A 115343-nucleotide genomic window follows, 5' to 3' on the forward strand; every position below is an offset into this window, starting at 1 on the left:
TATGCCCTGGTGCTGGAGACCTACTCCAGTTTTCTGGCGCTGCCCACCCTCTATCTGGAAGACATTTTCGTCAAGACAGACTTCCGGGGGCAGGGAGCCGGCGCCGCCCTGTTCCGCGAGATGGTGGCTGAGGCGCACCGGCGGGGTTGCGGCCGGATGGAATGGGTCGTGCTGGACTGGAACCGGCTGGCACAGGATTTCTATGCCAAGTTCGGCGCCAAGCACCTGAACGACTGGATGACCATGCGCCTGGTGCAGGACGATTTCGCACAGATCCTGAAAAAGGATTGAACAGTCTGAAATAATAAGACGGTGCGTCGTACCACCACTCTCTGGATTCTTGCCTTTCTCGTCACTGTGGCCTCCGCCGTCTACCAGCGGATGACCGGGCCCAGTTACCCCGTCCGGGGCAAGGTGAAACTGGCGGGTGCGGAGATCGGGTTCCGGTTGCCCCGATCCCAGGGGGACGGCGACGCCGAAGTCCGTGTACCCGTCGCAGACCCGGCGGTGGAGGGCACACTAGGCTGGAAGCGCTTCAAAACCAACGATGCCTGGACCTACACCAAGTTGAACCGCCAGTCCGGCGACCTTGTGGGGCGCCTGCCGCACCAGCCTCCGGCGGGCAAGTTGATGTACAGGGTAGTGCTCCAGAAGGACATGGAGCGGGTATCGCTACACGGCCAACCGGTGGTGATCCGGTTCAAAGGCGAGGTGCCGCAGGCCGTACTGGTGGTCCACATCTTCTGTATGTTCGTGGGGATGCTGCTCTCGACCCGCGCGGGGCTGGAGTTCTTCCGGCCGGAACCCAAGTACGCCAACCTGATTTTGGCTTCGATTGGGCTTCTGACGGTCGGCGGGCTGATGTTGGGCCCGGTGGTGCAGAAATATGCGTTCGGAGCCTACTGGACCGGGTGGCCGTTCGGCACCGACCTGACGGACAACAAGACGGCGGTGGCCTGGTTGGCGTGGGTGATTGCCTGGCTGAAGACACGCAGAAACCCCAAGGCGGGGGCATGGGCGCTGGGCGCGGCGATTGTCACGCTGGTGGTCTTCGGGATCCCCCACAGCCTGTTCGGCAGTGAACTGAAGTACGACTGATTTAGAACAGACGCAGGAACGATTCCGGCGGACGCGCGGCCTTCATGCGGCGGAACCATCCGCAGGCAGGAAAAAGGAGCGCTACACCGCCGAGCCAGACCGCGTAGAGGACCCAGCGGTCCGGGGCGGCGTCCCGGAAGATCGCCAGCCGCAGCAGGCAGAAGAGCCACAGGTGCGCCAGATAGAAGAACAACGGCGCCTGGCCATAGCCGGTCAGCAGCCGGCGCAGCGGATCCAGCCACGACCCGGCCCTATAAATCAAAGAGAGAAGAGAGAGGTTGATGCCCAGGGTGAGCAGGCAGAAGGCTAGGCTGGGCGGATACTTGATCACCGTGAGAAACGACTGCAGGCTGTTGCCGGTGGGCATCATCAGGTTGCCGAAGCCTCCGCCGTAGCGGATGCCGGCGAAACCCACCAGGTAAGCAAGCCCCATGGGAAGCAGTGCGCGAAGAGCCCGGTTCGTGTCGTTCCGCAGAAGATGGGCAAACCCGACGCCGAGCGCGCAGATTCCAAACCACGGCAGCAGCGGGTACATGGAAGCGACGACGCCAACGGAGCCGGGTACGACGAAGAGGTGCATCACGACACCGGCGGAGCCCTCATTGCCGTGGAGTGTCGGGATGAGGAAATTGGGGGCCATGATGGCAATAAACGCCATGGCCAACCAGGATCGGCGGCTGAGGCCCAGCAAAGGAGCGCTGAGCAGCATCGTCAAGCCGAGAGTCACCAGCACCGTCAGCACGACGATGGGCATCTGATCGCCAGAGATCGGAGCCATGCTGGTGCCGGCCGGACTGAAGCGCTCAGGCAGTAGCCACACCACCATTTCGAAGACGTAGCTGACCAGAATGAGCAACGCGCCGCGGCCCATGAGGTGGCGAGTGACCCGAGTCTCGCTCCAGCCCGCCTCCAGGCGCGAAGCGCGGAAGTAGACGAGTCCGGCGCCCATCAGGAAGAAAAAGCCCGGCGCACAGAGGTGAGTGATCCAGCGCGTGAAGAACCAGCCGGCGTCCTGGTAATGCGGCAGGCCCATGTTCCAGTATTCAAAGGGGTGGACGCGGCTGATGAAGAAGCTGGCGTGATCCAGCGCCATCAGGACCATGATGAGCCCGCGCAGCGTGTCGAGCGCACTCAGCCTCACGGTGGCTGGACGAGGGGTAAAGTTGGACGCACTGCTCATGGTATTTCCTGGGCCTGATCTTAATGCAGTGTACCGATTTGCCGGCGGCCGTGCCTCCTGGCATTCCGTTCCTGCGCGGTCAGATTGGCTATTACGCATTTCCCGGAACATTTGCCCTCATTCAATCGTCTGGATGATTTGAACGAAGCGCCGAAGACAGGGGCGTTTCGTGAATACCGCAGGGAGCAGTCATCATGGCAGGCAATGGTAAGAAGTCGTCGAAGCGCCGCTGGATCTGGGCGTTTGTCATCGTATTGGTTCTAGCTGGAGCGGGCGTGGGGGTCCGGGCGGCCTTGAAGCCGGATAACAAGATCGATCCATCGAAGCTCGCCAGCGTCGATCGCGGCAACATTGCCCGCAGCGTGGTGGCTACCGGCAAGATTGAGCCGCGTTCCACGGTGGAAGTGAAGTCAAAGGCCAGCGGCATCGTGAAGAAGCTGTTTGTCGACTACGGCGAGAACGTGCGGCAAGGCCAGGTGCTGGCTGAACTCGACAAGGAACTGCTGGAAGCCCAGGTGCGCGAGTCCAAGGCGAACCTGCAGGCCGCCCAGGCCGCGGAAGAGGCGGCCATGGCGTCGCTGGAACGCAATAAGGTCGAGGCGGAAGGGCCGGATGTGCCATTCACCAAGGCCGGCATGGACCGTGCCCGGCAGCTCAACAAAGAAGGCCTGATCGCCAAGAATGTGGTGGAAGACGCCGAGAAGCTGTATCAGATGGCCTTGAACAAGCAGAGTTCGGCATTTCGTACGCTGGCCGTCAGCCGGGCCGAGATTGCCAGGGCAAAGGCGCAGGTGGCGCAGGCAACGGCCGTTCTGGAACGGGTCCAGGAGGATCTGCGGAATTCGACCATCACCAGCCCCATCGATGGATTGGTGCTTTCGCGCAACGTGGAAGTGGGCAATGCGGTGAGTTCGATTGTGGTGTTGGGTTCGCAGGCCACGCTGCTGTTCACCCTGGGCGACGTCAGCGACGTGTTTGTGCGCGGGAAAGTGGATCAGGCGGACATCGGCAAAGTCTATATGGGCCAGCCGGCCCGCATCGTGGTGGAGAGCTTCCGCGACAAGAAGTTCGACGGCAAGGTCTACAAGATCGCGCCGCTGGGGGTGGAGAAAGAGAATGTCACGACGTTCGAAGTGCAGGTTTCCATCCACAATCCCGGCAATCAGCTGAAAGCCGCCATGAGCGCCAACGCCGAGATCATCATGGAAGAGAAACCGAATGTGTTGCTGGTGCCGGAAGCGGCGGTGCTTTATGACAAAGACCGCAACGCATCAGTGGAAGTGCCCGACATCGCGGCCGAGAAGGGCCGCAGGAAGCTGCCCGTTAAGCTGGGCATCTCCAACGGTGTCAAGACCGAACTGATTTCCGGCCTGACACAGGGCCAGAAAGTCATCCTCCAGTAGCGAATGACGTTCCGCGATCTCATCTGGGACACGGTTCAAACGCTTCTGGCGCACAAGCTCCGGGCAGGCCTGACGATGTTCGGCCTGCTCTGGGGTGTTGTGTCCATCACATTGATGACGGCCGCGGGCGATGGCCTGCGGGAGGGCCAGCGCCAGGTGTCCGCCCAGTTTGGGGAGGACATCATCATCGTGTTCGGGGGCCGCACCTCTACCCAGGTGGGAGGGGAGCGCGCCGGACGCAAAGTGATGTGGACTATCTACGATCACACGCTGCTGGCTCCGCAGACTCCATCGTGCGAGTTCGTCATCCCGGAACTGACGCGCGGCAATGTGGCGGTGCGTAGCGACTATAACTCCGCCAGCCTGTTGATCAGCGGTTCCCAGCCGCCTTACCAGCGCCTGCGGGCCCTCACCGTGGATGAAGGACGCTTCTTCTCCTGGGAGGACGACAGCAAGGGTCGCCGGGTGGCTTTCATCGGCAGCGACGTCCGGAGGCAGTTGTTCAAAGGCCGCAAGGCACTGGGCGAGAGCCTGACGATCAATGGGATCCCCTACCAGGTCATCGGCGTGATGAAAACCAAGGAGCAGGACTCCAGCTACGATGGCCGCGACATCAACAAGATCTTCATTCCCTACGGCGCGATGGTCAGGGACTTGCCTCAGCCGCCGCCCTTCCCGCCCGGCACGATGGACCAGATGATTGTAAAGGCCTGGTCGCTGAATGTGCACGAGACGTGTGTGGCGGAAGTGCGGCGCGGGTTGGCGCGCATCCACAATTTCGATCCCGAAGACAAGGATGCGGCCGCGATCTGGGACACGGTGGAGCAGTCGCGAGCCTTCGCCACGATGGCCGATGGGATGAAGTATTTCCTGGGGGCCATGGGCGTGGTGACGCTGCTGCTGGGCGGCATCGGCACGATGAACGTGATGCTGGTCTCGGTGCGTGAGCGGACGCGCGAGATCGGCCTCCGCAAAGCCGTCGGCGCGACACGCCGCGAGATCCTGACAATGTTCTTCCTGGAGACGTTCTTCATCGTGTTTCTGAGCGGCGGTCTTGGCCTGGGCTTTGCGCATATGGTCTGCCACTTCGTGAACAAACTGCAGATGCCACCGTACTTTGCCGGCCTCTGGGCCACCTGGCAGGTGGGCGCGGCCTGCGTCGCCTTGCTAGGGATGGTGGCCTTCCTTTCGGCGCTTTACCCGGCGACCAAGGCGGCCAGCATCGATCCGATTGAGGCGCTGCGGTTTGAGGCCGGAGGCTAGAGGATGCTGAAAGAGATCCTGCTGCAGGCCTGGGACGCGCTGCGCCGCAATCCGACACGCAGCTTCCTCACCATGCTGGGCATCGTCTGGGGCATCGCAGCCGTGACTTTGCTGCTCTCTTACGGCTCAGGCTTCCGTGAGGTGATGGTCCGCACGTTCCAGAATTTCTCGAAATCGGCCATGGTCCTGTTTCCGGGGCAGACCAGTGAGAACGCGGGCGGCGAGCGCGCCGGGAAGAGGATCCGGTTTGAGCTCGCAGACCTGGAGGCGGCCAAGGCCGAGTCGCCGCTGATCCGGATGATCTGCGCGGAAACCATCAAGCGGGTGCCGGTGACCTACCAGGACCGGGTGCAGACCGTGCCGGTGCGCGGCGTTTGTCCGGAGTTCGGCGAGATCCGCAGCGAAGTGGCCCTGGACGGCCGCTGGATCAGCAAGGACGACTTTGGGGAACGGCGGCGGGTGATCTTCCTGGGCGACTGGGTGCGCGGCAAGCTGTTTGCCGGGCGTCCGCCCATCGGCGAAACGGTGACGGTGCAGGGCGTGCGGTTCACCGTGATCGGCGTGATGGACAAGAAGATGCAGTTTGGGAACTACTACGGCCCGGACGACCGCTCCGCCTTCATCCCGTATTCGACGGCCGGTGATTTGTGGAATACACGGTATGTCAGCGACGCGGTGATCCAGCCCATCGCGCCGATGTTCGAGGACAAAGCGACAGACCAGTTCCGGGCGGCCATCGCCAAACGGCAGGGATTCAATCCCACCGACAAGCGGGCCATTACCGGCTTCGGCACCTCCAACCTGCGGCCGATCATCGACGGGCTCACCATCGGGTTGCAGGTGCTGCTGGTCTTCATCGGCTTCCTGACGCTGACCATCGGCGGCATCGGGTTGATGAACATCCTGTTGGTGTCGGTGAATGAACGGACCAGGGAGATCGGCTTGCGCCGGGCCCTGGGCGCGAAACGGACCCATATTGCGCTGCAGTTCCTGGCCGAGGCGCTGGTACTGACGATTGGCGGCGGAATCTTCGGCGTGCTGCTGTCGTACGCGGTGGTCTGGACGCTGCCCCCATTGCCGATGTTGGGCGCGCTGTTCGAGGATAAGAGCGGCAAGGGGGACCTGGTGCTGGCGATCCGCCCCGTGACGCTGGCGATCTCGTTCACCGTGCTGATGGTCGTGGGGATTGCGAGTGGCCTGATTCCGGCCATCAGGGCATCCCGCATGGACCCGTCCGACGCGTTGCGGACAGAGTAAACTCGAAGCTCTGGCACTGGTCCTCTTAGCGCTGCTGCTCGCCGTCCCGCCCGCCGATGAGGCTTACAGGCAAGGTGTGGCGTTGCTCGAACAGGGCCGCGCGGCCGAGGCAGCTCCTTTCCTGAAAGAGTCCGCTCGACTGGCTCCAAAGAACGCGCAGTACTGGAAGGCGCTCGGTGTGGCCTTCGCGTCGATGAACGAGTTGCGCGATGCCGTTGAGCCCTTCCGGCAGGCGTGCGCGCTGGATCCCCGGTTGTTGGATGCCTGCTACTACTACGGGCGGAATCTGTATGGAACGGACAAGTACGAGGAAGCCCTGGCGCCACTGGAGAAGGCGCTGGCCGTTGATCCGGTGAAGGGCAGGGCCGAGGCGGCGATCGGGCAGTGCCTGCACGCGCTGGGGCGGAACGAAGCCGCCGAGAAACGGTTCCAGTCGGCCGTGGCACGGCACGATCGAGCGGAGCAGATGGCGCGCCTGGCGTTTGGACAGTTTCTGGTCCGGCAGGGCCGCGCCGCGGAAGCTGTGGACGTCCTGAAGCCGGCGCAACGGCCGGAATCGCACGATGCCAGCTACGAGTTGGGCCTGGCTTACTGCCAGGCGGGGGAGTTGGAAGAGGCGGCCGCGGCACTGCAAGGGGCCGTCCGGTTGAGTCCTCGCAAAGCCGCCACGCGTCTCCTTTTGGCCAAGGTTTACCGCCGCCTGGGACGCGTTTCCGAGGCCGAAAGCGAAGAATTGGCAGCGGTTACAATCGGGCTTCCCGAGCAGCAGTAGCGCTCTCCTGCAAGGCCTTGCAATAGGCTAGGTTGTTGATTCTTCGATACTTTACAAAATTAACAAGTATTCATCAAAAGATGCTATCTGTCGATGCTTCCCTATGATAGGATGCTGCCCAGGAGAACTGGCCCTGTCCGCCGGTTCCGTCCACGAAGATCACAGGGGGTCCCAATTGAGACACTACATCTGCAAGCTAGCTGTGTGCCTCCAAGTGGTTGCCTGCGCGCTGTTAGCCCAGGAATTTCGAGCAACCATTTCCGGCCACGTTCTAGATGCTAGTGGTGGCGCCGTACCGAATGCGAAGGTGCAGGCCACTAATCTGAGTACGAATGAAACAAACATCGCGACAACGGATTCGTCAGGTACCTACACGATTCCACTGCTGCGGCCCGGCGAGTACAAAGTGACGGTCACGGCAGCGGGATTCAAACAGTACAATCGCGAACACATCACCCTGCAAGTCGGGCAGAGTGCCGGCGTCGAGATCTCTCTCGAGGTGGGCGCCGTCACGGAATCGATCAATGTGACGGGCGAAGCCGCACTGCTGGAGACGCAAACAGCTTCGCGCAGCGGCATTGTGAATACGCAGCAGGTTTCCGAGCTTCCGCTGAACGCCCGCAACCCGTTCATGCTGGGCACGATGATGCCCGGCGTGACCTTCCGTGGCGCGGCCATCTGGCAGCGGCCGTTCGACAATGGCGCCATCGCCGAATGGTCAGTGAATGGCGGCCGCCAGTCGAACAACGAGTTCATGATGGACGGCGCTCCGAACAACGGCCAGGCCGGCAACAACAACATCGCCTACGTCCCCATCGTCGACGCGGTACAGGAGTTCAACGTACAGATGAACTCCTACGACGCGCAGTATGGGCACACGGGCGGCGGCGTGTTCAACGTCGTCCTGAAGTCGGGCGGCAACGACTTCCACGCCACCGGGTGGGAGTTCCTACGCCGCAAGTGGCTGGACGCGAACACGTTCCAGGGCAACGCTGTGGGAGCGAAGCGTGCCGACCACCTGCTGGACCAGTATGGCTTCCAGTTGGAAGGGCCGGTCTATATTCCGAAGCTCCTCACCAAGCAGTCCAAGACGAAGCTCTTCTACCTGGGCAGCTTTGAAAACTACCGGGAGAACACGCCCAATCCGCTCACGAACTCATACCCGGAGCAGGAGATGCGGAATGGCGACTTCTCCAAGCTGAAGAACGCCGCGGGCAACCCCATTACGATCTACGATCCCCTGAACTATACGCTGGATGCCAACAGCAACCCGGTGCGTACGCCGTTCGCGGGCAACATCATCCCGTCGAACCGAATCAATCCCGTGGCCAAGGCCGTTACCGGCTACATGCCGCTGCCCAATACGCCCACCCGAGCCGGCTTCGCCTACTCGACCAACAACCACCTGTTGCCGAACTACGTGAACCACGACAAGTTTTACAACTTGATCCTGAAGTTCGATTTCAATTTCGGCGACAAGAACCGCGCGTTCTTCCGGCACGCCTCCAACGACCGCACAGAGGACCGCGCCGTGAATGGGCTCGACAACGTACCCGGCACCGACGGACAGCAGCCGTTCCAGCGCATCAACGATGCCTACGTAGCCGACTGGGTGAGCACCATTACTCCGACGCTCATCCTGAATGTGAGAGGGTCTTACAGCCGGTTCATCGAAACCGGCCGTGGGCAGGCGAATTCGAGCTTCGATATCACGAAGCTGGGCGTTCCCGCGTCGCTGGTGAGCCAACTGCCTGGTCCTTACTACTTCGGACGCTGGCAGATGGACGGCTACTCGGCGCTGGGCCGTGGCCAGGGCATCAACATCACCAACAACTACAACCTGGCCGCCAACATCACCAAGATTGCCGGCAGCCACACGTTGAAGGCGGGCATCGACATCCGCCGCATCCACTACCTGCAGCAGAACAGCGGCGACATCTTCAAAATGGATTCGCGCCGCGATTGGACACAGCAGGTTTGGAACCAGGGCGATGCGGTCTCCGGTGACTCGTACGCCAGCTTCCTGCTGGGCCTGCCGAACACGAATGGGACGACCGATCGTTCGTCGTTGAACTACCCGCTCTACCCCTTCAACCGGCAGTGGTACGTTTCGCCCTACCTGCAGGACGATTGGAAGGTCTCGCGCAAACTCACCGTGAACCTCGGTTTGCGTTGGGATTTCAACCAGGCTCCGGACGAGAAGTGGAACCGCATGAATCGCGGGTTCGATCCCAAGGTCGCCAGCCCGCTGCGCTCGATGTTCCCGGCGGAGACGCTGGCGCAGTTCCCCGGCCTGGCCAATCTCTCTGGCGGCTTTAACTTCGCCGGAGTCGGCGGGCAGCCCACCATCGCCTCAAAGAATGTCTGGACCAACTGGCAGCCCCGCATCGGCGCGGCCTATCAGTTGAACGACAAGCTGGTGATGCGCGGCGGCTACGGTCTGTACTTCCTCAATCCGAACAACAACTACCTGCAGTTCGCGGGCTTCTCGGCCTTCACGCCGCTGGTCAATTCCAACGACGGCGGCCGTACGCCCATCCCGAACGTGTTGAGCAACCCCTATCCCGCCGGCATCACTCGTCCTTCGGGCTCCTCTCTCGGCGCGCTGACGTTTGTGGGCCGCAACAACAACTGGTTTGACCCGACGTTTACGACGCCCAAGGTCCACCAGTTCTCATTCGGGTTCCAGCAGCAGGTTGGGCAGACGGCCACCCTGGAGCTTACCTACGTGGGCAGCCGGACGAGCGGTGCAAACGGCGAGAAGGAATACAATATCCCCTCGCTCGCGTTCCGCAAGACCTGCAACCTGCAGGAAGGCGGCAGCCCCATCTTCTGCAACGAGCAGTTGGCCAATCCGTTCAAAGGACTGGCCCCATTCCTGGGCACCAACTATTACACGGCGAACACCATCAGCCGCTTTAACCTGGCGCGGCCCTTCCCCCAGTTTGACGGAACGCTACTGCAGCAAGGCCGCAACGACTCCAACATCTGGTACAACTCGGCCCAGGTCACCTACAGCCAGCGTGTGGGCCGCGACCTGATCATCAACACCAACTACACCTTCAGCAAGATGGTGGAGCGGTGGGGTTATCAGGACCCGTATGCCGACCGCATGCAACAGGGCCTGTACTTCAACGACCGCCCGCACTGGTTTAAGTTCACGGCGGTGTATGAAATGCCCTTCGGGCAAGGCAAGAAGTTCGGCGCCGGCACCACAGGGCTGGCGAAGAAGCTGATCTCCGGGTGGCAGGCGACCACGTTCTACAACAACTCCAGCGGCGAGCCGACTGATCTGCCGGGCAACACCATCCAGCTGAAGGATCCGCGCACTCCGGGCGGGGGCTGGGATGGCAAGACCGACTGGAAGGCGAATCAGGTTCGCGCCTGGAATCCCTGCGTGCTGCGCCAGCAGGACAACGGGACCATCGCTCCGCAACCCTACTCGCTGGCGAAGGGCTGCGGCAACGATTTCAGCAACTATGCCTGGCTGCAGGTGGCGAACTTTGCCCCGGCGCGGTACGCGCCAAATCGCTCGGGTCAGGTTCGCAAGCACCATGCCTTCACCCTGGATGCCTCCATCAGCAAGATGACCAATGTCACCGAGCGATTCAGGGTCCAGTTCCGCGCCGAAGCGTTCAATCTCTTCAATCACAATTACTTCGGCCGCGAAACGTTCACCACGGACCCGAACAATGCCAACTTCGGCACCATATTCCCGTCCACGGCGACGAATCAGAATATCTTCCCGCGCCAGATCCAGCTGGGTATCAAAGCCTTCTGGTAAACAGCGGCGAAGTACGGGATTAAGAGCTTCTGGTTGGGGCAGACCCCCTGCAACTGCCAGACTGAACGGCGGCGCGAAAGCGTCGCCGTTCCCCGTTCTAGGGCTGTTTTATGGCGTGGATGCGGTCTGAATCCAGGTTGGAGAGCGATTGCTTCATCCCGCCTGGCCACGTGATCTCCACCGATTCCACCTTGATGGACTTGCCCAATCCGAACCGCACTGTCTTCTCGCTGGAACTGAGATAGCCGACCGCGGTCGTGACGTGGTTGTATTGGGCGCGATCGCCGGCCACGATCTTCAGCACCGCTCCGATCGCGTCCCGATTGCTACTCGTGCCGGTGAGTTGGAAGGCAATCCAGTGATGTGCGGGATCCATCGTATTCTTGAGGATCGACGGTGGGCCGTTCAGTTTGGAGACAACGGCATCCACCCGGCCATCGCCGTCCAGGTCGCCGAAGGCGGCTCCGCGGTGCTGGGCTGCGGACCCGAAGGCGATAGCATCAAACGTCATATTGCCCCGGTTCAGCAGGAGCTGATTCTGCTGTTTAGATGCGCGGTCGGAGAACAACTCCGTATTGTCCTGCACATCGCCGGCGGCTACGAAGATGTCCTTCCAGCCATCGTTGTTGAAGTCGTAGATCCCCGTGCTCCACCCGCTGAACGCCAGGGTAGCCGCACCGATCCGGCTGCGGTAAGTCACGTCCTGGAAGAGGCCGTTGCCCAGGTTCCGGAACAAAGGGAAGGTCTCATTGGCGAGGGCGGTGAGGAAGAGGTCGGGACGGCCGTCGTTGTCGATGTCGCGAAAATCGGCACCCATGGACGAGACCACTTTGCCGTCGTCCATGATGGCTATGCCCGAGGCCATGCCGACTTCCGTGAACCGTCCGCCCCCCTCGTTGCGGTAGAGCAGGTTCGGCGTGGTGTCGTTCAGTACGGCAATGTCGAGGCGGCCGTCGCCGTTGTAGTCGGCGAAGGCAACGGCCATGCCCTTGCCGAGTCTTGCCCCAATGCCGGAGCTGCCGGAGACGTCGGTGAAGGTCCCGTTGCCCTTGTTGTGCAGGAGCGTGTTGGGTAAACCGCGGTAGCTTTTGGGGTGGCAGTAGGTGCGGAAGCCTGCCTTGGCATCGCCGCAGAATGGCTCAGTGGCGGGGTCCCAATGGCAGTAATTCACGATGAACAGGTCGAGAAACCCGTCATTGTCGTAGTCGAGCCAGCCGGCTGAGATCGGCCAGCCTGTGGCGGGGATGCCGGCTTTGGCCGTGACGTCCTCGAAAGTGCCATCACCGCGGTTGCGGTAGAGCCGGCTGAAACCGACGCTCGTGACCAGAAGGTCAGTGTGGCCGTCGTTGTCGAAATCACCGGCCGCCGCTCCCATGCCGTAACCTTCGCCGGAGAGTCCGGCCTTGAGTGTTACGTCCTCAAACCGGAAGTTACCCAGGTTTCGGTAGAGCCTGTTGAACCACTGCGGTGCTGATTTTTTCAGCGAAGGTTGCGGGGCCCCGTTCACCAGGAAAATGTCGAGTTTCCCATCACCGTCATAGTCGAGTAGGGCGACCCCACCTGGCACCGTTTCGATCTGATGTTTCTCTGGAGTGGCTGCATTGTTGAGGCGGAAGGGGAGTTCCTGGGCAACGGGCAGGAACGGGGCCTGCGGCTGGGCGCCAAGTGCCAAGCAAGCGATTGCAACGGTACTCCAAATCCTCATGGTCTTGTGATATTATCGCCGCGATCGTCGGCCCTGTCCGCCGGCGTGCCCGATGGCAAATTGCAGGGGGTCTGCATGAAACGAAGAGTCGCGACAGCGATCGCACTCTTGTGTCTGGCCGCGGTGTGCGCGCCAGCGCAGGAATTCCGCGCCACCATCTCGGGTCACATCTTTGATGCGAGTGGTGGCGCCGTGCCGAGCGCCAAAATCCAAGCCGTGAATACGGCTACCAACGAAACCAATACCGCCACGACGGATACTTCGGGCAGCTACACCGTGCCCTTCCTCCGTCCTGGCGTGTATAAAATCACCGTCACCGCAGCGGGATTCAAACAGTCGGTGAAGGACGACGTGACGCTCCAGGTGGCGAGAGTCCTGGCCGTCGACTTCAATCTGGAAGTCGGCGCGGTGACCGAGTCGGTGGAAGTTTCCGCCGACGCGCTCACCCTGGAAACCCAGACCGCTTCCCGCTCGGGTGTCGTCACCACGCAGCAGGTGGCGGAGATGCCGCTCAACGCGCGCAATCCGTTCATGCTGGGGACGATGATGCCTGGCGTCACGTTCCGCGGGGCGGCCATCTGGCAGCGTCCGTTCGACAACGGCGCGATCGCGCAGTGGTCGGTGAACGGCAGCCGCGACTCGTCCACCGAGTTCATGATGGACGGCGCGTCCAATGGCGGCCAGATGGGCAGCAACAATATCGCCTATGTGCCGGTGGTCGACGCCGTGCAGGAGTTCACGATGCAGATGAACCTGTACAACGCCGAGTATGGGCGTACGGGCGGCGGCATCATGAACGTCGTGTTGAAGAGCGGTACGAATACATTCCACGCCACCGGCTGGGAGTATATGCGCCGCACCCAACTCGACGCCAATACGTTCCAGAACAACGCGATTCCCGCATCGGCCACCAATCCGGCGGGCGGTGCGCCCCGGCCCAACCACTACCTCGACCAATACGGGTTCCAGGTAGAAGGTCCGGTTTACCTGCCCAAGCTACTGCCGAAGGATGGCCGGGTCAAGCTGTTCTACCTGGGCACTTTTGAGAACTATCGCGAAGGCACGCCGAATCCGCTGTTCGTCTCGTGGCCCACGACCGATATGCGCAACGGCGACTTTTCAAAGCTGACCAATGCCAGCAATCAGGCGATCACGCTGTACAACCCTTACGACGCCACTCTGGATGCCAGCGGCAACCCGGTTCGCAAGCCGTTCGCCAATAACCAGATCCCGGCCAGCATGATCAGCCCCATCGCGAAGGCGGTGACGGCGTATATGCCTCTACCGAATCAGCCGACCGCTGCCGGCAACCGCTACGGCACGCTCAATACCTACTATCCCGGCTACTTCGACGCGGACAAGTTCTACAACCTGATCCTCAAGTTCGACTGGAACTTTGGCGACAAGCACCGGGCCTTCTTCCGCCATGCGTCCAACGACCGCACGGAAGATCGCGCCTCGAATGGTATCGATAACGCTCCGGGTACGGATGGACAACAGCCGTTCCAGCGCATCAACGATGCCTACGTCGCCGACTGGGTGGGCACCATCACGCCCACCTTCGTGCTGAATGCGCGCGCGTCCTACAACCGCTTCATTGAGAAGGGCTTCGGCCGCGCGAACGAAGGCTTCGATGTTTCGAAGTTCGGGCTGCCCACCTCGCTCATCTCGCAGCTGCCGTCGCCGATTTACTTCGGCCGCTGGAACTTCTACAACGGCAACACGGGGACAACGGGCATCTACAATTCCCTGGGCCGCGGCCAGAGCAACAACTTCAGCAATACCTACCAGTTGTCGTTCAACGCCACGAAGATTGCCGGCAAGCACACGATGAAAGCCGGTTTGGACATCCGCCAGATCAACTACCTGCAGCAAAACACCGGCGACATCCTGCAGTTCAATGCGTATTCCGGCTACACCCAGAAGAGCTGGAACCAGGCCGATTCCACCAGCGGCGATCCGTATGCCACGTTCCTGCTGGGCATCCCCGAAGGGAACTCCAACTACCCGCTGTTCCCGTGGTGGAAGCAGATCTACGCCGCGCCCTACTTCCAGGATGACTGGAAGATCACGCGCACCCTCACGCTGAACCTCGGCCTCCGCATCGACTTCAATCAGCCGGCTCACGAGAAGTGGAACCGGATGAATGGAGCGTTCGATCCGAAGGCAAAGAGTTCCATCGCGGGTCAGCTGTCGCCGGCCAGCCTGGCGCAGTATCCGCAACTTGCCAACCTGTCGGGCAGCTTCACCTTTGCTGGTGTGGGCGGCATCCCGAGCACCCCGGCCAACTTGAACAAGAAGAACTGGCAGCCCCGCATCGGGTTCGCTTACGAGATGAATCCGCGACTGGTGATGCGCGGCGGTGTTGGTTTGTATTACTCGAACCCCACCAACGACTACTTCCAGAGCGCCGGTTTCTTCAACACCAACTACATGGTGACGGCAGGCGATTCCCCGGCGCTGCAGCAGCCGGGCCGCATTCCGTACAGCAACGTGCTGGCCAATCCCTACCCGGATGGCATCATCGCGCCCACCGGTTCTTCCGCCGGATCCCTGACTTTCGCCGGCAAGAACAACAGCTGGTTCGACTCGGGTTTCCAGACGCCTCGCGTCTGGTCGTTCTCGTTCGGCTTCCAGTATCAGACTTCGAGGAACTCCAACTTTGAAATCACCTACGTCGGAAGCCGCAGCCAGAACCTCAACATGCAGAAGCTGTACAACATCCCCAGCCTGGACTTCCGCAAGCAGTGCAACATCCAGGAGGGCGGCAGCCCTGGCTATTGCGATGCGAATGTGACCAATCCTTTCAAAGGAATCTCGGCCTTCAAGGGCACTCCGTTCTACCTGAACGACACGATCTCCCGCTTCCAGTTGAACCGGCCGTTCCCGCAGTTTAACGGCGACCTCACCCAGTTGGGCCGCAACGACTCCAACATCTGGTACAACTCCGTGCAGCTCACTTACAACCTGCGTCTGCGCGGTGGCCTCAGCCTGATGACGAACTACAACTTCTCGAAGGAAGTGGAGAAGTGGGGCTTCAACGATCCCTACCGCGACGTCTATCAGCAGGGCATCTACCTCAACGACCGTCCGCACGTGTTCAAGTTCACCACCATCTACGAACTGCCCTTCGGCCAAGGCAAGAAGTGGGGTTCGGGCGCCAGTGGGTTCACCAAGAAGCTGATCTCCGGCTGGCAGGCGACCACGTTCTACACCAACCAGTCCGGCGAACCGGCCGATCTGCCCGGCAATGTGATCCAACTGAAGGATCCGCGGACGCCTGGCGGCGGTTGGGATGGCACGACCGATTGGAAGGCCTACCAGCCTCGCGCATGGAACCCCTGCGTGCTGCGTCAGTTCAATGACGGCAGCGTCGCTCCGGCGTCGTTCAGCCTGGCGCGCGGTTGCGGCACCGACACAAGTAATTACGCCTGGCTCCAGACCGCCAGCTATGCTCCGCGGTATACGCCCTCCCGGTCCGGACAGATCCGGCGCCATCACGCCTTCTCGGCTGACGCGTCGGTGACCAAAATGACCAACATTACGGAACGGCTGCGCGCCCAGTTCGGGTTTGAGGCCTTCAACCTCCTCAATCACAACTTCTATGGACGCGACCAGTTCGTCACCGATCCGACCAATCCGCTGTTCGGGACCATCACACCGGCCACGGTGTCGACGCAGAACTTCCTGCCCCGCCAGATCCAGATCCGCATGAAGCTGATGTGGTAGCAGCGGATCGCAGTTAGGAAACAGGGGGCGGTCCCAACCGGGCCGCCCCCTTTCTCATGTTGGGCCCGTCTTTCTAGTACGATCAACGCGATGTTTTCCCTCGCACTGGCACTTCTTGTGACCCCCGCCGACTATGGACTCGAACGGCTGAGGCAGTGGCTGCCGCCTATCGTTACCAGTACTCCCCCACCCCGAGTATCCCGGCCTCGTTCATCGTTCCTCGTTGGGATCTGATGTTCTTCGTCGAAGCGGTCGACAACCAGGGCAATGGCCGCAACTTCCCGGACTTCGACGTGGAGGCTCCCTACGTGATCGTTCCGGTCCGGCGCTGATCCGGCTACCGGACCTTGCTCCAGTTCTCGTCGCCTTCCTTCAGGGCGATGGCCTGGTTCGCCGCCACGCCGCTGAACTTCTGCACCAGGCCGCTGGGCCAGCGGATCTCCAGCGAATCGATTGTCTGGTGCTTGGCCAGGCCGAGATGCACCCGGTACGGCTCCGTGGAGCCGAAACCTGAACTGCCCTTCACCTCGCGGTAGACTGTGAAGCCGCCTGCCTTGGCCGTCACCTGGGCGCCCACCGCGAACCGGTTGCTCTTTACACCCGTCAGGTCGATCTGCAGCCAGTTGTTCTGGTTGCCTCTCAGGTTTCGGTAGAACGCATTGTTGGCCCAGTCGCCTGGGTAATGTCCACCGAGTTGGGCATACAGATCAAGATCACCGTCTTCATCGATGTCGATGAACGCTACGCCGTGGCCCTTGTTGCCGGGCCGCGCGAAGCCCACATAGTTCGTCAGGTCTGAGAACGTGCCGTCGCAGTTGTTGTGGAAGAACCGGTTGGGCTCCAGCCGGCTCATCTGCGGATCGCCGGTGCCGAAGTAGAAATCGATGCAGCCGTCGTTATCCAGGTCGCCGACCCCGGCGCCCATTGTGCCCATCGGGAAATACAGTTTCGCCTCCCAGGTCACGTCGGTGAATGTGCCGTTGCCGTTGTTGCGGAACAGGCGGTTGGAGTCGGGATGCACGGCCTTTAGGTTCGCCGGCCGGTAGCCCTGCTTCAGTCCTTCCACTGTCGAATTCCAATCGGCCAGGCTGGTTGTCAGAATGTCGGGCCAGCCGTCGTTGTTGTAGTCGACAAAGAAGCAGACAAAGCCGTTGTGGGAGGGCTGAACGACGCCTGCCTGTTCGGCCACGTTGGTGAAGTGCAGATTGCCGTCGTTGTGGTAGAGCCGGTTCGGCGCAGGTTCCAGGCCATTGATCAGGATGTCCAGCTTGCCGTCTTTGTCGTAATCACCCAACGCGACGCCGATGGCTCCGTAGATGGGAGGCTCGTCCAGCCCGGCTGCTTTCGTGATGTTCGTGAACGTACCGTTTCCGTTGTTGTGGTAGATCTGCGGAACGCTGCCGTCCTTCAATACACCATTGGCGATCACCAGGTCCAGGAACCCATCGTTGTCCAGGTCGCCCCACAGCGAGATGAAGCCGTCACCCGGATCGTCGGCGCCGCTCTGCTTCGACACATCCACGAACTTGCCGCCGACGTTGTGGAACAGCTTGTTGCGCAGCGGTCCGCTCCAGCCGTTCAGGGAAATGTACAGATCCAACTTGCCGTCGTTGTCGTAGTCGATCAGATTCAGGCTGTAGCCGGAAGGGACTTTGGCCAGGCCGACCTCTTCCGTTACTTCGTGGAACTTGCCGCCGTCGTTGTGATAGACCCCGATGAAGTTGCCGCTGCCGGCCAAAAAGACATCCAGCTTTCCGTCGCCGTCGTAGTCGCCCCAGCCTACCGTGCCATTGCCGTCCTTGCGATCCAGCCCCAACTCCGGCGCCATATTCTCGAACGCGAGCAACGGCGGATTCGCGGGATCCACCTTCACCTCCGTCGCCGGGAAGATGACGTTCTGCGGCAGAGGCGGCAGGCCGCCCTTCAGCTGCTTCAGCGAGATCCAGAACAGCCATTGATCCACTGAGTTCATGCGCCACTGCAGCGTCTGGTAAAACTGGCTAGCCGCGTCCACATACTGCCCCTGGCGATAGAGGTTGGCGCCGACCTCGCGCAGAATCTCCGCCGTCTTGTCAGCCGACTTCGACCGGGCGGCCGCCTGCGCAAAGTACTTGTTCGACTCCTGGAAGTTGCCGCGTTTGGAGAGCGTGCTGGCCATCATGAAGAGTGCCGCGGCCTCTTCATCGCTATACGGCATGGTGCTGTCGATGACCCGCTCCAGCAGTTCGACCGACCGGTCGATGCCGATCATGGGGTCGTGCGGGACGCGATGCCCTCCCTCCTGGACGAAACGAACCTCTCCGCTCATCCACTCGGAGAGGCTCAATAGATATCCGTTCGCGTTCGGCTCCAGCTTCGCGATCTTCGACGCGAGTTCAAAGGCGAGGTTGGGATCGTAATACAGCAGTTCCGAGCGCGCATGCAGGATCGCCTTGGCGCGCAGGGCGGGGATGTGATCGGGATTCTTCTTGATCGCCCCATTCAGCGACTCCATCGCCAGGCCCAGTGCGATCCGGCGCTTGGTCAGGTCACGTTCCCGGTAGTAGTCCAACAGGTGCGAGCGCGCGATCTGGTACCAGATCTCCGCATCCTCCGGAGCCGCCTTTAACAGATCATTCAGTTCGACGCGCGCCTCCGCGGTCTTGCCTTCCCGCAGCAGCAGCAGGGCCTTGCGCAAGGCCGAGGGCCGCTCCGGCAGTGCCGGCCCGCGATCGTGCTGCATCTGGTTGTGCGGCTCTTCCAGAGGAGTCTGCCCGGACGCCAGGGCGGTGACTGCCAACAACAGCGTAACGACGCTCCAGCATCCGGCAAGCCTCATGACACCTTTCCATACCGCAGCACTTTTACGCCCTCCCACGTCACCAGCACGCTGGACGAACTAGCCGTCACCATCCCATCGAGAACCGGCAGAAACGCCTCGATCTTCTCTTTCGAATCGACGATTTCCACCAGAAAGGGCATATCTTCGCTTAAACGCTCCAGCTTGGCCGTGTGCAGGCGGCTCGATTGCCCGAAGCCCATGGGCCCGCGTAGTACCGTCGCCCCCGCGAGCTGCAACTCCCGCGCCTTCAGGACAATCGCCTCATACAACGGCCGGTGCCCGCAGCGATCGTTTTCCCCGAGGAAGATCCGCAGTTGGACCGCATCTTCTGGAATATTCATGACAGCTCACCTCTGATTCAACCCGGCCGCCAACTGGTTCCCCAGCCAGACGCCCAGCAGGCACAGCGCCACCGAACCCAGGACGTTCACCGTCGCCAGCCCCCATTGCCGATCCTGCATCAGGCGCAAGGTCTCCAGGCTGAAGGAAGAGAACGTCGTGAATCCGCCGCAAATGCCCGTCATCACGAACAACCGCGTATTCTGCGCCACCAACAGGCGGCCCTGCGGCCCCGTCAGCGCGGCGAAGAACCCGATGAACATCGAGCCGCTGATATTGATCAGCATCGTGCCCAGTGGGAAAGTGTCCGGCCCGAAGCGAGCCACCATTCCCGAAACCCAGTAGCGGAGCATACCACCCAGGCCGGCTCCGACGGCGATCCATATGTAACTCACGTCATTAGCTATCCTACGACCGTGAAGCTTCTCGCCGCCTGCTATCTTCTATGCCTGACCGTGGCCGCCCAGACCGAGCCTCCGGCCCTGCTCGAAAAGAAGACCCTCTCCAAGCTGGAGACCATCGACGCCGCGTTCGACGGTGTCCTTGGCGTCACCGCCATCGACCTGAAGTCCGGCCGCACGTTCTCACTCCACGGCGACCTGCTCACCACTCAGGCGAGCCTGATCAAGATCCCGATCCTTGTTACCGCATTCCATGCAATCCAGGCGGGCGCCCTTAGCCTCGACCGCAAGTACACGATGACTTCGAAGGATGCGGTCGGAGGCAGCGGCACACTCGACGCCCGCCTCGCCCAGGGACCCGTGGAACTTACCCTGATGGACCTGCTGACACTGATGATCCGCGACTCTGACAACACGGCCACCAACCGCGTCATTTCGCTGGTCACCATCCAGCGCGTGAATGCGCTCATGCTGCAGTTGGGCCTGCCGAACACCCGTCTGCGCCGCATCATGATGGACGCCGAGTCCGCCCGCAAGGACGCCGAGAATACCTCCACTCCGCTGGAGATGGCCCGCCTGGTCGAACTGATCTATCGCAACAAGGTGGCCACCCCCGCTGCCTGCGCCCAGATGGTCGACTTGCTGAAGCTGGTCAAGGCCGACTTCCGCGCGGCCCTGCCCTCGTCGGTTGCTATTGCGTCGAAGGTCGGCGAAGTGCCCGGAGTCCACACCGAAGCCGGCATCGTCTATCTGGAGGGCCGGCCCTACATCCTCAGTGTCATGGCTTCCCTGGCTGCCGGCGCCGCGAACCCAATTCGCGACGTGGCTGAAGTGGTGCACGCGCACTTTGTGAGGCTGGCCAACAGCAATCGCTACGGCCATCGCGTCTCCGATCCGCTCTTCTAGCCGGCTCATCCACTCATCGAAAAAACCTGATCCGGAATCCCTCCACTCTGCGCGTCTTTGATTGTCGGCGCAACCCGATCCGGTTGCGCCAATCGCCTTGGAGGTATGCCGCTCATGTTTACGTCAGCGTTCCGGCGCAGGGGCTTCGCGCCCGCGCTTGCCCTGTCTCTATCTCTCCTGTCGCTCAGTCAGGAACTCGTCGCCCAGGCCGCCGAAGCCGTGCTGCAGGACGGCACTCCTGTGCGGCTCCGCCTCTCCCGCAATCTTTCTTCCGCCGATGCGAAGGAAGGAGAAACTGTCGATTTCGAAGTGCTCGAAGAGGTGCGCCTGGGGGATTCGGTCGTCATCCAGAAAGGCGCCGTCGCGCTCGCCACCGTGACCCTCGCCACCGCCAGGCGCAACATGGGACGAGGCGGCAAGCTCGACGTGAATATCGATCATGTGCGGCTGGTGAATGGGGAAAAGGCAGCCCTCCGCTCGATCAAACAGGCGCAGGGTGGAGGCAATACCGGCAAGATGACCGGCGCCGTCGTCGCCACCTCTATCGTGTTCTTCCCCGCCGCCCCGCTCTTCCTCTTCGTCAAGGGCAAGGACGTCACCATCCCGAAGGGTACGGAAATCACAGCGTACGTGAACGGCGACTTCCGCTTCAATGCGCCGGCCACACTCATGGCGAAGGCAATGCCGGCCCCCGCGCCAGCCGTTCCCGCGGGTCCAGCACTGACCAACAGCAATGTTCTTGAGTTGAAGAAGGCCGGACTCTCCGACGATCTCATCGTCGCCAAGATCCGCGCGTCCCGCGGCGACTACCGCCTGGACACCGACGATCTCATCGCGTTGAAGAAGGCGGGGCTCCCTGACGCCGCCATCCGCGCGATGCTCGAAGCCGCACGCTGACAAGGCCGCGGCCTCTCCGCTCCGGCGGGGGCAACCGCCTCCGCCGGGTCAATCCAAGTCACTTCACAGGGGTAATCCGGTACAGTCCCGACGAATGCGGAGTCAATGAAAACGTCTGTCCTTCGCTCACCCGCCCCGTATCCGCCTTCTTCCACAGATCCCTCACCACGCAGGTGCCGCTGAGTCCGATCTCCGCCCAATCCACCCGCACATCCACCGTGGGCCCTTCGCCCGCATGGAACACCGCCAGGAACTTCGACCGTCCGTCCGGCGCATCCGACATCCAGGCGATCGCCTCGCCCTTGCGGAACAGCTCGCGCGGCCGCGAGCCCTTCTGATTCACGGCCAGCACCTCATCGTTCGTGATCAGCGCCAGCGTCGCCGGATCGTTGCTGGGCAGGTCTCCGCCGAACATCAGCGGCGACCGCGCAATCGCCCACAGGCTCATCAGGGTCTGCTGCTCCGCCGGTGTAAACCTCGACCGCCGGTCGTCTCCGCGCTCTGCCCGGATACCGATTCGCCCCAGCGGTAGCATGTCGCCGTCCGGCCACGAATTCTCCTTGCTGTAGCCGCTCCAGGGAGCCATCAGGTCAAAGTTCTTCTTCAGGTCCACCCAGCGGTCCCAAAAGTCGTCCGACACTCGCCACATCTGCGCGTGCGCCGCGTAGAAGGCAGCCTGCTTTACGTCCGCCGGACCCGGGGAAAGGCTCAGCACCATCGGCCGTCCGCTCTTCCTGATCGCTTTGTCGAGAGCATCGATCTCGCCGGCATGCAGCGGCCGGGCCATATCATCGGCCTTGATGAAATCCACGCCCCACTCCACATACAGCTTCACGATCGAGTCGTAGTAAGCCTGCCCGCCTTCTTTCGTTACATCCACCCCGTACATGTCCGTATTCCACTGGCAGATCGAGCTCTTGTCCGCCACGTCTTCCGCCTTCCAGCGCGTCCCCTGGATGGGCGTATTGCCCCGCACCGCCTGCCGCGGAATCCCTCGCATGATGTGGATGCCGAACTTCAGCCCCAGTTTATGAATCGCGTCCGCCAGCGGCTTGAACCCCTGCCCGTCGCCCGCGGACGGGAAGCGGTTCTCCGCCGGCAGAAGCCGCCCGAAGCCGTCCATATTCAACTCGGCATTGGCGCGGTATCCGTGCGCCTTCGCCTGCCCGTCCGACCACTGGATATCTACCACGATGTACTTCCAGCCGTGCTGCGCCATGTGCCTCGCCATGTACTCCGCATTGGCCTTCACTTCGTCCTCGGTCACAGTGGTGCCATAGCTGTCCCAACTGTTCCAACCCATCGGGGGCGCCGGTGCCTGGGCGCTCAATAGCGCTGCAACGCAGAGCAGTACCAGTAGTTTGATCGCTGACATGCAACGAGCATATCGCCATAGGCGATTCACCGCACTCTTTGGACTTTTTTACCGGCACTGGAAAGAACGACTGACCCGCCTCCCTCAGTTAACACCCCTGTCACGTAACATTTTCATGGAGTTACGTTTGGCTATAGGATTGCCGCTCTGTTTGGATAAGGACTTAAAGAACCATGGACTCGAAGGACACCAAGTACGAGATCAACGACCAGAAGCCTGGGAAACAACCCGAGTGGCGGCAGTGGCTCCTGCCGGCAGCCGTCGCGGTACTTCTTGGGACCACTGTATGGAGCATGCTCGCTCTCACGAACGAACGCGACCATACCGCTCAGCTACTGAAAGGCAACCAGGAACTGAGCGCCAGCGTCAGCACGATCCAGGGTCAGATGCAGTCCATGGCGGATCGCATTTACGCTCTCAACAACAAGTTGCAGACCGTCGAACAGTCTGCTCAGCCCAAACCGGCTGAACCCGATGCCGGCACCGCCGCCGCACCGGCCGTCCCCAAACCCCGCAAGCGCGCCGCCGTCCGCACCGGACCCCCAAAGCCCGTCATTGCGAACGACCCTCGCGTCGACCAACTCCAGGCCCGCCTGACTGACCAGCAGCGCGAACTCGAGAACGCAAAGGCCCAGATCGAAGGCGCCCGTACCGACATCGCCGGTACCCGCTCCGACTTGGGCAAAACGCGCGAGGATCTCGAAGGCCGGCTGAACGCCACTCGGGACGATCTCGGCAACACCATCGCCCGCAATCACGACGAAGTGGTGGAACTTCAGAAGCGCGGCCAGCGCAACTACTATGAGTTCCAGATCACCAAGGCCAAGACCTTCCAGAAGGTGGGTCCGCTCAGCCTGTCGCTACGCAAGGCGAACAACAAGAAGAACTCGTTCGACCTCACGATGCTGGTGGACGACCGCCAACTTCAGAAGAGGAACATCAACATGTACGAGCCCGTTATGATCAGCCTGCCGGATCACATCCAGCCTGTCGAACTCGTCATCAATCAGGTGACCAAGGATCAGATCAAGGGCTATCTCAGCGAGCCGAAATACCGCAAGTCCGAAATGGCGTCCAGCGACGGACCCTCGTCGCCGAAGGCTCCCGCTCTTCAGCAACGGCCGCAATAGCTCTTCTCCGTCCGTGACCCAATGAAGGGACGATCCCACCACCTGTGGGGCCGTCCCTTTTTTGCATTTTACGCAGGCCCGCCTACCCCAGCTTCCAGGGCTTCCTGTACTCCTTCGTCAGCCAGCGGTTGGCGTCGGCATCACCCACGATCTGCTCCTGAGCCGCATCCCACTTCAGTGACCGCCCCAGCCGCATCGAGATGTTCCCCAGGTGGCACATCACCGCCGTCTTGTAGCCTTCTTCGACATCCGCGTTCGGCTTCTTCCGGCTCTTCACGCAATCCAGGAAGTTCCGTACGTGCGCCGAATGCTGCTCCGTGCCCGGATACTTCTGCTGCTCGACGCCCGGTTGCTTGGCGTCCAACCCGCTCCACTTCTCGCCGTTGATCTCGATGCCGCCGCGCGTCAGCCGCATCGTCGCATTCGTGCCATGCACCGTGATTCCAGACTTCCGGGCGCTGTTCATCTCGCAGGTGGTCCAGGTCAGCACCCAGTCCGGAAACTGGTACAACACTTCCTGCACATCCGGAGTCTCGCCCGCGCCCGTCAGGCAATACCGCCCTCCAAACGCGGCCACCGCCTGCGGTGCGTCCGCATTCATGGCCCACCGCACAATGTCGATGTCGTGCGCGCCGAAGTTCGTCATCTGCCCGCCCGAGTAATCCCACCACCAGCGGAAGTGGTAAAGGCAGCGCATCTTGTTGTACGCCCGCGCCGGAGCCGGCCCCAGCCACATCTCCCAGTCCAAGTCGCTCGGCGGCTTCTCGTCCACGGCCGTACCCCAGCCCGGCATCGCATTCCGGATCAGGCTCGCCTGCACCTGCGCGATCTTCCCCAACTTTCCGCCGCGGATCATCTCCACCGCCTGCGCATAGTGCGGCCCCGACCTCTGCTGGCTGCCCGTCTGAACCACCCGGTTGTACTTCCGCGCCGCGTCCACCATCGCCCGGCCTTCCCGCACCGTCAGCGACAACGGCTTCTCGCAGTAGACGTCCTTACCCGCCTGGCAAGCGGCAATTGTCGGAATGGCATGCCAGTGATCCGGCGTTCCCACGATCACGGCATCGATGTCTTTCCGCTCGATCACCTGCCGGAAATCCTTATACGATGCCACCGGACCGCTGGCCGTACCCGCCTGCTCCGCCAGCGCCAATCCCAGTTTCAGGTTCGGTTCGTAAACGTCGCAAACCGCAACGGGCACAACCTCGGGATTCTTCAGGAACAGCTTCCAGTCCGACCGGCCCTGGCCGCCCGATCCGATCAGCCCCACCCGGATCTTGTCATTCGCGCCCATCACCCGCTGGTAGCTCGCCGCCGTCATCGCGGCGGAAGAAAGGAAGGTTCGTCGGTCAATTGTCATGGCAGTAGCTGGTGTCCGGTTTCATTCTTTCACACCAACCCGGTCCAACCGCTCGCGCATGGCAAGATGGAAGAACCTCCTCATGACTCTCTGGCATGGCGCCTCTGTGTTCGCCGCCGCGTTTGTCGCCGGCATGATCAACTCCGTCGCGGGCGGCGGGACACTGCTCACGTTCCCCACCCTCGTCTGGCTCGGACTCTCTCCTGTCACCGCCAATGCCACCAGCACCGTCGCCATCTGGCCCGGAGCCCTCGGCAGCATGTGGGGCTACCGCGAAAACATCCGTCATAGCGAACGCCGCCTGCTGCTGCTCGTGATCCCCAGTCTCACGGGAGGCATGCTCGGCGCCTGGCTACTGCGCTTCACTCCGCCCGCCATCTTCGCCGCCCTCGTGCCTTACCTGATCCTCTTCGCCACCATCCTGTTCATGGTGCAGGAGCCCATCCAGCGCTGGCTCGGCCTCCACCAGTCCGGTGAGACCCACAAGACCGCCCGCTGGCTCACCGGAGCCATGTTCTTCCAGTTCTTCGTCGCCCTCTACGGCGGCTACTTCGGCGCCGGCATCGGCATCCTCATGCTCGCCGCGCTCAGCATCATCGGCCTCCACGACATCCACCAGATGAACGGCCTGAAGAACTTCTTCGGCATGTGCATCAACGGGGTCGCCGCCCTCTACTTCGTCTTCATGCGCATGGTCTACTGGCCCGACGTCGCCGTCATGGCCGTCGCCGCTATCATCGGCGGCTATGGCGGAGCCGGACTCGCCCGCCGCCTCGGTCGCACTTTCGTCCGCCGGGCCGTTGTGGCCATCGGCTTCGGCATGGCCATCTCGCTCCTCGTCAAACACTAGCCGCCGCAAGTTTACACACCAGCCCTTGCCGTTGAGCCCCGCCTCTGTCATGCTCCCATAAGAGATTTATGGGAGACAAAACAGACAAACAGGGCGAGCTCCTCCAGGGCACCCTCGACCTTCTGATCCTCAAGACCCTCACTCGCGGCTCGAAACACGGCTACGCCATTGTCGAGTGGATCCAGCAGACCTCCGAGAGTGTCCTGCGCGTGGAAGAAGGCGCCCTGTATCCCGCCCTCCACCGCCTCGAGCTCAAAGGCTGGCTCTCGTCGGACTGGGGCGTCTCCGAGAACAAACGCCGCGCCAAATACTACGACCTCACCCCCGCCGGACGCCAGGCCCTTGCCGACTCGACCGAGTCCTTCAATCGCCTCACTGGTGCCGTCCAGCGCATTCTCCAAACCGCCTAGAGGAGCCTTGCTGTGTTCTCTGAACTGCGTTTGCGCATCAAAGCCGCTCTCCACCGGCGCCGCCTCGATCGGGACCTGGAAGAGGAGGTCGCCTATCACCTCCAGCGCCGTGCCGACAGCCTCCGCGAGGCCGGTGACCCCGACCCCGAGCACGCCGCCCTGCGCCGCTTCGGCAACCCCTCTTCGCTGCGTGAGAACCTGCGTGACCAGTGGAGCTTCCCGCGTCTCGAATCCATCTGGCAGGACCTCCGCTATGCCGCCCGCCTGCTGCGCAACAGCCCCGGCTTCACCGCCGTCGCGGTGCTCTCCCTGGCCCTCGCCATTGGAGCGAATACCTCCATCTTCACCGTCATCGACGCCATTCTCCTGAAGACCCTCCCGGTTCCCGAGCCGGGACAGTTGCTGATCCTGCGCAACGGAAGCAGGGTCGAAAAGGACCTCCGCTGGTCGCGCACCGGCTCCATGGGCAGCCTCGACAAAGAGTCCGGACTGCGCACCAGCAGCGTCTTCCCCTTTCCCGCCTTCCAGAAGCTCCAGGCCCAGCTCACCTCGGCTTCCGTCTTCTCCTTCGCCAGTCTCTTCGACATCCACACCGTAGTGCAGGGCCGCGCCTCCATGGGTTCGGGCCACATGGTCTCCGGCAACTACTTTCAGGTTCTCGGCGTTCACCCCGGCCTGGGCCGGCTGCTGGATGAGGCCGACGACCGCCCCGGCGCGCCTCGCGTCGCCGTCGTCAGCCATCGCTTCTGGCAGACCGCAATGGCCTCCGACCCGGCCATCGTCGGCCGCACCCTCGGGGTCAACACGGTGAGCTTCACAATCGTTGGCGTTGCCCCGCCTGGCTTCTATGGAGTCTCCGTCGGCGGCTTCATCTCCGCGCCCGACGTCTACGTCCCCCTGCAAGCCCAGCCCCTGCTCGCGCCATATTCGAGGCACCCCAGCCAAAACGTCTTCCAGGCCTCTGACTTCCTCTGGCTCAACATCATGGCCCGCACCCGGCCCGGCGCCTCCCGCCAGTCCACTGCCGCTGAAGCCACCAACCTCTGGCGCCAGTTCATCCTCGAACAGGGTTTCTCCAAGGACCCTGGCCGTGACGGTTTCCGGGTCGTCGCCCTGCCCGGAGCCCAGGGCATCGACTCCCTTCGCAGTAAGTTCGAACGCCCGCTCGTCATGCTCCAGGTCGTGGTCGGCCTGGTCCTGCTCATCGCCTGCGCGAATCTCGCCAGCCTGCTGCTGGCCCGCTCCGAATCACGGCGCCGCGAGATCCACGTCCGGCTTGCACTCGGCGCCGCCCGCGTCCGCCTGCTTCGCCAGTTCCTCACGGAAAGCCTGCTGCTGGGGGCATTGGCCGCCGCATTGGGTGTGCTGCTGTCGCAGTGGGGTACGCGCATCCTCGTCTCCGCGCTCCTGGAACGCGAAGATGCCCTGCGCCTCCAACTCCAGCCCGACCTGCGCGTCCTGCTGTTCAGCCTTGCCTTGTCCCTGCTGACCGTCTTCCTGTTCGGACTCGCACCCGCCTTCCGCGCCACCCGCACCAGCCTCGCGCCCGAGATGCACCGCACGGCCCGCACAGCCGTCCTCGGCCGGGCCGTCATCGTCACGCAGGTGGCCCTTTCACTCGTCCTGCTGGCGGGGGCCGCCCTGTTCCTCCGCACCCTCCAGAACCTCTACTCCGTCCAACTCGGGTTCAACAAGGACAATGTCCTCATCTTCGCCATCGACCCCACCCGCAATGGAGTGCGGGATCAACAGTTGGTCAACTTCTACGAAGCCCTGCGCGCCCGGTTGCGCGCCATCCCCACCGTGCGCTCTGTCTCCGCTTCCAACGAGACCCTCGTGAGCGGCTGGTATTCGAGCTCCATGATCACCATGAACGGTGCGGCGGGAACTGCCAGTCAGCCCATCAGCATGCAGTTTCTACGGGTCACGCCGGATTTCTTCGAGACCATGGGCATCCAGCTGCCCGCCGGCCGCGGCATTCTCGAATCCGATACCGCCTCCGCCCCCTCGGTCGTCGTGATGAGCGAAGCGGCAGCGCGCCGCGTCGCGCCCTCCGGTTCCCCCATAGGCCGCACCTTCCAGTGGACAGGCAAGTGGGGCGGAAAGGACATCACGGTGGTCGGCGTGGCTCGCGATACCCGCCCGCACGACTTCACCCAGCCCATCGAACCCACGCTCTATGTCCCCTACCTCCAGGGCCCCTGGGATCTCGGGCGTCTCCACTTCGAACTCCGCACCTCCGTGTCTGCCCGCGAAGTGCTGCCCCTTGTGCGCCAGGCCGTCCAGGATCTCGACGCCAACCTGCCGCTCTATCAGGTCCGCACCCAGAGTGAACAGGTGGATGAACGCTTCACCCTGCAGCGTGTGCTCGCCCGGGCCTGCACCGCCTTCGGCCTCGTCGCCCTGCTGCTTGCCTGCATTGGCATCTACGGCCTCATCGCCCACTCGGCGGCCCGCCGGACCGCGGAAATTGGTGTCCGCGTCGCACTCGGAGCCCGTCCACCTGACATCGTCTGGCTTGTCTTGAGGCAAGCCGCCCTGCTCGCGGCCATCGGAATCGTGGCCGGTGTCGGACTGTCATTGCTCTGCGCCCGCCTCGTCGAAGCCAGCCTTTACCAGGTGAAAGCAACCGATCCGGCCGCTCTGGCCGCCGCCGCCCTGATCCTCGCTCTCACCGTGCTCGCGGCCGGCTTTCTGCCCGCCCGCCGGGCCGCCCGCGTCGATCCTGTCTCTGCGCTCAAGTACGAGTAGTCCGCCCCTGCCCGCTGCGATGTGATCTCCGCATCACAGGTTCGTTGCATTCAATATGTACCGATACGGTTTTGTTCACTCTGATCACGTGAACGCTAACGAATGAACCGGAATGGTCTCCAAAGCCAGCGTTTGTGATATCTCAATTCGGCCGATTTCGACGTCCATGAAATCTTCCTAACCTGCTAGAACCAAGTCAGTTACCGGGAATGGGGATCTATCGATACCTCGAAGGTGGTATATGCCGCCTTGGAGCACCCTCCGGTTACGTTTTGAACTGCAACATAAAACGATTCATTGACAGGTTACTATTATTACGTTAGTATCAGCCCCAGCCTAGCGCAGTGGGCCGTAGGCTCGTTGCGTAGGACAGATCATTGGTCCAAGGGGGTCACAGCGTATGATGCTCTCCCGAGTAGTCATTCGTAGTAAGTTCGTGCCGATCCTCGCGCTTCTTCCCTTTCTTTGTATGACCGGGTGGGCGCAGCAGATTACCGGCACTATTAGCGGCACGGTGAAAGACGCACAGCAGGCGGCCGTCGTCGGTGCGAAAGTCACAATCGTGAGCGCGCAGCAAGGTACAACCCGTGAGGTCAGTACCAACAATGAAGGCGTCTTCGTCTTCACCAACACACAGCCTGGAACCTACAATCTCAGCATCGAGTCCACTGGGTTCAAGAAGTTCGAGCAGAAGAATGTCGTCCTGTATGCCAGCGACCGTCTCAGCCTCGGCGACCTGTCACTCAGCGTCGGCGCGTTGACTGAGACCGTCACTGTCGAAGGTGACGCAGCGCAGGTTCAGGCCACCTCGGCGGAACGCGCCGGCGTTCTGACCAACAAGCAGGTTGTCGATCTGGCGCTCACCAGCCGCAACCTGTTCGATCTCGCCAAGACGATTCCCGGTGTTGTCTACACCGGCGGCGTCGGCGGCATCGCTGCCAACGGCAATCGCAATAACCAGAACAACTTCACGCTCGACGGCGTCACCAACATGGACACCGGTTCGAACGGCGGCACGCTCGCGTCCACCAACATGGACATGATTGCCGACATGAAGATCATCACGAACTCCCAGGGTGCGGAGTTCGGCCGCGCTTCCGGCGCTCAGATTCAGGTCGTCACCAAGGGCGGCACACAGCAGTTCCATGGCACCGGCTACGGCTTCCATCGCCACGAAAGCCTGAATGCCAACACCTGGCGCAACAATATCGACAACCGTGCCAGGCCGTTCTACCGCTATAACTTCGCCGGCTTCAACGTCGGCGGCCCCGCCTATATTCCCGGCAAATTCAATAAGGACAAAGAGAAGTTCTTCTTCTTCGTCGGTATCGAATGGCAGAACCAGTTGGTTCCGAACAGCCTCTCGAACGTCACGGTGCCCACGGCCCTCGAACGCCAGGGCGACTTCTCTCAGTCGCACGACGCGGGCGGTGCTGCCCTTAAGATCCTCGATCCGGCGAACAACAAGGCCCAGTTCCCCAACAACCAGATCCCAGCCAGCCGGCTCAATGCCGACGGCGTGAAGATCCTCAACTGGTATCCCTCACCCAACGCTCTGGGCATCAACAACGGCTACAACTACCAGTCGCAGGCTTCCAACAAGTACCCCCGGCGCGAAGACATCTATCGCGGCGACTACAACATCAACGACAAGTGGAAGGTTTACGCGCGCTACATCAACAACAAGGATGAAACCAGCATGGCCTACGGCCAGTGGAACGCGCAGTACAACATCCCGTTCGGCCCGATGAGCTTCGGCGCACCTGGCTGGTCGTTCGTGTCCAACGTCACCACGATCATCAACCCCACGCTCACCAACGAGTTCCTGTTCGGGTCGTCCAAGAACGTCCTGCACATCTTCCCGCTGGACAACGCCTTCGATCGCGGCAAGCTGAACCTCTCGTACAAAATGCCGTATCCGGACGTCGACAAGCTGAACCTCGTTCAGAACTGGCAGTGGGATGTCCCGAACTCGCCCAGCGTCAACTTCACCGGCACCCCGTTCTCGAACTACAACCACACCTACGACATCACCGATAGCGTGGCCAAGGTTTGGAACGCTCACACGATCAAGACCGGCATCTACATCAACAAGAGCGCCAAGGATCAGACGTCCACCAACTCCATCAACGGCTACGTCAACTTCAGCCGTGACGCGAACAACCCTGGTGACACTAACTGGTCCTGGTCGAATGCACTGTTGGGCAACTACAACTACCTGCAGCAGTCCAACAAGGTGTTGAACGGGCAGTATCGGTCCATCAACGTGGAGTGGTACCTGCAAGACAACTGGAAGGTGAGTTCAAAGTTGACGTTGGAATACGGCGTCCGCTTCTACTACATCCAGCCGCAGTATGACGACGCATTGCAGACCTCGTCCTGGAACAAGACCCTCTTTGACCCCGCCTCCGCCGGCGTCCTGCGCACGGCAGCCTTGAACAGCAGCGGTGTCAGAGTCTCCGTCAACCCGCTCACGGGTGAGCAGGGTCCCGCCGCCCTCATCGGCTCCCTCGTCAACACTGGCAAGGGCTTCGTGAACGGCGTCTATGCCAACGGCATGGGCTTGGCCGGTCAGAACTATCCGAAGGGCCTGCTCGATGGCCGCGGCCTGCAATATGCCCCGCGCCTCGGCCTGGCTTATCGTGTCGCCAACAAGACCGTGATTCGCGCCGGCGGCGGTGTCTTCTATGACCGCCTCCAGGGCAACCCGATCTTCGACATGCTGGTCAACCCGCCCTCCATCGCCACGCCTCGTTTCTACTACGGCAACCTGACCTCGATTCCGGCCGCTTCGGCTGGCATCTTCTTCCCGGGTGGCGTGAACGGCTTCGACAAGAAGGGCCACATTCCCACCACCTACAACTGGAACTTCACCATCCAGCGGGAACTGCCCATGAACATCCTGTTCGACATCGCCTACGTTGGTTCTTCCTCGAACCACCTGCTCTACCGGCTCAACCAGAACGCCATCCCGCTGGGTGCCGCCTGGCTGCCGCAGAATCAGGATCCGCTCAACGCGAACCCCAAGTTCGATGGTTCCACCAGCAACGCGCCCAACTTCTATCGCGCGTACCAGGGCTATACCAACACCACGGCCTATGGCTTCGGTGCCAACTCGAACTACCATGCGATGCAGATGTCGGCCAACCGCCGCCTCGGCAACGATTTCACCTTCGGCGTGGCCTATACCTGGTCGAAGGCGATGGGCACCACCAACGACGACTACACGACGATCAATCCGTTCAACTTCCGCGCGGCCGAGTACGATGTACTCAACAACGACCGTACGCAGGTTCTCGTATTGAACTACGTGTACAATCTGCCCAAGTTCATCAAGGGCACCAGCGGTGCCTCCAAGGTTGCCAAGTTCTTCACGAACGAATGGCAGATCTCCGGCATCACCACGTTCCAGACAGGCGCTCCCAACAACATCACCTTCTCCATCGACGGTGTTGGCAACCTGAATGAACGCTACACGGGTTCTCCCGACGTCGGCCCCCGCGTTGTCTACACCGGCCGGCCGTCCTATCCCAAGACCCTGAATCAGTACATCGACGGTTCTGTCCTCGCTCTGCCTGCAATCAAGGGAAGCCAGGGCTTCGACTCCAACCGCTACCCCGTCCGTCAACCCGGCTGGACCAACTGGGATGTTTCGATCTTCAAGAACATCCCGATTCGCGAACAGATGCGCCTCCAGCTCCGTTGCGAGATGTTCAACGCCCCGAATCATCCTGAATTCAGCGATTACAACAGGGGCGCCACCTTCAATGCAGCCGGCAAGCTCACCAACCTGCCGACGGCTCTCGGTGGCACGGGCGGACGCTTCGGCTTCGGTGCCATCACCGGAACCAACGACCCCCGCCGCATCCAACTCGCCGCGAAGTTCTACTTCTAAGCGAATGGAGAGGATATACTGGGCGATCTAATGCTCAGTGTCTGGTTAACACTCTTGCTGGCCGCTGTCCCGCAACAATTGCTGGACAGCGGCCGGCAGGCGTTTCAGGCCGGTGATCTGGCCCGCGCCGAACAACTCTTCCGCGAATACCTGAAGTCCAATCCGAACTCAGCCGAAGCGCTCTCCAACCTGGCCGCCGTCCACGCCCGCCGCGAACAGTTCACTGAGGCCGTTGCCCTCTACGAACAAGCCCTCAAGGCAAACCCCGCCCTCATCCCCATCCACTTCAATATCGCCGTGTCGCTAGGGCGCATCCAGCAGTACGGCAAAGCCGCCAGCCATCTGCGCACCTTCCTCAAAACCTACCCCCGCGAAGCCCGCGCCCACCAGCTTCTCGGCCTCTGCCTGGTCGAAACCGGCGAGCTGTCGGAAGCCCTCTCGGAACTGGAGATCTCTTATAAGGAGAACGACAGGGACCGCAGCATCCTGTACGCTCTCGCCTACGCGCAAAGCCGCGCCGGCAATGCCGATCGCGCCGCGGAACTCCTCGCCCGCTCGGAAGGCGACCCTACCCAGGCCAAGCTCATCGAAGGTCTCATCGAATACCGCCGCGGCCGCTACGACGAAGCCAAGGTTCTCTTTGAAGCCGTGGTCTCCGCCAACCCGAACATGGCGCCCGCCCTCGCCGCCCTGGGCCGCCTCAATCTTCTGGCGCGCCGGGACGACGAGGCCATCAGCCTCTTCGAACGTGCCCTCAGGGTCAATCCGTCCGACTCCGAATCCACCTACCAGTTGGGCGTCCTCTACGACCGCAATGGCCGCTCGCCGGAAGGCATCACCATGCTGAAGCGCGCCATCACCCTGCGCGCCAATTATCCGGATCCTCACTATCAATTGGGCCGCATCGCCCTGAACGCCAAAAACTACCCCGTCGCCCTCAAGGAATTGGAAGAGGCCCGCCGCATGCTGCCAGACCAGGAGGCCATCCGCCTTCTCCTCGGCCGCACCTATCAGGCCCTGGGCCGCGCGGCGGAAGCGAAGAAAGAGTTCGACGAAGTCCGCCGCCTCAAGGCCGAAGTCATCGAGAAATCCCGCCAGCGCGTCGAGTCCGACTCGCTCATGCAGCAGGAACCCAGCCCCCGCGAAAAATGAGACTTCTGATCGCTGTCTTCCTCCTCTCTGCCGTCCCGTCGCTGCCCCAAGGCATGGCGTCGCGTGGCGTCAAACCCCAGCCTCGTCCCAAGTTATCCGGCAAGCCGTGGCCTTCTTCGCTGGTGAACGTGGCTTCAAAAGCGGGTCTGACTCACACCCAGATCTACGGCGCCGAGCGCGACGTGCAATACGTCTCCGAAACCTCCTCAGGCGGCGTAGCGTTCCTCGACTACGACAACGACGGCTTCCCCGACATCTTCTTTGTCGGCGGCACCCGCTTTGGCACTCCGCCCCCCGGCGCTGGCAACCGTCTCTACCACAACAACCACGACGGAACATTCACCGACGTCACGGCGAAATCCGGCCTCGCCCGTGTGGGCTGGGGCCAAGGCGTCGCGGTGGCCGACTACGACAACGACGGTTACCTCGATCTCTTCGTCACCTATTGGGGCGAGAACGCGCTCTATCGCAACAACCATGACGGCACGTTCACCGACGTGGCCCGCAAGGCCGGCCTCATCCCCGAACCTGCCCCCGCCTATCCTTATTGGTATGCGGGCGCCACCTGGCTCGATTACGACCGCGACGGCCGCCTCGACCTCTTCGTCGCAACCTATATAGACTTCGATCTCACCAAGATCCCCAAACCGGGCCAAAGCGCCTCCTGCAACTGGAAAGGCGTCATGACGCCCTGCGGACCCCGCGGCCTGAAGACCGGCCGCCAATTCCTCTACCACCAGAAACCAGACGGGACCTTCGAAGACGTAAGCCAACGCTCCGGCATCGGCCGCGCCCGCTCTTCGTTCGGCCTGACCGCCATTGCGGCTGACCTCGACGGCGACGGCTGGCCCGACATCTACCTCGCCTGCGATTCGACACCATCGCTCTTCTTCCGCAACAACCATGACGGAACCTTCTCGGAAGAAGGCATCGAGCGCGGCATCGCATTAAATGATGATGGGATGGAGCAGGCCGGCATGGGCCTCGCCATCGGAGACTTCAACGCCGATGGCATCCTGGACATCTTTAAAACCCACTTCGCCGACGACACCCATATCCTTTATGAGGGGTTGGGCAAAGGGCAATACCGCGACATTACGCAATCGTCCGGGATCGGTGTCGAAACCCGCTTCATCGCCTGGGGCGCGGGCATGCCGGATCTCGACAACGATGGCTTACCGGATCTCTTCCTCGTAACGGGCAACGTCTATCCCGACACCGAACGCGACCTGCCCGCCTATCCCAGCCGGATGCCGCCGCTTCTGTTCAGAAACCTGGGAGCCGGCCGTTTCGAGCAGTTGTTCGCCGCCCAGGCCGGGCCGGCGATGGACGAGGTCCACTCCTCCCGCGGAGCCGCCTTCGGCGACTTCGACAATGACGGCGATCTCGATGTAGTTGTATGGAATCGCAATGAAACGCCCGCGCTCTATCGCAACGACCTGAAGTCCACCAACCACTGGCTCAAGGTGAAGCTGGAAGGCACGGTCTCCAATCGCGCTGCGATCGGAGCGCAAGTCACTGTGGAATATGGAGATCGCAAACAGGTCCAGGCGGTCCTCTCGCAAGCCAGTTTCACCTCGCACAACGACCTGCGCCTGCACTTCGGCTTAGGCGCATCCACCCAGGCCGCCATCACGATCCGCTGGCCCAACGGACAGATCACCAGGCATGCGGCCAAGGAAGTCGACAAGTTGCTCCAGATTAAGGAGCCGGCCAACTAGGCTCGAGGCTTATCGCCGACAACCAGCAGCGTTTCGAAAAACGGCGTCTGCTCCTCTTTATGGACGACCGTGGATTCAATCCGGCTGAATCCTGCTTTCTTCAGGAAGCCAACCAGTTCAACTTCAGCGAAGCCTAACCATAGATCCGCGTACAGTTCCCGCGCCTCCTCGAAGTGATGCTTCACCAGATCGAGCACCGCAATCCGTCCACCCGGGCGCAGAATTCGAAACGCTTCCTTGACGGCGCGGTCAGGATGCTGGGCGTGGTGGAGCGACTGGCTGAAGAACGCGAGGTCGACCGACGCGTCCTCAATGGGCAGCTTCTCCATGTCGCCGCGCCGGTACTCGAGATTTCCAATGCGGTTTTTTGCGGCCAGATCGGCGCCGAATTCGACCATTTTCTCGGAATTGTCCACCGCAATCACGCGCTCCGCGCGCTGGGCCAGCAATTGCGAAAAAGTGCCCTCTCCGGCGCCCAGGTCGGCGATCACCATCGGCGGCATCAGTTTCAGTAATGTCTCAGCGAGGCCCTTCCAGGACCGGCCCGGAACGTAGTGCTTCCCGAACTTGCCGGCCAGTTCATCGAAGTAGGCCCGCATCCGGTCGCGCCGCTTATTCAAGGTGAGGTTGAGCGCCTCGGTATCCCGTTCCGCCTCGGCGACCTCAACTGCCCCATCCTGAAGCACTTCCAGCAACCGGCGGCCGCTGTCGGAGCGCGGTTCCGTCAACCGGTACATCACACTTTTGCCGATCCGCCGGTCTTCCACCAGCCCCGCCTGGCGCAGTTGGGAGAGCTGGCTGGAGATCGTACTCTGGCCGGTAGAAAGGATCTCCTGCAATTCGGCCACGGTCAGTTCCTCCTGCGCGAGCAGCAGAACCAGCCGCACCCGGCCCGGATCGGACAGCAATCGGAACGTGTTCAGCATTGACGGCATAGTGCGATGTCACTTATCATATCAACGTATCGCGATTTGACGATATGAAAATTACAGGAGAGTCGATGAGCACCACCATTACACCTGCCACGACCGACTACAAAGTCGCCGACATGTCCCTGGCCGACTGGGGCCGCAAAGAGATCACCATCGCCGAATCGGAGATGCCCGGCCTCATGTCCATCCGCCGCAAGTACGCGGCGCAGAAGCCCTTGGCCGGCGTGCGCGTGACCGGTTCGCTGCACATGACCATCCAGACGGCGGTCCTCATCGAGACCCTCGTCGACCTCGGCGCCAGCGTCCGCTGGGCCTCCTGCAACATCTTCTCCACCCAGGACCATGCCGCCGCCGCGATCGCCGCTGCCGGCGTGCCCGTATATGCCTGGAAAGGCGAGACCTTGGAAGAGTATTGGGACTGCACGCTGAAAGCCGTGCTGCATCCCGGCGGCCTCGGCCCGCAGCTCGTCGTGGACGACGGTGGCGACGTAACCCTCCTGATCCACAAGGGTTACGAGCTCGAGAACGGCTCCGACTGGGTGAACACCCCCTCCGGCAGCCACGAAGAAGACGTCATCAAGAATCTGCTCAAAAAGGTCAATACCGAGAACCCCAACTGCTGGCGGGAACTGGTGAAGGAATGGAAAGGCGTTTCGGAAGAGACGACCACCGGCGTCCACCGGCTCTATAAGATGCAGCAGGAAGGCAAGTTGCTCGTTCCGGCCATCAACGTCAACGACTCGGTGACGAAGTCGAAGTTCGACAACCTGTACGGCTGCCGCGAGTCGCTTTCCGACGGCATCAAGCGCGCGACGGACGTCATGGTGGCCGGCAAAGTGGCCGTGGTTTGCGGCTACGGCGACGTGGGCAAGGGTTCGGCGCATTCGCTGCGCGGCTTCGGCGCCCGCGTGATCGTGACCGAAATCGATCCCATCAACGCCCTGCAGGCGGCGATGGAAGGCTACGAAGTGACCACCGTGGAAGACACGCTGGGCCGCGGCGACATCTACGTCACCACCACCGGCAACTGCGACATCATCACGCTGGAACACATGGCGAAGATGAAGGACCAGGCCATTGTCTGCAACATCGGCCACTTCGACAACGAGATCCAGATTGATCGCCTGAACAACGCCCCGGGCGTCGTGAAGCTGAACATCAAGCCGCAGGTCGACCAGTACACGTTCCCCGACGGCCACGCCATCTTCATGCTGGCGGAAGGCCGCCTCGTGAATCTGGGCTGCGCCACTGGCCACCCCAGCTTCGTGATGTCGAACAGCTTCTCGAATCAGACACTTGCGCAGCTCGATCTGTGGAAGAAGAAGGACGAGTATGCGGTTGGCGTCTACGTGCTGCCGAAGTACCTCGACGAGGAAGTGGCCCGCCTGCACCTGGAGAAGATCGGCGTGAAGCTGACGGTGCTCAGCGAGAAGCAGGCCGAGTACCTCGGCGTGCGGGTGGAAGGTCCCTACAAGGCCGACCACTACCGCTACTAAGCACTGCTGAGTCAATAGAAAGGGCCGGCCTTAGGGCTGGCCCTTTCTTTTTGGGACAGGGCGCCAGATATACTCGAGACCCATGATCGATCTGAAGATGGAAAAACGCTAATCTCCTCGGGGGCACGATGCACGTGCTTCCGGAGGAGAAAGAGCTTTGGACCTGATTCGCGTGCCGGCGCCTCGGAGGGTGTCCGCAACTTCTTGTTTTGTTCTTGTTTTAGTCCTGCTGGCATTGACCGCCATGCCGGCCAGCGCCAGCGCCATTCGGAATGCGCCGGACCACGGCTGGATGTCCCTTACCGACAAGCTGACCGCCGAGGCGTACATCCTGACCGGGGAGTCCGGCTTGCCGGCGAGCAGTGCTGCCTATTCCATGACCATTCCCCAGAACCCGATCGATCTGCTGGACGTGGCGGCCAAGGGTGGAAGCACCGCTCCAATCTCCGGAGATTCGGTGGCCCCGGAACCGGGGACAATCCTCATGGCCGGGATCGGCCTCATTGCGCTCGGCCTGATTGGCCGGCGCAAGTAACTCGAATTCCACCGGTTCTATTTGCCGAACTGGGCGGTGAGGTACTCGACAATCGCCTTCGCTTCCGCCTCCTTGGCATTCGCGCCGCGGGCGATCATGCTGTCGACCATGGCCGCCCACCCGGCCCGGTTGCGCCGCATGCCGAGCGCGGTATCCAGGTTGTGGCAGGGACCGCCGCAGGTTCGCTGCACCAACGCCTTGCCGGGGGCGTCGGGTAGGACAATCGGGCCTTTGCGAGGAGCGGAGGCCGGCTCTACCTTCGACTCGAGAATGGCAGGGGCGGGCGCTTGGCCCAGGGCAAACGTCATCACGCTGTCGGCTGGGGTTCCCCCGAAGAAGCCTCCGCCACCGCCCGCCATGATGGTTACGTACTGTTTCCCGTCCTTGCCCAGGTAGGTGATGGGCATGGTGTGGCCGTTGGCGTCGAGCGGCTGTTCCCACAGTTTCCGGCCCGTTTTGGCATCGAAGGCGCGGAAGCGGCTGTCGTTGGTGGCGGCGATGAAGACCAGGCCGCCGGCGGTGGCGATGCTGCCACCCAGGTTGGCGGCTCCGGTATTGTGAACGCCCAGTGCTTCCAGTGCCGGGATCGTGCCGAGTGGTGAACGCCAGGCAATGTCCCCGGTCCGAGTATCGATCGCCACGAGTTCCCCAAACGGCGGATTGGTGCAGGGGATACGGGTGTCCCGGTTCCAGAAGCGAGCGTAGGCGCCGTATTCCGACGTACGGATATAAGTGACCGCGCCAGTGGCCGGGTCAGTCTTCTTCTCCATGTGGCCCCATTGGCCCAGATTGTTCACATTCACATAGAGGTAGCCGAGCGTAGGGTCTGACGAGGCGCCGCCCCAGGAACCGCCGCCCAGGGTGCTGGGGAACATGAGGACGTTTTGGTCCAACTCGAATGGGGTGTACAGAGGAACGGGCCGCATCTGGTTGCGTTCAAAGAGATCGCGGCAGAAGCCGGCGTGCTCCGGGGTGAGATTGTAGATCTCTTCCCTGGCGAACTCGACGCGGGAGAGCGGCGGCGGCTTCAACGGGTAGGGCTGTGTTGGGGCGGTCTTTTCGCCGGGAATGGTGGTCTGGGCTACCTTGCGTTCCTCCATGCCATAGAGCGGCTTGCCGGTGACGCGGTCAAAGGCGAACAGCAGGCCCATTTTGGTCACCTGGGCAACGGCAGGGATCGAGCGTCCGCCGATCGAAGCGTCAAAGAGGATGGGCGGAGCGGCTGGATCGAAATCCCATAAGTCGTGATGGACCAGTTGCTGATACCACTTCAGCTTGCCGGTGGCGGCGTCCAGCGCCACGAGGCTGTTGCCGTAGAGGCCGTCGCCGTGGCGGTCGGCTCCGTAGAAATCCGAGGTCGGGGAGCCTATCGGAACATAGACGATTCCGCGGTTCACGTCGACGGTGAGAAAGCCCCAGGCGTTGGTGCCGGAGCGATTGCGCCAACCGTCGGCCGGCCAGGTTTCGACGCCCGGTTCGCCGGGCCGCGGAACGGTGTGGAAGCTCCAGAGGAGTTTGCCGGAATTGGCGTCCCAGCCCCGGATGTCGCCATAGGCTCCCTTGGAGGGCGAGCCTTCGCCGTTGGCGCTACCTGTGATCACGACATCTTTGTAGATGGACGGCGGCGACTGAAGCGATATCTTCGCATCGGGCAGGTCGCCGAGGACGCCCTCCTTCAGGTCGAGCAGGCCTTCTTTCGCGAAGCCCGGAGCCGGCTTGCCGGTAGCCGCGTCGAGGGCGACCATGCCACCCTTCACTCCGGCGAAGACGCGCGCGTGAGTGCCCTTGCCGCCCGGCCAATAGGCCAGCCCACGCAGTCCCACTTGCGTGGCTTCGTAGTGCCAGAGTTGGCGGCCGGTCTCCGGCTCCAGGGCGAAGATGCCGTTAGTGGCCGTCACATACATGACACCGCCCACGACGATGGGGATGCCTTCGGAGCCCGCTTTGCCGGTGTGGAAGGTCCAGGCGCGCTGAAGACGTTCGACGTTGCCGCGATTGATCTGCTGGAGGGGGGAGAACCGGGCAGCGCCCGGATCGTGGCCATAGACCGGCCAATCGGCTTGCGCGAAGAGCGACGAGGCGCAGGCGGCGAGCAACAGGATTCGTCGGGAATTCATCGGGAGAAGTCCAGTATATGCAGGCGAGGCCGTCAGGGTGCGGATTCTCTTCCGATCGTGCGACGCTGGAGGGATTGTGTGCCGCAGCATCAAAGTTTTGAGAAACCAGGAGCCGCCGGTGACGCCGGCCGAGATTGACGCCGCCGCGCTGCAATTCGTGCGGAAGATCAGCGGATTCCAGAAGCCGTCGAAGGCGAACCAGGAAGCGTTCGAGCGAGCGGTGCGGGAGATCAGCATGTCGAGCGGGCGGCTGCTGCAGAGCATTGCAGAGAACGCATCCGCGCGGCGGCCGGCAGTGGGTGTCGAGGGCGAATGAAGACGCCACACATGCTGTTCGCTCTGATGACGACGCTGGGTCTCAGCGTGTGGGGCCAACTGCGCGTCGGGACTTTCAAGGCGGATGTCACGCCTCCCTTGGGCCAGCCGCTCATCTGGGTAATGCCGGCCACGAAGATTGAGGATCCGCTGCTGGCGAAGGGTGTCGTGTTGGAGGATCGCGGGCAGCGGTATGTGCTGTGCGCGGTGGACTGGTGCGGCCTTTCCAACCGGTCGTACCGGTTGCTGCGCGATAAGGTGGCCCAGGCGGCGGGGACGACGTACGACCGCGTCGCACTGCAGACACTGCATCAACACACGGCTCCTTATGTGGACGGCGATGCCTATGCACTGCTGGAGCAGATGGGCCGGCCAGTGGTGCGTTTCGAGGAGTCCGCTTTGGTCCAGATCGCCGATCGGCTGGCGGAGGCTGTAAAGAAAGCGACAGGTTCGATGAAGGCCTTCGACTCGGTGGGGACGAGTGAGGCGGGGGTGGAACGGGTGGCCTCGGCGCGGCGGCTGCCTACGCCGGATGGCAAGGTGGTCATCCGGTTCAGCACCGATGGGAAGAAGCCGGAGATGGCGGCCGCGCCGGAAGGGCCAATCGATCGCAGCGTCAGGACCGTGACTTTGGGGATGGGGCGGAAGCCGCTGGTGCGGCTGCATTACTACGCCACGCACCCGCAGACCTGGTGCTGCGACGGGCGGGTTTCGGCGGACTTTGTCGGGGCTGCCCGCGAGCAGTTGGAGCGGGAAGAGGGTGTGTTCCAGGTGTACTTCACCGGCGCAGCGGGCGATGTGACGGTGGGGAAGTACAACGACAGCAGTGTCGGGAAGCGAACGGAGTTGGCGGAGCGGATGCTGGCGGGTTTGCGGAAGTCGGACGCTGCCACGCAGTGGGCCAAGGTGAAGGAACTGCATTGGAAGTCGCTGCCCCTGGAGTTGCCGAAGAAGCTGGCTTCTCAAGAAGCGGTGGAGGCGCGGCTGGCGGAAGCGAAGGCTACGGAGGATGAGGCTGCGCGGTACCGGTTGACGATTGCGGCGGCGTTCGGGATGCGCTCGGAACCATTGTCGGCGAGTTTGCTGAGCCTGGGGGCCGTGCGGATTGTGCACCTGCCGGGCGAGCCGATGCTGGAGTTCCAGCGGTTCGCACAAGTTGCCGCCGCGGGGCACTTTGTGGCGGTGGCGGGGTATGGGGATATCTCGCCTGGGTATTTGTGCACGGACCGGGCTTATGAACAGGGTGGGTATGAGCCGGGGGCTTCCAACACCACCAAAGGCGCCGAGAGTGTCATCAAGCACACACTGCGGGAGTTGCTGGGGTCGCGCGCTCCTACGGGCTCAGGCCGGTGATTCCGGAGAGGCCGGGACGTGGGCGAGCTACCGGGTGGCCGACCAGGGGGTCGTCCGCCGACCAGGGGGTCCGCCGTCCCACATGGGCCGGGCCAGGGGGTCCGCCGGCCCAGATGGGCCGGACCCGGGGGGGGCTGCCGTCCCAGATGAGCTGGTCCACGGGCGCTTTGCTTCGCTTCGGTGGCCCGCATGGCCGCGGTTGGCTCACTGGCGGATGCCGGCCGTTGAGACCGGTGCGGCGGCTAGGGTTTCCGCGGTTACCGTGGGTGGCGTCATGAGGCCGTACTCCAGGATGTCGTAGGCCTTGCCGGCGGGTTGGTGTTCCGGGAAGTCGGCCCAGGCGGCGGGCCAGGCTCGCATACGGGGTTTCGTCGGGTTGTGGAATGGGCCGAAGGTGTTGCGCGGCGTCGAGACGACTTTCAGCGCCAGGATGTGTTTTCCGGGCGCCGCCGGGATGGACGCCGCGTAGGGCGGCCAGCCTAGGACTGCGGCGGGTTTGCCATCGAGCAGGATTTCGGCCATGGAGCCCTTCCATTCGTTGAGCTGAATGCGCAGGGCGTTGCTGCCTGCAGGCACGTCCACTCCGGCTGTGTAGACGACCGAGCCCGAGTAGAACGGGTAGCCCTGGGCCGCCCAGGAGCCCAGCTCCAGCGGCTTGGCCGGCACGAGGCGGAAGCCCTGCGACGCGGGGACGGCGGCGAACTGGCCCGTGAGATAGATGTTCTCCAGTTCCATGTGGACATCGAAGGGCTTGGCGGTGATTTGGACGAAGTTGACTCCGGGTTGGACCAGGGCGGTGATGGGCGCGGCCAGAAGGTGCGGATCAAGCCAGCGCTGGGCGGACTTGAAGTCGACTGGTTTCCCATTGAGGGTGATGCGGTAGAGCTCCGGCGTCTCCACCGCAAGTCGCAGGGCGGCGGTGTCGACATCCGGGCCGATCTCAAAGCGGTAGGTGGCGCGGAAGCCGGAGTCCGCTGCGAAGTGGTTGCGGTCGAGCACGGAGCGTTTGTACTGGACGGCGTTGTCCCAGGCTGGACGCTCGAAGCCGTGGTGCTGCCAGATGAGCCAGTTGGCGCGCCAGGTGTTGATGTTCTCCCAGGACTGGGCGCCTACGGTGAGGTCGCAGTAGTCGAGCGCGAGGACGTTGGCGGAGTCGGCCTTGGCCTGCCAGGCCGGCTCAGGGAGCGGAGTATGTGTGGCGGCCACAGCCTGCGCCGGTTTGGCGGCCGTTTCGCGGGCAATCAGCAGCATGGAGGCGGCCGGCGCCAGGTCGACCGGGAAGCTTGCCTTGCCGGCGGCGGGTGTCCACTGGGCGGGGACAATGCGGCCCGTGGCGGTGTCCCAGGTTTCCAGGGAGCCGGCGTTCACCGTGGCGGAGGTTTTCACGGCGGCCAGTCCGCTGTTGGTGAGGAAGAGGACGCGGTCGCCGTTCGGCAGGAAGCGTTCCGAGAAGCCGATGGAGGCTGGCACCGAACTGGAGAACGTGATGCGGGGCGCGAGGCGGCGCTGGAGTTCGGCGAGCAGTGCGGGGTGGGAGTCGACGTCGTGCCATTGGGCCTGATAGCGGGTCTTGAGCGCCTGGGGCGCAGCGCTGGGGCGGCCATCGACGAAGGCGGGCGCGGGTGACAGGGCCAGGATTTCGCCTCCGGCGGCGAGCCACTGTTCCAGCACGGGCAAGGTCTGTTTGCGAAGGTTCGCGAGGTCGGGCGGCAGGATGAGCAGGTCGTAGGAGGCCTGGCCGACGGTGAGCTTGCGGCCGGCCACCTTAGCGAACCATTCGAGCATGTACTCGTCGCCAAGGTCGTAGTCCACCTGGTGCCCGGCGAGGTACTGGTTCAGGGCCGCGTTGTTCTCGCGCATGCGGTTGAGTTCGGGCGTGGGGGCGGCGCGGCGGGCGTAGAGGAAGCCGCTGGTGGTCTGTTCGAGCAAGAGTGCCCGGTTGTGCGGCGTGGTGAGGCTGTTCAGGTACGACACGCGGGCGAGGTGATCGTTGTGGGTGCGGTAGTAAGGGAACCAGGCGGAGACGTCGCTGAAGCTTTGCGGGTGGTCGCGTTTGCGGGCTCCGCGGACGGTGGTGAAGCTGAGGTGCTGGTCCATGAAGTTGATGCCGTGGACCATGAGCCAGTCGCCGAAGCGCTTGTAGTGTTCGAAGGTGCTGTCCCAGCCGGCGACTCCGTAGGCTTCACAGAAGGCCCGGCGGCCGAGCTGATGCGAGACGCTGGCCACCTGTTTGATGGTGAACAGCATGTGCGGATCCTCACCGGTGAGGCGCAGGTTGGTGCCTTCCAGCATGTCGATGCCGGGCACGTGTTCGAAGGCGTAGAGCGAGGCGTCGGCGGGCGTGATCCAGGGGGCGGGCCACTCGTGCTCCATCCAGTGTCCGGTGAACTGGAGATTGTTGCGGTCGCACCACTCGAACATGGGCGCCATGAAGTTCTCTTTCCAGAGGTCGTGGAGGGTCTGCCAGTAGTCGAAGCGGACCTTCTGGAATTCGCCGGTGTCCCAATAGAGCGAGGCGATGTGATCGGCAAGGTCGTAGCCATTGCGGAGTCGGAACTGGGACAGGGTGTTGAAGCTGAGGGGCAGGGCGTTCTTCGCGTTGTCGTAGGCTCCGCCGGTGGCGAGCAGGGGCTCGTCGGTGAACGACCACTTGACGCTTTTGCCAAACTCGGAGCCAATCTCACGCTTGTAGGCTTCGTAGGTGGTCTTCAGGAAGAGTGGCGTGGTGCGGGGATTGGTGAGGTCGACGTAGGGGAACTCGCCGGTCCAGGGGTTGCCGGAAGCGCGGCGCAGGCGGAAGGCGACGACGGATTCGCCGGGCTCGACATCCTGCTTCGCCGAGACGCGATGGGCGGAGGTGACGGCTCCGGCTGCGTCTTTCTTCACGGCAAAGAAGGCCACGACGAGCGGATTGGAGGAGACGGTGGAGGCGGGCTGGTCGACTTCGGCGACGACGAACTGCGAGGCGGTGTCGGGCGCTTCGGCGGGGACGTGGCCGCCGGCGAAGCCTGACGGGTAAGAGTTCTCGTCGTAGATATTGACGAGCAGGCCGAGGCGTTTGCCCTCTTCCAGGGCGAAGCGCCAGAGGCGGAACCAGTCGGTGCCGAGGTACTCGGTGATGAGGCCGGGGCGGGGGTGGATGAAGACGCCGCCGAAGCCCTGTTTCTTATAGTCGGCCAGCATCTGGCGGATGCGGGGCTCGCTCATTTCGTCGTTCCAGACCCAGAGGGGCATGGGCCGGAAGTCGGCCGGCGGATCTGTGAAGTGCTGGCGGAGCTCCTGCAAAGTGGCGGGCGGACGCGGCGGCAGCGCCTTGGGGTGCAGGGTGGGTTGCTGAGCCTGGGCGAACGCGGCCAGGAGGGGGAGGGCAATGAGGAGATAGCGCATGACGGCCTCGGCGATTCGATGCTATCAGGATTCGGAGTAGATTGAGTAGAGTATGCGGATCCTAATCTCTGTTTTGCTGGCGGCTGGATTGTGGGCGCAGGGGCAGCGGACGGCGTTCGAGCCCGGAGCGGTGTGGCCGGACACGGACGGCAAGCCGATTCAGGCGCATGGCGGCGGGATCCTGCTGCACCAGGGCGTCTACTACTGGTATGGCGAGGACAAGACGCTGGGGAACTTCAACCGCACGGGCGTGGCGGTGTATTCCTCAAAGGATCTGCTGAATTGGAAGCGGGAGGGGCTGGCGCTGCCGAAGGATGGGGTGCCGGAACTGTTCCGCGAGTCGGGTGTGTGCGAGCGGCCGAAGGTGCTGTACAACAAGCGGACGAAGAAGTTCGTGATGTGGATGCATCTCGACGATCAACCGTATGCGGTGGCCAGCGCAGGGGTAGCCGTGTCGGATCGGGCGGTGGGGCCGTTCCACTTTGAGGGCTATTCGCGGCCGGTGAAGTTCGACTTCGGGTATCCGGAGAAGGATCGGACGAACCAGAAGGAGTTGGGCGGGACGTACCGGGACATGAACCTGTTCCTGGACGACGATGGACGAGCGTATGCGTTCTATTCGTCGGAGGACAACTGGACCATGTATGTGGTGCGGCTGAACGCGGAGTTCACGGGTCCGGAGCTGCCTGTGGTGCAGGGCAAGACGTGGCAGCGGATTATGGTGAAGGACCAGCGCGAGGGGCCGGCTCCGTTCAAGTACAAGGGGAAGTATTACCTGTTCAGCTCGGCGTGTACGGGGTGGAAGCCGAACCGGGCGTCGTATGCGGTGGCGGAGAACATCCTGGGTCCGTGGACGGTGAAGGGGGATCCCAGTGTGGGACCGGAGGCCGAGACGACGTTCCGGTCGCAGAGCACGTATGTGCTGCCGGCTCCGGGCAAGCGCAAGGACGCTTTCATCTTCATGGCCGACAGGTGGAATCCGGAGAAACTGCAGGACTCGCGGTATGTGTGGCTGCCGTTCGTGGTGCAGCCGGGGGACAAGATTGAACTGAAGTGGGCGGACCGGTGGGACTGGTCGGTGTTTTCGAAGTGAAGCGGAGCCACCGGGCGGCGGCCCCGCTGAGCGGCTGTTACTGTTTTTCGAGGATCAGCTTGTTGTCCATCTCACCCATGTCGCTGGCGAAGTGACGGTTGACGGTGAGGGTTTTGCCGTCGTCCGAGAGCTTCCAGCGGTCGACCATGGTGAAGTCGTTGTCGCCGAATTTGCCCTTGCTGGTGATGACCAGGACGTCGCCGTCCCACTTGACCGCGCTCTTCATGGGGGTGCCGCGCATGTCGTGGGTGTACTCTTTGCCGTCGGTGGTGTAATCGCGCTCGAACTCCATGTCGCCCATGTCGCTGGACTGTTTCATGGCGATCTTGATCTTAGGTTCGTCGTGCGTGACGGTTTGGGTCATGCTGCTGGGGGCCGGAAACTGGCCGAAATCGCTCTTGGAGGTATTGAGTTTCCAGGAGCCGGTGAAGTTGGGTGCGGCGGCGGCGCAGGCGGTGGTTAAGAACGCCAGGACGATGCCGGTAAGAAGTGTACGTGTGCGCATGCAAGTTCCTCGTTGCGGACGCGGCTATGGCCTGATGGACAGATCAGGCTGCAGATAGCGTATTGGTATTGGGGACTGGGGTCAAACTATCGAAGGTGGGTGGGGCGGTTGGGGCCGGTTAGCCGTGGCTGAATGGGTTTGTTCAGCCATGGATGAAGGATTGAGGTGCTGGGAGGGCCGAATTCGGGGTTGCGGCTGATCGTGCTGGAGTCTTGCTGAATGGGTTTGTTCAGCCACGGACAGAGGATTGAGTTGTCGTGGAGGGGCCGAGTTCGGGGTTGCGGCCGGCGCCGCGGTGGGCGTTCGAAATGGGTTTGTTCAGCCAGGGATGAAGGATTGAGCTGCCGAGAGGGCCGACTTCGCAGTTGCGGCCGAGGCTGCGTTGGGCGTTGGAAATGGGTTTGATCAGCCATGGACGAAGGATTGAGCTGCCGAGAGGGCCGACTTCGTAGTTGCGGCCGGGGCTGCGATGGGCGTTCGGAATGGGTTTGTTCGGCCAAGGATGGGCACTGAAGTCATCTCTCGAAGACTTCGAGCGCCCTGGCCTTGGGAGGGGCGGTTTATTTATCAAAGATCCCTTTTTCGAAAGAGGTGCGAAGACCCCTGACGAAGGTCTGGCGGAGTTCGGTTTCCCACCACGCGTAAGAGGATCGCATGTGCCCGCAAGTATTTTCAGATTTTGAGTACCGAATAACTTGAAAAGAAAGGAGATATATTGCGTGGTGCCCCTGTGACCGCCGTTTGTTCGCCTGGGGGTCCTCGCGCTAACCCGGCGCGATCCCAGGCCGGCGTCTGAACTGGCGCGTGCTTGCGGACGATTGCTCCTTGCGCGAATCCGTCGGGCTTGGCAGCCTCTGGCGGAGGCCGTGCGGCAAGCAGGGCTTCTCCGACAGGTTGCCGTGCAATGGTGTCGGGACGTCCTAATGTCCTCCTGCATTTTGAGCGAGGGATTCAGGAAGCCCAACGCGACTTTTGGCGAGTTGAGCGCACCTGCCAGTATCCGCAACTCGTGCGGCTCCCTCACAATGAAAAGGTGCCGATGATGGAAATGAGAATTGACGACCAAACGTTCCGCTACGATCCGGAAGCAACTGCCGCGATATACACGAGGTTGAGAGCTGGCTGGGCGGAAGATTGTGGCTGCGTCGGCTGTAGGAATCTATTGGCCCAACGAGATGAAGTCTATCCGTCTGCGTTTAGAGAACTACTCCAACAACTCGGCATTGACCCAAACAAGGAAGCGGAGGCCGTCGCGGATGGCCCCTTGGAGAACCGACTACACCACTATGGTGGTTGGTTCTTTTTCGTTGGTGAGATGGTCACGGCCGGGGATTGCATACATGTCGTCTGCGAGTCGCCATACTTCGGATACTTTATTACCCACGGTGGGCCCTGTCCCAAAGAGTTTCGCGAAGGGCCGAGGTTGGGCGTCGGGTTCGAAGCCGATTTCAAATGGGTTCTGAACGAGCGTTGGGACTCAGAGCTGCGTCCAGCGGCAACCAAAGTTCCCTAGAGACTGGTGTAAAGCGGATTGGCTCCTCTCTGACGACCGTAGCGGCATAGGAACAGGCTGTCCACCGGCCTGGCCCCGGCGGGCCGGGGTTTTCTGCGCCAGCACGGATCTGGGCGGGGGCGATCAGCAAAGGCCGTCCCTACCGCGACCCGGCCGTGGCATGGCGCTCCGGAGGTAGTCCTGGACAACTCGGCCTGCGAAGGAGTAGTCTGCAGAACCCGGGGCTCGGCCGGTTTCCCTGGCTTCCCGCCTGCGCTACCATCTGGGCGCATGCTTCAGCACTGGTTGTTCGCACTCGGCAACGCGGCACTTCTCCTCTTTGGTGAGTGCACGTTCGTTGAGACCCGCCTCAGCGATGTGGAGATCATTGCAACGGACCTTCTCGGGAACAGACTGTCCAATGTCCAGGTTGAGTTTTACGCGCCCGATTCAGGCGCTCCACTCCAGAAAGTGAATTCGGCCAACGTACGAGTGCTTTACGGGGAGTACCGAGTTCGCGTTTCCTCAGGAGGGTACCGTTCCGCCTGGCGCGAGGTGAACATCGACCAGCAGGCCTTGCTGGTCCGGGTGGATCTCGAGGTGAGCAGTCTGGGGTGTCCGACTCAGCCGGCGGACATCGGCGGCCGCGTCGTCCGGAATGGCAGAGCGGGCGAGTTGTGGGTGAAGGCTGTACCCTTGCGCGGGGTCGGCGGCGGAGAATGGCGAGTCGCGGATACGGGTCACTTCCTGATCTCAGGCCTGACTCACAGCGCGTATCTGCTGATTGTGATGCAGGGCGAAACGGTGCTTCACCAGCAGGTGGTCAAGACATTTCCCGGCCAAACACCCGGGGCTAACAGACTAATCATTGCGCTCGACGAAGGAACTGGTCACCAATAGACTCCAGGCGGTGCCGGCCTTGACGGCCGCCGCCCGATGTTTGCCACGCCAGTCGGCGGTGTCGCGTAACCAGTTCCCGAGCTGTTCCCCTAGTTGTGTGCGGGCAGTGGCCACTGGAGGGATCGGCCCCGTTTCGCAATGGCCGGCCGGATCGATGGATGGAGTCGATTGCCCGCGCTCTTGCGCCAGGGCACGGCAGTCGAAGCCGCGAGAAACTTCACATTCCCGCCCGGATTAAAGCTCATCGCTTCGCTTGCATCCTCACAGGAACCGCCGCATACTCGGGCCAGCACTGAGGGCCTTAGTACTACTCGGGCCATTCCAGGTGGCGCGCAACTCCGCCCTCTTGCGGGGGTGCACCACCTCCGCGCTCTTACAGACAAAATCAGGCTAGAAGCCGCAGAACCATCAGCTAACCCCATGTCGGGCAACGACAGGGCTTCCAAGGAGGCGAAGTATGTCCAGTTCCGCGAGGATGGCGCTTGTCCGGAGCAACGAGCCCGAACCGGTCGAACAGGCTCCGATGGAGTGGCCGACGGAAAGTCAGATTGCCGCGCTGGCGTATCAGCTTTGGGTGGCCAAGGGTTGTCCGCTCGGAACAAACCGGGAAGACTGGCTGCTGGCGGAAGCGATGCTCCAAGCCGTGTTTGCCGCGATCCGCCGGGGTCCCTCGAGTGATCCGATATCGTTCGATCGCGATAGTGGGGTCGAGGAAGACCTAGCGGCCGAAGTCCCATGGGATGGACATTGGGAGGTGTGGGAGCGAGAGTGGGGCGGCGCCCGCTGGGTTTGTGACGTACGCCGTACCGCCTAGTCAGATTGCCGGGCGTAAAGCGGAAGCCATAGTTGTGAAGTGACCGTGCTGCCGGACTGTGCCGATTGGCGGGGCAGGATGGGCGATGCGAGTCGTGGGCTGTTGGTGGTGGGGCTCGTGGGGACAGGGGCGGAGGAGAGGCTGACGTGGCCCACCACGGTTGTGAACTCCGGGATTCATGAGGTCGCCGTACCATTCCGCGTGTAGCGAAGGAACGGGCAAAGCGCCGTAACCGAGCCATTAGCCAGCAGCCAAGGTCAACTTCTTCCGTGGACCGTCGCTGGTCTCCGCGCCAGTCGGCGGTTTGCGAGCCTGCTGCTGAAAGCGAATGTTCTCCAAAAATAACTCATCCCCACGAGGTTGCCGAGCGTGTGTCGACTGTCGAAGGCGCGATATTCCGCTTCTGGCACCGAATTCTCAGAGAAAACCCCGGTGGGATAGTCTGTCGCCTTTCGGTGCCGCAGATTGAAACGGCGCAGCCAGAAAGCTCTAATGACGTGGCGTGGGCAACTCGACTCTGCGATCGCTGGCTGCCGGGCCTCCGGCTAATGCATCCACATCCAGCAGTGCGCTTCGACGCCAGATATCCAAGGTAGGAGCCGCAGGCGTGAGCAGCGCCAGCACGGATATGTGTGGGCGGCGACCAGCAATGGCCGTCCCAACCGCGACCACGGGCCGGAAACAGGCACAACTACCTACACCTACGGGGCGGATGGCCAAGTGGCAACGAAGACGGACGCCACAGGTGTCGTGACGATGTACGGGCGAGACGGCTATGGCCGGCTGGTGGGCGTGTATGTGAAGCCAGTCGGATGGACGAATTATGACTACACCCAGTCGCCGACCTACTTCTACGACAATGGTGTAAATGCGCAGGGGCGGCTGAGCACGGTGACGTTGGGTCCAGTGGTGGAAACGTACGAATACTCGGTGGGCGGTCTCATCACGAAGAAGAAAGTGGAATTCCAGAACAACGACACACCGTTGGAGGCGAACTACACGTATGACACCGAGGGGCGCTTGGCGTCCATGAAGTATCCAGATGTCTACAACCTCAATGGGACAGTAGCAGAGATGGGACGGACCTTGACCTATTTCTACGACCCAATGGGAGTGTCGGCATTGCGCGACTCCACATATCCGATTGCGCCCGGCAGTCGGGCCGGTGCGCTGCGAAATGCGGCTGCGCAGATTACCCAGATGGTGGTGTACAAGCCGGATGGAACCTCCGACACCGAGTCGTTCACCTACAACGGTCTGGGACAGTTGACGCAGGCGTCAGGGCGCGGATCGAACATCGAGTATCGATACTCGGCGACCGCCAACGACTGGCGGATCACCTCGCGGAAAGACAACGTGAGTGGCGAAGAGGTCTCCTATCAATACGATCAATTGGGGCGTTTGATCGCGGCTTCGACGACGGGACCGGAGTGGGGCCTCGAGTGGGTCTATGATGGCTTTGGCAATCGCCTGCAGCAGAACAGGACGAAGGGCACTGGGCCGTCGGCCGTATTCAATGTCGACCCGGCGACGAACCGGATGACCGGAACAGGCATGACCTACGACGCCAACGGAAACATGACGGGCTTCGGGACGGGCTCTGGCACGGCCACCTACGACCTCTTCAACCGGATGGCGACCGTAACGACGGGCAACGGAACCGAGGGGTACATATACTCGGCGGCGAATCAGCGGATTCAGATCACTCGCCCGACGGGAACCGTGGAGACGTTCTTCTACGGCCTCCGTGGAGAGTTGCTTGGTGTGTACCAGCGGGGCACGAAGGCCAACGGGCACAAGTACTTTTCGTCGGCGTCGATTCGAGTGTGGTTCGCTGGGCGCTTGATCGGCAGCGGAGCAAACTCCATGGTGACCGACAGGCTCGGGAGTGTGGTGAAAAGCGGGACTGAGTCCTTAAGCTATTACCCATACGGGGAGCAGCAGCCAGGGAACGCCAATGCGGACCGGGAGAAGTTCGCTACATATACTCGGGATGCGGCAAGTGGGCTGGATTACGGGTGGAACCGGGACTATGCCAGTTCTTGGGGTAGATTCACGACGGCGGATCCATATCGGGCAAGCCTGAGGGCAGGTAACCCGGGGTCTTGGAATAGATATGCGTATGTCGAGGACGATCCAGTCAATGCTAATGACCCAAGTGGATTGGAGGTGTGTTGGGTTACTGACTCATTCATCGGCGTGACTTCGCCTTATCCATGTAATGGAGCTATTCTGGCTGGGGCCATGTTAATGCCAGATTTCCTGATCGTAGAAACATTGTCTCAGCTCTTAGTTGGTAATTATGCTGCAGAGGAGATGGAGCTCACAAATTGTGAATATCAGTTGTATGTTACGCCGCTGGAGAATTCAGCTGCGGGGGTATTCGGTTCTCATGTGTACCTGGCTTTGACGGACAGAGCTGGTCACAAGCATGTCATCGAAGGCGGCCCACAGAGATACAATATACTAGATTATGGGAAGCTGAGGGCGTATGTAACAGATGCTCCTCGGTTGCCTGAAGATGAAGGGCGACACTTTGGGCCTCATTTCACTATGCCGCAGTCATTCATCTGCAACGATGTTGACCGATTGCTTGGCCTTGCAAAGAGCTTCAGGGAGACCGCGGATTATCAAAAAGATGGACCAAACAGTAACTCATTTATGCATTGGCTCCTCTCTAAAGCCGGACTCAGTGATTGGTATACTCCGCCGCCCTCGGGTACAATTGGGTGGTATGATTCAATACCTGGGAATTGACTTTAGTGGTAAGAAAGGTGATCGTAAAGAGGTGCTATATGAATGTCGGCTCAAGATGCCTCGGGAGCTCCTTCGAATTGCGCGCCGCGATCATCGTCGGAATGCACGTTCTCTCTATTGCCGCATGTGTATTCCTGGCGCGAAGCTCAATTGGCTCGATCATTGCTAGTATATGTTGGGCGCTCAGTTTTGTAATGGTGATGATCACTTTCTGGGGACGACGGTTTGTCAAAGTGCTCTCCGTCGTGTCTTTTGTTCTTGCGGCCCGGGCAGTGATCGGAGCGCTTCTTGCGTGGTCATGCTCTGCCAATGGTATACGCGGTTGTCTCTGAGCCCCGGGGAGAGGGGATGCCCTGCAGCCTGAGAGCCTGTCGGAATGAAATCCAGCGCGAAACCCCGCCCGGTCGGTGGTCGGTCGCCTTCCGGTGATCAATTCCATCGATAGCCGAGGCCACGGCGCTTCCTGCGGCGCCTGTCCGCCAAATTGCTACGGAGTTTTCGAGAGTTCAATCCTCATTTCAGCCTCACGTGAGCACCGCTTGCAGATGGTGGCCGCATAGCCTCCACATGTTCATCGCCATGCAGATCATTTGCCACTCCGTTCTCGGGAGGGGGACAACCATGATAAGTGGTTGTCAAGGGAAAGCACACTTTTCCCCGCGCTCCCGTTGGTTGAGCTTCTTTCGTGCTGCCCGTTCCCCTGTCAACGTCCCCGGTTTCAGGTTGGACCATGGCCGACTGCCGGCGTGGCCAGGCATCCATTTGCCGCATCCGTGCGCTTCTCGAGCCGTCGCGGAGGTTTGAGTTTGGACTACCGGCCGGCCTCAAACCACCTGTGTGGCGCATCCGGACCTTGCGGCCCTTTGCGCAGTCCCGAGCTTCGGGAGGAACAGCCGGTGCTGGCTCCGCATCAACAGCAGATTCTTTGTTCGTTCTTCAAAAAGGAAGGTGGACGTCCTGGCATGTCCCTCTCGTATTTGGATGAGAAAAAATCATCCTGCAGCGTACTGATTGATCAGAATGCCTCGATCCGCTCGATTCATTGCGCCTGGTGTAGCGCATCACATTACTCAACGTGGTATCGACCGCCAGTCAGTGTTCCATTCCCGCCGTGACCGGCTGACCTACCGTACGCGTCCGGCGAACACATCTTGTGCCTGACTGAGCCGTTACCAACACTTGAGCTACTACCCCTATGGGGAACAGCAGTCGGGGAACGCCAGCGCTGACCGCGAGAAGTTTGCGACATATACCCGGGACGGGGTTAGTAGCCTCGATTACGCTCAGAATCGATATTACTCACCGCAGTTTGGGCGGTTCACAACGGCGGATCCATATCAGGGAATCAGAATAGGGGAGAATCCTCAAAGTTGGAATATGTATGCGTATGTGGCGAATGACCCGGTGAATTATCTAGATCCACGGGGATTGAATATGAGAGCTCCCGGAGGGCCTTGTCCCGCCGAGTACCAGAGTTGCGACCCATTTGAATGTGACCCGATGTTTGAGTCTTGCCCCGGGGGAGGGACACCCGGATACGAGCCGTCACCGGCTCCTACTGAGGAGCCGGATCCTCCATACAGTGCGTTCGCCGCCACCCAGCGCGCACGTGCTGATCTCGGGAAGAAGGACTGCTTCGAATTGCTCGGCTTTAGTAGTGCTGATGCGGCACAGAAATGGTTCGACAGGTTGAAATTCAACTACCTCCACCTGGGGAATATAGTCGTCAATAACGGAGTTCCCGCTGACAAGCCAGCTGCGGCGAATACAAAGGGCTTCGGCACGATTAATATCAACCTCACTGCTGTCCAAGACAGGGCACACCTGTCGCATCTGGTGTTGAATTCAAAGGGTTCCTGACGGGTGGTTTCTGGTTCTTCTAGGGGTGGTCTCCGTTCTTGAGGGATTGAGCCTGTCCAAGTCAGCACAGATCGAGGGCCAACTGTTGCGGCGGCGGTGGCAGCGGCGGGGTTTCGAGCGGATGGTTGAGCCACTTGGTCAATTCACGGTAGGTGAAGAGGTTGAGCCGCAGTAGTGAGGCCAGGTTGGACAAGGACCAGTTGGCGCTGGAAAGGTGATGCAGCCACTTCAGCAGCAGGAGAGCGATCAAGGCTGTCCAAATCTGGATGCGGAGGGCGTTCTCGCTGGTGCCAACGAAGGTCTTCACTGTCAGATTTTGCTTGATCGCCTTGAACAACTCAACCACATAATGCCCATCAACAGCGCCCTGAGGAGGTTACGATCCACTATGGCTTTCATCCTCTCCGGGCAAAGCCTACCAGTAGTCAGGAAGTACGAGTTTCTCGACGAGGTCCACTTCGTCGTTCGCCGCCTCGATGGCAGGCCGCTCGCGGTGGCAGCCTGGATGACGCAGCCTGAGTCAGCCAGCCCACGGATCGTCTCTGCCGGGCGTCTGCCAATTCGGACTATGCTCGAGATGCTGCGCGTCACCGAGGCCTGTTTGTCCTCTCGTGTGCACAATGTGCTCGAGGAGGATCACGATGCTGCAGAATTGGGCAAGCCGCCAACGCCAACTCTTCGAAGAACAGCCGCCAGCTTTGGGCGTTCGCCTTCCGCCGGAAGTGCAGGAACAACTACGCCAAGCTGTGGTGCACTGGCTACGGGCGCTGGCCAAGGCGCTCCGCGAGGAGGAAAAAGGCGATGAGTAAAATCACCGCCGATCACCTGGCCCGGCGAGCCTGCATATACATTCGCCAGTCCACACCCGACCAGGTGCGGCACAACCTCGAGAGCCAGCGCCTGCAGTATTCTCTCGCCGACCGCGCGCGCGGCTTGGGCTGGCAGGACGTCGACGTTATCGACGAAGATCTCGGCATCTCAGGGGCGGGCACACGCCGTCCTGGATTTGAGCGCCTGCTTCGTGCTCTCTGCAATGGGCAAGTGGGCGCGGTGTTCAGCGTTGAGGCGTCGCGACTCGCGCGTAACGGCCGGGACTGGCACACCTTGCTCGAATTCTGCAGCATCGTCGGAGCGCTGTTGATCGATGCTGATACCACATACGACCCCAGGCTTACCAACGATCGATTGTTGTTGGGGATGAAGGGCACGATCAGCGAAATGGAAATCGCGACGTTTCGGGAGCGCGCGCAATCAGCCTTGCGGCAGAAGGCCGAGCGTGGCGCTTTGGTACGGCGCGTCCCAATTGGGTATGTCAAAGGCACCGACGATCAGATCGAGAAAGATCCCGACGTCAGGATCGCCTCCACGGTGGAATTGATCTTCCGCAAGTTCACCGAGTTGGGCAGTGCGAGGCAGGTCTTCTTCTGGTTGGACCGAAACCAGATTCAGATGCCCGTTGCTCGCGGGCCGGAGACTTCGCGAGAAGTAGTCTGGCAGCCGGCTCGATACCACGCGGTGCACAGCATACTGAAGAACCCTGTCTACGCCGGAGCGTACACCTATGGGCAAAGCAAAACGACAGTACGGTTGGAGGACGGCCAGAAGCGGGTCTGCCGGAGCAAACAACCCCGGCAAGAAGACTGGGCTGTATTGATCACGGAGCATCACGAGGGTTACATTGACTGGGATGCCTATCGGAGCAATCAGGCGGTGATTGCCGACAACGAAAATGCGAAAAGCGCGTCGGTGCGAGGATCAGTACGGCAAGGTGGAGCGATTCTTGCGGGACTGCTGCGTTGCGGCCATTGCGGCGCCAAGCTGCTCGCACAGTCTCCGCGGCCTGGCGTGATTCGCTACCAATGTTCGGGGTATGTTCTCAATCGCGATCATCCCTGTTGTGTCATGTTCGGCGGTCTGCGCGCCGACCGTCTGGTGTCGGAGCAACTGCTAGGATGCCTTGCGCCGCTCGGCACCGAAGCGGCCATAGAGGCAATGGAGTCGCTACAGGGAGGAAGCGACGAGCGGGTCAGGCAGAAAGCCCTGGCATTGGAGCAGGCACGCTACGATGTGACGCGTGCCCGGCGCCAATACGATGCGGTTGATCCGGCGAACCGCCTTGTGGCGGCGGAACTCGAACGGCGTTGGAATCTGGCGTTGGCTGAGGAAGCGCGGGTGGAGGCAGAACTTGCGGCCCTACAGCAACGCCGAGAGAGCCCCCTCACCGACGAGCAGAAACGAAAACTGCTGGACTTTGCACGAGATCTCCCCTCGCTGTGGGACGATGCGCTCACTTCGCCGGAGCATAAGAAGCGGCTCCTTCGAATTGCGCTAAAGGAGATCGTCGTTACCAGCGAGGGAGAGACGATTCGCTTTGTCCTGCATTGGCAAGGCGGCGATCATACGCAGACGGAGTTCTCCAAGATTCGCGCCGGTCGGCACAGGTATGTGACCGACGACGAGGTAGTGGAAACGGTCCGCGCATTGGCAAGGATCGAACCGGACGCCCGGATCGCGGCGCTACTCAACCGCAACCGAAAGCCGACGGCGCACGGTAAGACCTGGACGGCACGACATGTCTGCTCGTTGCGCTGCAATCACAAAATTGAGGTCTACCGCGAGGGAGAGCGGCAGAGCCGCGGCGAAGTATCGGTCAGCGAAACGGCAGACATTCTCGGCGTCACACAAACCACTGTCCTACGGCTGATCCGGCTGAAACGGCTGAAGGCCACGCAGATCTGTCCAAATGCCCCGTGGATTCTACGGCGGGTAGACGTGGAGCAATGGGTGGCTGATCGAAACGAGCCGACAACCCCACCAACGGAAACTTCAGGGCAGATGAGCCTTGAAATTCCTTAACATCCGAAGGAGTGCACCATGTCGAGCTTTCGAAAAACAATTCCAGTTTCCAGCGGTCCTTATAGATGGAGGCAATGGTCGTCGCGCCGAACTCCAGATGGTTGGTGAGCAGCACGATGACATCCTCCTTTTCGGGGACCCAGACCACGACACGCCGCAGCAGGTGCGGGCACTCCGTGCGGCCCTTGTCCGAAGTGAGACGGATGATTTGATCGACGCAGATCGCACTGTGCTGCGGCTTTGTCCGCTCCTCGACAATTTCAAACTGGGCATCGTCCTTCAACCGGGTCACGAAGAATACGCCGGACTCCGTCCAGTGGCCGAACAGGGCGTAGTCGTTGTAGCCGCGATCCATGGCGACGATGGAGCCGGGATTGAGCAGGAAGGAGTCGGCCATTTTGACATCGCTCCGGCGGGCCTCAGTGAGCAGCACATAGGCCGGCAAGTAGTCGTCATGGTCGAGGAGCACATGCGCCTTCACTCCGCCTTTGGCGCGACGGTACTTCGCCCAGGGAAACAGGTTCAGGCACAGCGTAATGGTGGTCGAGTCCAGGCTGAGCAGCTTGTTTTTGAAACGGAACTTGTGTTTGCGCTGGCCGAGGGCCCCACTGTCGCGGAAGCGGGCCAGCGAGGTCCAGAAGAGATCCTCGAACAGGGCGGCAGGCCGGTGTTCGTTGGCATAGGAAAGGGTGGAACGGCAGGGTGCTTTGGCGATGCCGAGGTGCACGAGTTTGCCGAGGCAGCAACTGAGTCCATTGCAGATTTCGCGTAGGGAGTCGGCGCGGCCCAGTTGGCAGAAGAGCATGGAAACGAACTGGGTCCAGCAGGTGAAGCCCTTGGCGGAGCGTTCGGCGCCGTGCTTCTTGACGAGAGCGGCGAACTCGTTGCGGGGGAAGTGGTGCAGCAGTTGATTGAAGAGACTGGCGGCTTGTAGGATTGTCTTGCCCTCCTTGGGTGTGGTGTGCGGCGCGGTCCCGGTGAGAAAACGAAACTGCGCCAACGCCTAATTGTAGGAGGGCACCCCTCTCAGCCGTCCAACCGGGCCGGGTTCGGGGCTGGCGGATTTATCTTGGACAAGAGTGCTTTAGCCTTTACGCGCCCGATATCGTCAAAGCCTATCCGCAACTGTTTAATAACCATTGGCGGAAGTTCTGGGGGATACAGTGAAAAATCTCTGTTGGAGTAGCGGCCTGAGCCATTTTCGAGTATGGTTGGACGAACCATCTGGAGCAGGCTGTGAGATGGCCTCAGTTTGCCAGCGCAGACTATTCCCCGCCGCGGGGACTGGAACGCGACGGCGTCTGAGTGTCGTCGAAGCCTTTATTTCCTTTGGCCCAACGGCGTTGTACGGCTTGGTGGGGCTACGCTTTGACGTGGCCGTGAGCCACGATCTGGTGGTTGAGGTGTGCCGGTGCCTGGAACCACCGAGGCCCTTCGCGTCCATAGCCGGTGGACGGGATCAAGTGACCGCCGGATTGCCCAACGAATTCTGTCTACCCGTAATCGAAGGGATCGAATCTGAGGTGTCGGCATCTGGTTTGGTTCCTTCAGGGCGGCTCTGGGTTTCGGACGCAGCTACTGGAGCTGTTGGCTCCTGCGATCTCATCATGAATGTCTTGGCGAGAACTGCGTTTAGGCTCTTGGTTGCCGAGCCACTGACGGACGAGGAGGTTCGCGCTCTCGTCGAGACCGTTGTTCTAAGCGGTGTCGGGCAGAACGGTTGATGCATAGGCCTCCAAGTAGCATGCGTTTGCGAAGACCGACATTGGGTGAGCATTCCGTAAACCCCAGGCCTTGCGACTCGGCAGACTCTATTTCGGCTGACCCTCCGGCGACGCTGTCTGCCGCCGCTTCCATTCATCCGGCAGCCACTCGGTCAAGTCGCTGAGCCGCACCGACGGCAGGTTCATCAGCAACTGCGTCAGGTACAGTTGCGGATCCACGTCGTGGCGGCGGCAGGTACTCATCAGTCTTGCCTGAATCGCTGCCGTCTTTCCTCCGCGCGGAGAGGAAGACCGCGCGTTTGGTCCGGACCGGCGAGGCGACGAATTACCGGAGGAACCGGCGACAGCGCAGCAGCAGTTGGCCTTGATTCGCGCTGCGACGAAGGAACTGGACCCAGAGGCCCGACAACGTGCCGAACAGGCCGCGCAAGAGAAGGGAGCGCAGCGTGGCAAGGAGAAGGACGAATCACAGTGGAAGCGCTGGTACCCAGGTCGGAGCACTTGTGTTCCGAACTGGAGAGGCAGTTCGACGGGGATTACCATGAAGGCATGCTCTGGCTGCGCGGAGTGATGTTGGCGTTGGTAGGGCTGGCGGTTTCGGCCGAGACCTTTGAAGTGCGCGGGCAACTGGTGCCTGCTGCTCGGGCTTCTGTTTCGCTGCATGGCGCGACTTCGCCGTTCCAGGCTTCCACGCTCAGCGATTCCTCGGGTCAGTTCAAATTCACTAGAATCGAGGCGGGTTCGTATTCGCTGATCATCTTTGTTCCGGGGAGTGGAGAGACCCGGAAGACGATCGACATCGGTCCTAAGGTTGCGGGCAAGGGCCGGCGCGTGGAGCTGGCGGTGAAGCTCGACGAGGCGAAGATGACTCCGGACCGGAGCTCCGTGGTGTCGATGCGTGAGTTGGCGATTCCGGATTCCGCCCGGGCGGAGTATCTCCATGCCGCTAAGAAGCTGGGCCAGCGCGATGTGGACGGCGCCATTGCGCACCTGAAGCGGGCGGTGGAGATCGCTCCGCAGTTTGCTTCCGCCTGGAATCACCTCGGGACGATCGCCTATCAGACGCGACGATATAGCGACGCGGAGGGGTATTTCCGGAAGTCGCTGGAGGCGGATCCGCAGGCCTATGAGCCGCTGGTGAATCTGGGCGGAGTGCTGGTGACGCTGGGGCGGATGACCGAGGCGTGGAGCTTCAACCTGAATGCCGTGCTGCGGCGGCCGAACGATGCGCTGGCGCAGTCGCAGATGGGGATGACGTATTTTGGGCTGGGCAAGCTGGAGTTGGCGGAACGGTATCTGCTGGAGGCCCGGCGGCTGGATGGCGGGCACTTCTCGCATCCGCAGTTGCTGCTGGCCGAGATCTACCTGCGGCGCGATGAGAAGCAGAAGGCGGCGGAGCAGTTGGAGGATTTCCTGCGGCATCATCCGGATTGGCCGCAGGGCGAGGAGATGAAGCGGGGGATCTCGCGGTTGCGGGGGAGTCCGGGGGCTTGAGCCGGTTCAGCCGCCCGCCTTCGACTGGCTGTTGAATTGCTTGTTTGGCGCGTCCGGGGGTGGGGTCTGGGGACCCCATGCGGACCAGGGGGCGCCGTCCTGTTGATGGGGTATTTTGCGATGCCGGGAGAGTCAGGCGGGTTGTGGGCTGTGGAGTTGACGGCCGATGGCGGAGAGCTTGATTGGTGCCTCCGTGTGTGGGGTCGGGGGACCCCACGCCGACCAGGGGGTCCGCCCTCCTGTTGTTGGGGTCTTTTGCGATGCCGGGAGAGTCAGGTGGGTTGCGGGGTGTGAAGATATACACGCTCGCCCCCACGTCTTCCCGCTCGAACTTCACGTCAGTCCCATTTACCATCACCGCCCGCGGAGCAAACCCCGCCGGCAGCAGCACCGGAACTCCGCCTTCTCGCCCGAGCCCGAATACTCGATCTCAATCGACGCCGGCTCCGCTGCCCACTTGTAGCTGAAGTACGCCTCCGACGCTCCATACCGCGCCGTCGCCCGCACTTTACGCCCGCCGCTGCCCAACGCGGCGAAATCTCCACCGCACGCATCTGGCCTTGCGGATCCCGGATGCCCGCCAGTCCTTCCACCAGCGCGTCAACCCACTGCGCCATGCCCCACCCCGCGTAGTTCACCTCATTCGTCGTGCGGTAGCCCGGAGTCCCATCGGGAAAATACCAGACCTGCGCGCCCCCGGTCCGCCGCAGATGATCCGCATACTGCCGCATCAGCTCGACGCCATACTGGCGGCTGATCGCTGACGGCTGATCTCTGACGGATGACAGCTTGCCGCGTGTGGGGTCTGGGGACCCCACGCCGACCAGGGGGTCCGCCGTCCCAATGTTGGGGTCTTCTGCGGTGCCGGGAGAGGCAGGTGGGTTGCGGGCTGTCAAGCTGAGTGCTGATCGCGGATCTCTGACGGCTGAAGCTCTCCTGGTCGCGAAAGTTCACTGCGGGTGTTCCCTGAGGTACTCGTCCACGCTGTAATACGTCTTGTCCTTGTACAGACGTCCGGCGTCTTCCACGGGGGCGGTCCAGTTGTACTTCCACGCGTCGCCGGTGCGGCGCATCCAGGCTTCCAGTTGGGATTCGAGGGACTGGCGGAGTTTGGCGGCGGCTGGGTCCGCGGCCAGGTTGTGCTCCTCGCTCGGATCCTCCTTCAGGTCGTAGAGCACCCACGGTTTGTCTTCGAAGCGCGCGTATTTATAGCGATCGGTGCGCAGGCCGCGCCAGCCGGCGGGGGTCTGGTCTCCGGCATAGGGGCCGAAGATCTGGAGGAACGCGGAATCGGAGGCGCGGCGGCTCTGGCCGGCGACGAGGGCGGAGAGGTCGGCGCCCTGCATCGTCGCGGGCACCGGGACTCCGCAGAGGCTCAGCAGCGTGGGTGCGTAGTCGACGTGGGACAGGAGAGCTTCCTCACTGCGGCCCGGCTTGATGCGGCGGGGGTAGCGGAAGATGCCGGGGACGCGGATCGACTCCTCCCAGGGTTTGCGCTTCAGCTTCGCTCCATGGGTGCCGAGCATGTCGCCGTGATCGGAGGAGAAGAGCACGATGGTGTCTTCGGCCAGGCCGAGGTCGCTGAGGGAGCGGGTGAGGCGGGCGATCTGGTCGTCGATGGCCGTGATGGCGGCGTAGTAGGCGTTCAGCGGCTTCGGCACGTTGTCGTAGCGGCGCATGTACGACTCAGGCGCTCCGTAGGGGTCGTGCGGCGGCCCCATGAAAACGGAGAGGAAGAAGGGGCGTGTGTCGCGCTTGGTGGTTTCCAGGAACTCGAGGGCGAGGTCGGTCCAACCTTCGGGCTCGAAGCCGCGCACGGGCAGGGGCTGCGGAGTGTCGCGGAAGTAGGTGTTCTTGAAGTGCTCGTGCGAACACTCGTTGGCGGCCCAGAAGTCGTAACCGTGACGGCGCGGGCCGGGCGGGACGAAGCCGGGCAGGCGGGGTCCGCCGTCGAGGTGCCACTTGCCGACGAAGCCGGTGCGGTAGCCGTGCTGCTTCAGCAGGCCGGGCAGGGTGACGGAGGATTCGCGCAAGCGCAGGTCGTTGGCCACCATGCCGTTCTTGTGGCAGTACTGGCCGGTGAGGAAGATGGCTCGGGCGGGACAGCAGACGGGCGTGTTGGCGATGGTGTTGCGGAAGGTGACGCCCTCGCCGGCCAGGCGGTCGATGTTGGGGGTCTGGACCACGGTGTTGCCCATGCAGCCCAGGGCCTGGGCCCGGAGCTGGTCCGGCAGGACGAAGAGGATGTTGGGGCGGCGCGGGCGCTGAAAGGCGGCGGCGGAGGAGGCGACGAACTGGCGGCGGGAGAGCATGGGTCCGTAGATGGCGATGAGTGTATCATCCGACACCATTACACGAACGGGCCCTATGCCAAGCAGGGCCCTAGGCCACGAAGGACCCGATGCCACGAACGGCAGGGCAGTGTTATCCCCTGCCGTTCGTGGCACCCCCAACACAGATCGTGAATTGTCAGACAGCCATCAGGGCCTGATAAGCCGGGTGCAGCCAGGCGTGATAGTCGGCGATGCGGCCGCGCGTGGCTTGCGTGTAGAGCTCGCGGATGTGGCCGGTGACAAAGCCGATGTTGCCGCAACCGACAGTGCGGTGATCCACCATGGTGATGGGCGCTACCTCGACGGCGGTGCCGGTGAAGAAGAGCTCGTCGGCGATGTAGAGTTCACTGCGGTCGATGGAGCGCTCGATGACGTCCAAGTGCATTTCGCGGCGGGCGAGCGTGATGACGGAGTCGCGCACCAGCCCCTCGAGGATGTTGTCCGAGGGAGGCGGCGTGATGAGCTTGCCGTGGCGCACCATGAAGATGTTGCAGGTGGAGCCTTCGGCCACATGGCCATTCTGGTTGAGCAGGATCGCTTCGTCGTAGCCGTGGTAGTGGGCTTCGGTGGTGGCGAGGACACTGTTCACATAGGCTCCGCAGATCTTGCCACGGGCCGGCAGCGCCTGGTCTTCCACCCGGCGCCACGAGGCGACTCCGGCATGGAGGCCTTTCGAGCTGTCGATGTAGACGCCGAAGGGGATGGCGGCGATGGCGAAGCTGTGCTGCCCATCCGGCCTCACGCCGACACGGGCGGAAGACATGTAGGAGAGCGGGCGGACGTAGATATCAGTCTTGAAGTTGTTGCGGCGGACGAGCTCGGCCGTGATCTCGGTGAGCTCCTCGGCGCTCTTGGGCGGGTCGATCTCCAGGATGCGGCAGTTCGCCTTCCAGCGGTGATAGTGGTCCTCGCAGCGGACCAGGAAGAGCTCCTCTTCCTCAGGCACCCAGTAGCCGCGGATGCCTTCGAAGACGCCGGTGCCGTAGTTCAGGCCGTGCGTCAGGATATTCACGTTGGCGTCGCGCAGCGGGACGAACTGATTGTTGAAATAGATGAGGACGTCTTGGTTGTCAAACATGGACAGGTACCTCGGGAGACAGCAGGGACGCGCCGCGGCGCAGGGCCAGGCGATCGATCTCGATCCACTTTTCGGCTTTCACCACGCGGGGCAGGGCATGGTCGACGACTTCGAGCGGGAGGACTCCGGTGGCGGAGAGGAGGGCGCCCAGGACGACGATGTTGCCGACCTTGGTGCTGCCCAGTTCGTCGGCCACGGAGAAGAACGGAATGGCGTGCATGCGCAGGCCGGGCCGGATGCAATCGGCCGGGATGGTGGTGCCGTTGTAGAACACGAGGCCGCCGGGTTCCACGGTTGCGATGAACTTGCGCAGCGAGGGCTCGTTCAGCGCGATGAGGACATTGGGGCTGGAAACGAACGGCGAGTCGACCGGTTTATTGGACAGCCGGACGTGGCAGTTGGACGTGCCGGAGCGCATTTCAGGCCCATAGCTGGGCAGCCAGGAGACTTCCAGGCCGTAGTCCATGCCGGCTTCCGCCAGCAGTTGGCCCAGAAGGAGGACCCCCTGTCCGCCGAAGCCCGCGACCTTGACGCGGAAATCGACGGTTTCGTGGTGGACGGGCGCAGGAGTGTCTGAGCCTTTATCGAGTTTCAGGATACGCGGCAGTTCTTCCAGGGCGGGCGCGGGCACGGGTGCGGGACGGGGTTCCGCTTCCCTGGTGCGGTCGCGCTTGGCGCCCAGGGGGTAGACCGCGGCGAGGCCTTCGCGGACGTGTTTCTGGGCGTCCACGGGATCCATTTTCCAGATGGTGGGGCAGGGCGACAGGATCTCGACCATGGAGAAGCCGAGGCCCTTCATCTGCGTTTCCAGGGCCTTCTTGATGGCCTTCTTGGCCTGGAGGATCTGCTTGATGTTGCCGAGGGCGGCGCGCTCGACGTAGACGGGCGCTTCCAGGGTGGCGATGACTTCGGAGACGTGCAGCGGGTAGCCGTCGTTGAAGACGTTGCGGCCGAAGGGCGTCGTGGTGGTGCGGTTGCCCATCAGCGTGGTGGGGGCCATCTGGCCGCCGGTCATGCCGTAGATCGCGTTGTTGATGAAGATCGACGTATAGTTTTCGCCACGGTTGGCGGCGTGCAGGATCTCGGCGCTGCCGATGGCGGCGAGGTCGCCGTCGCCCTGATAGGAGATGACGATCGCTTCCGGATGGGCGCGCTTCAGGGCTGTGGCCACGGCGGGCGCACGGCCGTGGGCGACCTGGACGTTGCCGACGTCGAAGTAGTAGTAGAGGAAGACGGAGCAGCCGACGGGTGAGACCAGGATGACGCGGTCGCGAATGCCGAGCTCGTCAATGGATTCGGCCAGCAGCTTATGCGCAATACCGTGGCCGCAGCCGGGGCAGTAGTGCGTCTGGTGCTGCGCTTCGCCCTTGCGCTCGTAGTGCTCGTAGAAACAATCGGCCTTGCCGTGGATGCACTTCAGTTCAGACATGGGCGAAAACCTCCTCCACAATCTCTTCGGCGGTGGGAATGTTGCCGCCGCAGCGGCCGTAGAACTCGACGGACCGGCGGCCCTCGACGGCGAGGCGGACGTCTTCCACCATCTGGCCCGTGCTCATCTCGACCACGAAGAACTGGTGGGCCTGCCCGGCCAGGCGGCGCAGTTCCAGCGTGGGGAAGGGGTACAGCGTGATGGGACGCAGCAGGCCTGCCCTGATGCCCTGGACGCGCAGCTTTTCGACGACTGATTTGAGGATGCGGGCCACGATGCCGTAGCCGACGAAGACGAGCTCCGCGTCGTCCGTGCGGTAATTCTCCCAGCGGGTCTCCTCGATGTGGGCGCGTTTGTACTTCGCGTCGAGCTTGAGGACGTGCTTTTCGAGATCGTCCGGCTGGAGGTAGATGGACGAGATCAGGTTGGGGCGTGTGGCGGCGGTTCCATCGACTGCCCAATCGGGCGTGCGCGGCGCGCGGGGCGTGGTGGGGAATTCCACCGGCTCCATCATCTGGCCCAGGCAGCCGTCGGCGAGGACGATCACCGGGTTGCGGTATTTGTCGGCCAGGTCGAAGCCGAGGAACGTGAGGTCGCACATCTCCTGGGCGGAGGCGGGCGCCAGGACCAGGGCGTGGTAGCAGCCGTGGCCGCCGCCTTTCACGGCCTGGAAGTAGTCGGACTGTTCGGGCGCGATGTTGCCCAGGCCCGGTCCGCCGCGCATGATGTTGGCGATGACGCAGGGCAGCTCGGCTCCGGCGATGTAGCTGATGCCTTCGCACATGAGGCTCATGCCGGGGCCGCTGGAGGCGGTCATGGTGCGGACGCCGGCTGAGGCACCGCCATAGACCATGTTGATGGCGGCCACTTCGCTCTCCGCCTGGAGAAAGACGCCGCCGGCTTGCGGGAGATAGACCGCGGCCGATTCCGCGATCTCATTGGCGGGGGTGATGGGGTAGCCGTAGAACGCGCGGCAACCGGCCAGGACGGCGCCCTTGACCAGGGCTTCATTGCCTTTGATGAGTTGCTTGGGCATGAGGAGCTCTCCAGGGGGACTAATCGATTGCCTTGAAGACGCGGATGGCGCCCGGCTCGGGGCAGGCGTAGAAGCAGAGGCCGCAGCCGTTGCAGGGCTGGTCCTCGTTGGTGGCCGGATGGTAGCCGTAGCGGTTGAGCTGCGGCGACAGGCTCAGCACTTTCTGCACGCAGGCCGCGACGCACAGGCCGCAACCCTTGCACTCTTCCGTGTCGATCTCGACATAACCCTTGATGTCGATGGTTTCTTCAATGGTGCAGGCAGGCATGGATGGGACTCCTCAGAAAACAGGGACCAACTTGGGCCGCATGTAACGGGCCTGATAGGCGTACTCCGTGAGCATGTCGCGGAACGAAGGATGAGCCACGCGGATGAGTTCGACGGCGCGTTCACTCAGCGTTTTGCCGTGCAGATAGGCGACGCCGAATTCGGTGACGATGTAATGGACATCTCCGCGGGTAGTGACCACGCCGGCACCCGGATCGAGCATCGGGGCGATGCGCGAGACCGTGCCGCGGCAGGCCGTAGCGGGCAGGGCGATGATGGGGCGGCCTCCCTCGCTGTGGGCGGCGCCGCGGATGAAATCCAACTGGCCGCCAAAGCCGCTGTAGAGGCGGGTGCCGATCGAATCGGAGCAGACCTGCCCCGTGATGTCGACCTGCAGGGCCGAATTGATGGCCACCATTTTGCGGTTCTGGCTGATGACGAACGGGTCGTTGACGTATTTGATGGGATGGAACTCGAACAGCGGGTTGTCGTCGATGAAGTCGAAGAGGCGGCGCGTGCCGAGGACGAAGCCGGCTACCAGCTTGCCGATGTGAATCGACTTGGCGGCTCCGTTCAGGACGCCCTTTTCGATGAGCGGGATCACGCCGTCAGAGAACATCTCGGTGTGCAGGCCCAGGTCGCGGTGGTCTACCAGGCGGTTGAGGACGGCGTCGGGCACTGCGCCGATGCCCAGTTGCAGCGTGGCGCCGTTGGGAATGAGGGACGCGACATTGTCGGCGATGCGGAGCTGGATCTCGTCGGCGGGTTCCATGTGGAGCTCCGGCAGCGGGTGATCCACTTCCACGATGCGGTCGACCTCTGAGACATGGATGAAGGTCTGCCCCAGGGTGCGGGGCATGTTCGGATTCACTTCGGCGATGACGCGGCGGGCATGGCGGGCGGCGGTGAGGGAACAGTCGACGCCGGTGCCGAAGCTCATGTAACCGTACTTGTCGGGCGGAGAGAGCTGGAGGAGGCAGAAGTCCAGGGGGCGTTCGCCGGATTCGAAGAGGCCTTCGATTTCGTGCAGGAAGATGGGCAGGTAGTCCGCGCGGCCGTCGCGAATGGCATCCCGGACGTTGTCGCCGATGAACATGGCCACGGTGCGGAAGGAGCCTTCGTACTGCGGATGGGAGTAGTCCGCGCAGCCGAGCGTCTTCATGTGGATCATCTCGACGTCTTCGAGTTCGGGCGCGCGGGCGATGAGGGCGTGGAGCAGGTCTTCCGGGGTGGCGCAACTGGCGTGGACATAGACGCGATCGCGGGAGCGGATCTCGCGCATGGCTTCGGCCGCGGTGGTCTTCTTTTGCAGGTATTCGTCGCGCCAGGACGCCTGTGCGTCAGGCCGGTTTCGGATTTGTGATTTTAATACCTGCATAACCTAAACACGCAGTCCCAAGTCCGTTATCGCGCGTTCGGACTGGACTGTCAAGTCTTTTTTATGCAAGTATTTGCGGGACGAATCCAATGAACACCACCGTATGGTGGTGAACATTAGATAAAGTCCCGCAATCCAGTGAGATGCAGCCACCCATCCGAGGCTGTACGGCTATTCGTTGCGCAGCGCGTTCAGCGGATCGATGGCAGAGGCGCGGAATGCGGGCAAGGCACAGGCGGCGGTGGTGATGACGACCAGGCCAAGCGGAACCGCGGCCAGGGTCCAGGGGGAGAGTGGCCCGAGCCCAGCCAACGCGGAGCTGAGGACGCGGAACAGGGGGACGCTGAGGACGAGGCCCACGGCGGCTCCGGCCAGAGTGATCCGCAGGCCTTGGCCGAGGATCAGCCAGAGGATGCGCGGTCGGCTGGCTCCGATGGCGACGCGGATGCCGATCTCGCGGGTGCGGCGGACGACGGAGTAGGCGATGAGGCCGTAGAGCCCGACCAGCGCCAGGGCGAGGCCGACCAGGCCGGTCACGCTGACCATCTGGAGAACGACTAGCGACGGGCCCAGGACTCCCAGTTCATAGAAGACTTCGATGGGCCGCGTGTTGAAAACGGGCTGGTTCGGGTCGATGTTGCGGACGGTGCGCAGGACTGGGCCGGAGATTTCGCGCGGGTCGCCGAAGGTGTGGATGAAGAGCGTAAGCCGCGTGCGCGGGGCCTGGGTGAGGGGCATGTAAAAGTAAGGCTGCGGCTTCTCGGTGAGTGAGAGGTACTTGGCTGTTTTGGCGACGCCGACAATCTGGAGGAACTCGCCCTTGAGGCCGAGGCGGAAGCGTTTGCCCAGCGGGTCCTGGTCGGGGTAGAAGCGCCGAGCGAACTCCTGGTTGACCACGGCGATACGGGCCGATTCGGCGGTGTCGCGGAGGGAGAAGGCGCGGCCCTGGAGGATGGGGGTGCCCACGGTTTCGAAGTAGTCCTCGCCGACGATGTTGGCGGAGACCGAGACGGTGGCTTTGCCGCCGGGCAGTGGAGCGCCTTCGGGGATAATTTCCTCATCCGTGAAGTTTGGCCGGAACGGGACGCCGCGGCTGAGAGCGGCGGAGCGGACTCCGGGCAGGCGGCGCACTTCGTCGGCCAAACGGCGGTAAAACACGGTGGATTGATCCGGGGAATAACGCAGCAGGGACGGGTCGAACTCGACCATCATCATGTGGTCGGTGCGGATGCCGGGGTCGGCCAGCATCATCTGGCGGAAAGCGTCAAGAAACGTACCAAAGGCGACGAGCAGGACGAGCGAAGCCGCGACCTGGGCCCCGACAAGGAACTGGCGGCCGAAGGCGCGGCCCTTCCTGGGTTCGCCTGTCTCGCCGGATTTGAGGGTCGGCGAGACCTCCATTTTGGTGGAGTGCCAGGCGGGTACGACGCCGAAGAGCAGGGCGCTGGCGATGGAGACGACGATGCTGAAAAGCAGGACGCGCCAATCCAGTTGGGCGGAGATGGCGATGGGTGTGTCGGTGGGCAGTTGAATCGAAGTGAGATAGCGGATGGCACCTTGGGCGAGCAGGATGCCCGCCGCGCCGCCGAGCAGCGCGAGCAGGACGCTTTCGGTCACCAGTTGCTGGAAGAGGCGGCCTCGTCCGGCGCCGATGGCGAGGCGGATGGCGATCTCGCGGGAACGGGCCCGGGCCCGCGCCAGCAACAGGTTAGCGACATTGGCGGAGGCGACCAGGAGGACGAGGGCGGAGAGGGTCATCAGCAGAGCCATGGCTCCGACGGCCGGCGGAAACTGCTGGACGCGCGACTCGAGTTCCGTGCGGACGGCGAAGCGGATGCCGCGGTTGGTGTCGGGGTATTCGCGGGCCAGGGCGGCGGCCAGGGCGTCGAGCTCGGAGCGTGCCTGCCGGATGGTGGCGCCCGGTTTGAGGCGGCCGCGCAGCAGGAGGGACCGGGCGGAGCGGTCCTGCAGAATGCCGGCTCCGGAGCGGTTGGCAAGGCGGCCGGCCATGGTGAGGGGGAAGTAGAGGGCCGGGCGGATGAGCGGATCCATGCCGGTGAAGCTCTCGGGCGCCACGCCGATGATGGTGAAGGGGATGCCGTTGAGGCGGAGGGTGGTGCCGGCGGCGTCAGGATCGGATCCCAACTGGTTGCGCCAGAATTCGTGGCTGACGACGACTACCGGTTCGCGGTCCGGCGCGGCGGTTTCGTCGTCGCGAAACGCGCGGCCCAGCACCGGCTGGATGCCGAGGGTCTGGAAGAAGCCGTCGCTGACGACCGCGCCCATCTTCCATTGAGCGATGTCGTCGGCGGTGCGGGCGACGCCCAACCCGTAGAGATGGTAGCCGGCGACTGAAGAGAAGGCGCGGCTGCGGGCGCGGATCTCCTGCAGTTCGGGGTAGGGCAGGCCCTCGAAGGCTTCGTGATCGCTGACGCCGGTGATCTGGACAAGTTCCGAAGGATTGTGCGCGGCGATGGGCCGCAGGAGCAAGGCATCGGCCAGACTGAAGCTGGCGGTATTGGCCCCAATGCCGAGCGCCAGGGAGAGGATGGCGGTGAGGGCAAAGACGGGCGAGCGGCGCAGGGCGCGCAGACCGAAGACGAGATCCTGTTTGAGACGCTCCAGATTGGTCCAGCCCCACATATCGCGTGTGACCTCCTTGATGAGGGCGACGTTGCCGAAGTCCTCGGTGATTGGGCCGCCGTCCCGGGCAGACTGTGCGAGGTGGAACTGGATCTCTTCATCAAGTTCCTGCTCGCGGCGGTGCCGTTGGAGAAACCAGCGAAAGAAGCTCATGCGGGATCGCCCTCGGCTCCGCGGTTCAACATACCTTCCATGGCTTTGGAGAACTGATCCCAGCGGTCGCGTTCGGCGATGAGTTGCGCGCGTCCGGCGATGGTGAGGCTGTAGTATTTGGCGCGCTGGCTGTTCTCGGTGAGGCGCCACTCGGACTGGATCCAGCCGCGCTTTTCCAGGCGGTGGAGGGCCGGGTAGAGGGAACCGGTTTCCACCTGGAGGAGGTCGCCGGAGCCAGACCGGATGGAGTTGCTGATGGCGTAGCCGTGCTGCGCACCCCAGCAGAGGGTTTGGAGGATGAGCAGGTCGAGCGTGCCCTGGAGCAGCTCAATGCGGTTTTGGTAGCGGTCTGGCTTCGGCATAGAAGGGATGTAGAAAGTCTACATGGTGAGGGTGTAGAGAGTCTACAGGGTTCAGCGCGTTCGAGTGTGTATTTACAGGTGTGAATGGGACAGGATGTGGGTGTGCTTGGCAGACGTGGGGCGCGGAGGCCGAGGCAAATGGGGTGCGGTAGACTCAGATCATGCAGCGGACACAGCGTCTGACGGCGATTATTGAGCGCGAAGAAGACGGGTTCGTCTCATTGTGTCCTGAGTTGGATATCGCGAGTCAGGGCGAGTCCATCGAAGAGGCTCGGGCGAACCTGGTGGAAGCATTGACGCTGTTTTTTGAAGCAGCTGACCCGTCTGAGGTCGCGCGCCGGTATCACGGAGACGTTCTCATTACTCAAGTTGAGGTTCCCGTTGGGTAAGCTTCGAGTTCTTTCCGGTAGGGAGGTCTGCCGGATTCTCGAAGCGAGTGGTTTTGTGAACGTTCGCCAACGAGGCAGCCATCGCATAATGCAGCGCCGGGTTGATGGCACGACGTTCACGGTGCCGGTCCCGTTGCATGATCCTCTTCGCTCAGGCACATTGTCGAGTATTGTGCGGCAATCGGGATTGCCACGGACCCTATTCGAATAGACATCGGCTGTAACTCAGAAGAACCCCGACAGGCGATGGTGCGTTTTATTGACAAGTCGGCTTACCGGCCTTTGGACGTCATGAAAGGTAGTGTCGGCGGTCGGGCGGCGGGCGACAGGAAGTGCCGGGTCAAGGTGATGCTGTCCAGCTCGCAACATCTGGAGACGGTGGGAGTGGGTGTTCGCGGATGACGATCCTGCGTAGAGGGAAAGTGGCGGCGCTGATCGCGCTGCCGAGAGCGGCCCGGGCGGTTGGGCGCGGATGAGGACCAGCACCAATCCAAGGAAGACTGGAAGGATGCGGTGATGAGCCCGGGGTTGAATGGAGACGGGCTGTAGTTGCTAGGCCGGATGCGCCATCCGCGAGGTAGCGATGACGATGCCGACGTACAGCAGGAACACGCCGGCGAGCGCGGCCTTGTCTCGCAGGGAGAGGCGGAGCTCGGGCCAGGGAAGAGGGACTCCCCGGCCTCGGATGGCAGCTAGGGCGAGGCCGGCGACGACCAACAGGACGGTGGCCGCGGTGAGGAGGGTGGCCAGCGCGTGCGAGTTTGGCTGCTGGGCCAACCGGCTGAGTTCGAGGGCCTCGAAGTTCGACTTGCAGGCGATCGCGAACGTCAGCGTGAGGAAGATGTTCGCGTAAGCGGCACGGCGGGCGGGGTTGGGGAAGTCGGCCGCGTGCGAAAGCATGAGCAGCGACATGAGCCCGCGGAGCAGATTCATTGCCGGCACTCGAAACACCATGAAGAGAGATTTGGGCGCCACGGCGACTGCTCCGGCAAAGGGGTTTCGCAGGGCGGGCAGCTCTGCCGGCATGGCTGCGTAGCCTGCGGCCAGCAGCAGGAACGGCGCGGCGAACAGGAGGAGAGCCGAGGTGAGTGTCGTTCGAGACATCGGTTTGAGTAGCAGCCTGCTGCGACCAGACTAGCAGTGGAGCGATCGGTTCCGAGCCGGAGTGGGCGACGGGGATCACGGGCAGGCCATTGGGGGCGCTCCAAGCTCCCTCTGTTGGGATAGATTGGTGTCCGTATGCTGATCCGTTGTACTTCCCTGATTCTGCTGGCTTCGCTGGCGGCGATTGCTTCCGATCCGTCCACGGTGGAAGGCGCGTATGGCCGCTTGTCCACGGATAAGTCGTCTTACCGGCCTTTGGATGTGGTGAAGGTGAAGGTCGGCGGCCGGGCGGCGGGCGACCGCAAGTGCCGGGTGAAGGTCGCTGATCCGGATCAGCGGGTGTACTTCGAAAAGGACGTCGATCTGGAGGCCAATCAGGGCCGGGTCCAGTTCACCGCTTCCGGCAAGCTCGGCGTGCACTACGTGTACCTGTGGTGGCCTGAGGCAAAGAAGTACAGCAGGTATGTGAATTTCCGGCTGGATGCGGAGACCGGCATCGAGTCCGGAGACAGGGACTTCGACACCATCTACCCGTTCACGCACGAACGCGTGCAACTGGGGCGGCGCGACTACATGACGAAGCGCGGCCGGTTTGTGGGTTACATTTCGGCCGATACCAACCACTTCGATGGCATCTGGCTGCGCGACTGGATCTATACGCTGCCGGCATACAAATATTGGGAGCGCGAGATGCAGTGCGGGCTCGACCGGTTTCTGGAGGTGCAGCGCGAAGACGGCCAGACGCCGGATGGGATCGAGCGCGACGGGCGGACGTGGCGGGTTGGGCTGGAGAGCGATGTCGAGTACATCCTGACGCTGGGCGTGTGGGACACGTGGAAAGCGACGGGCGACGATGCGTGGCTGCGGGCCGCGATGCCGAAGCTGGAAAAGGCCCTCAGCTACATTCGCAGCGACGCCAAGCATTGGGACGCGAAGAACCGGCTGATCCAGCGGCAGCACAGCTGCGATACGTGGGACTACGACATCGATGGCGCTACGGATCACGGCGCCAGCCGGCACGTGATTGCGAACTGCGACCAGAGCGGGTATGCGCTGGCGTTTCGCGGGATGAGCGAGATGTACCGGTATCTGGGCGATAACGCGGCGGCGGAGCGCTGGGCGAAGGAGGCCGGCGAGTATCGTGAGCGGGCGATGAAGATGCTGTGGGACGGCACGAAGTTCCTGCATCACGTGCACCTGGATGCCATCGACCACGGGGGTTTCGACGAGACGAAGCAGCTCACCATGGGCAATACGTGGGCGATGACGCGCGGGCTCGCCGATGAGAAGCAGTCGATCAAGATCATCGATGAATACCGGCGGCGTCAAAAGGAAACGGGCGACAAATACCCGTGGTGGAGCCTGCAGCCGGGCTACCCGGACCGGCTCGGCTATTGGAAGGACAAGTACCGGCTGGAGGGTGCCTACGCCAATGGCGGCCTCATGCCGTGGGTGGGCGGAGAACTGGCGCGGGCTTCGTTCTTTTATGGTCGCGAGTCGTATGGCGTCGAGCTGATGCGGCAGTATGCGGATCATCTGCGGCGGACCGGGGGCGCGCAGGTCTGGTATTTTCCCGATGGGACTCCGGGCTACCGCACGACGAATGAGGTGAACTACGCGGGGTGGGGCATGGCGCAGTGGGTTGACGCGCTGGTGGAAGGACTGGCGGGCATCCGGGATCCGCAAGGCCAGATGCGTGCGGTGGAGATTTCGCCGCGTTGGGCAGCGGCGGGCGTAAAGGAAGTGCGGGCGACGGCGCGGTATGGAGCGTCGGAGGCGTACTTCAGCTACAAGTGGGCAGCGGAGCCGGCGTCGATTGAGATCGAGTATTCGGGCTCGGGCGAGAAGGCGGAGTTCCGGGTGCTGCTGCCGGCGGGGTTTGCTCCGCGGGCGGTGATGGTAAATGGGACTGACGTGAAGTTCGAGCGGGAAGACGTGGGGGCGAGCGTGTATATCCGGTTCCAGCCTGCGAGTGGGACGCGCGGCACGATTCGCATCGGCCGCGCGTGAGAGTAGTTAGGCCGTCACAGGGGCCGGTTCCGTGGGTTTCATGAACGCCTTGATGCCGTAGATCAACAGCAGCCCGACGATCAGGTAAACGACGCAACTGGCGCTGATGGCCGCGCTCATGCCGTACGTTTCGGCGGCGCGGGCCACGGCGAGAGGAGCAATGCTGCCGCCCAGCCAGCCGATGGAGTTCATCAGGCCGAGGGCGGTGGCGCGGTTCTCGGGTTTCACGACGTCATATAGGGACGCCCAGATGTTGGCGTCGTAGAGGCCTTTCGAGAAGCCGAAGCCGGCCATGCCGAGGACGAGCATGGGAACGGAGAGCGTCCAGCCAGCGAGGAATATAAACGGAATGCCCAGCAGCAGGCCCAGGGACTGCGTCCACATGCGGCCGGCGCGGCTGCGGCGCACGAAGCGATCGGCCAGGAAGCCGCCGGTCATGACGCCGCACACCGAGGCGATCTGCAGGTAGGCGGTGCCGTTGAGCCCGGCCATCGAGAGGCTCATGCCGAACTTCTCGAACAGGAACGTCGGCATCCAGGTGAGGAAGATCATGGCCACGAAGTTGGCGCCGACGAAGACGGTGATCAGGACCGGCACCATGCGGTGTTCAAAGGTGTGGCTGAGGGTAGCGAAGAGGTTCTTGTCGAGTTTGAGCGAGCCGTGTCCGCCGTCGTCACCGGGCTGTTCGGATTGCCCGCGCTTGGGCTCCTTCAGCAGCGCTACGAGGACGACGCCCAGCACTGTGCCGAGGAGGCCGAAGAGGTAGAAGCTGGAGCGCCAGCCGTAGTGCTGGCCCAGGTGGCCGGCCACGGCTCCGCCGGCGATGGTACCGGCGTAGACGCTGGACTGGTGGATGGCCATGGCTCGGGAGCGGGTGTCGCGGCCGTGATAGTCGCTGACCAGGGACATGGAGGCGGGGAAGTAGAAGGCTTCACCGAGTCCTTCGAGGGCGCGGAAGAGGACCAGTTGCCAGTAAGTGGTGGAGAAGGCAGTGGCCACGGTGACCAGCGACCAGAAGATGAGTCCGCCGATGATGAGGGTCTTGCGCTGGAGGCGGTCACCCACCATGCCGGCGAAGGGTCCGGAGAGGGCGTAGACCCACATGAAGGAGCTGCCGACGATCGCGAGTTGCGAAGTCGAGAGGTTCATTTGGCTCTTCAGGAGCGGAAAAACCGAGTAGATGGCCTGACGGTCCGCGTAGTTGAAGAAGCAGACGAACCACAGCATGCCGACGACGAACCATTTGTACCGAGAGAGAACCATTCTTGTTAGGAATACCGCAACCGAGGGGGGGCGTGCAGTGCGGAGCGCTTACATTGTGCCTTGGCCGCGAGGCGAGGTTGGATTGGCGGCCGTATGCAGGCAGGGCAACATGCCAGGAATACCGTCTGTTACACGCGTGAACTCTCGCCTGCTCCCCTTGTAATCCCAGGGGAACCTATGCGAATCTTCCATAGAAAGCACAGGGGAGCGGGATGGATAAGACGCAACTGGAACTCGTTCGTGGAACTCTCGACGTTCTGATTCTCAAGGCGCTGGTCTGGGGCCGGCTGCACGGGTACGCCATCACAAGCCTGATTCACCGCCAGACCGAGGAAGCGCTGCTGGTGGAAGAAGGCACGCTGTACCCCGCGCTGTGGCGGTTGGAGGCCAAAGGCCTGGTGGAAGCCGAGTGGGGCCTTTCCGAAAACAACCGGCGGGCCAAGTTTTATCAACTGACCTCTGAGGGGCGGCGGCAGCTGCGCGAAGAGACCAGGACGTGGGAGGCCTATTCGGCTGCCGTCAGCAAGATGCTGGGCGCCACGAAGCCTCCTTTGCCGGAGAAAGCCGGATGACCCACGTGCCCATGTGGCGGCGCTGGGCACGCATGTTTGGTGCGGACCCGGCTCGCGATGTCGAGGATGAACTGCAGTTCCACCTACTGATGAAGGTGGACGATCTGGTGGAGCAGGGCTGGCCTCGGGACGAGGCACGGAAGGAAGCCGAACGGCTATTCGGGGACTTGAGGAGCGTACGAGCCATGGGTGAACAAATGGGCCAGGAGATGCAGAGGTCGAAGGATCGCCGGGATTACTGGGGCGAGTTCGGGCAGGATCTGCGCTACGCGTTGCGGACCCTGCGCAAGGAGCGCGGATTCGCCATCATCAGCGTGCTGATTCTGGCCCTGGGCATCGCGGCCAACACAACGGTTTTCAGCGTGGTGAATGCAGTGCTGCTGCGGCCCCTGCCTTTCCCCGAGTCGCAGAATCTGGCGTGGCTGCGGGCGGACCGCGGGATGGATGAACAGGGCAAGGCGACAGCCGGGCTTTCCGCCGTGACCTATACGGTGGCGGCTTTTGAGGAGTACCAGCAGCACAACAAGTCGTTCCAGAGCGTGACCGGCTTCAATCCCTTCTACGGCAGCAGCGAATACACGATGACTGGCCGTGGAGAGCCTCGGCCCGTGGTGGCAGTGATGGTGGCCGAGAACTTCTTCCCGTTGCTTGGCGTGAGGCCGATGCTGGGGCGCCATTTTGTTCACGAGGAATGCGTGAAGGGCGGCCGCCTGGCGGCGCTGGTGAGTGAATCGATGTGGCGGAACCAGTTTGGGGCCGATCCCGGGCTGATCGGGCAGACCATCACGCTGAGCAAGATGGCCTACACGGTGGTCGGCGTTCTGCCTGCGAGTTTTGATTTCGGAGCGGTGTTTGCGCCGGGCCAGCGGATGGAATTGTTCATTCCTGCCCCGATGGCTGAGATTCGCAACTGGGGCAACACCATCTCGATGTTCGGCCGCCTGAAGCCAGGGGTGACGGTGGCGCAGGCACAGGCGGAAGCCGATGTCCTGTTCCCGCAATTGCGCGAGGCGCACAAGGATTGGTACAGCGACTACGCTTCCACGGTGACCGGCCTGAAGGAGTTTGTGAGCGGCAAGCTGAAGCGGTCGCTGGTGATGCTGTGGTGCGCCGTGGGCCTGATCCTGCTGATTGTCTGCGTGAACCTGTCAAACCTGCAGATGGCGCGAGCGGCCGCGCGGAGCAAGGAGTTCGCCGTGCGTAGTGCGTTGGGTGCGGGCCGCGCGCGGCTTTGCCGCCAGCTATTGACCGAGAGCTTCGTGCTGGCGAGCGCCGGCGGGCTGCTTGGATTGGGGATGGCGTACGGGTTGACGTTTTACTTCGCCCACCAGGATTCCATTGCGCTGCCGTTGTTGAGCAGCGTGACGCTCGACTGGGTAGCGGTGGCCTGGACCATGGGCATCGCGCTGTCGGCCGCACTGGTGTTCGGCCTGGTGCCCGGGCTGCGGTTATACTCCGGCAACGTGCAGGAAGCGCTCAGGAGCAGCGGACAGGGCATGACCACGGGCCGGCGTCATGAGCGCATGCGGTCGACAATGGTCGTTTCCGAGATGGCCTTGGCTTGCGTGCTGCTGATCGGCTCCGGCCTGCTGCTGCGCAGTTTCCTCAAAGTCCTGGATGTCGATCTGGGCTTCCAACCCAGCCGGGCGGCGGTGATCAAGATCGACTTCGATGACGGGGGCAAGCTTGAGCGCCGCGGCCCGATCGTGCAGGAGATCCTGCGCAACATCAAGGAAATACCCGGCGTTGAATCAGCGGGCATCGTGGACATGCTGCCCCTGGGGCGAAACCGCTCGTGGGGCCTGACGGCCAAGGGCATGCAGTATCCGAAAGGCACTGAGATCGGCGCCATCGTGCGGATTGTGACGCCGGGTTATCTCGGGGTGATGGGGATGCGTCTGCGCACCGGCCGGGATTTCACCTGGAGCGATGGACCGAAGAGCGATTCGGTGGTCATCATCAACGAAGCCGCCAGCCGCTATTACTGGCGCGGAGAGGACCCCATGAGCCGGCCGGCCAGCATCAACGGCCGGCAGGCCAAGGTGATCGGAGTGATCGCCGATGTTCGGGAGAACACGCTGGAGGACACGGCGGATCCGGAAATGTACCTGACAACGACCCAGGCCGATCCGGAAGGCGCGGAGTTGGTGATTCGCACCAGCCAGCGGCTGGAGTCGCTGGCGCCCGCCATCATGAGGACGCTGCGAACGCTGAATCCAGGGCAGCCGGCAGCGGAACTGCGGCCGTTGCAGCACATCGTGGATCGCGCCGCGTCGCCTCGCAGGTTCTTCGTCATGCTGGTGACGAGCTTCGCGTTGCTGGGCCTGGTGCTGGCGTCGCTGGGGATTTACGGGGTGATCTCGTATTCGGTCACGCGGCAGACGCAGGAGATCGGCATCCGGATGGCGCTGGGCGCGAGCGGTGGACAGGTGCAGGCCAAAGTGATCGGGAACGCGCTGCGATTGGCCGTGGCGGGTGCGGCGCTGGGTGCGGTGGGTTCCTTCGTCATCGCGCGCTCGATCGCCACGCTGCTCTACGGGACCGAGCCTTCCGATCCATTGACGTTCGTGGGCGTCATCCTCATGCTGTGCAGCGTGGCCTTGGCGGCCGGTTATATTCCGGCACGGCGCGCGTCGCGGATCCATCCCATGACGGCGCTGCGCGAGGGCTGACCGGCCTGGGTGGGGCGCACGGGCGTTGCGGTGAGGATCGCCGCAATGCTGGAATGGTCGAGGCTCCGGCCAGTCTATGTTCTCCATCTGCCTGCCCAGGTCAACAAATTTCAGTTCAGCGGCAGGCCATTGCGCCGGTGTTGTGCGCCTGGCTGCCGTGCTGTTCCTCTGTCTGGAACTAATGGCCCAGCGCAAAGGGCGGCGCTATCCGGCCGGAATCGACGGGGCAGGGAATTCGCTGACCGTGGTCGAGGTCAGCTATCCCAAGCGTGCCCCGAATAATGCCCGGTGCCTGCCGGGCACGGAGTATGTGCTGGAGAAGGCTCATGACGGGCGGGTCGTCTCGGCGGAGACTGTAGTGAGGTTGTGCCAGACGGAGGACCAGGCCGAAATCACTGTGTCGGTAGAGCCAAACAGGATCGAGGTCAATCGCAACGGCGGGACTCAGGCCGGATACTTCAAGATCCACGCCTATCAGTTGTCACCGTGGCGGCCTGTCTCGATGGACGACTGCTCGTTCTATGGCAGCGGCGAGCATACGTTAGAGCAGTGGGACTTCCTGACGTTGCGGGGTGAGGCCTGGTATCGGTCTGCCGAGGGCGAAGAGGTTGGCATTTGCGAAGCCAGTGCCACTCTGCCCCGGTATCTGATCGTGCCCAGTGTTGCCGCCGATGCCGCCGAACTTGAGAAGGGGCGAGGGCGCTTGGGCTCGTGTGCCATGTCGCTGGACTCGAGCGGCAAGCACGGTTTCGTCACCTGGGGTAAGCCGGATCCGCGCGATCCGTTGGAGGTGAAGCTGTTGCAGGCGGGCAAGGGCGTCCTGCTGGCCCAGGTGGTTGATGCGGGACGGACCACGGCACCGGCGCGATCCTGGGTGATGGCCGATCACCTGGAGGTCTGGATGGGCTCCCGGTTGGAGGGAGCGGGCGAGGACGAGGTCTGGCAATTCGGGATCCCGTTGGACGAAGGACCTGTGCAGGTGGGCTACGGCAAGCCACGCCGGCTCCCTGTCGTGCGGCGCTGGAAGGCGAACCTGCCGGATGGACGAGCGGCGACCCTGCTGCGTGTGGAGTTGCCGCCCCAGCCCAACCAATACAGCGATGGATTGACTGTGAGTTACAGCCAGGGCGAACAGGGCCGCGCGCAGAAACGAATGATCGCGACCAGCCGGGTGAAGCGCGGGGTGGGGTCCACGATGGGCAGGAGTGGTTCGGTCCTGATCCACAACTCGGTGGACGATCATGTGACCTGCGGGCTGGTGAACGGTGCGCTGGAGATCACGGGAGCGAAGAAGAAGCCTCTGGTTGTGCCGGAGTTTCCGGTGAACCGCTAGGTCTTCCCGCGTGGGCTTGGGCCGCGCGGGGCCGCCGCCGAAAGTATGATGGGAGCCTGGGTTCATCGCCCGCATTCTCACCACGAAGAGAGCTTACGCCATGCCTGCTTGCCGTTCCGGCCGTGCTGTTCCCCTGTTCTCCGTGCTGGCTATCGCGGCCTGCGCGCTTTCCGCACAGACGGCGGAGCGCCCCGCCTTGCCTCCGCTGCCGGCGCCGATCGGCGTGCCGAAGCCGGGTCCGGTGACCGATGCGCCCTACGCGCCCCAGCCCATCCTGCAGGGCGGTGTCGTGGTGCCGCTGTATCCACCGGGTTCGCCGTTCCTGAAGATGGACCGGGTGCGTGAGGCCGAGCAGTACAACCTCAGCCAGACCGTGCCCGGCCGAATCAACAGCATCGTCAACATCCACAATCCTTCGATTGAAGTACACACGGTGGATCGCAGCATCAATACTGGGGCGGCAGTGATCGTGGTGGCGGGCGGTGGTCACAACACGCTGAATGTCGGCAGCGAGGCGGCGGACTTCGTGCCGTTCTTCTATAACTACGGCATCAATACGGTGATCCTGAGAAACCGGCTGCGGCGTGACGGCTACAATCCGCAGACCGAGGCGGTCTACGACACGCTGCAGGCCATTCGCCTGGTGCGCGCCTACGCGAAGGAGTGGAATCTGGACCCCAACCGGATCGGGGTCATGGGTTTCTCAGCGGGGGCGGAACTGACGGCCGCCGCGGCAGTGCGGTTCGACGAATTCGACAAAGCCAACAATGCGGCGGGCGATCCGCTGGCCGGTATCACGTCCCGGCCGGATTTCGACGGGATCATCTATCCGGGACCTTCGCCCTTCGCGAAGAATCGAGTGGCTCCGGCGATTCCCCGCAATGTCTCGCCGGCGTTCCTGGTGTGCGGCGGTTCGGGCGACCGGGTCCACGCAATCTGGGCCATGGAGTACTACAACGCGATGCTGGCGTTGGGCGTGCCGAACATCGAGATGCACTTGTACGGCAATGGGAGGCATCCGGGCGATCCGCTACCGGACGGAACGCGCATGACCGGCGGGTTGACCGACCGCAATCACACGCCGTTTGGTACATGGCAGTTCCGGTTCATCGACTGGTTCCGAGATTTGGGTTTCCTGCAGAAGCCGGGTGTAGAGACCAAGGCGGCGCACGATGTGGCCGTGTTTGTCACTCAACCTCCCATTGTCGACAGGCCCGCCACCGCGCCGGCCAAACCGTAGCTGTGGAAGCGTTGAACACCCAAGCGGGATTGATGGAGTTTCAGGATTAGGTGCTCTCGCGGGGCACACCGGATTCAATCGCCGGACGATACCGCACCCTGCGTCGAATGCGAAACGGAGGTGTGCCCCGTTTCCGCAAGCACTTCAAAAGGCGGCGTGTGCCAGCCTCCGCTGAACGCACCCGCGTCCGGCAGCTGTCTTGATTTCCACAAGTCGTAGAGCACGGGATAGACGATCAGTTCTATGAGGAAGGACGAGGCGAGTCCGCCGACCATCGGCGCGGCAATGCGCTTCATCACTTCCGATCCTGTCCCCGTGGACCAGAGTACCGGCACCAATCCGATGAACATGGTGGCTACCGTCATGAACTTGGGCCGGATGCGCCGTACGGCTCCGCCTAGAATCGCCTGCCGCAAGTCGCTTCTGGTTCGCAGGCGGCCGGAGGCCTTTCTGGCTTCGTACGCCAGATCCAGGTACATCACCATGAACGTACCGGTTTCCGCATCCACCCCCAGCAGGGCGATCATGCCGACCCAGACGGCCGGGCTCATCGGGTAGCCCAGAAGGTACAGGCTCCAGATCGCTCCTATAGCGGAGAAGGGTACGGCCAGGAGGACGAGCGCCGTCCTGCCGAGCGAGCCGGTGTTCCAATACAGAAGGATTGCGATGAGCAACAGCGTCAGCGGAACCACCTGCCTGAGCCGCTGGCTCAACCGCTGATACGACTCATACTGGCCGCTCCACAGCAGCGTATAGCCGCCTGGCAGCTTGAGTTTGGCCCCCAGGAGAGCTTCCGCTTCGGCGACGTACTCTTGCGGATCGCGGCCTTCGAGGTCGATGTAGACATAGCCGGTCAGCAGCCCATTCTCGTCGCGAATCATGGCTGGGCCCTGCGTAGTCTGAACCCTGGCCAGTTGGCCCAGTGGTACGCTCTTGCTGCCTTCCCCTCCGCTGACCGGCACGCGGCGCAGGGCGTCCAAATCCTCGCGCCAGTCCCGCGGCAGGCGCACGTTTACCGGGTAGCGGGCCCGGCCCTGGATCACCGTTGTGACATTTTCGCCACCGATAGAGTTCTCTACAGCGACCTGCGCGTCTTCCATGTTGATGCCAGCGGCGGCGAGTTCCCGGCGATCCCAGTCGATATCCACATACCGGCCGTCGTTGACACGCTCGGCAAAGACGCTGCGCGTCCCGGCTACGGGTCTCAATACCTCCTCGGCTTGCGCACCCAGATCCTGAATTACCTGCAAGTCGGCGCCGGAGATCTTCAGTCCGAGGGGGCTTCGCATGCCGGTGGCCAGCATGTCGATACGCCCTCGGATGGGCATGGTCCAGGAATTTGCAATACCGGGCAGGCGCAACGCGGTATCCAGTTTGCCAATTAGTTCCTTCTGGGACATGCGATCGGAAGTGATGCGCCGGAACAGCGGCTTGAGCCAGGCGGGCGCCCACGATGTGTACCACGTGGGCTGTTCCGGCCACTGTTCACGAGGCTTCAACACGACCACCGTTTCCAGCATCGATAGCGGCGCGATGTCCGTGGCGGTATCGGCTCGCCCGGCCTTGCCAAGCACCTGGGCGATCTCCGGCATTCTCCGCAAGCGCGCGTCGGTGAGCTGAACAAGGCGCTTCGCCTGAGCAATTGAAATGCTGGCCACCGTTGATGGCATATACAGCAGCACTCCCTCGTCCAGGGGCGGCATGAATTCAGAACCCAGGCGCCAGCAAAGCGGCGCTGTGAGCGCGGCGGCGGCTAGAATCGCCGCCAGGATGATGCCTTTCCGGTTCAAGGCATGAATCAAAGCGGGCTCGTAGAGGCGGATGAGAGTCCGGCTGAGGGGATGATGCTCCTCGTTGCGAACTCTGCTGCTAAGCAACGAGGCCATGCACCGGCCCGCCCTCCCGCCATGCCAATGCCGGCGCCCGAGGCGCGCAAACATCAGCCGGAGTGCCGGATCCAAAGTGATGGTCAGGAAGGCCGCGATCAGCATAGTCAGGCTTTTTGCGTAAGCCAGCGGGTGGAACAACCGACCCTCCTGGCCATCCAGCGCGAACACCGGCAGGAACGCGACCGCCATGATCAGCAAGGCAAAGAACGCCGGACGCGCCACTTCCTTCATGGCGCGGACAATCACGGCATCCTGATCGCCCACCGAGCCGGCTTCCTGCCACTCCTCCAGCCGCTTGTGGGTCTGTTCGACCACAACGATTGCAGCGTCGACCAATGCTCCGGTCGCAATGGCGATGCCTCCCAGGGACATGACGTTCCAGGAAAGTCCCAGCAGGTGAAAGGGGCCGGCCACGGCCAGCACTGTCAGCGGGATCGTCAGGATGGGGATGATGGCACTTGCGGGATGCCAGAGAAACAGCAAAACGACCACCGCTACCGTAATGGCAATCTCCAACAAGGTCGTTCGCAAATTGTCGATGACGCGGCCGATCAGCTCCGAGCGGTCGTACACAGGCACGATGCGCACACCCGCCGGCAGGCCCGTTTGGATCTGTTCGAGCTTCATCTTAACGCCCCGTATCACATCCAGCGCGTTCGCGCCCTGGCGCATGATGACGATTCCGGAGACCGTCTCTCCCCGGCCGTTGAGGTCAGCCAGGCCGCGCCGTATCTCAGGTCCTCTGGCCACCGTTCCAACGTCCTTCAATCGGACCGAACCCGTGCCTTCGCCGTCCGACACCACGACCTCTTCCAGGTCCTCTGGATTCTTCAGATAACCGCGGCCGCGCACCATGTACTCAGATCCGCCGAACTCCAGCAACCGGCCGCCCGTCTCGATGTTGCTGCGCCGAACTGCCTCCACGATTTTTGACATCGGCAAGCCGAGGGCGCGCAACCGGGCCGGATCGACGGTCACCTGGTACTGCGAAGTAAATCCGCCCACGGCGGCGACCTCGGCCACGCCAGGCACGGAACGCAGGTGATAGCGAAGAAAGAAGTCCTGCGTCGAGCGCAGTTCCGCCGGCGTCCGTTTGCCGGAGGCGTCGGTTACGGCGTACTGATAGATCCACCCCAGGCTTGTTGCGTCGGGCCCCAACTCCGTCCTGACGCCGGGCGGCAGGCTGGAGATGGCTCCGGCGAGATACTCCTGGGTGCGCGAGCGCGCCCAGTACAGATCAGTTCCATCCTCGAAGATCACATAGACAAAGGAGTACCCAAAGTCAGAGATGCCCCGTACTGCCTTGACCTTCGGCGCGCCCAGCATGGCGGTGACGATGGGGTAAGTTACTTGGTCCTCGATGAGGTCCGGACTGCGATCCCAACGCGAGTACAGGATCACCTGGGTCTCACCGAGGTCCGGCAGGGCGTCGAGCGGGATCCGTCCCATGCTCCAGCAGCCCCACATCGCCAGGGCGAGAACCCCGCCCGCCACGGTTCCCCGCCGGCGGGCCGAGAAGTCGATGATCCGGTCAATCATGCGCGTTGCCCGTGGCCCGGGTGAGTAGGATTCCGTGCGCTGTTTCGAACTTCCGTTTGCATTGTTCCGAGCAGAAGTAGTGGAGAGCCCCTCTCCACTGCACCGTCCGGGCGCCGGCAACCGTGATCGCCATGCCGCAGGAGAGATCCGTCACCATTTGCACTTCCCGGCCCGGTTCCGCCTTTGGATGGACTGGCTGCTTCAGGCGGCTCTCGGAATCGAGCAGGAACGCGCCGGCGGTCACGACCCGTTCGTCGAGGCGCAATCCGCTTCTGACCTCGACACGGCCGCGATCCTGCCTGCCGGTTTCAATGGCTCGCAACTCATACTGGCCGTCACCGCGAGCCACAAATGCCCGATTTCCTGAGCCTGAGTTCAGTACGGCGTCGGCCGGCAGCGTTGGGTTTGTACCGGCGGGCCAATCGAGGACAACACTCACCACCATTCCGGGCACAAGCCTGCGATCCGGGTTGTTGACCTCCAGTCGCACGCGCCCCGTACGTCCTTCCTGGTCGAACTGGGGAGCCACGGATGCGGCCTTCGCCTCGATTGGCGCAGTTCCGTCCAGCAGCACCTTTGCGCCCTGAACACTTCCACTCGCGGGGGTTTCGCGGCTGGAGAGTTCGGCCAGCACCCACACGCGGGAAAGGTCGGCAATGCGGTACAGTTGGTCCCCTTTCATGAAGCGCTGTCCGACAGCGACGTTCCGCTCGATAATCTGGCCGGCTGCCGGTGAGGTCAGATCGATGTCGAGCATCTCCTGGCGGGTTCTCTCCAACTCCTCGATCTGTGCATCGCCCATGCCCGCGAAGCGCAAGTCATTCCTCGCTGTAGAGAGTTGACGTGCCGCCAGGGCGGACTGGCCCGGCTCGGCAGTAGCTTGTTTGCGAAGCCTCTCGGAAGACTCCAGCGCATAAACATAGGCCTGTTGCGGGGAGGCGAGATCCCGTCCATAGAAGGAGGCCAGTGGCTGACCTTGTTTTACACGGGTGCCCGTTTCGCCCGAGTAAACCCGGCGCACCCAGCCGTCCACTCCGGCTGAGACCCCAAATGTCAGTGCTTCGTCCGGGACCACTCGTCCAGCGGTCCGAATCTCCCTTGTTCCGGCGGGTTGCATCGTTTCTGTTTCGAGCTGGATGACCTGTTCCTGCTCGGGCGTGAGGCGCACACTGCCTGGGCTCATGGCGGACGTTGCGGTGGGGCGGCCGTCCGAATAGACAGGTTCCAGGTCCATGCCGCAATCCGGCGCGGTACCTGGCCTGTCTGAGCGGTATTGCGGATGCATGGGGTCAACGTAGTAGAGGGCTTTGCGCCCGATACCCGATGTGGCGGCCGCTCCGGGATGGCTGGTTGCGCGTCCTGCAAAGAAGGCTACAACCACCATCCCGATTGCTGCCGGTACGGCTAACTTTCCGTGCCCGGCCGTGCGTCCTCCGAGTATGTGATCAGAACTATTGGACTTTAGAGCCACGGCGTACTCCCTGGCTTGAGATTGCGGTTCGGTCCGGTTGACTGCGTGCCTACTTCATCGCTATGCCATGCGGACGCGCTTTCCCCGTGGAGAAGGCCGTATTGAAATCGAGTTGGAAACGTGTGTCGTCCGTCAAGGTGTCGTGGGTCACCTTCACAACGTGGACTTTGTGGTCGCCCTCGAAGTGGATGATGCCGCCGTCGTCCTCATTGAGGAAGTAGTCGGTCACCACCAGTCGTTTGTCGTCGCCGCTCAGCACCAGGTTGTGCGGGCCACTGTTGACCGGTCCCAGGGTCACGACGGCCACCTGTTTGAGATTGTGGCGATCCGTTGTGTCGAGCATGCCCACCTGCCCGGCCTGGAACAACCCGAAGATCAGCCGGTCGCCGCTCTGGGGAGTGGCCAGAATCTGTCCCATGCCTCCGGTTACGTCCGTATCGACATGAGGAGTCACCGTTGCACAGTCGAACGCGGCGGCCGCCGTGCCGGCCATCGGATCGATCATGTAGATGTGCCCGTCGAACATGCCGGCGACATAACCTATGCCGCGCGGGTCTTTGGGCAATATCTTCACGTCCATGGTGCCCAGTGCCGGACCTCCGTCGGGGGAGTTTAGATAGATCGTATTGGTGATCTTTCTTGCTTTGTAGTTCCAGATGCGAACCGAGCCCCGGAGTACCGGTCCAGCCGAGCCGGTGAGTGTACTGCTGGGCAGGATGAAGTCGGAGGTCATCATCAGGTTCAGGTCGGGGCGGGTGGAAATGCCGTGTGGATTGAAGCCATCCAAAGGCGGGCGCTCAGGCCATTCCTGGAACAAAGACATCGTGCCGAAGTGGTTGGCCACGAAATGCAGTTTGCCGTCAAACTCCGCTACGCGGCCGGGTGCTCCGCCGGTGGCCGAGCCCATCTGCGTGATGAGAAAACCGCCATCCTCGGTCGGCATGAAGTCGTCGGTAATGCTCGACTCCACGGCCTTGGTTGAGAACAGGAACTTCGGGTCGCCGGCGTTGCTGACATCGAAGAAGAAGATCCCGTTCTGCCCTTTGAGGAGACTCAGTAGGCCGCCGCAGCCCAGTATCGTCTTGTTGGCGTTGAGGTGGCAGTGATGCGGTTCATTGCCCACGTTGCCGGGCGGCGGGATCGGCACGGTCTTGATCACCTTGCCGTAGGAGCTCGAGTTCTCGTCGAAGTTGATGACCGCCAGGAAATCCGGTGCCTTGCGGGCCTCGTCTCCCGCCCAGATATAAAGGATCTTTTCCCTGCCGCCTTTGTGGTTGTCGTCATCAGCGAAGCAAATCGCCGATCCGTTGATGCCCAGCAAGGCGGCGAGTAGAGTTCCCGCCACCTTCGTGTGAAACGTTATCTTCCGGCTCATGTGAAATCCCCTCAAGGTTAGAAATGACAGACCCGGCAATGGCTTCGCCTCCGCGACAACAGCATCCCCTGTTGTTCACCTGACGGACTCAGCTTGTCTGGACTCCAGCGGCGGCAGCGCTCAAGGCCGGTCCTTTGCACTGGTGAGCGCAAAGCGCGGCGGGCTTTTGCAGGGGGAACGAAAATCGTTGAATCAGCGAGCGGCGCCGGTCGCGGCGAGGGCTTTCTGCATTTCGGCCGCAAGAGGAGCCGGAAGCTTCCGGTTGGCGGCCAGAGTCCGCCACTGATTGACGGCCTCTTTCTGCTCCACCCGCGCGCGAGCCGCATCGCCCAGGAGTTTGTAGATGTCTGCCACCCAGGTCTGGAACCGGGGCCTCCAAGCGGGCCCGGTAGGCGACTTGTCGAACTCGCCGAGGAGTAGGGAATGCGGCCGGCAGCGTGCAATGAGGCCTTCTGCCTCGGCTCGATTGTGGCGGGCCGCTATGTCGCGGCCCAGAGCCGAATAGGCTCGGATCAACCAGGTCTGGAGGTTCACATGCTTCGGGTCCGCCGCTGTGGCGCGTTCGCCAATCTCCACCGCCCGGCGCAGTTCCTTCGTCGCGGAATCCGGCTGCTTGCGTGAGGTGTAGACACCCGCCAGACGCAGGCAGACGTCCATTTGTGAGCGGCGCAAGATCTGATTGTTCTTCTCCGCGCCGGCCAGCGTCTCCATTCGGAGAAACGACTCGCGCAGGCGGCGGATCGCTTCGTCATCCTGAGGCGGCAGGGCGCTACCCAGGCGCATCAGGGCCATCGCATAGTCGGTTGCCACGGAGCGGGATCTGGGGTCGGCCTCGAGCATCCAAGCGGCCTGGGCCAGCATCAGGCGGAAGTTCTCCAAACCCTTGGCGCGATCGCCCAGGCTGATGCCCGGGAAGCCCCACCAGGCATCGCCTACCTTGGCGTAGGCCAGCATTAGATTGCGGCGGTTCGACATCGAGTTGGGTTGGCCGGCAATGACAGCCTTCCCCAGGGCGACGTACTTTTCGTACTGGGGCAGGGCTTCGCCGGCTCGCCGCGCGTTGAGTAGCGTCGAACCGTAGGCGGAGTAAGCGTTCGCCAACTGTCCCTGCAACTCCCGGTCCGACGGAGCTTGGCGGTAGAGTGGCTCGAGTATGTCCACTGCCTTACGGCCGAACTCCGGGTTAGGTTGCCCAGGGCCAGTGTCCTGGCACATCTCGACGTAAATCCGGGCCAGCTCGCGGCTTAACTCGCGATGATTTGGGAAGCGCCGCTCTTCTGACTGGACCGCAGACAGGGCTGCATGAAGATGCTGGGTCGCCTCCAGGGAGTGCCCGGACCGCTGTGCCGCGTTGCTGAGCGACAGATGGGTCTCCGCCAGTTCCATTGAGACCTCCAACGGCGACGTTGGAACTTGTGCCGCACGTTCGAGATAGGACAGTGCGAGCCGGAAGTTCGCATTCGCCAACTCAGCCTGGCCGAGACTGGGCGCGAGATAGCTGCCCTGGATGCGCCCGATGCGGCGGTAGCCCGCACCTAGCTCCAGCAGCAGCTGCGGGTCGTTGCCGGCCTCCTGCGCCAATCCGTTCAGGTAGGTGAGCGCCGACTCGACAACCAGTTTTTGTGCCGGCACAGACGACGGCAGCTCTGCGATCGCGTTCTCCACGTCGAACATCAGAGTGCGGGCGATGCCTCTCACCTGGTTGAATCGCCGCTCTGCCCGCCGGGCCTGCATCCAGGCGGAGAGGCCCCCGGCGAACCCCGTCAACAGGACCAATGCCGCCGCTGTAACGGGAAGCCATTGACGTCGCAAAAAACGCCCCAAACGATAGGCCCGGTGATTTCGCCTCACGGAGATGGGGCGGCTATCCAGATGCCTGCGAAGATCTTCGGCCAGTTCCTTCACGCTGGCATACCGCTGCTCAGGCGGTTTGCGCGTAGCTGTGCCGACGATGCTATCCAGGTCGCCGCGCAATGCGCCGCGGCGGCTCACCGGAGCAGCCGTGCTGGGGACGGGTACATCCCTCTCGCAGACCGTCCGTTCCAATGCAGCCGGCGAAGTGGTGTCCGCTGTTTGGGCTCGTGAGTCGCAGAGCAGCTCAAACAGGAGCAGGCCCAGCAGGTACACATCGGTCCGCGTGGTGATCGGCCGCCCTTGAATCTGCTCGGGGCTCGAGTAATCCGGTGTCATCGGAAGCAGGCTTGTCACCGTGACGCCGGGTAGCAACGGATCCATCATCTTGGCGATGCCAAAGTCCAGCAACTTGGGCTGGCCGGAGGGATCCACAAGGATGTTCGCTGGTTTGAGATCGCGGTGGACGACCAGGTTTTCGTGCGCGTACTGTACGGCATCGCAGACCTTCAGGAAGAGCTCGATGCGCTCACGCAATGGAAGGGCGCGGTTGAGGCAGTAGTTGTGGATTGCTTCTCCGCTCACCAGTTCCATTGCGAAATAGGGCAATCCTTCATTCGTCGATCCACCGTCCAGCAGCCGGGCGATGTTCGGGTGTTCCAACCGGGCGAGGATCTGACGCTCTTCCCGGAACCGCTCGTCGAAGTCATGAGAGTAGGGGGCGCGCGTCGCTACTTTCAAGGCCACGGTTTGCGAAAATTCACCGTCGCGAACTGCTGCGAAGACGGTGCCCATGCCGCCGCGACCGATCTCGCGGGTGATCCGATAGGGACCCACCTGCTGGCCATGCCAGGGTTCGGTTTCAGGGAGAGGAATCTGAGCCAGCCCGGCGATCGCTTCGCCGAGAACACTGGGCCCATCGAAGGACAGCAGGCGCTCCAGCGATTCCCTCACTGCTTCGTCCAGACTCGAAAGGAACTCCTGCCGACGTTCGGGCGGCAGGCTGAGGGCCTGGTCGAACAGGGCGTCCAGGCGGCGCAAGCGGCTTTCGTTCGAGGCATCCATCATGACTGCAAGCGGATTCCCGGAGCTACATTTGCAGCCTGCCGTGAATTGCTTCATTCAGCCAGGCCTCGGCCATGTGTTGATCGCGGCTGACAGTGGCCGCGGAGATCTCAAGGATTGTGCCTACTTCCTCCAGGCTCAGCCCGGCGAAATAACGCAGTTCCAGGATTCGCGCTTTCCGCTCGCTGATCTGAGCCAGTTGGTTGAGTGCGTCGTTGAGTTCGAGAAACCGGCTTGCGTAGTCGGGAGCCGCGATATCGGTCTGATCGATGCCCACGTGCCGGGCGTCCCCGCCCCGCTTCTGGGCATTGGCCTGGCGGGCATAGTCGACCAGGATCTGGCGCATGAGTTGAGCCATCAGCCCCAGGAACTGGCGGCGGTTCTCGAACTCCAGGTGATCGATTCGCAGCAGGCGAAGAAAGGCCTCATGGACCAATGCAGTGGGTTGGAGAGTGTGCCCCGGCCGCTCGCGGCGGAAATAGGAATCGGCGAGGCGATGCAATTCCGGGTAAAGCAGTTCGGTCGCCTTCGCCAGAGCACCCGCATCCCCGCCGGCCCAACGGTCCAGCAGTAGTGTTACCTGTTCAGCCGTTGTCTCCACAGTATTGTGAGATTATGGCACGCTGCGGTCGGTGCGGGGCCTAGTGGGAGTCCGGGAAGTGAAAAGGGAATTGATGGAAGGAGGAACTGAGACGGAGGTCACCCCGGGGATGGGACGAAGTTACAGTTAGAAGAAATGAAATGGTCGGGGCGAGTGGATTCGAACCACCGGCCTCCTGGTCCCGAACCAGGCGCTCTACCAGGCTGAGCCACGCCCCGACGATCTACAGCGGAATGAGGCGCTCGGGAGGCGCTCTCAACTCCTTGATTGTAGTCTGTCCCCCGCCGTACCGCAACCTTTCCCGCCTCTCACCCGCCTGCTACCATGGCCTCATTCCTAATCTGGAGGGCCGCATGCCTACACTGGACGATTTCAAAAAGAAGTATGAGTCGGTACTCGAACTCATTCCAAAGAACAATGTCCGCCTGGACCACTTGCACGTCGCCAACGAGAAGCTCGTGATGACCGGCGCCGCACCATCAGAGAAAATTCGCAACAAAGTATGGAATCAGATCAAGGCGGTGGACCCGATCTTCGCCGATCTGCAGTGCGAGATCGCCATCGACTCGAGTCTGCCGGAGCCCATCCGGACCTATACGGTGGTGGCCGGCGACTCCCTGTGGCGCATCGCTCAGAACCACTACGGCAACGGGGCGCTGTACCCGAAGATCATTGCCGCCAACCCTGGAAAACTGAAGGACGATAAGTCGGTCATCCACCCCGGCGACGTCCTCGCCGTCCCGGAAGACTAGACTTCGGATATTAACTCGTCACGGCCGGCACGGCGTGCGGACTCCATCCATCTGGGGGGCGCGCCGGGGCCGGCCGTTGTGTTTTCAATCGTCTGGCGCGGAGACTCATTGCGCCAGGCCGCTCGGAGGGCAAGCTCTCTGGCATATCAATCCGCCTGGAAATCGAACTGAAACGTCCCGTTCTGGTATGCTGGAGTTGAGCGTTTCATTCCTACTAAGAGAGAGGTTACTCCTTAAATGGCTGTCAAAGTCGCGATCAATGGGTTCGGCCGCATCGGACGCAATGTCCTGCGCGCGGGTATCAACAATCCGGGCATCGAATTCGTCGCCACGAACGATCTCACCGATACCAAGACCCTGGCGCACATGCTGAAGTACGACTCGGTGCTGGGTCCCCTGCACGCCGATGTCAAGGCCACCGAGGACTCCATCGTTGTCAACGGCAAGGCTATCCGAGTGTTTTCCAGCAAGGATCCCGCCGCGATCGACTGGTCCAGCCTGGGCGCCGAAATCGTGATCGAATCCACTGGCCGCTTCACCGATGCGGAGCAGGCCAAGGCCCACCTGAAGGGCACCGTCAAGAAGGTCATCATCTCCGCGCCGGCGAAGAATGAAGACATCACCCTCGTGCTCGGCGTCAACGACGACAAGTACGATGCCTCCAAGCACAACATCATCTCCAACGCCAGCTGCACCACGAACTGCCTGGCGCCCTTCGTGAAGGTTCTGCACGAGAAGTTCGGCGTGGACCGTGGTTCGATGACCACCATCCACAGCTACACGAACGACCAGAACGTGCTCGACTTCCCGCACAAGGATCTGCGCCGCGCCCGCGCCGCTGCCATCAACATGATCCCCACCTCCACCGGCGCCGCCAAGGCCATCTCCCTGGTGATGCCCGAGTTGAAGGGTAAGCTCGACGGTTACGCCATGCGCGTGCCGACGCCCGACGTCTCCGTGGTCGACCTGGTGGTCATCCTCAACACGCCCACCACCGCCGAAGCCATCAACGCCGAGCTGAAGGCCGCCGCGGAAGGCCCGCTCAAGGGCATCCTGGCCTACACCGACGATCCGGTGGTCTCCACCGACATGCTGAAGAACCCGAACTCGTCCATCGTCGACGGCCAGCTCACGAAGGTCATCGGCGGGACTCTGGCCAAGGTTGTGTCCTGGTACGACAACGAATGGGGCTATAGCTGCCGCGTTGTCGACCTCTGCGTCTTCCTGGCCGCCAAGGGCCTCTAAGCCGTATTCGTTGGATCTCGAAACGCCCCGGACGGCTTCTGCCGCTCCGGGGCGTTTCCCTTTTCACCGCCCTGCTTCGCCGGCAGCGCTGGCGCGTGGGGCGGCCCGAGTCGCATAATCATCGTTTGGTCTTCCAATTCATCATGTCTCTGAACGCCCGCTCTTTTACACTCGGCCTGCTGGCTTGCTTGATGCCGCTTTCCGCGCAGGTCATGGACGCCCTGAACAGCGTCGCCTGGACCCAATCGTCCGTCGAATTCAGGGGCAACGCCCTGCAGGCGTGGCACTCTGCCCGTCTCGCGCTGCCGAAGGCCCTGAAGGATAAGAAGTGGACCGCCGCCATCGAGCAGACTGGCAGCTTCAAAAAACTGCCGCCCGCTATCATCGTCGACATCGATGAGACTGTATTGGACAATTCGCCAGGCCAGGCGCGTTTCCTGTTGGAAGGCAATGGCCGTTACTCGATGGATAAGTGGATGAAGTGGACCGCGGAGCAGAAAGCCAAGGCGATTCCCGGCGCCGCCGAGTTCCTCCGCGATGCCGCGGCTAAAGGCGTGACTGTGTTCTACGTCACGAATCGGGGGCCGAAGGAAGAGGCGAACTCCCGGGCCAACCTGGAAGCCGAGAAGTTCCCCCTGAAGAACGCGGCCCTCGGCGATATCGGCGACACCGTGCTCATGGCCGGCGAGAAGCCGGAATGGACCTCCGACAAGGGCATACGCCGCGCGCTCATCGCAAAGTACTACCGCATCATCCTGCTCTGCGGCGACGACCTCAACGACTTCATCCCGGCGCGCCTGACCGTGGCGGAGCGGGCTTCCAAAGCGAAGCCTTACGACTCCTGGTGGGGCGAGCGTTGGATCATTCTGCCCAACTCGGCCTACGGCTCCTGGGAAGACACGCTCTTCGGCTTTGACCGGACGCTCTCTCCGCAGACCATCCAGGAGCGCAAGGTGAAGTCATTGCGCCGCGACTGATCTCTCGTTGCCATGCGCTCCAGCCGTCCCATCCTGCAGCCTGATACGGAAGGAGCCGCCGCCGAATGACCCGGCGCATCACACCGGGCCTTGCCTATGGTCTGCTGGCCGCTGGCGCCGCCCTGGTGTCTCTGCTGGTCTCCTGGACGGCCTTGGCCGCCCAGTTCGACAACAACGTCTACGACTTCATCTTCCGCGTAAGGCCCACTGTCCGAGCCGACGCCGGGGCCATACTGCTGGCGTTGGATGAACGCACCATGCAGCGGCATGGCGGCATCGGTGGGATGCGGCGTGCCCTCACGCAGGCCTTGGAGCAGATGGTGCAGGCTCCGCCCCGCGTGGTCGCGGTCGATCTCACGCTGACGGATCCCGGAAACGATGCGGAGGATGCGGCCCTGCAGGCTGCCTTTGCGAAGACGCAGGGCCTCGTGCTGGGCTGCGAGATGGAGCCGGATGCCGGAGGCTGCTCGGGCTGGCAGGATCCCGTGGAGGGCTTTCGGGCCCATGCCGCGCTTGGCCACGTGCACGCCTTGGCCGGCCCGAACGATGAGATCAATCGTCGCGTGACGCTGGAGCGCGTCTGCGGCCGCGCCAGGCGTTGGGCGTTGTCTCTCGAGGCGCTGAGGCTCCTCAAACACGCCGGGGTCATTGAGAGTTCCCCCACCGACGTCACTGTCGGCGGGCTCACCATCCAGTCCCGCTGGGATGCCGGCCGGCCGCTGTGGGTCCGCTACCGCGACGCGGCCTCGGTCATGCGTGTTTCCATGGACGACGTCATCGCCGGCCGCGGGTTGGAGCGCCTGCGCGGCAAGGTGGTCTTTGTTGGGGTCACCGCCCAGTCCGCCGTGAAGGACCGGCTCTTTACGCCGCTCTCGGGCGGCCTGCCGATGCCGGGCGTCGAGATCCATCTGCAGGCCTTCGAGACCATGGCCGCGGGCGATCTGTTGTACGAAATGGGTCCGTTGGCTCCGCTGCTGCTGGCGCTGGTGATTGTCGCCCTGTCGGCGGTCATCTTTACGTTTCTGCGGGGATGGGTGGCTGTTCTTTCCGGTGGAGTGTTGCTGGTGTTGGCTCACGCCGCGCCCTACTTCTTCTTTGCGCAAGGCCTGATTCTCGATGCCTTCGCGCCGGCGGCGGCCTCGTGGCTCGGCGTTCTGGGTTGTGCCGGTTTTCAGTACTTCTATGTCCGGCGGCGGCTCTTTGTCAGCGAAGCGACTACCGCCCGCTACCAGCAGGCTTTCCACTTCGTCGCGCATGAGATGCGCACACCTCTGACCGCCATCCAGGGATCCAGCGAGTTGATGACCCGCTACAACCTGCCGGAACTCAAGCGCAAGGAACTGGGCCAGATGATCAACAGCGAGTCCAAGCGTCTGGCGAAGATGATCACAACGTTCCTCGATGTGGAGAAGCTCGAGGCCGGACAACTCGAATTGCGGCGTGCGGTGTTTGCCCTGCAGGAAGTGGTCGATACCTGCTATCAGCGCGCCATGCCGCTGGCCGAGCGGAAACAGATTCGAATCACTTCGGAAGTGGCCGACGACCTTGTCATCAATGCCGACCGGGAACTGCTGGAGTACGCGATTTATAACCTGATGACGAATGCCGTGAAATACTCCGCGCCGGAAACGGACGTATTGATCTCGGCGCTCCAAACACAGGCCGGAATTTCTATTTCGGTGCGCGATCACGGCATGGGGATGGATGCAGGCGAGGTGAAGAATCTGTTCCGCAAGTTTTACCGCACCCGCAAGGCGGAGCAGTCCGGCGAGGTTGGCACCGGCATCGGCCTCTCTATCGTGCAGCAGATCGTGGTGCTGCACGGCGGCCATGTTGAAGTCGAAAGTGCTCCTGGCGCGGGCTCGACATTTACGGTTGTGCTGCCCGCCACGCTACACTGAGAGCTGGTATGCCCCCGGTGCTGTTGGTGGAAGACGATCCCTCGGTTCGATCGACTATCTCCACATTTCTCGAATTGGAAGGCTATGCCGTGGAGGCTGTTTCCTCCACGCGTGAGGCGTTCCTGCGTCTGAACCACGCAAGTTATCCCATCGTCATCTCCGATATTTACATTGATGAACGAACAGGCATCGATATTTTAAAGGCCGCGCGGCTGGCCAACGATACCTGCGCCGTGATCCTCATGTCGGCCCGTGGCAGCATGGAAACTGTCATGGCGGCCACTCGCGGCGGCGCCTTCGACTACCTGGCGAAACCCTTCGAGCTCGACGATCTCCTCTCCATCGTGAAGCGCGCCGAGGGTGCGGCCGATGAGGAAGGGGACGAGGACATCGATCCCGAGGAGCCGCTGGCGACTGAGATGATCGGCAGTTCCGCCAAGCTCATCGAGATCTACAAGACCATCTCACGCGTGGCGCCCACGGATGCGCTGGTACTCATCGAGGGCGAGACCGGTACGGGCAAAGAGTTAATTGCGCATCTTTTACACGCTAATTCACGCCGTTCCTCCATGCCTTTCCTGCCGGTTGACTGCGCTTCCCTGGCGCCCTCTCTGGTGGAGAGTGAGCTCTTTGGAGCCATGAAAGGCGCGTATACCGGCGCCGATCGCGATCGTACGGGCGTCTTTGAAGCCGCCAACGGCGGCACCGTCTTCCTGGATGAGATCGGAGAAATTGATCTCAACTTTCAGTTGAAATTGCTCCGGTTTCTGCAGGAAAAAGAGATCCGCCCCCTCGGCTCTTCCCGGCCGCGCAAGGTGGATGTGCGCATCCTCGCCGCCACCAATCGCAATCTCCGCAAGATGGTGGAGGAAGGGAAATTCCGGGAGGACCTCTGGTACCGCCTGGATGTTGTTCGCATCGGAGTGCCTCCGCTGCGCGAACGGCATGGCGACGTGCCGCTGCTGGTAGGCGCGTTTCTCAAACGCTACAACGAGCGGTACGCACTGGAAACAAAGATTACGGAAAGCGGCATGAAGGCGCTGGCCGACTACACCTGGCCGGGCAATATCCGCCAGTTGCAGCACATGATGGAGCGCCTCGTAATTCTCTCCCCTAGTGGCCGTATCACCGAGGATGCCGTGGATGATGCCATCCGCACCTCCAGCCCCAAGGAGCAGGCGGGCGAATCACTGGCCGATACCGAGATGGAGCAGATCCGCAAGGTTCTGGCCGCCACGGGCGGAAACAAGAGCCGCGCGGCGAGGATCCTGGGCATTGAGCGGAAGACTCTTTACCGCAAACTGGAACGTATGGGGCTCGCCTGACGGCGTCAGGCTGCCAAAGGGTGTGAGACGGTTCCTTTGGAGGGTGTAGAGAAGCTCTACAGCCGCCGACTCGAAGCGGAGATCGGTCCATGTGCCGGCGTAGAAAAGGCAATTCAGAGGCCGGAGTCCTGGACTCTTACCACTTCGTAAAATTCAAGCTATTGAAAACACAAGGAATATTTGTTTGACGAAATGACGTGTTTCGGCGTTAGAATGAGGCTGCTCGGCATCAGATACGGTTTGTACCTTAGTCCGTAGACGGGAGGTCGCTTCCATGTTCGAGTCCCTCGACGAGCAGATGAAACACGACGACGAATTGGAAACCACGCCAAAAGAGAAGTATCTCAAATGGCTGCTGGTCGGTGTAGTCTCCGTGTTGTTGTTCGGAGGCCTTTATATGGGCGTCCGGCTGTTGGAATAACAGTCCGCACGCGGCAGAGAGGCCTTCCTAAACGAGCAAACACAACAACTAAGATTCATTGCGGACGGGCCCCACGGGGCCCGTTTTGCGCTAGAAGACCCCGGCCTGGGCCAACTCGGCCGGACCCAACTGGCTCATCACGGCCTTGACGGCTGTTGTGTATTCCCGCCGCGGATTGTACAGTTTCAAGACCTGATCCACATTTTTCTTCCTGTACATCCGGGATTTGCCCAGCTTCGAAGCCACCCGGTAAATCCCCTCCCGGGTCGATCTGAACTTCAGCTTGCAGTTGTCCCACCCGAACATATTGTTGTTGTACGCTACTTTGCCGCCGCCCGATTCAATAAAGGACAGACTCGGCAGCAATCGCCAGTCCAGGTCGTGCTGGTCTGCGGCTGTAATGAAATCAGCGGCATAGACTTGGGCTGGGCAATCGCGTTCCTGGAAGAACTGCTTGACTCGGATCAGACGCGGGTCGGTTTTGCTGACGGCCATATCTGCCGGGCGGGGGTCGGGGTCAGCTGCCGTTTGACCGGCCAATAGACCCGCAATCACCACCAAGCCTCTCGATAATGCCTTTGTCATCAAAAACAAACTCTCCTTCAGGTTCTAGCCACCAGTTCCGAAGTACTTTCGTTTTCGGTGTAGTTGAGCCGGGTCGCAACTCCGGCGATTTTTCCCCGGCCTCCGAGCCAGGTCACTGCTCCGGCGGTTGCGCCGGGATTCTACTCCGGCCGATTGGTCCGGAGCGTCTTAGGACGTCTCTCGCGTGTCGAAGGCAACAGGCGGGGTCCTTCGAATCGAGGTAGGACGCCACGCGTTGCAGCTTCATGGGCTATCGCGGAGTGGCTGGCCGATTACGGCTCCCTAGCGTCCTGGGCATGAGGACCATTATACCATAGGGATGTCTCTCGTCCAGCTCTGTATGTTGTTGATTTTATTGGTCTTGCATTTATGGTCAAGGTTGGACAGCCCGCATTTGGGTGCATCGGCGGCCCCTCGCGGCGGCCTCTCCAGCGGTATCGCACACACCTTGGTTGTGATACCGTGGGAGTTTCTGCAAGTTCACTCAGTCGTGCTCGTCGGGAGGTTCAATGGAAGCCCTTGGAATGATCGAAACGAAAGGCTTGATCGGTGCGATCGAAGCCGCCGACGCGATGGTAAAGACCGCCAACGTCACACTCACCGGCAAGGAATATGTGGGCGCCGCGTATGTTTGCGTCACTGTCCGGGGTGATGTCGGCGCTGTCAAGGCAGCCACGGATGCCGGAGCCGCCGCAGCCCGCCGCGTGGGCGAACTCATTGCCGTTCACGTCATTCCGAACCCGCACGAGGAGACCGAGAAGATTCTGCCCGTCCCGAAGAAGAACGACAAGGTCGGATAAGCCGGCGGCCTCCATATATAGAGGAGACGCGCTGATCTGCGCGCTCTTGCAAGGATGACTGGTTGTGTGGGGGGAAGGCATGCTGCATGATGCGGACCTGGTCTCGGTCCAGGAGGTCCGGGAAAAAGTTGATAAGGCTTACGCCGCTTGGCAGACCTATAAAAACTTCACTCAGGAGCAGATCGACGCGGTAGTCGAAGCCGTGGCCGCCAAGGGGCGCGCACACGCCAGGCGCCTGGCTGAACTCGCGGTTCGCGAGACCGGCATGGGCAATGTCGAGGACAAGTATGCGAAGAACATGCTCTGCTCCGACACTCTCCTGCGTGCCATTCGCGGCATGAAGACCGTTGGCGTCCTGCGTGAACTCCCAGAGCAGAAGATCACGGAAGTGGGCGTCCCGCAAGGCGTCGTCGCCGCGATCTGCCCCACCACGAATCCAACGTCCACTGTCTTCTTCAAGACCATCATTGCCCTGAAATCGGGCAACGCCATCGTTCTCAGTCCGCACCCGCGAGCCAGGGAATGCACCTGCGCCGCCGCCGCGCTGCTGGCTGAAGCCGCCGCGGAAGCGGGTGCGCCGCCCGACATTATCCAGTGCGCCACCAACTCCACGCTCGAGGGCACGCAGGCCCTCATGAAGCACCCCAAGACCGGCGTCATTCTGGCCACGGGCGGAGCCGGCATGGTACGCGCGGCATACTCTTCCGGCAAGCCGGCCTTCGGCGTGGGACCCGGCAACGTGCCGGTCCTGCTGGATGTCTCCGCCAATCTTGCGCAGGCTGTGGCGCGCATCGTTAGCGGGAAGAGCTTCGATTTCGGCACCGTCTGCTCCAGTGAACAGACCGTTGTCGCCGAACGCGGGCTGCGCGATCGCATGCTCGCTGAGTTCAAAGCGCGCAAGGCGTACATCCTCAACGATCAGGAACGTGCCGCCGTAGAGAGGACTCTCTTCAGCAGTGGCACCACTGTCCGCGCCGACTGCGTCGGCAAGTCTCCCCAGACCATCGCCCAACTCGCCGGCATCACGATTCCCGCCGATGCGGCCATCCTGGTCGCGGAGATTCAGGGCGTGGGCCGCGAGCATCCTCTCTCGGCCGAAAAGCTCTCCCCCGTCCTCGCGCTGCTCTTCGTCGATTCCTTCGAGGCCGGGCTGGATGCCTGTGAAGCGATTCTCAAGTTCGGTGGACTGGGCCATACCTGTGTGATCCATGCCGGCGACGAATCCAAGGTCCGCCGCTTTGGCCTGCGCATGCCGGCCTTCCGTGTGCTTGTGAATACGGCCTCTCCACAGGGCTCCGTTGGCATCACCACCAACGTGCAGCCTTCGATGACCCTCGGCTGCGGAGCCATCGCCGGCAACATCACCAGTGACAACGTCGGCCCTCAGCACCTCATCAATATCAAGCGCATCGCCTGGGCTGTGCGCGATCCCGAGCCCGCGCCAGGCCAGCCCGCCGGGTTGAACATTGACAAGGCCGCGCTCGTCGCCGCCGTGGAACGCTATCTTGCGCAGCGTGGTGTGAATGTCAGCGGTGCAACGTTATCGGCCGCTGTAGCCGCCGCCCTGCCCGCGCAGGCGCCCGTCGTTGCGCCCGCGCCCAAGCCTCCCTTGCATGGTGCTGTCGCCGGCGCCGTCGATCGTTTTCTGGCCGCCAAGCAAGCGCAGGCTACGGCCTCAGTGGAACCGCCGTCCGCGCCGTCCTGTGGCTGCGGTATCAAACCCGCGGAACCCACGTCGGCTGTTCCTGCCGCGCCCGCGGCACCGGCTCAGATCCCCGCTCCAAAGATTGAAATCGTTCCCTTCGTTTGCGAAGCGGACGTTCGCGAAGCAATCGCGAAAAAGAAGAAGATATTCATCGGCCCCAAGACAATCGTCACCCCATCGGCCAGAGACCTGGCCGGGCCCGATGAGATCCTGGTGAGGGCCGAGCGCTAACCGCGCTGGAGAACCCATCCGTGAGACCAAACCTCGACTCGTTGACCGAAGAGATCCAGCACTACCTCGAAACCGAGCACTTCGTCGTATATCGCTCCATGAGCCGCGCCACCGACGATGGGCGCTTCGTTTACTGGGACACGGGCCGGTTGCCCGATTACCACCGGTTTTTGGAATGCGCGCTACAACTGGGTGTTCGGCTCGTTCATTTCCACACCCGCGAGTTCCGCTCCCACCACCGGGAAGAAGCACTCGAACTGCTGGAAGAGTCCGAAATGCCGCGCGACGACAAGCGCGACCTGGAGCGGCGCATCCGAGAGCTCTCCATTTACGAAGGCTTCATTTGCGCGATCGAGCTCAGCTTCGATTTCGAGGGCCGCATTTACCTCTTTGAACTCCAGACCGAGTGGTATGAAGAATGGCACGACATCCTTGATCAGCTCGAGGATGCCGGCCCGGATGGACCCGAGGAAGCCGGCGGCTACGGCGGCTTCTACTCGAACAACTGAGAATGATGCAAACTCAGGCGCGCTGGTCACTCGCCGAAACATCAGAGAAGGAAGTGGCGGCGCTGGCCGCCCGATGTGGGCTCCAATTGCCCGCGGCCCGCGTCCTGTGGTCGCGCGGCTTCCGGACGCAGCAGGACGTCGAGCATTTCCTGCATCCCCGGCTCACTGATCTGACGGATCCGTTCCTGATGGCCGGCATGCAGCAGGCCGTCGATCGCATCCGCCGCGCCGTCGATCGCAAGGAGAAGATCCTGGTCTACGGCGACTACGATGTCGACGGTGTCTCCAGTGTCGTGATCCTCAGCAAGATGCTGGAGTTCATGGGACATGCGCCCGAATACCACGTGCCCGACCGCCTGAAGGACGGCTACGGCATGCAGGTGTCGGTCGTGGAACAGGCGGCCCGCGAAGGCGTCAACCTCATCATCAGCGTCGATACAGGCATCCGCGCCATCGAAGCCGTCAAAGCCGCTGTGGCCGTTGGCGTCGATGTCGTCATCACCGACCATCATCTGCCTGAGGAAGAGCTGCCGCCGGCCGTCGCCATCCTCAACCCAAACCGGCCCGACTGCCTCTATCCCAACAAGAACCTCTGCGGCGCCGGAGTCACGCTCAAGCTGATTCAGGCCCTGATGGAAAGCCTGAACTGGCCGCCCGACCGCATCGTTCGCTACTCCGATTCCTTCCTTGTCATGGTCGCCATCGCGACGGTTGCCGACGTTGTCCCGCTCACGGGCGAAAACCGTGTCATCGTCAAACGCGGACTTGACGGCCTCTCAAAGACCCGCAATCCGGGCCTGCGCGCGTTGCTCGAGGCCAGTGGAGTCGAGCCTGGCTCCGCCATGACCGCCACCGACGTGGGCTTCCGTGTCTCCCCCCGTATCAACGCGGCCGGCAGAATGGACAATGCCCGCGAAGTGGTGGAAATGTTCCTCACCAGCGATGAGGAGCGCGCCCGCGCCATCGCCACGCGCCTGGATGGGCTCAACCTGGAACGCCAGCGCACCGGCGAGGCCATCGTCAAGGCAATCCTCGAAGAGTGCGGGGAAGACGGCCCTGGGCCCGACCGCGCAGGCCTCGTCTTCTATTCGCCCGACTGGCATCGCGGCGTCGTGGGCATCGTCGCCAACCGCGTCGTCGAACTCTTTCACCGCCCGGCCATTGTGCTGGGCCGCGATGAAAACACCGGAATGGCGCAAGGCTCCGGCCGCTCAATTCCCGGTTTCCATCTGCTGGATGCCCTCAACGGCATGGCGGAAGTGTTCATCCGCTTCGGCGGCCACCGCCAGGCTGTGGGCGTGACGTTGGAAGAGTCGCGGGTAGAGGAACTCAAGCAGCGCTTCAATGCCTTCGCCCGCGAAACCCTCAGCGATGAGGACCTCGCCCCCGAGCGTCTGCTCGACGCCGAGGCCACCATCGACGAATTGAACGACACCGCCGTCGACGAGATCCTGCACCTCGCCCCCTTCGGGCTGGGTAACCGCGCGCCTCTGTTCCTGCTGCGCAACGTCGAGATCCGCCAGACGCCGGAAGTTTTCGGCAAGGATCGCGATCACCTGCGCATTCGCATCTTCCAGGGCAACCGTTCGCTCTTTGCCAAAGCCTGGCGTTTCGCCGGGCGCATCGGCGAACTCCAGCAGGGTGCCCGCGTCGACGTTGCGTTGACCGTGGAAGCTGACGCGTTCAGCGCCAAGCGCGGCTACAGTCCCTGGAGCGCCACCATCCGCGACATTCGCCCCGTGGACTAGCCGGGCCAGCCGCCCGGCCCCGCGGGCACCTTTTCAGCGGTAATCCTCATAACGGCCCTCGAGCCCTGCCTCGCTGACCTCCGTCATGAAACGCCAGACGTCCGGGCGCGATCCATCCAGGTCCAGGAATCCGTACCCGGCGGCCAGCTCTCCGGAACTGACGGATCGCTGGTTCCATCTGGCCCGCTGCGGATCGCAAGCCAGCGCGACAACCGCACGCCCCGTAAATCGCGGCGTCTCTGAGAGTGCGAAATCCGGTGGGGCCCCCGGTCCGCTGCGCTCACCTTCCGCTTTCAGCGAATCCCTCCAGTTTTCTTCCGACACGCCGAAGTGCTCGAGCATGATCTCGGAACGCATCCAGCCCGGCGTAATCGCCACGGCCGTCCCTTCATGCTGCGCCAGTTCGTGGCCTTGAGAGTAAGCCAAACGGTTCACCGCCACCTTGGCCAGATCGTAGTAGACCGAGATTCGATAGTGCGATGCGTTGTATTCGCTCGTGCCGTCAGTCACCTCCACCAGCAGGCCGCCCGGTCTCTGAATCAGCAGCGGCAGCAGGAAGTGGGACGTGATCAAGTGCGTATCCACTGCCAGGTGCAGGATGCGCAGGCCCTTTGCCAGGTCGTGCTCCCAAATTGGTGTGTTCCAATCCGCGGGCCCACCCTTCAGCAACTCGCCGCCCCAGATGTCATTCACCAGCACGTCGATGTGCCCGTACTCGTTCTGAATCCGCGCAGCCAGGTTCTCCACCTGTGCCGGATCCAGATGGTCCATCACCACGGCAACGCCCGTGCCGCCAAGCTCAGTCACTAGTTCGGCGGTCTCCTCAATCGTCTCCGGACGGTCATACTCAGACCGCCTGCCGCGCGTGCTGCGCCCTGTGCAGATCACTGTGGCTCCTGCCTCGCCCAATGCCGCTGCGATGCCGCGCCCAGCCCCACGGGTCGCTCCTGCTACCACGGCAATCCGTCCCCTCAATGCGTTCGGATTTAGCGACCATGTCATGGCAAGTATCTCCTGATCCCAGTAGTAACAGACGAGGCTTGTGATTTCGGTAAATCTCAACTCCGCATCACCTCGGCGAGAGGCGAAAGTCCGGCGTGGGTCCAGCCCGCACTGCCTGCGCTAAACTTGGGGCAGATGTGGTGCCCCCCGTTCTCCACTGCGGCACCGCGCCGCGCCTTTCACTGGGCCGCGCCGGCGCTTCTGCTCCTGCTTCCTGCCGCTGGGCCTGGACTCCGTGCTCAACGGCCTCTCCCGGACCAGGACATTCTTCAGTACCTCAGCCAGACATCGGCCTGGTACCGAAATGTGGCCGCCGTTGTCCAGTCGCCAACCGATTCGACGCAAACGGTCTTCGCCGGCGCATTGCGCCAAAGCTCCATCGACACGGTCCGGCTGGCCTTTGAATTCGCACGAGCGCAAGCCGCCATTCCGCAGGCGACTACTTCGGAGAATCCGCCACCGGACGCCGCGCGCGGCCGCACACTGGCGCAGTCCGCCGCGGCGGCGGCGCAGCGGGCCGAACTGTCCCAGGCGGAGCTGGACCGGCTGAATCTCCAACTGCAATCAGCCAGCGGTGCCGGCCGGGCGCGTCTGCAGGCACTGCGGGACGAAGTGGCCAGTGAGGCCAACTTCGCCAAGGCGCGCCGCGACGCACTCCGCAATCTCATCGGCTTTCTCAGCGCACCGGACGAGGGTGGACTCGGCGCCAAGATCCTCACCTTGGAACGCTCCATCCCCGAAGCGGCGCCTGCCCTGAAGGGGACGCCCGAGCCTGCTCCCGCCGCTCGTCCAGCCGCCACGCCGGACTTTCATCCGGAATCCTCGGGGATCGTGGGCCTCACGGCGGAAGTCTTTTCTCTCTCCCAGCGGATGAACCAGTTGGAGCGCTTGTCCCAGGAGACGGAGGCCCTCCGCCAGTCAGCGGAGAAACTTCGCGGGCCGCTGCGCAGCGCCTTGCGCGAAGTGATCAGGCGGGGCGATGCGATTACACAACTGCCCGAGTCCTCGAACATCGAGGCCTTGAACACCCAGCGGAAACAGATCGATGCTCAACTGGCGCGCTTCAAGCAACTCTCCGCATCCTCCAGTCCGCTCAGCGAGCAGGCGGCCCAGATCAACTCCAGCCGCGGCCGCATCGTGGAGTGGCGCCGTGCTCTCGGAGAACGCTATAACTCCGCGTTGCGCTATCTCCTGCTGCGCATCGTCATGCTCGCCGTGGCCCTGCTGCTGATTTTTGGGCTCTCTGAACTCGCACGGCGCGCCACTGTTCGCTACGTGCAGGATCTTCGCCGCCGCAGGCAGTTTCTTGTGCTGCGGAGGATCGTGGTCGGCTGTGCTGTCGCCTTGCTGATCATCCTCAGTTTTGTCACGGAATTCGGATCGCTGGCTACCTTCGCCGGCTTCTCCGCCGCCGGCATTGCTGTCGCCATGCAAAGCGTGATTCTCTCCGTCGTCGCCTATTTCTTCCTGGTCGGGCGCTGGGGCGTGCGTGTCGGAGATCGTGTCACCGTCTCCGGCGTCACCGGGGAAGTGGCCGACGTAGGACTCTTCCGGCTCTACCTGCTGGAACTCGGTGGTTCCGGTCCGGCACTGGAGCCGACGGGCCGCATCGTCGTCTTTCCGAATGCCGTGTTCTTTCAGCCTTCGGCGATGTTCAAACAACTCCCCGGCATCGACTACGTCTGGCGTGCGGTCATTCTGAAATTCCCTGGCCGGGCCGATTACGCGCAACTGGAGCGCCGCCTGATGGACGCAGTACAAACGATCTGGGCGGAGTATCGCGATGTTGTCGAGCGCCAACACGGCAACTTCCAGTCTTCCCTGCTGGTGCACACGGAAGCACCGCGGCCGGAAAGCCGCATCCGCTTCATCGATGCGGGCCTCGAGATCACCATCCGCTACCCGGTCGAGATCCGCCGCATCGCAGAGATCGACGACCGCGTCACACGGGAGTTCATCCAGTTGCTGGACGCCGAGCCCGCACTGTCCGGCAACGAAGGCGCCAAGTTCAAGATCGAATCCGTGGCAGGGTAGGGAAGTTGCCAGGCTCCGCCTCACTCCAGGTTAGGACTCAACAGCAGCTCGAAATCCATCCAACTCGTGGCCGCGTTCTGTTTCTTCTTGCCGGTCTTGTCCGTCACCAGGACTTGCAGCAAATAGTAGCCTGTCAGCAGCGGCGGACCCAGCGTCAGCACGCCCGTCATCTGCCGTAGACCTGCCGGGCCGTCTTCCGCCATAACCTCCTTCGGCGGAGTATGAAACACCAGGGACCCGTCGCGGTATAACCGCAGCTCTGTCTCTACTCTCGCGCGTGCATTGAGAATCCGGTACGAGTACGCGACCTTCTGGCCGTAGCGGAAACGGCGTAGGGCTGGATGCCCGCCGGTCTGCTCCACGAGTGCATCATCCCCGCTGCCGCCTGCCCCCAGTTTCTGTACCGTGTCATTCGTGGCATTCAGTAGAACGACCCCCGAAACGGCCAGTTGGCCCTTCTGCAGGGCAGGGACTTCGACGAATTGGTTGGCCGACCCAATTTTCCCCGACATCGCATCCCTCACCACGACCCTGTACTGGAAGGGCCCCGGCACCTTGAGCGGGTGAGTGGTGGTATACATCAAACCTTCCTTCAAAAGACTCTCGTACACTGGTCCCCTCGCGCGTACCGTGTAAGTACGGTCCAGCCGGTTGACCGACGGCCCGGCCTCTCCCACTGCCACTGTAATCACATCCACGACCGCCCTTCTCCATCCGTCGGCTTCCTCGGCGAAATACAGGCTTTTGGCGTCGATGTGGACCATCGAGAGAATACTCGGACCGCCCTCGGGTTCATCGTCGAACCAGGACGTCAGGCGGACGGGTACTTCCGCGGCGTGAAAGGGAGACGCGAATGCCGCGGCGATGCTGTCTCCTCGCGTCCTTGGCGCAGAGCCTTCCGGAACGTCCGCAGTTCCCAGAAAACCGGCCCGCGTGCGAACTTGCGTCCCCGAGCGTAGCACCTTCACGTTGATGCGATGGAAGAGTGGCGCGCCACGGACTTGTTCGAAAGTGCCTGGCTCCGCCCGGTAGCCGATCAGATAGTACCCGGACTGATCCTCAATCGACTGACGCGCCAGCTTCGCCAGATCATTGTCATCCTTCAGGAAAAGCCCGCCGGTCTGCTTCGCCAGATAGTTCAGTCCCGCCTGGCTGTCCAGGAGCACAGCCTTCTCTCCCTGATCATGTTGGATCCGGTCGACTGGTTTTGCCGCCTCGACAGTGGGTGGGCGACGCGAGTCTGCGGAAAATCCCTCAGGCGCAGCAAGCGGCCGGACGTCCACCGTGTAAATGACCACGCCCGATCGGTTGGCCGCGTCAGCCAGATGCCGCAGATGTTCTGTCAGGTAGGGGTTCCCAAACCGGTTCATTGTAAGGCCCTGCGAAAAGAGGATGACTGATTTGCGGCCAGGCAGGCCGCGAAGCCCCCCGATGATGTACTGGACCGCGCCCATCGTGCCGCTCGTGAAATGTTGACGGGCCCATTCCTGATCCCGTTCATCCACAACCGGTGTGAATCCTCCGAAGTCCGAACTGCTCGCAGCTCGCGAGCTCAGATTGAAGCGCAACCGTTCAATCGCGGCATGCAGGATCCTCTTGTCCGAGGTGAACTGCTGGAACGCAGCCGCGCCGCGCCCGGTGGTGAGCACAGCCACGAGGTCGTCGGGCTGCATGTCTTCATCGACGAACTTCTTCAAAGCGTTGCGGACGCGGGCCGTGCTTTCGAACGACAGTCCAAGATCATCCACGACCAGCGCGTAAGTCCGCTGGATGTCTTTGGCTCTCACGCTCGGCGGCGGCGTCATCTTTTCCGTCGGCGCGGTCTTTAGCTTGCTCCCCGCCGGCGGAGTCGGACTCCCTGCGATGAACGAAACGTGAGTGATCTTCTGGCGCCTTCCATCCTGCCGGATCTCAAATTCCTCAGGCCGCAGATCGGTTACATGGCGGCCACGCGAATCCGTCACGACGGCGTCCACCTGCACCAGTTGCACGTCAATCCGGAGCAACGGCGTACTGGACTGCGGTGATTGTGAGACGAGGGGGAGGGTAAGCAGTGCGGCAAAGCATAGACGGGGAAGCATGCTTAAATTCCGCCCATAGTCTATCACTTAATTGCATATTTAGCCGCATGAATAGAAGTGTCTCTTGTGGCAAGAAAACGTGTAGCACATTAACTATTCGAATCAGCTCTGTCGGCTCCTTGTCTCTGTAATCAGTGTTCTGTTTCCTCGTCGCGACAGCCTCTCTCAGGGGGTTTTGGGCGAGATGAAGTGATCACCCGTCAGGCCTGCTGTGCTCACTGCAAGCCTGGCATTCCGCCCCATCCGGCGGTTCTCACGGCCTGGGCCGTTCATGCAGGATCATCCACGACGTTCCAAACCTGTCCCGCAGCATGGCAAACCGGAAGGCGAAGAATGTCTCTTCCATCGGCATGAAGATCTGGCCTCCTTCGCACAGCAATGCATAAATGCGTTCAGCCTCTTCCGTGCTGTCGACATTCAGGGAAAGATACACGCTGCGCATCGGCTGAAACCGGTCCGATGGCACATCGGAACCCATCAGTTCTGTCTCGCCAATGTTCATCCGCGCGTACATGATGGAATCCTTCCACTCCGGAGGAGCTCCTTCCGGATTCGGCTGTTGCTCACGGGTCAACATCATCGTGATCTGGCCGCCGAGATGCTCTTCGTAAAAGCGAAAGGCCTCGCGGCAGTTTCCGCCATAGTTTAGATAAGTATGCAGCTTCATAACTTGTTCCACTCCTCCACACATGTGCTCACTGTGCAGCCGGAATAATTCGCGGGCCGCCGCCCTACATCATCTCCCATCCACAGTCCGCCGTTTCGCAAACTACGGCCAGGGCTACGGGTGCTTTCGCGCCTGGATTGTGGGACGATCATTCGAAAACAGGCAGGGAAGTACCATGAGAGCTGCCGTCTATTCCCGTTACGGGCCCCCGGACGTCGTCCGCATCCAGGAAGTGGGAAAGCCCATTCCCAGGGACAACGAAGTCCTCGTCAGGATTCACGCCACCACCGTCTGCGCCGCCGATTGGAGACTCAGAACGGCGGACCCCTTTCTCATCCGCTTCATGAACGGTCTCCTTCGTCCGAACAAGACCAAAATCCTCGGGATGGAATTCTCCGGAACCGTGGAGGCGGTTGGCCCGGCCGTCACCCGCTTCGCACCAGACAATCAGGTCTTCGGCGGCACCGGCTTTCAATTCGGAGCCCACGCCGAATACGTCTGCCTGCCGGAAGCCGGAACGTTGGCCGCGAAACCGGAGAACATGACCATGGAAGAGGCCGCCGGCGTCCTCTTCGGAGGTTTTACATCCCTTCATTTCCTGCGAAAAGCGAACATCCAGGCCGGACAAAACGTGCTGATTTATGGCGCATCCGGCAGTGTGGGTACTTTCGCCGTCCAACTGGCCGTCCACTTCGGAGCACGGGTCACCGGAGTTTGCAGCTCCTCCAATGTGGACATGGTTCGATCTCTCGGTGCGGCCGCGGTGCTCGACTACACCAGGGAAGACTTCTCGAGCGCAGGCCCTGTATACGACATGGTGTTTGATGCAGTCGGCTATAGCGGCTTTGAGCGCAGCCTGAGGGCCTTGAAGCGCGGCGGTTACTACGTTCGGGTCGGGGGGTCCGGGAAGTTCCTGGCAATACTGATGGGCGCCCTGCAAGGCATATGGGTCTCCGCCACCGGAGCCGCCAAAGTTGTCGGAGGCGTGGCCGCCGGCAGCCGCGAGGATCAACTGTTCCTCAAGGGGCTAATTGAAGCCGGGAAGCTGCGTACCGTGATAGACCGCTTTTACCCCTTGGACGAGATCGCCGAAGCTCACCGTTACGTGGAACGCGGACACAAGCAGGGCCATGTGATTATCGTCATGGACCCGCCACGATAGCAGTCTGAGGCGGAAGCCCCGCTAGCCGCCGGGCGAGGCAGCCACACTACCGCCTGTGGGGTGGAGCGCCTGGCGTTCCCCAGCGCTCCATCACGAACCAGCCCATGCAACTGCGGATGCCGGCCATTACGGAACGGACCAGGCGCCGGTCTTTACCCACCCGGAATCCCGGGAGAGCGGATCCAGCGTCCGCTGGTACAGGTTCTTGGCTCCGGACATCGGCGCCTTCAGCGTAACGGGCACATACACAATCACCGTACCCGACGGGTGAGTGACGCCCGAGAGAGCGGGGTTGATCGAACACGCGCTGCTGTCCAGCGCGTTCGAGGCCGTGCCCGGGCTCACCGGACCCAGGAAGAATCCCACGTCGCTGGAGTACATCCACAGGCCATTGCCCGCCTTGTCATAGTGGACAAAGCAGAAGGGCTTGCCGCCTCCATCGGGGCTCGCGGCGATCAGGAACTGCGACCAACCCGCGGTCGTGTCCTCATACCCCACAGGGTCCGGATACAGCAGTGTGAAGGTCTGCGCCCCGTTCGAGCCCGATCCCGGCTGGACGCTCATCGTGCCGAGTGGGGCCGCCGAGGTGTTCCAGGTGCCGCGCTGCACCCACCCGGTGTCGAACTGGCTCAGCGTCTGCGCTCGCAGATAGACGTTCAGGCCGGCCGCGGCTTTAAACGCCACACGGGCGTTAAAGGTGAGCGTGTTGCCGCTCTTTGCCACCGTCGAGGTCTTCGTATTCAGGCCGCAGAGCTGGTTCTGCAGCAGCGCGCTGGCGGCACCGGGCTGGACCGGGCCCTGAAAGAAGCCGCCGTCTCCATAGACCCAGAACCGGTCGCCTTGTACATCATAGTGGAGGAAGCAATACGGTTTCCCTCCGCCGTCTGGCGCCGCCGCCAGCAACAACTGGACCCAGGCAAGATCGCGGTAGCCGAGCCCCGCGGAGTAGGTGGCGCTGAAGGCGGCTGCCGCGCCGGAGCCTGACGCGGGCGCAAGGCTCACCACGCTCGGGTACGGGTCGTAAATCGCAAAGTTCGCCGTGACCGCGAGCGGACTCTGAATACTGAGTAGTTGCGGATTGGTGGCTCCGCTGAGCGCCCCGCTGAAACCGGTGAATCTGTGCCCGGGCGCGGGTACACCCGTAATCTGGACCTGTTGATACCCGTCGTACCAGCCATCCGCGCTGGCGGGCGACACGGCGACACTCCCGTCGGAACTGGGGTAGGCGGTCGTCGTGAGTTTATACCTTGCGCCGTAATTGATGTAGTAGGTCGCGTTCTGCGTGGGGGTGATCGTGCGAGTGAGGCCCCGGTATCCGCCATCCCAGGACTGGTAGATCAGCTGCGTCCCCGGATCCACCAACGTCGGCACGGACGAAGTCGTCACAACGTGAGGTTGGCCGATCGTCAGTTGCAGCACCTGCGATCCCGTATATGCGACGCCGTCCACGCTGAATGATCCGCCGGCCGGTTGCGTGTTGAGGAAGATCGAGATTCTGGGCGGGCCGGAGAGGACGGCCTCGCTATGTTGCCCGCCCGCGGCGATGGCGGTGATCCCTGCCAGTCCGGCTGGAAGGCTCGTCTGGCCGGAAGTGTTCCCGCCCCAGGCCACCAATGTCCCATCCCACTGTAATGCCAGCGCGTGGGCAGTACCGGCGGATAGGGTCCTGATATCCGTCAGGCCGGCCGGCATCCCATTGAGGATGCTTGCCGGGTTGTTGCCCCACACGACCGGTGTGCCGTCATCCAGCAGCGTGGCGCTGAATGAGGCGCCCGCCGAGACCGAAACTGCACCCTGCAGGTTGGCCGGTACACTACTCTCTCCGTCAGCGTTGCTGCCCCAGGCGACCACCGTTCCATCCCGCAGGACTGCCAGGGAATGGTCGCCGCCCGCCGCGATCGCAACGGCATCACGCACCGCGGCCGGCACCGTCGCCTGGCCGCTGCCGTTCGCGCCCCAGGCCACCACGGATCCGTCGCTGGTCAGCGCCAGGCTATGCAACTGCCCGGCTGCGACCGCGATCACCGTGGGCAGGGAGGTTGGCACTGTCGCCTGGCCGCTACTATTGTCACCCCAGGCCACAACACGGCCGTCCGAAACCAGGGCGAGCGTGTGATAGCCGCCAGCCGCAAAGGCAACTGCAGTGGAGAGATTGGCGGGAACCTGCGTCTGCGATTTCGAATTATCGCCCCACGCCACCACCTTGCCGTCTCCTAATAGGGCGGCGGTGTGCGCCAAACCGGCGGTGACATCGACGATATTCATCAATCCCGCCGGCGCCGTGATCTGACCCGCCTGGCCCGCTCCCCAGCCAACTACCGAATTGGTATTCGTGTAAACAGGCTCCGACGACCGGACGCCGCACCCCGGGCAAACTGAGGGGATGGACAGGCCGACCGCCTCGCTCCCGCTTGTGAACGAGGGTAACTGAGACACGATGAGGATAGCCGGATACGCCTGGCCAGGAGCCAGTGAATCCGACCGGCTGCAGATATTCTCAGCACAAGCCCACCCCGCACCAGTCATCGATGCTGTCCGGGATGAGTCGAACCTCACTTGCACGCCGCTCTGCGCGGTTGGTCCCTCGTTCACGACCCGTGCCACGTAGGCGGCGTTCTGTTGTCCGAGAATCAGGTGGTGCAGTGGCTTCAATGACAGGCGAACCGTGGCATTGGCCTGCGCCTGGAAGTTCGCCGTCAGGTTGTGCGATGCATTCATGACGACCCGCAGCGGATTCGTCGCATCCGTGCCGAGGGAATCGTAACTGAAGTTGGAAAAGAGATATCCGTTGGATGGAGTGGCCCTGACCAATACGGAGGCGCCTGCATCGTACAGTGCAGTGGCCGGGCTGGCCGTTCCCCCGGCCCCGGATGAAATGATCAGACGGAACTTCGTCTTGAAAGTGGCTGTGTATACCGCGTCCGCCGTACCGGTTGTGATGGTATGCGAGGCGGCTCCCCCATCGCTCCAGGCGTTGAAGTAATACTGTGTGTTCTGCGCTCCACCAGGTTGCGCGGCCGCTGTGGAGATCGCATGCGTGCTGTCCGGTGGTACCTGTATCGAGAAGGGCAACGTCCTGGAAACCCCATCCACCGTGATAGCCGGGCGGGTTGAAGTATAGGGGCTGGACAGATCAACGGCCTGCGCCGTGCCGTCGAACGAGATCGTGATCAGCGGGGTGGTGAGGATGGCTATCGCGTAGCTAGTCGAGCCGGCCACCGCTCTCGTGTGCGCCAGTCCATTCGCCTGGTCAGGCCGGAAGTAGGGCTGGGTGCCCCAGCCGCGGGCCGTCCCATCCGCTTTCAACGCGATGAGA

82 protein-coding genes, 1 tRNA gene and 2 pseudogenes (2 of these 85 only partly in view) are annotated in these 115343 nt (G+C 62.3%); 49 read left to right on the forward strand and 36 right to left on the reverse strand.

Translation table 11 applies throughout. The annotated features are described in order from the left end of the window. Window positions 1-291, forward strand: the 3' portion of a protein-coding gene (locus IRI77_RS32770; RefSeq protein ID WP_323745266.1) for a GNAT family N-acetyltransferase. The gene continues 189 nt to the left of window position 1, outside the view; the window shows 291 of its 480 coding nt (coding positions 190-480); the start codon falls outside the window, past its left edge; the stop codon is at window positions 289-291. A gap of 21 nt (window positions 292-312) precedes the next feature. Beyond that, a complete protein-coding gene (locus tag IRI77_RS32775; protein ID WP_194449146.1) occupies window positions 313-1098 on the forward strand; it encodes a hypothetical protein in 786 nt (261 codons plus the stop codon). Window position 1099: 1 nt separating this feature from the next. Here IRI77_RS32775 and IRI77_RS32780 read toward each other — a convergent pair whose 3' ends face one another. Next, window positions 1100-2278, reverse strand: a complete 1179-nt coding sequence (locus IRI77_RS32780; RefSeq protein ID WP_194449147.1) for a DUF1624 domain-containing protein — start codon at window positions 2276-2278, stop codon at window positions 1100-1102. 194 nt (window positions 2279-2472) lie between these two features. Between IRI77_RS32780 and IRI77_RS32785 the strand changes: the two genes are divergently transcribed. The 5 genes from IRI77_RS32785 to IRI77_RS32805 all read left to right on the forward strand — a co-directional run bounded on the left by IRI77_RS32785 (window position 2473) and on the right by IRI77_RS32805 (window position 10757). Then, the gene (locus tag IRI77_RS32785; protein WP_194449148.1) at window positions 2473-3681 is read left to right on the forward strand and encodes an efflux RND transporter periplasmic adaptor subunit; all 1209 of its coding nucleotides are present in this window, start codon (window positions 2473-2475) and stop codon (window positions 3679-3681) included. 3 nt (window positions 3682-3684) lie between these two features. Continuing rightward, window positions 3685-4944 (forward strand): ABC transporter permease, encoded by a 1260-nt coding sequence (locus IRI77_RS32790; protein WP_194449149.1) that lies wholly within the window; start codon window positions 3685-3687, stop codon window positions 4942-4944. Between the two features lie 3 nt (window positions 4945-4947). Then, window positions 4948-6201 carry an ABC transporter permease gene (locus tag IRI77_RS32795; protein WP_194449150.1) on the forward strand — a complete coding sequence of 418 codons (1254 nt, stop codon included), beginning with the start codon at window positions 4948-4950 and terminating at the stop codon, window positions 6199-6201. Window positions 6202-6235: 34 nt separating this feature from the next. After that, window positions 6236-6973 carry a tetratricopeptide repeat protein gene (locus IRI77_RS32800; RefSeq protein ID WP_407674127.1) on the forward strand — a complete coding sequence of 246 codons (738 nt, stop codon included), beginning with the start codon at window positions 6236-6238 and terminating at the stop codon, window positions 6971-6973. A gap of 103 nt (window positions 6974-7076) precedes the next feature. After that, on the forward strand, window positions 7077-10757 hold the full coding sequence (locus IRI77_RS32805) for an outer membrane beta-barrel protein (protein ID WP_228486445.1): 3681 nt from the start codon (window positions 7077-7079) through the stop codon (window positions 10755-10757). Between the two features lie 97 nt (window positions 10758-10854). On the opposite strand, the gene IRI77_RS32810 is transcribed toward IRI77_RS32805, so the two are convergent. Then, window positions 10855-12429: a CRTAC1 family protein gene (locus IRI77_RS32810; RefSeq protein WP_228486446.1), complete on the reverse strand. Its 1575-nt coding sequence runs from the start codon at window positions 12427-12429 to the stop codon at window positions 10855-10857. A gap of 108 nt (window positions 12430-12537) precedes the next feature. On the opposite strand from IRI77_RS32810, the gene IRI77_RS32815 reads away from it, so the two are divergent. Both IRI77_RS32815 and IRI77_RS32820 read left to right on the forward strand, forming a co-directional pair. Continuing rightward, a complete protein-coding gene (locus IRI77_RS32815) occupies window positions 12538-16191 on the forward strand; it encodes an outer membrane beta-barrel protein (protein ID WP_194449154.1) in 3654 nt (1217 codons plus the stop codon). Between the two features lie 155 nt (window positions 16192-16346). Continuing rightward, window positions 16347-16523 carry a hypothetical protein gene (locus tag IRI77_RS32820; protein WP_194449155.1) on the forward strand — a complete coding sequence of 59 codons (177 nt, stop codon included), beginning with the start codon at window positions 16347-16349 and terminating at the stop codon, window positions 16521-16523. Between the two features lie 5 nt (window positions 16524-16528). On the opposite strand, the gene IRI77_RS32825 is transcribed toward IRI77_RS32820, so the two are convergent. From IRI77_RS32825 to crcB, 3 genes are read right to left on the reverse strand one after another with little or no spacing between them, the layout of a single operon-like run. Then, window positions 16529-19009 (reverse strand): FG-GAP-like repeat-containing protein, encoded by a 2481-nt coding sequence (locus IRI77_RS32825; RefSeq protein WP_194449156.1) that lies wholly within the window; start codon window positions 19007-19009, stop codon window positions 16529-16531. Beyond that, window positions 19006-19353, reverse strand: a complete 348-nt coding sequence (locus IRI77_RS32830) for a DUF190 domain-containing protein (RefSeq protein WP_194449157.1) — start codon at window positions 19351-19353, stop codon at window positions 19006-19008. Before IRI77_RS32830 ends, IRI77_RS32825 begins: the two co-directional genes overlap by 4 nt. 6 nt (window positions 19354-19359) lie before the next feature. After that, window positions 19360-19746, reverse strand: a complete 387-nt coding sequence (gene crcB / locus IRI77_RS32835; RefSeq protein WP_194449158.1) for a fluoride efflux transporter CrcB — start codon at window positions 19744-19746, stop codon at window positions 19360-19362. A gap of 21 nt (window positions 19747-19767) precedes the next feature. Between crcB and IRI77_RS32840 the strand changes: the two genes are divergently transcribed. After that, window positions 19768-20658: a serine hydrolase gene (locus tag IRI77_RS32840; protein WP_194449159.1), complete on the forward strand. Its 891-nt coding sequence runs from the start codon at window positions 19768-19770 to the stop codon at window positions 20656-20658. A gap of 114 nt (window positions 20659-20772) precedes the next feature. Then, window positions 20773-21555 carry a hypothetical protein gene (locus tag IRI77_RS32845; protein WP_194449160.1) on the forward strand — a complete coding sequence of 261 codons (783 nt, stop codon included), beginning with the start codon at window positions 20773-20775 and terminating at the stop codon, window positions 21553-21555. A gap of 58 nt (window positions 21556-21613) precedes the next feature. Here IRI77_RS32845 and IRI77_RS32850 read toward each other — a convergent pair whose 3' ends face one another. After that, window positions 21614-22930 (reverse strand): glycoside hydrolase family 27 protein, encoded by a 1317-nt coding sequence (locus IRI77_RS32850; protein ID WP_194449161.1) that lies wholly within the window; start codon window positions 22928-22930, stop codon window positions 21614-21616. A 173-nt stretch (window positions 22931-23103) separates the two neighbouring features. On the opposite strand from IRI77_RS32850, the gene IRI77_RS32855 reads away from it, so the two are divergent. Beyond that, window positions 23104-24060, forward strand: a complete 957-nt coding sequence (locus IRI77_RS32855) for a hypothetical protein (protein WP_194449162.1) — start codon at window positions 23104-23106, stop codon at window positions 24058-24060. Window positions 24061-24142: 82 nt separating this feature from the next. On the opposite strand, the gene IRI77_RS32860 is transcribed toward IRI77_RS32855, so the two are convergent. Further along, a complete protein-coding gene (locus tag IRI77_RS32860; protein WP_194449163.1) occupies window positions 24143-25420 on the reverse strand; it encodes a Gfo/Idh/MocA family protein in 1278 nt (425 codons plus the stop codon). A gap of 82 nt (window positions 25421-25502) precedes the next feature. Between IRI77_RS32860 and IRI77_RS32865 the strand changes: the two genes are divergently transcribed. The 6 genes from IRI77_RS32865 to IRI77_RS32890 all read left to right on the forward strand — a co-directional run bounded on the left by IRI77_RS32865 (window position 25503) and on the right by IRI77_RS32890 (window position 36199). Further along, complete coding sequence (locus IRI77_RS32865; RefSeq protein WP_194449164.1) at window positions 25503-26270, forward strand: sulfite exporter TauE/SafE family protein; 768 nt, start codon at window positions 25503-25505, stop codon at window positions 26268-26270. Between the two features lie 68 nt (window positions 26271-26338). Next, complete coding sequence (locus tag IRI77_RS32870; protein ID WP_194449165.1) at window positions 26339-26680, forward strand: PadR family transcriptional regulator; 342 nt, start codon at window positions 26339-26341, stop codon at window positions 26678-26680. Between the two features lie 12 nt (window positions 26681-26692). Continuing rightward, on the forward strand, window positions 26693-29431 hold the full coding sequence (locus IRI77_RS32875; protein ID WP_194449166.1) for an ABC transporter permease: 2739 nt from the start codon (window positions 26693-26695) through the stop codon (window positions 29429-29431). Window positions 29432-29831: 400 nt separating this feature from the next. After that, window positions 29832-33326, forward strand: coding sequence for a carboxypeptidase-like regulatory domain-containing protein (locus IRI77_RS32880; RefSeq protein WP_194449167.1), 3495 nt, complete (start codon window positions 29832-29834; stop codon window positions 33324-33326). 30 nt (window positions 33327-33356) lie between these two features. Continuing rightward, window positions 33357-34478, forward strand: a complete 1122-nt coding sequence (locus IRI77_RS32885; RefSeq protein ID WP_194449168.1) for a tetratricopeptide repeat protein — start codon at window positions 33357-33359, stop codon at window positions 34476-34478. After that, window positions 34475-36199, forward strand: coding sequence for a CRTAC1 family protein (locus IRI77_RS32890; RefSeq protein ID WP_194449169.1), 1725 nt, complete (start codon window positions 34475-34477; stop codon window positions 36197-36199). Before IRI77_RS32885 ends, IRI77_RS32890 begins: the two co-directional genes overlap by 4 nt. On the opposite strand, the gene IRI77_RS32895 is transcribed toward IRI77_RS32890, so the two are convergent. Continuing rightward, entirely contained in the window at window positions 36196-37134 is a 939-nt protein-coding gene (locus tag IRI77_RS32895; protein ID WP_194449170.1) for an ArsR/SmtB family transcription factor, read from the reverse strand. The genes IRI77_RS32890 and IRI77_RS32895 overlap by 4 nt on opposite strands. A 65-nt stretch (window positions 37135-37199) precedes the next feature. Between IRI77_RS32895 and ahcY the strand changes: the two genes are divergently transcribed. Both ahcY and IRI77_RS32905 read left to right on the forward strand, forming a co-directional pair. Beyond that, the gene (gene ahcY / locus IRI77_RS32900) at window positions 37200-38627 is read left to right on the forward strand and encodes an adenosylhomocysteinase (RefSeq protein WP_194449171.1); all 1428 of its coding nucleotides are present in this window, start codon (window positions 37200-37202) and stop codon (window positions 38625-38627) included. Window positions 38628-38784: 157 nt separating this feature from the next. Further along, window positions 38785-39162 (forward strand): PEP-CTERM sorting domain-containing protein, encoded by a 378-nt coding sequence (locus IRI77_RS32905; RefSeq protein WP_194449172.1) that lies wholly within the window; start codon window positions 38785-38787, stop codon window positions 39160-39162. Window positions 39163-39179: 17 nt separating this feature from the next. Here IRI77_RS32905 and IRI77_RS32910 read toward each other — a convergent pair whose 3' ends face one another. Beyond that, complete coding sequence (locus IRI77_RS32910; protein ID WP_194449173.1) at window positions 39180-41279, reverse strand: pyrroloquinoline quinone-dependent dehydrogenase; 2100 nt, start codon at window positions 41277-41279, stop codon at window positions 39180-39182. Between the two features lie 76 nt (window positions 41280-41355). Here IRI77_RS32910 and IRI77_RS32915 point away from each other — a divergent pair, with 76 nt between their 5' ends. Both IRI77_RS32915 and IRI77_RS32920 read left to right on the forward strand, forming a co-directional pair. Then, window positions 41356-41595, forward strand: coding sequence for a DUF2277 domain-containing protein (locus tag IRI77_RS32915; RefSeq protein ID WP_194449174.1), 240 nt, complete (start codon window positions 41356-41358; stop codon window positions 41593-41595). Between the two features lie 11 nt (window positions 41596-41606). Beyond that, window positions 41607-42947 carry a hypothetical protein gene (locus IRI77_RS32920; RefSeq protein WP_194449175.1) on the forward strand — a complete coding sequence of 447 codons (1341 nt, stop codon included), beginning with the start codon at window positions 41607-41609 and terminating at the stop codon, window positions 42945-42947. Between the two features lie 204 nt (window positions 42948-43151). Here IRI77_RS32920 and IRI77_RS32925 read toward each other — a convergent pair whose 3' ends face one another. Further along, window positions 43152-46334 carry a glycosyl hydrolase gene (locus IRI77_RS32925; RefSeq protein ID WP_194449176.1) on the reverse strand — a complete coding sequence of 1061 codons (3183 nt, stop codon included), beginning with the start codon at window positions 46332-46334 and terminating at the stop codon, window positions 43152-43154. 52 nt (window positions 46335-46386) lie between these two features. Between IRI77_RS32925 and IRI77_RS32930 the strand changes: the two genes are divergently transcribed. Next, window positions 46387-47427 (forward strand): glycoside hydrolase family 43 protein, encoded by a 1041-nt coding sequence (locus tag IRI77_RS32930; RefSeq protein WP_194449177.1) that lies wholly within the window; start codon window positions 46387-46389, stop codon window positions 47425-47427. A 37-nt stretch (window positions 47428-47464) separates the two neighbouring features. On the opposite strand, the gene IRI77_RS32935 is transcribed toward IRI77_RS32930, so the two are convergent. Beyond that, window positions 47465-47932 carry a lipocalin/fatty acid-binding family protein gene (locus tag IRI77_RS32935; protein WP_194449178.1) on the reverse strand — a complete coding sequence of 156 codons (468 nt, stop codon included), beginning with the start codon at window positions 47930-47932 and terminating at the stop codon, window positions 47465-47467. Between the two features lie 1783 nt (window positions 47933-49715). Here IRI77_RS32935 and IRI77_RS32940 point away from each other — a divergent pair. From IRI77_RS32940 to IRI77_RS38780, 4 genes are all read left to right on the forward strand, one after another. Continuing rightward, window positions 49716-50324, forward strand: a complete 609-nt coding sequence (locus IRI77_RS32940; protein WP_194449179.1) for a hypothetical protein — start codon at window positions 49716-49718, stop codon at window positions 50322-50324. 457 nt (window positions 50325-50781) lie between these two features. Further along, window positions 50782-51138 (forward strand): DUF2934 domain-containing protein, encoded by a 357-nt coding sequence (locus IRI77_RS32945; RefSeq protein ID WP_194449180.1) that lies wholly within the window; start codon window positions 50782-50784, stop codon window positions 51136-51138. Window positions 51139-51858: 720 nt separating this feature from the next. Next, window positions 51859-53895 (forward strand): RHS repeat-associated core domain-containing protein, encoded by a 2037-nt coding sequence (locus IRI77_RS32950; protein ID WP_194449181.1) that lies wholly within the window; start codon window positions 51859-51861, stop codon window positions 53893-53895. A 1179-nt stretch (window positions 53896-55074) separates the two neighbouring features. After that, window positions 55075-55755, forward strand: a complete 681-nt coding sequence (locus IRI77_RS38780) for an RHS repeat-associated core domain-containing protein (RefSeq protein WP_407674019.1) — start codon at window positions 55075-55077, stop codon at window positions 55753-55755. 61 nt (window positions 55756-55816) lie between these two features. Here IRI77_RS38780 and IRI77_RS32960 read toward each other — a convergent pair. After that, window positions 55817-56098 (reverse strand): annotated as a pseudogene (locus IRI77_RS32960) (IS4 family transposase); the annotation flags it as partial. A 298-nt stretch (window positions 56099-56396) separates the two neighbouring features. On the opposite strand from IRI77_RS32960, the gene IRI77_RS32965 reads away from it, so the two are divergent. Beyond that, window positions 56397-56564, forward strand: a complete 168-nt coding sequence (locus IRI77_RS32965) for a hypothetical protein (protein ID WP_194448468.1) — start codon at window positions 56397-56399, stop codon at window positions 56562-56564. Beyond that, the gene (locus tag IRI77_RS32970) at window positions 56557-58611 is read left to right on the forward strand and encodes a recombinase family protein (RefSeq protein WP_194448469.1); all 2055 of its coding nucleotides are present in this window, start codon (window positions 56557-56559) and stop codon (window positions 58609-58611) included. The genes IRI77_RS32965 and IRI77_RS32970 overlap by 8 nt, the downstream gene beginning before the upstream one ends. Before the next feature lie 40 nt (window positions 58612-58651). Here IRI77_RS32970 and IRI77_RS38225 read toward each other — a convergent pair. After that, a pseudogene (locus tag IRI77_RS38225) lies at window positions 58652-59611 on the reverse strand (IS4 family transposase); the annotation flags it as partial. Window positions 59612-60422: 811 nt separating this feature from the next. Next, window positions 60423-60578 (reverse strand): transposase domain-containing protein, encoded by a 156-nt coding sequence (locus IRI77_RS32975; RefSeq protein ID WP_194449182.1) that lies wholly within the window; start codon window positions 60576-60578, stop codon window positions 60423-60425. Window positions 60579-60806: 228 nt separating this feature from the next. Here IRI77_RS32975 and IRI77_RS32980 point away from each other — a divergent pair, with 228 nt between their 5' ends. Further along, a complete protein-coding gene (locus IRI77_RS32980; RefSeq protein WP_194449183.1) occupies window positions 60807-61829 on the forward strand; it encodes a carboxypeptidase-like regulatory domain-containing protein in 1023 nt (340 codons plus the stop codon). A gap of 354 nt (window positions 61830-62183) precedes the next feature. Here IRI77_RS32980 and IRI77_RS32985 read toward each other — a convergent pair whose 3' ends face one another. The 9 genes from IRI77_RS32985 to IRI77_RS33025 form a co-directional block, all read right to left on the reverse strand. Next, a complete protein-coding gene (locus IRI77_RS32985; RefSeq protein WP_194449184.1) occupies window positions 62184-62357 on the reverse strand; it encodes a hypothetical protein in 174 nt (57 codons plus the stop codon). A gap of 422 nt (window positions 62358-62779) precedes the next feature. Continuing rightward, on the reverse strand, window positions 62780-64180 hold the full coding sequence (locus tag IRI77_RS32990; protein ID WP_194449185.1) for a sulfatase family protein: 1401 nt from the start codon (window positions 64178-64180) through the stop codon (window positions 62780-62782). A 118-nt stretch (window positions 64181-64298) separates the two neighbouring features. Beyond that, on the reverse strand, window positions 64299-65240 hold the full coding sequence (locus tag IRI77_RS32995) for a branched-chain amino acid transaminase (RefSeq protein WP_194449186.1): 942 nt from the start codon (window positions 65238-65240) through the stop codon (window positions 64299-64301). Next, entirely contained in the window at window positions 65233-66669 is a 1437-nt protein-coding gene (locus IRI77_RS33000; protein ID WP_194449187.1) for a 2-oxoacid:acceptor oxidoreductase family protein, read from the reverse strand. The genes IRI77_RS32995 and IRI77_RS33000 overlap by 8 nt, the downstream gene beginning before the upstream one ends. After that, on the reverse strand, window positions 66662-67705 hold the full coding sequence (locus IRI77_RS33005) for a 3-methyl-2-oxobutanoate dehydrogenase subunit VorB (protein ID WP_194449188.1): 1044 nt from the start codon (window positions 67703-67705) through the stop codon (window positions 66662-66664). Before IRI77_RS33005 ends, IRI77_RS33000 begins: the two co-directional genes overlap by 8 nt. Window positions 67706-67724: 19 nt before the next feature. Beyond that, on the reverse strand, window positions 67725-67973 hold the full coding sequence (locus IRI77_RS33010) for an ATP-binding protein (protein WP_194449189.1): 249 nt from the start codon (window positions 67971-67973) through the stop codon (window positions 67725-67727). Window positions 67974-67985: 12 nt separating this feature from the next. Continuing rightward, complete coding sequence (locus tag IRI77_RS33015; protein ID WP_194449190.1) at window positions 67986-69350, reverse strand: acetyl-CoA hydrolase/transferase family protein; 1365 nt, start codon at window positions 69348-69350, stop codon at window positions 67986-67988. 171 nt (window positions 69351-69521) lie between these two features. Further along, window positions 69522-72146: an ABC transporter permease gene (locus tag IRI77_RS33020; protein WP_194449191.1), complete on the reverse strand. Its 2625-nt coding sequence runs from the start codon at window positions 72144-72146 to the stop codon at window positions 69522-69524. Then, the gene (locus tag IRI77_RS33025; protein ID WP_194449192.1) at window positions 72143-72508 is read right to left on the reverse strand and encodes a PadR family transcriptional regulator; all 366 of its coding nucleotides are present in this window, start codon (window positions 72506-72508) and stop codon (window positions 72143-72145) included. The genes IRI77_RS33020 and IRI77_RS33025 overlap by 4 nt, the downstream gene beginning before the upstream one ends. Window positions 72509-72669: 161 nt before the next feature. On the opposite strand from IRI77_RS33025, the gene IRI77_RS33030 reads away from it, so the two are divergent. Together IRI77_RS33030 and IRI77_RS38785 are read left to right on the forward strand one after the other, a co-directional pair. Further along, complete coding sequence (locus IRI77_RS33030; protein WP_194449193.1) at window positions 72670-72897, forward strand: type II toxin-antitoxin system HicB family antitoxin; 228 nt, start codon at window positions 72670-72672, stop codon at window positions 72895-72897. Next, window positions 72890-73108, forward strand: a complete 219-nt coding sequence (locus IRI77_RS38785) for a type II toxin-antitoxin system HicA family toxin (RefSeq protein ID WP_194449194.1) — start codon at window positions 72890-72892, stop codon at window positions 73106-73108. The genes IRI77_RS33030 and IRI77_RS38785 overlap by 8 nt, the downstream gene beginning before the upstream one ends. A gap of 341 nt (window positions 73109-73449) precedes the next feature. Here the strand turns inward: IRI77_RS38785 and IRI77_RS33040 are convergent, their stop codons facing one another. Next, window positions 73450-74001: a hypothetical protein gene (locus IRI77_RS33040; RefSeq protein WP_194449195.1), complete on the reverse strand. Its 552-nt coding sequence runs from the start codon at window positions 73999-74001 to the stop codon at window positions 73450-73452. A gap of 135 nt (window positions 74002-74136) precedes the next feature. On the opposite strand from IRI77_RS33040, the gene IRI77_RS33045 reads away from it, so the two are divergent. Further along, entirely contained in the window at window positions 74137-76011 is a 1875-nt protein-coding gene (locus IRI77_RS33045; protein WP_194449196.1) for a glucosidase family protein, read from the forward strand. 6 nt (window positions 76012-76017) lie between these two features. On the opposite strand, the gene IRI77_RS33050 is transcribed toward IRI77_RS33045, so the two are convergent. Further along, window positions 76018-77274, reverse strand: coding sequence for an MFS transporter (locus IRI77_RS33050; protein WP_194449197.1), 1257 nt, complete (start codon window positions 77272-77274; stop codon window positions 76018-76020). Between the two features lie 212 nt (window positions 77275-77486). On the opposite strand from IRI77_RS33050, the gene IRI77_RS33055 reads away from it, so the two are divergent. The 4 genes from IRI77_RS33055 to IRI77_RS33070 all read left to right on the forward strand — a co-directional run bounded on the left by IRI77_RS33055 (window position 77487) and on the right by IRI77_RS33070 (window position 83091). After that, entirely contained in the window at window positions 77487-77846 is a 360-nt protein-coding gene (locus IRI77_RS33055) for a PadR family transcriptional regulator (protein WP_194449198.1), read from the forward strand. Beyond that, entirely contained in the window at window positions 77843-80518 is a 2676-nt protein-coding gene (locus IRI77_RS33060) for an ABC transporter permease (protein WP_194449199.1), read from the forward strand. Before IRI77_RS33055 ends, IRI77_RS33060 begins: the two co-directional genes overlap by 4 nt. 181 nt (window positions 80519-80699) lie before the next feature. Continuing rightward, a complete protein-coding gene (locus IRI77_RS33065; protein ID WP_194449200.1) occupies window positions 80700-81851 on the forward strand; it encodes a hypothetical protein in 1152 nt (383 codons plus the stop codon). A 100-nt stretch (window positions 81852-81951) separates the two neighbouring features. Continuing rightward, window positions 81952-83091 carry an alpha/beta hydrolase gene (locus IRI77_RS33070; RefSeq protein WP_194449201.1) on the forward strand — a complete coding sequence of 380 codons (1140 nt, stop codon included), beginning with the start codon at window positions 81952-81954 and terminating at the stop codon, window positions 83089-83091. Window positions 83092-83165: 74 nt separating this feature from the next. Here the strand turns inward: IRI77_RS33070 and IRI77_RS33075 are convergent, their stop codons facing one another. From IRI77_RS33075 to IRI77_RS33100, 6 genes are all read right to left on the reverse strand, one after another. Continuing rightward, entirely contained in the window at window positions 83166-86519 is a 3354-nt protein-coding gene (locus tag IRI77_RS33075; RefSeq protein WP_194449202.1) for an efflux RND transporter permease subunit, read from the reverse strand. Next, window positions 86512-87903, reverse strand: a complete 1392-nt coding sequence (locus IRI77_RS33080; RefSeq protein WP_228486448.1) for an efflux RND transporter periplasmic adaptor subunit — start codon at window positions 87901-87903, stop codon at window positions 86512-86514. The genes IRI77_RS33075 and IRI77_RS33080 overlap by 8 nt, the downstream gene beginning before the upstream one ends. 136 nt (window positions 87904-88039) lie before the next feature. Then, window positions 88040-89365 (reverse strand): selenium-binding protein SBP56-related protein, encoded by a 1326-nt coding sequence (locus IRI77_RS33085; protein WP_194449204.1) that lies wholly within the window; start codon window positions 89363-89365, stop codon window positions 88040-88042. Window positions 89366-89557: 192 nt separating this feature from the next. Next, window positions 89558-92284, reverse strand: a complete 2727-nt coding sequence (locus IRI77_RS33090; protein WP_194449205.1) for a serine/threonine-protein kinase — start codon at window positions 92282-92284, stop codon at window positions 89558-89560. 22 nt (window positions 92285-92306) lie between these two features. Next, entirely contained in the window at window positions 92307-92882 is a 576-nt protein-coding gene (locus tag IRI77_RS33095) for an ECF-type sigma factor (protein WP_194449206.1), read from the reverse strand. Window positions 92883-93023: 141 nt separating this feature from the next. After that, window positions 93024-93100: transfer RNA gene (locus IRI77_RS33100), tRNA-Pro, on the reverse strand. Window positions 93101-93235: 135 nt separating this feature from the next. Here IRI77_RS33100 and IRI77_RS33105 point away from each other — a divergent pair. The 6 genes from IRI77_RS33105 to IRI77_RS33130 all read left to right on the forward strand — a co-directional run bounded on the left by IRI77_RS33105 (window position 93236) and on the right by IRI77_RS33130 (window position 99503). Beyond that, entirely contained in the window at window positions 93236-93634 is a 399-nt protein-coding gene (locus IRI77_RS33105; protein ID WP_194449207.1) for a LysM peptidoglycan-binding domain-containing protein, read from the forward strand. A 237-nt stretch (window positions 93635-93871) separates the two neighbouring features. Beyond that, window positions 93872-94879: a type I glyceraldehyde-3-phosphate dehydrogenase gene (gene gap / locus IRI77_RS33110; protein ID WP_194449208.1), complete on the forward strand. Its 1008-nt coding sequence runs from the start codon at window positions 93872-93874 to the stop codon at window positions 94877-94879. Between the two features lie 191 nt (window positions 94880-95070). After that, complete coding sequence (locus IRI77_RS33115) at window positions 95071-95856, forward strand: 5'-nucleotidase, lipoprotein e(P4) family (protein ID WP_194449209.1); 786 nt, start codon at window positions 95071-95073, stop codon at window positions 95854-95856. 65 nt (window positions 95857-95921) lie between these two features. After that, window positions 95922-97757, forward strand: coding sequence for a CHASE2 domain-containing protein (locus IRI77_RS33120; RefSeq protein ID WP_194449210.1), 1836 nt, complete (start codon window positions 95922-95924; stop codon window positions 97755-97757). An 8-nt stretch (window positions 97758-97765) separates the two neighbouring features. Further along, a complete protein-coding gene (locus IRI77_RS33125) occupies window positions 97766-99082 on the forward strand; it encodes a sigma-54-dependent transcriptional regulator (protein WP_194449211.1) in 1317 nt (438 codons plus the stop codon). Between the two features lie 274 nt (window positions 99083-99356). After that, window positions 99357-99503 carry a hypothetical protein gene (locus IRI77_RS33130; RefSeq protein ID WP_194449212.1) on the forward strand — a complete coding sequence of 49 codons (147 nt, stop codon included), beginning with the start codon at window positions 99357-99359 and terminating at the stop codon, window positions 99501-99503. Between the two features lie 90 nt (window positions 99504-99593). On the opposite strand, the gene IRI77_RS33135 is transcribed toward IRI77_RS33130, so the two are convergent. Next, the gene (locus tag IRI77_RS33135; protein ID WP_194449213.1) at window positions 99594-100091 is read right to left on the reverse strand and encodes a glucosaminidase domain-containing protein; all 498 of its coding nucleotides are present in this window, start codon (window positions 100089-100091) and stop codon (window positions 99594-99596) included. Between the two features lie 506 nt (window positions 100092-100597). On the opposite strand from IRI77_RS33135, the gene IRI77_RS33140 reads away from it, so the two are divergent. The 4 genes from IRI77_RS33140 to recJ all read left to right on the forward strand — a co-directional run bounded on the left by IRI77_RS33140 (window position 100598) and on the right by recJ (window position 105081). Continuing rightward, entirely contained in the window at window positions 100598-100888 is a 291-nt protein-coding gene (locus IRI77_RS33140; RefSeq protein ID WP_194449214.1) for a BMC domain-containing protein, read from the forward strand. Between the two features lie 79 nt (window positions 100889-100967). Continuing rightward, on the forward strand, window positions 100968-102824 hold the full coding sequence (locus IRI77_RS33145; RefSeq protein ID WP_194449215.1) for an aldehyde dehydrogenase family protein: 1857 nt from the start codon (window positions 100968-100970) through the stop codon (window positions 102822-102824). Window positions 102825-102844: 20 nt separating this feature from the next. Continuing rightward, on the forward strand, window positions 102845-103333 hold the full coding sequence (locus IRI77_RS33150; RefSeq protein WP_194449216.1) for a hypothetical protein: 489 nt from the start codon (window positions 102845-102847) through the stop codon (window positions 103331-103333). Between the two features lie 2 nt (window positions 103334-103335). Beyond that, on the forward strand, window positions 103336-105081 hold the full coding sequence (gene recJ / locus IRI77_RS33155) for a single-stranded-DNA-specific exonuclease RecJ (protein ID WP_194449217.1): 1746 nt from the start codon (window positions 103336-103338) through the stop codon (window positions 105079-105081). A gap of 33 nt (window positions 105082-105114) precedes the next feature. On the opposite strand, the gene IRI77_RS33160 is transcribed toward recJ, so the two are convergent. Beyond that, complete coding sequence (locus IRI77_RS33160; RefSeq protein ID WP_194449218.1) at window positions 105115-106083, reverse strand: SDR family oxidoreductase; 969 nt, start codon at window positions 106081-106083, stop codon at window positions 105115-105117. 306 nt (window positions 106084-106389) lie between these two features. On the opposite strand from IRI77_RS33160, the gene IRI77_RS33165 reads away from it, so the two are divergent. Continuing rightward, window positions 106390-108117 carry a mechanosensitive ion channel family protein gene (locus tag IRI77_RS33165; RefSeq protein WP_194449219.1) on the forward strand — a complete coding sequence of 576 codons (1728 nt, stop codon included), beginning with the start codon at window positions 106390-106392 and terminating at the stop codon, window positions 108115-108117. A gap of 20 nt (window positions 108118-108137) precedes the next feature. On the opposite strand, the gene IRI77_RS33170 is transcribed toward IRI77_RS33165, so the two are convergent. Together IRI77_RS33170 and IRI77_RS33175 are read right to left on the reverse strand one after the other, a co-directional pair. Further along, window positions 108138-110198 carry a VWA domain-containing protein gene (locus IRI77_RS33170; RefSeq protein ID WP_194449220.1) on the reverse strand — a complete coding sequence of 687 codons (2061 nt, stop codon included), beginning with the start codon at window positions 110196-110198 and terminating at the stop codon, window positions 108138-108140. A gap of 253 nt (window positions 110199-110451) precedes the next feature. Then, complete coding sequence (locus IRI77_RS33175; RefSeq protein ID WP_194449221.1) at window positions 110452-110865, reverse strand: VOC family protein; 414 nt, start codon at window positions 110863-110865, stop codon at window positions 110452-110454. Window positions 110866-111040: 175 nt separating this feature from the next. Between IRI77_RS33175 and IRI77_RS33180 the strand changes: the two genes are divergently transcribed. Beyond that, the gene (locus IRI77_RS33180) at window positions 111041-112027 is read left to right on the forward strand and encodes an NAD(P)-dependent alcohol dehydrogenase (RefSeq protein WP_194449222.1); all 987 of its coding nucleotides are present in this window, start codon (window positions 111041-111043) and stop codon (window positions 112025-112027) included. Window positions 112028-112153: 126 nt separating this feature from the next. Here the strand turns inward: IRI77_RS33180 and IRI77_RS33185 are convergent, their stop codons facing one another. After that, window positions 112154-115343, reverse strand: the 3' portion of a protein-coding gene (locus IRI77_RS33185) for an InlB B-repeat-containing protein (RefSeq protein WP_194449223.1). Its footprint extends 1136 nt past the window's final position; 3190 of the gene's 4326 nt are visible here — the last part of the coding sequence; the start codon falls outside the window, past its right edge; the stop codon is at window positions 112154-112156.

This window comes from Paludibaculum fermentans, assembly GCF_015277775.1.
GTDB lineage: Bacteria > Acidobacteriota > Terriglobia > Bryobacterales > Bryobacteraceae > Paludibaculum > Paludibaculum fermentans.

Coding starts and splice junctions, on each gene's coding strand:
- IRI77_RS32780 (WP_194449147.1), bottom strand. CDS start 2,278: ATGAGCAGTGCGTCCAACTTTACCCCTCGTCCAGCCACCGTGAGGCTG.
- IRI77_RS32785 (WP_194449148.1), top strand. CDS start 2,473: ATGGCAGGCAATGGTAAGAAGTCGTCGAAGCGCCGCTGGATCTGGGCG.
- IRI77_RS32790 (WP_194449149.1), top strand. CDS start 3,685: ATGACGTTCCGCGATCTCATCTGGGACACGGTTCAAACGCTTCTGGCG.
- IRI77_RS32795 (WP_194449150.1), top strand. CDS start 4,948: ATGCTGAAAGAGATCCTGCTGCAGGCCTGGGACGCGCTGCGCCGCAAT.
- IRI77_RS32805 (WP_228486445.1), top strand. CDS start 7,077: ATGATAGGATGCTGCCCAGGAGAACTGGCCCTGTCCGCCGGTTCCGTC.
- IRI77_RS32815 (WP_194449154.1), top strand. CDS start 12,538: ATGAAACGAAGAGTCGCGACAGCGATCGCACTCTTGTGTCTGGCCGCG.
- IRI77_RS32825 (WP_194449156.1), bottom strand. CDS start 19,009: ATGAGGCTTGCCGGATGCTGGAGCGTCGTTACGCTGTTGTTGGCAGTC.
- IRI77_RS32830 (WP_194449157.1), bottom strand. CDS start 19,353: ATGAATATTCCAGAAGATGCGGTCCAACTGCGGATCTTCCTCGGGGAA.
- IRI77_RS32845 (WP_194449160.1), top strand. CDS start 20,773: ATGTTTACGTCAGCGTTCCGGCGCAGGGGCTTCGCGCCCGCGCTTGCC.
- IRI77_RS32850 (WP_194449161.1), bottom strand. CDS start 22,930: ATGTCAGCGATCAAACTACTGGTACTGCTCTGCGTTGCAGCGCTATTG.
- IRI77_RS32855 (WP_194449162.1), top strand. CDS start 23,104: ATGGACTCGAAGGACACCAAGTACGAGATCAACGACCAGAAGCCTGGG.
- IRI77_RS32860 (WP_194449163.1), bottom strand. CDS start 25,420: ATGACAATTGACCGACGAACCTTCCTTTCTTCCGCCGCGATGACGGCG.
- IRI77_RS32865 (WP_194449164.1), top strand. CDS start 25,503: ATGACTCTCTGGCATGGCGCCTCTGTGTTCGCCGCCGCGTTTGTCGCC.
- IRI77_RS32870 (WP_194449165.1), top strand. CDS start 26,339: ATGGGAGACAAAACAGACAAACAGGGCGAGCTCCTCCAGGGCACCCTC.
- IRI77_RS32880 (WP_194449167.1), top strand. CDS start 29,832: ATGATGCTCTCCCGAGTAGTCATTCGTAGTAAGTTCGTGCCGATCCTC.
- IRI77_RS32885 (WP_194449168.1), top strand. CDS start 33,357: ATGCTCAGTGTCTGGTTAACACTCTTGCTGGCCGCTGTCCCGCAACAA.
- IRI77_RS32890 (WP_194449169.1), top strand. CDS start 34,475: ATGAGACTTCTGATCGCTGTCTTCCTCCTCTCTGCCGTCCCGTCGCTG.
- IRI77_RS32895 (WP_194449170.1), bottom strand. CDS start 37,134: ATGCCGTCAATGCTGAACACGTTCCGATTGCTGTCCGATCCGGGCCGG.
- ahcY (WP_194449171.1), top strand. CDS start 37,200: ATGAGCACCACCATTACACCTGCCACGACCGACTACAAAGTCGCCGAC.
- IRI77_RS32910 (WP_194449173.1), bottom strand. CDS start 41,279: ATGAATTCCCGACGAATCCTGTTGCTCGCCGCCTGCGCCTCGTCGCTC.
- IRI77_RS32920 (WP_194449175.1), top strand. CDS start 41,607: ATGCTGTTCGCTCTGATGACGACGCTGGGTCTCAGCGTGTGGGGCCAA.
- IRI77_RS32925 (WP_194449176.1), bottom strand. CDS start 46,334: ATGCGCTATCTCCTCATTGCCCTCCCCCTCCTGGCCGCGTTCGCCCAG.
- IRI77_RS32930 (WP_194449177.1), top strand. CDS start 46,387: ATGCGGATCCTAATCTCTGTTTTGCTGGCGGCTGGATTGTGGGCGCAG.
- IRI77_RS32935 (WP_194449178.1), bottom strand. CDS start 47,932: ATGCGCACACGTACACTTCTTACCGGCATCGTCCTGGCGTTCTTAACC.
- IRI77_RS32940 (WP_194449179.1), top strand. CDS start 49,716: ATGCTTCAGCACTGGTTGTTCGCACTCGGCAACGCGGCACTTCTCCTC.
- IRI77_RS32945 (WP_194449180.1), top strand. CDS start 50,782: ATGTCCAGTTCCGCGAGGATGGCGCTTGTCCGGAGCAACGAGCCCGAA.
- IRI77_RS32965 (WP_194448468.1), top strand. CDS start 56,397: ATGCTGCAGAATTGGGCAAGCCGCCAACGCCAACTCTTCGAAGAACAG.
- IRI77_RS32970 (WP_194448469.1), top strand. CDS start 56,557: ATGAGTAAAATCACCGCCGATCACCTGGCCCGGCGAGCCTGCATATAC.
- IRI77_RS32975 (WP_194449182.1), bottom strand. CDS start 60,578: ATGAGTACCTGCCGCCGCCACGACGTGGATCCGCAACTGTACCTGACG.
- IRI77_RS32990 (WP_194449185.1), bottom strand. CDS start 64,180: ATGGTGTCGGATGATACACTCATCGCCATCTACGGACCCATGCTCTCC.
- IRI77_RS32995 (WP_194449186.1), bottom strand. CDS start 65,240: ATGTTTGACAACCAAGACGTCCTCATCTATTTCAACAATCAGTTCGTC.
- IRI77_RS33000 (WP_194449187.1), bottom strand. CDS start 66,669: ATGTCTGAACTGAAGTGCATCCACGGCAAGGCCGATTGTTTCTACGAG.
- IRI77_RS33005 (WP_194449188.1), bottom strand. CDS start 67,705: ATGCCCAAGCAACTCATCAAAGGCAATGAAGCCCTGGTCAAGGGCGCC.
- IRI77_RS33010 (WP_194449189.1), bottom strand. CDS start 67,973: ATGCCTGCCTGCACCATTGAAGAAACCATCGACATCAAGGGTTATGTC.
- IRI77_RS33015 (WP_194449190.1), bottom strand. CDS start 69,350: ATGCAGGTATTAAAATCACAAATCCGAAACCGGCCTGACGCACAGGCG.
- IRI77_RS33020 (WP_194449191.1), bottom strand. CDS start 72,146: ATGAGCTTCTTTCGCTGGTTTCTCCAACGGCACCGCCGCGAGCAGGAA.
- IRI77_RS33025 (WP_194449192.1), bottom strand. CDS start 72,508: ATGCCGAAGCCAGACCGCTACCAAAACCGCATTGAGCTGCTCCAGGGC.
- IRI77_RS33030 (WP_194449193.1), top strand. CDS start 72,670: ATGCAGCGGACACAGCGTCTGACGGCGATTATTGAGCGCGAAGAAGAC.
- IRI77_RS33040 (WP_194449195.1), bottom strand. CDS start 74,001: ATGTCTCGAACGACACTCACCTCGGCTCTCCTCCTGTTCGCCGCGCCG.
- IRI77_RS33045 (WP_194449196.1), top strand. CDS start 74,137: ATGCTGATCCGTTGTACTTCCCTGATTCTGCTGGCTTCGCTGGCGGCG.
- IRI77_RS33050 (WP_194449197.1), bottom strand. CDS start 77,274: ATGGTTCTCTCTCGGTACAAATGGTTCGTCGTCGGCATGCTGTGGTTC.
- IRI77_RS33055 (WP_194449198.1), top strand. CDS start 77,487: ATGGATAAGACGCAACTGGAACTCGTTCGTGGAACTCTCGACGTTCTG.
- IRI77_RS33060 (WP_194449199.1), top strand. CDS start 77,843: ATGACCCACGTGCCCATGTGGCGGCGCTGGGCACGCATGTTTGGTGCG.
- IRI77_RS33065 (WP_194449200.1), top strand. CDS start 80,700: ATGGCCCAGCGCAAAGGGCGGCGCTATCCGGCCGGAATCGACGGGGCA.
- IRI77_RS33070 (WP_194449201.1), top strand. CDS start 81,952: ATGCCTGCTTGCCGTTCCGGCCGTGCTGTTCCCCTGTTCTCCGTGCTG.
- IRI77_RS33075 (WP_194449202.1), bottom strand. CDS start 86,519: ATGATTGACCGGATCATCGACTTCTCGGCCCGCCGGCGGGGAACCGTG.
- IRI77_RS33080 (WP_228486448.1), bottom strand. CDS start 87,903: ATGGTGGTTGTAGCCTTCTTTGCAGGACGCGCAACCAGCCATCCCGGA.
- IRI77_RS33085 (WP_194449204.1), bottom strand. CDS start 89,365: ATGAGCCGGAAGATAACGTTTCACACGAAGGTGGCGGGAACTCTACTC.
- IRI77_RS33090 (WP_194449205.1), bottom strand. CDS start 92,284: ATGATGGATGCCTCGAACGAAAGCCGCTTGCGCCGCCTGGACGCCCTG.
- IRI77_RS33105 (WP_194449207.1), top strand. CDS start 93,236: ATGCCTACACTGGACGATTTCAAAAAGAAGTATGAGTCGGTACTCGAA.
- gap (WP_194449208.1), top strand. CDS start 93,872: ATGGCTGTCAAAGTCGCGATCAATGGGTTCGGCCGCATCGGACGCAAT.
- IRI77_RS33115 (WP_194449209.1), top strand. CDS start 95,071: ATGCCGCTTTCCGCGCAGGTCATGGACGCCCTGAACAGCGTCGCCTGG.
- IRI77_RS33120 (WP_194449210.1), top strand. CDS start 95,922: ATGACCCGGCGCATCACACCGGGCCTTGCCTATGGTCTGCTGGCCGCT.
- IRI77_RS33125 (WP_194449211.1), top strand. CDS start 97,766: ATGCCCCCGGTGCTGTTGGTGGAAGACGATCCCTCGGTTCGATCGACT.
- IRI77_RS33130 (WP_194449212.1), top strand. CDS start 99,357: ATGTTCGAGTCCCTCGACGAGCAGATGAAACACGACGACGAATTGGAA.
- IRI77_RS33140 (WP_194449214.1), top strand. CDS start 100,598: ATGGAAGCCCTTGGAATGATCGAAACGAAAGGCTTGATCGGTGCGATC.
- IRI77_RS33145 (WP_194449215.1), top strand. CDS start 100,968: ATGCTGCATGATGCGGACCTGGTCTCGGTCCAGGAGGTCCGGGAAAAA.
- recJ (WP_194449217.1), top strand. CDS start 103,336: ATGATGCAAACTCAGGCGCGCTGGTCACTCGCCGAAACATCAGAGAAG.
- IRI77_RS33160 (WP_194449218.1), bottom strand. CDS start 106,083: ATGACATGGTCGCTAAATCCGAACGCATTGAGGGGACGGATTGCCGTG.
- IRI77_RS33170 (WP_194449220.1), bottom strand. CDS start 110,198: ATGCTTCCCCGTCTATGCTTTGCCGCACTGCTTACCCTCCCCCTCGTC.
- IRI77_RS33175 (WP_194449221.1), bottom strand. CDS start 110,865: ATGAAGCTGCATACTTATCTAAACTATGGCGGAAACTGCCGCGAGGCC.
- IRI77_RS33180 (WP_194449222.1), top strand. CDS start 111,041: ATGAGAGCTGCCGTCTATTCCCGTTACGGGCCCCCGGACGTCGTCCGC.